We start from the raw sequence: 115343 nt of genomic DNA, 5'->3' as shown, positions 1-115343 counted from the left end.
GCTGAAATAAAACCGGCAGAGGGATCACAACGGCTCCTATATAGCCGGCGATGGCTAAAGCAACAATGCTGTTAGCGGGCGTTCTATACTTCGGGTGCAGGCGGGCAAAGAACTGTGGCAGCATTCGATCTTTTCCCATGCTGAATAAGATTCGGGAGGAAGAAGCTTGTCCGGCCAGTGCCGTTGATATTCCTGAAACAGCAATAATCAGTGTGCAGACCGCGGCAAGACCGCTTCCGCCTACGGCTGCAGCAATTTCGAAGAAAGCCGTTTCTTGGGAAGCAAATGATGTGAAATCTGGCATGATAAGTGTAGCGAAATACACTTGGCATATATAGAAGAAAGAGCTGATTAACAAAGAAAAAATAGCCGCGCGGCCAACCATCCTCCCTGTCACTTTGGAGTCCTCAGCCATCGTAGTAACCGCATCGAACCCTAAATAAGAGAGGACAGCGATCGAGGCTCCGGTAATAAGTGCATTCATCGAGAACGTATCCGGGTTGTATATGCCTTGCAGGGAAAAGAGGCTGGTCATTCCGCCAGCGGAAACCAGGCTTTTGGCGGCGAAGACGATAAATAATACGAGACTGAAAAACATTAACAGCATCATATAGAGGTTGACCCGTGAGGTAACCTGCGCTCCAAGATAGTTGCTTAATGTAACGGGAACAACAAATAACAATAACAAGATCCACAAAGGAGCCGATGGAATGAGTTCCATGAGAAAAATAGCGCTTATTTTATACAGAAGCATCGGAATCAGCAAGTAATCAAGTAAAATGGCCCATCCAGCTAAAAAGCCCAGCCGCGGATGGATGGCTTGAGAGGTGTAGCTGTAAGTAGATCCTGCTGCGGGAAAAGCCCCGGCCATTTTTCCGTAGCAAAAAGCGGTGAAAATCATAGCGATGAGACCGACAAGATAAGAGAGCACTGCATGTCCATTTGACAGTTGTGTCAGCTCCCCAAAGAGTGTTTGTGCCGAAACAGGCGCCATAAATACCATTCCAAAAATGACAAGATCCCGCGTTTTTAACACCTTTTTCAAAGACTGGACAGATGCTTCAGGCTGAAGAACAGCTGCTTCAGCGGCTGAAGAGTTCACTTCATTCATTCCATGCACTCCCCTCTAAAAAATACCGGCCAGCAAGCTCGTATGCTGGCCGCAGCCAGGCAACCGGCTAAAAATAAATCATCTGCAAGCTGGCGCGCCTAAGCCGTATTCATTTACATGACTCGTTGCTCAAAGGCCTGGATAGAGTCAGATAGTGTGGCAATGATTGTCTCGATATCTTGTTTATCAACAATCAGCGGCGGCGCAATAGCTATCACATTTAAGCCGCCGAAAATGAGCGGGCGAAGAATAAGGTTGCGTTTTGCACATTCCTCCACGACAGCTGGAGCAGCAAATGTAGACGGTTCAAACGTTGTCCCGTTATCCGGATCAGCGAGAAGTTCAATGCCTCCCATCAAGCCGATCGCTCTCGGCTTCGCGGCGATTTTATGGGTATCTTGCAGGTAGTTCAATCCTTTCCAAAGTTCTTGCTCCATTTGCTTGGCATTGTCAACCAGTCTCTCATTCTCAATAATCTCGATATTTTTCAACGCAACGGCACAAGCAGTCGGATGGCCGCTATAGGTGAAGCCATGGAAAAATACATTGTCGGACAGATCGGCAAGCTCATCTCTTAAGCGATCCGTCATCATGACAGCTCCTAATTGAATATAGCCGCTTGTGATTCCTTTAGCGACAGACATTAAATCAGGCACAACCTCCCAGTGTTCGACACCGAACATTTTCCCGGTTCTTCCGAAGCCGGTAATGACTTCGTCTGTCATCATCAAAATGCCGTATTCATCGCACAGCTGACGCACCGCCTGCAAATAACCTTCAGGAGGAATTTGAATGCCGCCCACTCCCTGGACAGGTTCAAGAATCACGCCGGCAATGGTCTCTGGTCCCTCTTTTTCAATGATGCCTCTAATACTGCGTTCATACCCTGGAGCAGAGCTGTCGCCAAGCTCACATTCAGTCTGGTGGGGAAGGGCGTGCAGAAAGTCAGGAGCAATGGCAGTGATCATATTTTTAAATTCAGGTACACCCGTAGCGCTTGTTGCTCCCATCGTCACGCCGTGGTAGCTTCTTTCTAAGGCAATGATTTTCTTTCGTTCCGGCTGGCCTTTCATCTTCCAATAATGCCGGACAATTTTGATGGCGCTTTCATTTGATTCCGAACCGCCTGATGTGAAAAAGCTGACATTCAAGTCTCCCGGAGCCATGCTTGCGAGCTTTTGAGATAAACGGATGACAACGTCATGAGAATTATTGAAAAATGAGGAACCGTAAGCGAGTGTCATCATTTGTTCGCGGGCGGCATCAGCAAGTTCTTGGCGTCCATACCCAACGTTCACATTCCATAAGGAAGACACTCCGTCGAGAAATTCTTTCCCATAAACATCTGTGACGTGAATGCCTTTCCCGTGTGTAAAAATGTGTGCGGGGCCCTTGGCCTGCTGCTCTTTGAGCGGAGTAGTCGGATGAAAATAATGTTTTTTGTCCCATTCAACTAATCTTTCGGTCATCGCCTTGTTTTTGGCCGTTTGAGTTGTCATCTTAGTTACCTCCTGTAAAGTAGATTGTAAATTGAAAAAATTTACTATAAACTGAATATTAAAACAGATCACTTACTGTATTCTTACAAATCAGCGTATTTTTCTTACAATCATAAAAATAAGAGCGGTTATAAATAAGCCTTCAAAGGGGAGGTATTCGAATGAAGAGGATAGAGACGAAGTTAAGAATGCCTGCATGTGCTCCGGCCATTCAGCGCCGACGCTTATTTTCCGAGCTCGATACCCAGAAGCAGCTGTCGCTTATTTCAGTTATCGGTGATGGAGGCTACGGAAAAACAACATTTGTGGCTAGTTATATTCATAAACAACAACACCCGGCTGTCTGGTATAACCTGACAGGATCGGACCGTTACAGTCATGTATTCATTAGTTATTTAAAGGCGGGCATTATGGAAAAAGCCGCTAACAAACGTCTATCTTCCATGGCTTCACCTGAAGATGCAGAAGAGGAGCTCGAAGAACTTCTCTCATTATTGGCTGTCCAAAAAGAGCGTCTCTATATTGTTTTAGATGATTATCAGCTGGTCAATCAAAGCCCGGAAATTCAAAATATTATGAAGCAGCTATTGGATTATAGCTCTCCCTTTGTGACTTTTATCATTATTAGCCGCGTTCGGCCTCATCTTTCTGTTTCCCGTCTGAAAACAGAAGGAAAATATCGAGAGTTCACTACAGCTGATATCGCTTTTACCTTTTCCGAGATAAAAGAATTTTTCCATTCGCTGCATCAGCTGAAGCTTGAGGCACATGAATTAGATTTGATTTACAAAAAAACAGAGGGATGGGTAGCGAGCTGTCAGTTGATATTAGGAATCATTGACAAGATGACGGTGGAAGAACGAACCCGTTTTTGGACGGATTTCCCCCACGTGCAGGATATTTATGACTATTTGTCTTCAGAAGTGTTTGAGGCCCAGCCGGAGGAAATAAGAGAATTTCTGTGCCAGACGAGCTTGCTGCCTGAACTCGATCCAGAGGTGATTGACCAGTTATTAGGGAGGGAGGATGCCACGCTTGTTTTGGAGCGGCTGCAGCGTGAGCAGCTGTTCATAACAAGCGATAGCGGGGGTATGCTCCGGTACCATCGGCTATTCCGCCAGTTTCTTTACCAAAAATATAAAGAACGGGTGTCTGTGCATTTACTTCAGGAGCAGCAATTGAAACTATCGTCCATTTACGAAGCGAGATATCAATTTCTCTATGCCTTTGTTTATGCGGTGGTTGGCAAAGATTATCCAGCAGCTGTCCGGCTGATGGAGATGATCAGTCACCGCTATAATCCAATTGAATCGATGGTATTTCTGGACGGCTGGCTGGAGGAAATGACACTGGAAGAGAACTTTGCGAATAATACACTCTTTCTTATTCGATGTGTGCCCCGTTCAATTATCAAGCAGCTCACTTCTGAATTCGAAAAGAATATTTCTCTTTTAAAAGAGAAAAACAGCAAGCTATGGCTATGCAGCCTGCAGCACAGGCTGGCAACCATTTCTCTAATGAATGGGGAACTGGAAAAGGCAAAGCAATTGTTTTTGGACTCCTTAAGGGGGGCTCAGCGCTTTCAGGATATGTCAATGACCGCTTTGAATTTCAATTTGCTGGCTGAAATTGAAAGGTATTTTGGGCGGCATGAAGAAGCAGTTCAACATGTGAAGAATTCTCTTTTTATTTCTGAAAAGTATGGACAGAAGCACACACAGCTGCATGCGCTTGATACATTGGCAACCATTTGCCTGGATAACCAACAGCTGGGTGAAGCAGAGGTTCATATTCAGCAGGCTTTGACCATTGCCAGACAGCACGACTGCTCATCCTTGTTTTTTATTTATACGACGATGGGCCGCTTGTTTCGTCTGAAAGGCCAGATTGATCGATCGATTCAATGGGGGGAGAGAGCGGCTGCTGTGGCTGAAGAGTACAATATTGATTTTGATATGGGCTGGTCTTACAGTGAGCTGGGAATCAGCTACATGGAAAAAAGACAATGGCAAAAGGCTGAATCCTGCTTGGCAAAAGCGTACAGCGCCTTTCAATTGTTTGCTTATTACCGCTGCAAAGTGATTAAATCCCAGATTGAGCTCTACCGCAGAAAGCAGGATCAGCTGCAAGAAAAGAAAAAGCTCGAGGAGTTTGTTCAAGTTTGCAAGGAGCACCATTTTTATTGGGAAGCAAGCAGCTTAGGGTCAGTAGAGAACGACACGGCTAAAGGGGAAGGCAAGGCCCTGCTCCACATTCAAGCACTTGGCGCGTTTCAAGTTTCCCGCAAAGGAGAGCCGGTAGTCATAAAGAGAAAGGCCAGCCTGCGATTGCTGCAGTTTTTCATTACCCACCGCAATAAAAAAATAGAAAAGGATATTCTCCTAGACTTCTTGTTTCCTGAGGGAGCGGTAGAAGCTGCACAAAATCAATTCCATGTAGCCATATCGACACTGAGAAAAGCACTTGAGCCGGATTTACAATCAGGGGCTCGTTCCCGTTTCATTCGCCGTACGGATCAGCATTATATTTTTCATTCGGCAGAGATTGATTTGGATATAGAGAGGTTTGAACGATTAGTGATCGCTGGCGGAGAAGGGGACTCGCCGGAAAAGATACAGAAGTTGCTGGCAGCGGAAGCATTATATAAGGGAGACTACTTGGAAGAGTATCCGTATGAGCCTGCTTTAGAATCGGATAAAGACCGTATTCGCACTTTGTTTCTGAAGGTATGCCGCCTATTGGCCTTCTACTATGAACAAGCAGGAGAATATGAAAAATGCTTTGCCTACTTTGACAAGCTAATCAGTAAAGATCCTTATCAGGAAGAGGTTTACTTTGCTTATATTAAAGCTTTGTTGAAGAAAGACAGAGAAATAGAAGCTAATAGGATCGTCCGTCAGCTGACGATCCATATGGAAGAGGAAATGGGAGTCAATATAAAAGAACGTGTTAATCAATTGTTTGCTGCATTTAACCGCAGTCTATTGTTCATAAGAAATTAGACTTAGGTGATTAGAATGAAAAGGGACACACTCCTTGCTTGCCACCCTGTTTAATATTGTTTTGTTCCTGTTCAATGGAAAGCTTGTAAATAGGCAATTACTCATTTTTGGAAAAATCTGTTTGAAAATTGTGACCGATGGATTTATGATATAGATGTTATCTACTATTGAATCATTTTCCAAGATCAACCGGCTTTTTCTTTATTACTGTGCATGTTCATAATAATGGACTGATGAAGAAAGGAAAAACAATGAAACTTAGAACCAAGCTTTATATCGGATTTGCTTTTCTTTTTGGGCTATTCGTCCTTTCGTATTTCATTCTCACGGCAATGATGAATCAGCTCGGCCAAAATACAGGCGTTGCCATGAAAAATCACCAGATGATGAATCTGGCCAACACAATTCAAGATGAACTGAATATATTCAGCCGGGAATCAAGAGGACTTTTGTCCAACCCGCCAGAAGAATTAATAGGAGAGTTAGAGAAGAATAGGGAAGAGGCGCTGGTCAATGTCCGGGCAGCGATCGCTTCTCTTGAAAAATTGGACAACCGGAGGCAATCCCAGCAATTGATTCAGGAATTGAAGCGCCTGGGAAAAGAGTATAGCGCGCTTGAGAAAAAAACAGATGCATTGGCCAAGATGGGGGAAGACAAAAAGCTTATTAAGATGTTCTGGTACGACAGCCGGGAAGTCAGAGAGGAAATGACGGAAATTTCCAAAAAGCTTCAGGCTATTCAAAAGAAGACGATCGATCAGGAGCTGAAAAAATCCGCTAAAACATCTAAGCAGACCATCCATATTATTTTTGCCTATATAGTGGCAGTGTTTCTCATCGTTTTGATTGTTATGACCTGGATTGTGCGCAGTATAACAGGAAGTCTTAAAAAGGTAACCTCTGTCATGACCGAGGTGGCTTTCGATCATCCTGATTATCTTCCCCGCATAGAAGTAACAACCAAAGATGAAATGGGGGAGATTGCTCTCGCATTTAATGCCATGGCACAATCCTTGGAAGAGCATGCCTTGCAAGAAAAACAATTAAAGCATGAAGCCGAGGAACGAAGCTGGTTAAGCACGAAAATTGCGGAAGTTGTTCATATGTATCCAGGAATGGACCATTTAGATGCATTGGCTCAGTGGTTTATCAATAAGGTAGCAGCGATTTCAGGCGCTGATTATGGAGTTTTTTATATAAGAGAACAAGAAGGCACCGAGGAAAGGCTGAGAAAGGTCGCCGGTTATGCGGATGCTCAATCCTCTTCAGAAGGTCAGAGCTTTAAATTAGGCGAGGGCATCGTTGGCCAGTGTGCCATGGAAAATCGGATCGTATCTATGGACCCGGTACCTGCCGACTATATCAAAATCCAGTCAGGGCTTGGCTCGGCACCGCCCGCCCATGTGCTGGTTATGCCGGCTGAGTTTCAGGGAAAAGTGCTGGCTGTGATTGAGCTGGCCTCGTTTCAGCCGTTTGACCGGCTTCAGCAATTATTTCTTCAAGAAGTTGTTGGAAATGCCGGGATGAACATTAACCGGACATTAAATCATATGAAGGTGGAGAAGCTGCTTGAGGAATTTCAAGCGGTAAACGAGGAGCTGCAAACGCAGTCTGAAGAACTTCAACTGCAGCAGGAAGAACTGAGAACAGTAAATGAGCAGCTGGAAGAGCAATATGAACAGTCTGAACAAAAGACAAGAGAGCTGGAGCAGATCAGACAGGCGCTTGAAGAAAAAGCGCAGCAACTAACCATTAGCTCTCAATACAAGTCCGAGTTTCTTGCCAATATGTCTCATGAATTGCGCACTCCTCTTAATAGCCTGCTGATTTTGGCCCAGATGCTGGCCGATAATGCTGAAAACAATCTTACTCCCGAACAAATAGAGTATGCAACGACAATTTTTTCTTCCGGCAAGGATTTGCTGAACATGATTAACGATATTTTAGATATTGCAAAAGTGGAAGCCGGAAAAATGGAAGTAGTTTTTGAAGATGTAAAAGTAAGCGATATCAAAGATTTTGCCGAGGCGCAATTTCTTCCTGTGGCCCGAAAGAAAAAAGTTCAATTTAATATTGAAGTGGCGGCCGGTCTGCCGGAAGTTATCCGGACAGATAAGCAGCGGCTCCAGCAAATTTTGAAAAATTTGCTGTCCAATGCGTTTAAATTTACCGAGCATGGGGCTGTGTCTCTGCTTATTCAAAAAGCGGACGACAAACACTCTGGTATGGAAGTGTCTTTTGCGGTGAAGGATACAGGAATTGGCATATCAGAAGAAAATTTGACCTTTATCTTTGAGGCCTTTCGGCAAGCGGATGGGACGATCAGCCGGAAATACGGGGGAACCGGATTAGGGCTTTCCATCAGCAAGGAAATGGCTCATCTATTGGGAGGCTTTATTGAGGTGGAAAGCATCGTGGATGATGGCAGCACCTTCATTCTGTACTTGCCCGATTGCCATAAAGCGGAACAAGCAGAGTATCTTAGCTATCCGCTGGAGGCAGCAGCCGGAAAGAGTGAAGGCACAAATGAAGCGCCTGCTGATGATCTTGCTTTTCCATCGTTATCCTATGAAGAGAAAGAAGAAATGATGGAAAGGAGCACCATGCTCAAAAGTAAGAAAATATTCATTGTCGATGATGATATGCGCAATATTTTTGCATTGACAGCGGCACTTGAAAATTATGGAGCGGAAGTGAAATTTGCGGAGAATGGCAGAGAAGGCATTGAATTGCTGAAAGAAAATCCGAAGGCCGATTTAGTTTTCATGGATATTATGATTCCGGAAATGAACGGCTTGGAGGCCATTCAAGCTATCCGCCAAATGGCTGGATTTGAGAACTTGCCAATTATTGCTCTGACAGCTAAGGCCATGAAAGAAGATCGCAAGCAATGCATTGATGCAGGCGCCTCGGATTATATAAGCAAGCCGATTAATCTAGAACAATTATTTTCCATTATTCAAGTATGGCTATACAAATAGGCGGGGGGATGCAGGTGAGTAAAGCGCTAGGACAGGATGAACAGAATCAATGCCTGCCGCATAAAGAACTGGAGACAGTAGAATTAACTTTACTGCTTGAGGGAATTTATCGCTACTACGGAGTTGACTTCAGAAATTATGCACTTCCGTTTATCAAACGGAGAATTTGGAACAGAATGCAGGCGGAACAGGTCAAAACTATTTCCGGGCTGCAGGAGCTGGTTTTGCGTTGCCCTGCGATTATGGACAGGTTATTTGAAGACTTTTCTATCAATGTCACGGAGATGTTCCGGGATCCAAGCTTTTTTTTGGCTTTTCGCACAAAAGTGGTTCCATTTTTAAGAAACTGTCCATCGATAAAAATATGGCATGCAGGCTGTTCAACGGGTGAAGAAGTGTACTCGATGGCAATCCTTCTTCATGAAGAAGGGTTGTATGAGAGAACGACCATTTATGCAACAGATATGAATACTAATGTGTTGGGGTATGCTCAAAACGGTGAGTTTCCTTTGCGGAAAATGCAGTTATATACAAAAAACTATTTGGCAGCGGGAGGAGCAAGGGCGTTTTCCGAGTATTATACCGCTAGGCAGAAAAAGGCGGCTTTTCATTCTTTTTTAGCTCGAAATATTGTTTTTTCCAAGCATAATTTGGCCGTTGACCGCTCCTTTAATGAATTTCATGTGATCATTTGCCGTAATGTCATGATTTATTTTAACAAGCTGCTTCAAAATCGCGTTCATCATCTTTTTCATGAAAGTTTAGTCCAATCAGGTATTCTGGGAATTGGCAGCAAAGAGGGAATTAAATTTATGAGCATTACAAATTTTTATGAGGAAGTGGATCCGTTTGAAAGACTATATAGAAAGATCCAGTAGCTCTTTATTTACTGACGTGATGCCGGCAAACAGCCATACAGCAGAGCAGGAAAGTGAAGAGGAAATCCCCCACCAAAAAGTCAACATTTTAATGGTCGATGACCACCCGGAGAATTTATTGGCCTTGAAAGCTGTGCTTGCTTCTCCAGACTATCACCTTGTATGTGCAGGCTCTGGTGAAGAAGCGTTAAAGCATGTGTTGAAACAGGACTTCGCGGTGATTTTACTTGATGTGCAAATGCCGGGGTTAAATGGATTTGAGACTGCAAATCTGATTAAGTCCAGAGAGCGGTCCAAGCACATCCCTATTATTTTCATCACAGCCATCAATCAAACGATGGAAAATGTCCTTCAAGGATACAACCTCGGTGCAGTCGACTATATATTTAAGCCGTTTCATCCGGAAACATTGAAGCTCAAAGTCCAGCAATTCGTAAAGATTTATCAAAACCATAATAAAATGAAGCAGCAAAGCGAATTGCGGCGTCAACATGAATTGAAAGAAGTGAATGAAAAGCTAAAGCGTACCAGGTTCCATCTGCGAAAGAATGAAGAATTAGCGAGAGTCATTGGCGAGACGCTGCTCGATACGATTGTTACATTTGATGAACAAGGCTGCATTTTATCGGTAAACCCTGCAATGACACGCATGTTCGGCTACTCAGAAGATGATCTTCTTGGAAAGCCGATGTTTCATCTTATGCCGGGCTTCTCGCCATCATTGATGGATTATGTCAAAGAAATGACCGGCCAATTATTTGAAGCCATTGTAAGAAATAAAGATGGGCGGGAGATACCGGTTGAAATTCAGATTGGTGAGGCTCAAGTGGAGGAGGACTATCTTTTTGTTTGTTCCATCCGCAATATTGAAGAGCGCAAAAAGATGGAAAACGAGCGGAAGCGGCAATATGATCTTCTCGAAAAGCTAGTCGAAGAAAGAACGCAGGAGCTGTCTCATGCGAATGAAAAGCTGAGAAAAGAAATTGAAGAGCGCAAAAAAATGGCGGAAGCTCTCCGGCTATCAAGAGAGCACTTCTACAAAATTTTTCAGTCCAGCCCATGTTTAATTGAGCTTCGAACGTTGAAGGAAGGGAAGTATATTGATGTTAATGCGAGCTGGCTGAATCATACGGGCTATACATATGAAGAGGTAGTGAACCAGACGGCTCCCGTTTTAAAGCTTGCCGGCAGTGACCATTTGGAAGAAGAATGCGTTCGTAATGCAGAAATTCAATATGAAACGAAATCAGGTGTTATCAGGCACGGGTTATTATCGACAGAAATCCTTGATATTCAAGGAGAAAAATGCATCTTGAGCGCCATTACGGATATCACTGAACGGGTAAGGCTTGAGAGCGAGGTTGCCCGGCTTGATCGTTTGTATTTAGTCGGAGAAATGGCAGCCGGCATCGCTCATGAAATTAGAAATCCGATGACGACTGTTAGAGGATTTTTGGAGCTGTCGAAAAGCGATCCGGAGCATCTGATGATTAAATATGTCGATTTAATGCTCGGCGAGCTGGATAGGGCCAATTCCATTATCACAGAATTTCTTAACCTGGCAAAAAATAAAGTAAGTGACAAAAAAAGGCAGTATCTTAACCCGGTCATTGAAGGGCTGTACCCGTTAATACAAGCGGAGGCGCTGATGAACGACAAGTTCGTTTCCTTGCAGCTGGATGAATGTCCAGAGCTGTATTTAGATGAAAAAGAAATTAGCCAGCTCATTTTAAATTTATCACTGAACGGCCTTGAAGCGATGAGTTCGGGCGGCAAGCTGACATTAAAAACATACACAGAAAAAGGTGCGGTCGTGCTGGAAGTAAAGGATGAAGGGGATGGAATTAAACCGGAATTTCTTGAAACTATCGGCACACCATTTTTTACTACGAAAGATACCGGAACAGGTCTCGGGCTTGCTATTTGCTATAGCGTGGCTGAAAGGCATCATGCTGTGATTGACTTGAAAACAAGCGAGCAAGGCACCACCTTTTTTATCCGATTTGCGATGGCTGGAGAAAATCAAAGCGAGGCCACTCCATAAGTGTCAGACACTTTGGAATGGCCTCGTGTTTTTTATCTGATGGTAGAGCGGGAGGCAGAAGAGGAGCTGCGTTTTTTCTTCAGGCTCCGTGACCATTTGATACAGATCAGCAGCGTAATCAAAATAATAATGGTTCCGAAGATATAAGGAAGGGCCATATTCATATCAAATAAAGCACCTGCCAGTGCCGGACCGACCATGTTGCCAATGCTCATATAGGCATTGTTCATCCCGGCGGCAAACCCTTGTTCACTTCCAGCCATTTTCGACACGGTTGTGTTGATGGTGGGACGCAGCAAGGAAGCAGCTGTAAAGAAAAAAGCCGATACAATAAGGACTGAAGCAAACCCTTTGGCAAAAAGCAGGGCAACCATCGCTGCTGCCGCGACAATTAGCATCGTATTCATGACCCGTATTTCTCCGAAGGTCCGCAATGCCCAGTCTAGCACAAAGGCTTGCACGATAACGCCGATTAGGCCGCCGACCACCATCAGCATGGAAATATCAGATGGACTAAACCCAAACTTTATATTCGTGTATAAGCTGATGGTTGACTGATAATTAGCAAGGCCAAATGAAAGCGTGAACATCATCACTAAAAGAATAAAGTACGGTTTTTTGGCCGAAAGGGCGAGCTGTTTAAACAATGGCTCGCGCTTTTTTGATTGGGTCGGTGCGCCGGTACGTGCCGGTTCTTTCAAAAACAGAATGGATAAAGCGGCCGCCAAAGCTGCGGCAGCTCCGGCAATAAAAAAAGGCGCACGCAAGCCAAGCGCTGAAAGAAAGCCGCCGATTCCCGGGCCGACAACAAAACCGAACGACATGGAGGCGCCAAGCCAGCCCATCCCTTTGGCGCGGGTATCCACAGTGGTAATATCGGCGACAAACGCCATCATGGAAGGGATCATAAAAGCGGCTCCGATGCCTCCGAACACGCGCGATAGGTAAAGCAGGCCGAGCTGCTGGGAAAAAGCGAATAAAAATTGGGAGAAAGAAAAAAGGATCAATCCAAATACAATCGCTTTTTTGCGCCCGAGCCGGTCGGACAGGTCCCCGGCAATCGGAGAGACGATAAATTGTGCAAAAGCAAATGTAGCTATTAATAGGCCAAAGGTTTTTCCGCCGGCACCAAAGTCTTGAATAATCGTTGGCATGATCGGAATGACAAGACCGATCCCTGTCATCACAATAAACATATTGGCCATCAAAATAAAGAGGGGGAATTGTCGTGCACTTTTTTGTGCCATTTTATCAACCTGCTTTCTTTTCACTCTCTTTCCTTATTAGTGGACAGTATCCATTCATTGCCCCTGATATGCTCTATCACACGTTCTTCTTAGGAGTATCTAAGGTTAACACAATTTTAGTTTATTTACATTAAAAAAGCTTCGTATAACGAAGCTTTTTTGCTTTTGACTAGATAGTCTAGCCGGATTGAAATGTCAACCTGTTTAAAGTATAGTTGACAAAATAACTATTTATCTAATAAACTGACAGTGTTTTCTGATGATTACATAAGTAGAATGGGGAGGAATGGAAATGAAAGCAAAAGATATTACGTACGTGGCCCTCTTTGCGGCTGTTATGGCTGTATTAGGGCTGGTGCCGCCGATTATGCTGTCATTTACTCCGGTGCCGATCGTGCTGCAAACATTGGGAGTGATTCTTGCAGGAGGAGTGCTGGGGGCCCGGCTTGGTTTTATGAGCCAGGTAACGTTCTTATTGCTTGTAGCTGCGGGACTGCCGCTTTTATCCGGCGGACGGGGAGGCATCGGCGTATTTGTTGGTCCAAGCGCCGGTTATTTGTTTAGTTATCCAATTGTTGCTGCTTTGCTGGGCTTTTTGCTTTCACGTTTTCAAGTCGTAACATTCAAAAAAATATTGCTCGTTAATTTAACTGCCGGGGTATTTACTCTTTATTTGTTCGGTGTGCCGGTCCAAGCGCTGGTGATGGACTTGCCGCTTATTCATACGGTCAAAATCAGCCTCGTTTATATTCCAGGAGATTTGCTTAAAGCTGCAGTCGCTTCCTACCTAGTGTTTAAGTTGAGGAAGTCGGCGGTGATCGCCAGGCAGTTTGCGAAAGCAGGATAACTCTTGGAAGCAGGGGCTTTCTGATTAAGAAAGGGAGAATGATCATGGCTTCGATGACTTCTATATATGCCGAGCACGCTGCCCGCCGTCCTGAACAGCTGGCAGTCAAAACAGCGGATCGGGAAGTGACATGGCGCCAGTGGCACCGGCTCGTTTTGCAGACGGCCGGCTGGTTTCATTCTAAAAGAAAACAAAATAAGACAGTAGGCATTTTTATGGAAAATGGCCTGCCTTTTTTGCAGTTGTTTACCGGGGCAGCTGCCGCGGGCTGGACTGCCGTTCCATTGCATCCGAAGTGGAGCCGCGATGAATTGGATAAACGCCTTCGCATTTGTTCTCCAGCTATTATTGTGATGGCAGACAATCTGGCTGATCGCCATTTCCTCTCGAAGACAGATGTTTTCTCGTGGGAGAAAGCCTCAGAAGAAATGCAGCTCCTTCCAGCTGATCCGGTGGAAGAGGCGCAGGAGGATTTGCCGTTTTATATGGGATTTACATCCGGGTCTACCGGGGAACCAAAGGCATTTATCCGTTCCCAGCAGTCTTGGCTAGCCAGCTTTGCCTGCAGCAGGCATGATTTTTCCCTGAATGAACATGAATATGTGCTTGTGCCTGGAGCGCTGATTCACTCTCATTTTCTTTACGGGGCAGTCAGTACATTATTTTTGGGTGGCACTGTACATTTATTGGAGAAATTTTCTCCTGCCGCTGTTCTGCATGTAATGAAGAAGGAGACGGTGACAGTTGTTTATCTTGTTCCAACAATGATTGAAGCCCTTTTAAGAACGAACACAATCGTGGAGAAACCGTTCACCGTTATTTCCTCCGGCGCTAAATGGGAAAAAGATTCAAAAAGACGAATACGCATGCAGTTCCCGCGCTTGAAAATGTTCGAGTTCTACGGGGCGGGGGAGCTAAGCTTTGTCACGTTTTTGTCCAACAATGAAAATGGGGAAAAGCCTGATTCAGTTGGCAGGCCTTGTTCAGGTGTTGCCATTCAAGTTCGAAGGGAAAATGGGGAAGTCGCGGCTCCGTATGAGAGCGGGAAAATATATGTCAAAAGCGAATTAGTGTGTACCGGCTATCTAACAGCCAGAGGAATCCAGCCTTTGCAGGACGGCCAGGGCTGGAGCACCGTCGATGACATTGGTTATTTAGATAATGAGGGGTTTCTTTACATCAAAGGACGGGAGAAAAATATGATTTTATATGGGGGCATCAATGTTTTTCCGGAGGAAGTGGAAGCTGTCCTGTCGCTGCACCCTAAAGTTGAAGCAGCTGTGGTGATAGGGATGAAAGACCCTTATTGGGGAGAAGTCATTGCTGCCGTTATTAAAGGGAGCGCTGCGAAGCAGGAGTTGAGGCAGTTGTGCAGAGAGAGAGTAGCTTCTTATAAAGTTCCGCGTAAATGGTTTTTTCAAGAGGAGCTGCCGATGACAGCCGGGGGAAAGATTGCAAGAGCCCAATTAAGGGAAGAGCTCGAAAAAAAGGAAGATTCCCATGTATAATGCAGTAATTGTTCAAGCCAAGCGGACGCCGGTTGGAAAGAAGAATGGGATATTTAACAAACGGCCCCCTCATGAGCTTGCTGCTCCTGTACTCCGTCATCTTGGAGAACGAGTAGCATCTGAAATCGATGACGTGATTTTAGGAAATATCGTCGGTCCGGGAGGGAATATAGCCCGACTGGCTGCTTTAGAGGCGGGCTTGCCGCTTCATGTTCCTGGATTAACCATTGACCGCCAATGCAGTGCAGGACTTGAAGCGATCCGGCTGGCCTGCTGTTTGATCAAGGGTGGTGCCGGGAAGGTCTATTTAGCCGGTGGAACAGAAAGTACAAGCACCTCCCCGTATCCGGCCCGCGCCCGTTTCGCTCCTGACAGCATTGGGGATCCGGATATGGGGGTTGCGGCCGAATATGTAGCCCGAGATTATGCAGTTTCGAGAGAACAACAGGATGAATGGACAAGAGTCAGCTATGAACGAAGCTGGGCCGCCTTTGAACAAGGCCTATATGAACAGGAGATTGTGCCTGTCGGCTCCTTGGAGACAGATGAAGAATTTCATAAGAAGCGGGATATTGAGAGACTTGCTAAAAGAGCGAAAGCAGTCTTTCAAACAGAGGAAGGGACGGTTACGGCGGTAAATAGCTGCGGCATCCATGATGGAGCCAGTGCTGTACTTATTATGGAGGAGAGAACCGCACAGGTCCATCAATTTGAACCGATCCTTCGTTTTGTTGATAGTGAGGCTGCTGCTGTTCATCCGCATCATCCTGCTATTGCTCCGGTTCCAGCGGTCAGCAGACTGCTGGCTCGCCGCCAGCTTTCAATCGATGAGGTAGACCTGATAGAAATCAATGAAGCCTTTGCCGTGAAAATAGCTGCTTGTGCCCGGGAGCTTTGCATTCCCGGCGATAAATTAAATGTACGCGGAGGGGCGCTCGCACTCGGGCATCCGTACGCGGCTTCAGGGGCAATCCTGGTTACAAGGCTGTTTTATGAGACACAAAGAAGGCCGGGAGTTCGCTATGTATTAGCCGCCTTGGGAAGCGGCGGCGGAGTTGGCACAGCTGTGTTGTTTGAGGCCGTCCGCTAATCAGTGAGAAGGGAGCCATTTAGCTGTCCTTTATGCCAAAACCAAATAAGCAGCGGAAGGCGTATAGTTCTCTGCCGGACCGTGCACAATAAAGGGCAGTTACATGAAAGGAGCCCCTGACTATGAGCGTATACGAGCGTTTTCCGGTTGCCGACCTGGATGAACAAGATCTTCAAAAAGTGCAGTCACTTGAGAAGGAATTGCGCCAGCAACGTGGCGAAAACATAGTGCTGATTGCTTATGATGAAGAAAACGGGAAAAAGTAAATCGGACGTTGAGCGGCTAATCAAAAGGTTCTTTTTAACAGCTTTCTATATAGCAGCATCCCGCACAGCTAAGCGGGATGTTTTTATTTTATGGAGAGGTCAAGCTGGCGGCTTCAGCAGAAAAGGCCATCGAAATGGTTTCGACAGCCAGTGAAGCAGTTATTTCAGCTTTATCCGTTACAAGGGTCGATAGTTACTAAAGGATTTACGTCACCTGGCCCAGGCGTGATTACAGCACTAAATACGTCAAAAGGTGCTTGCTGATTGGTTGCCGTAAAGGTAAGAGTGCTGCCATTGTTTGAAATGATTAGTGTGAAGTTATAGATACTTCCGCCTCGGCGGATCGTTCCAACGATCGTCGCTGTATTGGCTTCCGGATCACACGCAACAATTCGTTCGGCGCGCCCTTGTGTAAAGTTCACCGTGATTTCATTAGGAGGAGGAGTTGGATTCGCAAGGTCAAAGCTAAAGTTAATATTGTTAACATTAACATTGCATGACTGGCCGCATAGTTCAATCGTGTAAGTTACATTTGTTGCGGCAGGACCTGGTTGGCCGTTAATGGTAATCACTGCTTCTGGACTTATCCCCGGGCCTCGGCCTCTTTCTCCTGTTATCGCACATAGACATTCTGCCAAAGGAGGGGGCGGTGGAGTCGGCGGTGTAAATTCTTGGGCAAATTCAATGACATCCTGAAGCTTTGCGAGCAAAATAAACTCTTTATGCATCGCAAACTTGAGCATTTTTGTCACGTCCCGGTTTACACGAAGCAAATCTTCAAGGGTCGTAGCTAAGGGGTCACCAATTGGTGTAGTAGATCCCGGCAAAGCAAGCGTTCCTAAAGCCCTCTGCAGCTTCTCTGCCTCAGCATTCACTAAATGAGCCAAGCCCAACTCTTCAAGACCAATAGAAGCTAATAATAGATTAATGACTTCTTCGCGATCGATATCAATAGTAGGATTGATATCGGGAATATTTGGGTATCCCATTGATTTCATCTCCTTTCTTTTATAAATACACTGTATACTATGCGGCTTGAGTCAGACGGCTTGTGCGAAAGCCTTCAAAAAACGATTTGATCAACCTGTGTATAGCTAGCTGGAGACATTTAAGTCTCCAGCTGAATGCCCCTTTTGATTTCTTTCTATTATTTTGCCTGGCATCCTGTTGATCTCGCAATTTCTATTCACCATTAAGATTTAAGCGCCGCATTCAGTCACAGTTACAGGGAGATTAGCTACTGTTTCTTCTACGCCTAATTCAGGGATAATGATCGTCACGGTACCGGCTGTTTCATTGGCAATTAAAGTGACTTCAAGCGGAGCAGGGAAGAACGGCGGAGCCGTAATTTGCAGAGTAACAGTCGCTGTAGTTCCATCACAGTTAGCTACTGCAACAGATCCTGGAACTAAAGAAGCGGTGATCAATGCCGGGATAGGACCTCCTGGAGTTGTCGGCAGGAAGATTGCAGCTAAAGTGCTTGCCCCTGTATCACAATCGCAAAGAGTAAAGCCCAATACTAACGTTCCTGGCACGTCTACTGTAACGCCGCCAATCGGCAGTCCGAGAGTGGCAGCAATAGCGGTATCAGGAAGAGCGACGGAACAGGTACAGGCTACAGGCGGCGTTGGGGGTGTAAACTCCTCGGCAAAGTCAATCACATCCTCTAGCTTGGCCAACAAGATAAATTCTTTGTGCATGGCAAATTTCAACATTTTCGTTACATCACGGTTTACCATTAACAAGTCTTCAAGAGTTGTAGCTAGAGGATCTGCTGCTGTATCACCTGGGAGAATCAGCGTTCCTAAGGCTGCTTGCAGCTTTTCTGCTTCGGCGTTCACTAAATGAGCCAAGCTCAGTTCCTCCAAGCCAATGGAGGCCAATAATAAGTTGATCACCTCAACTCGATCAATCGTAATTTCTGGGGTAATATCAGGAATATTTGGGTAACCCATTCATTTCATCTCCTTTCTTATTTTAGGGTTACTATAGAGTATTCAATAAGAAAGGAGGAGCAAGTGCGTTTGCCCCACAGCTTGTCATAGCTTAAAAAATGTGCAGATGTCTAGTATGACACCTGCACATCAAAAGAGGTGCTTGGATAATCAAGAATTAGGTAGAGTCAGCAAGCCAAACAGTTTCGGGTTTGTTTTGATGGGCGCGAAAAGCTTCCATTAGCTCCATCCGCTTTTTGTAAAGATGAAATCCGTGAGCCAGTTCATCTCGGATTTCCTCTCTTTTCCATTGTTTTAAAAAACAAGCATGTGAAAAGCTATATAACAGATGAAGGGTATCAAGAAAAGTATTTGTGTTGAGATCATCAAACTGTTCATGCTCGCAGAAGACAGCATACATCTCTGATTCCGAAAAGTAGTCAGCATAAATAACCAGCCTTAAATACATCAGCCTTTGTAACTCATTTACATGCTTTAGTGTAGAGAAAATAGTTCGTCCTACTGATTCGTCATGGCCTATTTTCATCCTGCCTTTTAACAATAAAGATAGGCGTTCCAAATAATGCAGTAATGATGATTCAAATGTGAAGGAAGACTTTAAAGATGTGAGCATATTTTCCTCTATATTCGGGCGGTTCATAAAGGTCACCCCGCTAGCAGTCGTGTTTGTTCCTGTCCGGGCAGCAGCAGCTGCATATCGGCAAGTGGCAAGAATGGCATGGTGAACAGTTGCAATGGTCTTTGCATTTTTTGGGAGGATGTTCGTGGCAATGTCCGCTGGGATGATCTTGAAGCTCAATGACATTTTCCAGCTTTTTTAACAGCAGCCATTCTTTCATAACAATCGTTTCTAACAGCTGATTAACCGCTTTGTTAAATTTGACGATCTCCTTATTTGAAGGGTTTGTGGGAAAGTCAAGACATTCGCCGACAAACGCTTGGATTTTTTCAGCTTCTGCATTCATTAAATGAGAAAGGGCAATTTCCTCCAGAGCGATGGATTCTAATAGATCAATCGCTACTTCTTTTTTATTCGGCCGATGGGGGGCAGGGGGAATGCTGGGCATACTCATAGATTAAGATCCTCCTTAATATACTTCATATGACGTAGTATATGGAGGCGATTCTAGTTTCGTGACATGACGCCATCTCCTGTTTTTCTGGACGTACCTGTGTATCAAAGTCACTGTGAACCTTTCGGAAAAAATCATCGGCAGCTTGCTCATATTCTTGCTTTATCAACAAAATTATGCCGCCCATTTTGTTTTTTCTAGGACGGACACACAATTCAAGTTGATCACATACAGTAAAGGGCAAGCAAAATCAAAGGGGGCTATTACTTTGCATTTCCAAAATTATAACTTTGAAGAGGAACCGTTTTTTGCGCAAGAGGAATTTAGCAATGTTGATTTAGAGGATGGCAGACAGCAGCCTTATCCAATGCAAATGTATCCGCAATATCAACAGTCTTACCCGTATCCATACCCAACGCCGGGACCAAGACCGCCAATGCCTTATTCTCCTTATTCGCAATATCCTTATTACCATCATCATTACCCTTATTATCATCACTATCCACATTATCCGCAGCCATACCCGTATTACCAGGGGGGATGGGGGCGGTAATGCTGAGGGAATGGGCTGCCTGCATGTCGGGCAGCTTTTTTAAATAGACTTTTCCGGCACAAGCTTCACAACAGCAGGCATATGTATCTTATACACAAAAGAGGAGGGAGAAAAGGTGAAAAAAAGGCTAAGGAGCAAGCGAAGGGAGCCGTCTGGAGGCCCGTTGATATATACAGGCCAACCGTCCGCTGCAGAGGCTCATAAGCCGATGCAGACATATTATCGGGGACAAGAAACAGGCGAGCTGGTTTGGGAAGAAAAACATAAGCTGACAGAAGAAAAGCCGTCCGCGAAAAATGAATTAATCAGCGAGGAACAAGTGAATGAAAAGATTGATGAACCAAGTTATCCGCCAGAAGGGACAGCAAAAAATCTAGCTGAAGACGAGAAGAAAAGCGATTTGTTAGCTGAGGAAGAAGATGTGATAGAGGCAGTTGCATCTTTACAGGAGGACATCAGTCCGGCAAAGGCGGAAGAAGCTCCTGCAGACCTTTTTACAAAAGAAAAAAATTCCGGAGTTGACACGGCTATACATGAAAAAGAGGGGTCCCGTTCATCCGAAGTAACTGACCAATTACTTGCAGTTGTAAACATTTTAAAGCGCCAGGTTACTAAGATGAAAAGCAGAGAGGTTGAACAGAACCCTTTCATTTCAACAGTCGACCTTCCTGATGAATCGGCGCAGGCAGGTCCAAAGAAAGAGGGGGGGAGAGAAACTGAGCCCGCCTTCCAGCAGGATTACCCGGAAGTGAAGCAGGACGTGCGATTGACACCCTTCAAAGAAAAAAGCCCAGTGGAAAAGCTAGAGTTCTTAACCTCCCTTCCTATTCAGTTAAAACGGGTGATTATTGAAGTGAATACAACAAAACAATATTATGTTGGGTTTATTCATCAATTTGATCCAGAAGCAAATGCATTAATCTTAATGAGTACACATACGTTCAAAGGCCGTAAGATTGCCCTTAGCGAGATTACGGATATGAAGGTGATCAGCTTATAATCTCAGTTAATGAGACGAGGATCTAAAATCTGCATGCCGTCAAAAAGCCCAGCGTGCACTTCTACACGTGAGGAAGATTTCTCCAGAAAGCTTGTGCTCTCGATGTCAGCCGCCAACATCTTGTGTATATCATAGGGCTTCAGCAGCTGCAGAGTCACCCGCAGGTCTTTAGAGATATCTTCAATGCTGAAGAACGAGGTCGTAAAGCAAGCGCCTTTTGCTGTTTTCCCAATGTCTCCATAAGCCTTGAATGGGGTTCCATCCATTAAATAGAACAGCAATGGAACTCTGTCTTTAGGCGGAGCAGCAAGGAATAGTTTTTGCACCAACCTAGGCTGTTCAATCGCCTGCTGCAGGAAGTGAATTTGCTGCAGCTGGTTTATCATCCGCAAACTGATCCTCTCCTTCAGCTTTAGTTTTAAAAATTTTCTTCTTAATATGTATGTTTACAAGCAAGGCGTTAATCGCAAAAGTAAGTAGATAAAAAGAAAAATACACCCAGATCCGCGATCCGGGTGTATTTTTCTTTTAGCTGAAGGGCTTTCACCGTTCGAGACAATTGTTAGATGCTTGGCGCAAATACAGCTGGTAAACATGAAACTCCACAGAAGCAATTCAAATCGACAGTGATACAAACTCTTGTACGGCTAAACGTAGGTCCAGTGATAGTTCGCAGACAGTCATCACCTTGCCCAGGCGGCACGATCAAATCATTAGCGGCTGGTCCAAACGTAATATCTTCTGCACATAACAATTCTAATACAGCACAGCAATTCTCTGTATCAACTGATGAAACTCTAAAGAAAGTAGTTGTAATCGCTTGAAGGTCTCCAGGTGCAGCCCCAGCAGAAGTATTTCTCCGGAAGCCTTGAGCGACAAATACGTTTCCGCATAGTCCGCCGCGTTCAGGACCGGCATTTTCTGAAGTTGGATTGGCTGAGCTGCAAATTAATTGAAGTGGCACTGTATTGAAGTTTGATGGAGTTGTTCCGCCTACGAGTTCACGTATAGATTCAGAACAGCTGCTTACACAGTCATCTGACGCAGTGTCTTGTTGATATTCTGCAATTTCTGCTAAAATATCACACACGCAGTGGCCTGTATGAAAATGTTCTCCACAACCCATTCATTTTCCCCCCTTTGTTATTTATTTGACATGTTGTCCTTAATAGAATATGAAGAATGGACAAAATGGCGTGGGTGGCTTACTTAATTTAAAGGAAAATGGACAAAAGTTTATTCTGTTTTTTCGCTTGTCTAAACCGTTAGAGCCGGATTATCTATACAGCCAAATTTTCAATTGTTCGTCTTCGTCAATTGTCGCCAATAAAACCTCTTCGATAGCCGTACGGTTGTTCACCTGAAGTCTGTCTTTGAGCCAGCGCTCATCTTTTCCGAGTTTTTTTAGCTGGGCGCCATCAATTTTTCCGTCTTTGATCACGGCATACGGAAACGAAAAGAGAGGGGGCGGCAGTTGCAAATCCGATAAAGTAACCGGCTGATGCTTTGGATCTAAAAATACAGAGATATTGCCATCCGGCTCCCATAAAGCCAGTGCCACGGTTTGTATATCGGTAATTTTCTCTTTTCTGAGCTGCGATAACAAAAAGTCGATGGATATCTTGGCTTGAGTTAAATTTTTATCGAGAATTTGCCCGTTTTCGATCAGGCTCAAGGGGGCGGGCTCAAACCAGTGTTTGAGCGCAGGTAATTTTAAAGCGAGGAAGGTGCCAATCGTATAGAGCGTGACTAACACGCCGATCGCAATGATAGGGCCTTGCAATTCCAAGCGTTTATCGGATAAGGGGTTGGAAATAATGTTACCGAGTATAAGGGCCATGGTAAAATCAAGCAAACGCAATTGAGAAATAGAGTGCCGTCCGATCAGTTTAACGGCAAAAAGCAGAAAGAAAAAACCGACCACAGCCCGCAAAAGCCATTGAACGGGTGTTAACATATCTTGGGCATAGACAAAGTCCATTGCTTGCTCACATCCTCTATATACAAAGTAAAGATAAAAGAGTGATCCAAAGCAGCTTTGGATCACTCCTGGTGTTTACTTCAGTCCTGCTTCCAAAGTTTGCAGCATGTGCTGCTTTTCCTGCTCATCGGCATTTTTCCAAAATACTTCAAACAAGACGCCAAGACCAGGAAGCATTTTCTCTTCATTACGCTGAATAGCGTCGACGATTGTGTGTTCCAGCTGTTCTTGTGAACTTCCTGACACGTTGGACAATACAGCGTTGCGCAAGTTGAAATTCATCTAGATCGCTCCTTTTCACGGTGATCTTTTTTATTTTCACCGCTCTTGCGATTCATTATGCGGGAAATTTAAGCTATAATGAAGCGGCGAATAGGAAAAGGAGTGAGTGGCGTGAAGTTTATCCAATCCATGAAGAATCCGCAAGTGAAACAATGGAAAAAGCTGCTGACAAAGAAAGAACGGGAAAAAACAGGACAGTATCTTATCGAAGGTTTTCACCTGGTGGAAACGGCGTTAAATTATAAGGAACAGATCATTGAACTGATGGTTTCAGAAGAAGCTATTCTGCCGCCCCACTGGAATGTGGATGATTTGGACATGACGATGGTGACACCGGAAATAGCAAAAACTTTATCGGATACAGAAGCAGGACAAGGAGTGTTTGCTATCTGCCGCAAGCAGGAGCTGCCGGATATACTGGGTGGCCGTACATATTTATTGGTGGATACAGTCCAAGACCCAGGCAATATGGGTACAATGATCCGAACAGCAGATGCTGCGGGGCTGGACGGAGTAATCCTTGGGACGGGCTGTGCTGATCCGTACAATCCAAAAGTGCTCCGCTCTGCTCAAGGCAGCCATTTTCACTTGCCAATTATACAAATGCCCCTTCTTGAGGCAATAGAACAATTAAGAGAAAAGGAAGTGCCGGTGTTTGGGACTTCTCTGCAAGGCGCCTCCGACTACCGGGAAGTGTCCATCATGGATTCATTTGCTCTTGTTGTCGGCAATGAAGGCGGCGGTGTGGACAAAGCATTGCTCGATAGAACAGACCGGAATGTTTATATTCCTATTTACGGGCAGAGCGAATCACTGAATGTAGCGGTTGCCGCAGGGGTTTTGTTGTATCATTTCAGACAATCTTTGAAAAACGTTTGAATTTTCTCCAGACGTTGACTATAATAACGGTAATTACATAATAGCAAAGGCAAGGACAGAGAAGAGTAGCTCATTAGATTTCTTTCAGGGAGAAAGTGCCGAGACTGGAAGCACTTTTAAGAAATGGTGGGTGAAGTTCACCTCTCGAGCCGGCATCAGGACCGCTTCTGCGTAAAGATGCCCCGGTGAAGAACCGTTACTTCAATGAAGTGAACATGCTTAGCATGTTAAAAAGGGTGGTACCGCGACCAAAGCCTCGTCCCTTTCCGGGAGACGGGGCTTTTTTTGTTGGCAAAAACACTATTGATGAGCTTCTGCCGCAAGAGATGGCTTGCAGGCGGTCGTTCTAAAAATAAAGGAGGATGTTCCAGTGGAGCAGCAATTAAAAGAGTTACAAACAGAGGCGCTTGCCAAAGTGGAAGCAGCCGCAGATTTAAAGCAGCTGAATGACATTCGGGTCGCTTATCTGGGAAAGAAGGGGCCGATTACAGAAGTGCTGAAAGGCATGGGGAAATTATCGGCAGAAGAGCGTCCGAAAATGGGAGCGCTCGCGAATGAAGTGCGCGCAGCCGTTTCAGCAGCGATTGAAGGAAAGCAGTCCGCTTTAGAGCAGCAAGCGATCCAGGCACAACTGGAAAAAGAAACAGTCGATGTAACGCTTCCGGGCCGCCCGGCAAGAGCAGGCAATGCCCATCCGCTTACAAAAGTAGTGGAGGAAATTGAAGATTTATTTATCGGCATGGGGTATTCCATCGCAGAAGGCCCGGAAGTAGAAATGGACTACTACAACTTTGAAGCGCTGAATTTGCCAAAAGGGCATCCAGCACGCGATATGCAGGATTCCTTCTATATTACGGAAGATATTTTGCTGCGCACGCACACATCACCTGTGCAGGCGCGCACAATGGAAAAGCATAAAGGCCAGGGGCCAGTGAAAATCATTTGCCCGGGAAAAGTATACCGCCGCGACAATGATGACGCCACGCATTCCCATCAGTTTACACAAATTGAAGGGCTGGTTGTTGATGAAAACATCAGCATGGGCGATTTGAAAGGAACGCTTGAAGTATTTGCGAAAAAGCTGTTTGGAGAAGACCGGGAAATCCGCTTGCGCCCAAGCTTTTTCCCATTCACGGAGCCGTCGGTTGAAGTTGATGTTAGCTGCATGTGCGGCGGAAAAGGCTGCCGGATTTGCAAGGAAACGGGTTGGATTGAAATTTTGGGAGCCGGCATGGTGCATCCGAATGTTCTCGAAATGGCCGGATTTGATTCGCAAAAATATACCGGCTTCGCTTTCGGAATGGGACCTGACCGGATTGCCATGCTGAAATACGGAATAGATGATATTCGGCACTTCTATACAGACGATATTCGTTTCTTAAAGCAATTTGCAGAACATGAATAACTGGAGGGATAAGAATGTTTGTTTCATATAAATGGCTAAGCGAGTATGTCGACTTAGATGGCATGCCGGCCAAGGAATTAGCAGAAAAAATTACGCGCAGCGGAATCGAAGTCGAGGGTGTAGAAGTTCTTGGCGAAGGCATTAAAGGTGTGGTTATCGGCCATGTGCTGGAAAAAGAGCAGCATCCAAATGCAGATAAGCTAAATGTGTGCCAAGTGGACATTGGCGAAGAAGAGCCGGTGCAAATCGTCTGCGGAGCGCCAAACGTAGATAAAGGTCAAAAAGTGGCTGTGGCGAAAGTCGGCGCCGTGCTTCCGGGCAATTTTAAAATTAAAAAAGCGAAATTGCGCGGTGAAGCGTCAAATGGCATGATTTGTTCTTTGCAGGAGCTTGGTATCGAAAGCAAGCTTGTGGCGAAAGAGTATGCGGAAGGGATTTTTGTCTTTCCAAACGAAGTGACACCAGGAGAAGATGCGCTTTTGCAATTGAACTTGGATGACGAAGTGCTGGAATTGGGCTTGACGCCTAATCGTTCGGATTGCTTAAGCATGCTGGGGGTCGCTTATGAAGTAGCCGCTCTTCTTGATAAAGAAGTCAAATTTCCAAATGTTGAAGTGGAAGAAGCAGCAGAGCGTGCGGAAGATTGGATTACAGTGAGCATTGAAGCAAAAGAAGATAATCCTATCTATATCGCCCGCATCGTTAAAAACGTGAAGATCGGCCCTTCGCCGCTGTGGATGCAGACGCGCCTGATGGCAGAGGGAATCCGGCCGCATAACAATGTCGTTGATATTACTAACTATATTCTGCTTGAATACGGCCAGCCGCTGCATGCTTTTGACTATGAACGGTTAGGCTCTAAAGAAATTGTGGTTCGCCGTGCGCAGGACGGAGAAAAATTTGTGACACTGGACGATGCAGAACGGACTTTATCCTCTGAGCACTTGCTGATCACAAATGGCAAAGAAGGAGTCGCTCTAGCGGGTGTCATGGGCGGCGCAAATTCCGAGGTGGAAGACGATACAACGACTGTGCTGATTGAATCTGCTTATTTCGACGGCCAGCGCGTCCGCCAAGCATCAAAGGACCACGGACTGCGTTCGGAAGCAAGCGCCCGCTTTGAAAAAGGGGTGGACCCGAACCGCCTGCAGGCAGCTGCAGACCGTGCGGCGCAGTTAATGGCCCAATATGCCGGAGGCGAGGTGCTGGCTGGCAGTGTGGTCGCTGGTGAAATCAACCTTGAGCCAAAGGTTGTTGCGGTCACATTAGAGAAGTTAAATCGCGTTCTTGGCACAAGCTTGGAAGCGCCAGAAGTGGAGGATATTTTCCGCCGCTTGAAATTCGAAGTGAAAACGGATAATGGGGCGTTCATCGTTACTGTGCCAACGCGCCGGGGCGACATTACGATTCCTGAAGACCTGGTGGAAGAAGTAGCCCGTCTATACGGATACGATCGTTTGCCGACAACTGTTCCTGTGGGCGCCACTTATCCGGGCGGCCTAACGGATTATCAAAAGAAACGCCGGGCAGTCCGTCAGTTTCTGGAAGGTGCCGGTCTTAATCAAGCCATCACCTATACATTGACTAGCGGGAAAAAAGCGAAAGAATATGCACTCGACTCACGCGAGCCCATCAAGCTGGCGATGCCTATGAGTGAAGAGCACGCTTACTTGCGTCTAAGCATGATTCCCCAGCTGCTTGGTGCGGTTGCATATAACAATGCCCGCCAAATGGATTCGATTGCTCTTTATGAGGTAGGAAACATCTTCTTGAAGACAGCAGCTGGCGAGCTGCCAGAAGAACAAGAACATGTGGCAGGAGCGATCACTGGTTTATGGGAAGAAAATTTATGGCAAGGCGAAAAGAAACCGGTTGATTTCTTCGTGGCAAAAGGCATTCTCGAAGGATTATTTGCCAAGCTTGGGCTTTTAGAGCGCATCACATTTAAAAAAGCAGAAGTAGCCGGCATGCATCCTGGGCGGACAGCTGCTGTTGAACTGGACGGCCAAGTAATTGGCTTTGTCGGCCAGGTGCATCCGCAGCAAGCCAAGGAGCTTGATATCAAAGAAGTATACGTATTTGAGTTAAAGCTCAGCCCGCTGTTCGCTGCTGAAACAGCTCCGGTTGCTTATCAGCCGATTCCGCGTTTCCCATCCATTACTCGTGACATTGCCCTCGTTGTGGATACGAACGTTGAAGCTGGCCAATTAAAAGCAATTATTGAAGAGGCGGGCGGAAAGCTCCTGAAAGACGCTCATGTATTTGACCTGTATGAAGGAGAGCACGTGGAGGCAGGCAAAAAGTCGATCGCTTTCTCCTTGAAATATTTCGATCCAGAAAAAACATTAACGGATGAAGAAGTCGTCAAGGTTCATAACAGCGTACTGGACGCGTTAAAAGAAAAAGTCAATGCTGAATTAAGAAGCTGATCGCTGATCCAAACACTCCTGCTAATTAGCGGGAGTGTTTCAGTTTGCCGGCAAAAGGGTTCGTGATGAGCTTATTCCGTGCCTCCTCTTAATGTTTGTTTGATCTCGGGAACTTAGGGAGAATAGCCGGTCTCCCCGAGCTCATGATATAGCTTGTTTCCGGCAGCTGTCCATTCCGGTTGGCCTAACTTTGCAGCGCCTGTGGGCGGGGCGGAAGTTGCAAAGATTTCTGCGGGATTCACCGCTCGCCCTGCGAAACGCGAAGCGCCTGGAATGGCAACCAACCGTCCCCGTCCGACCACAAACAAAAAAAGACGGCAGGCAAATTCAATCTATTTGAGTTTGCCTGCCGTGTAAAGCCAGATCTGAATTTCCGGATCTGGCTTTATTCTTTTATTGTTTATTGAGAAGTCTCCGGGCTTTTTCTGTATTGGCAAAGTGTTTCTTTGTGAAGTGGAGAAGGGCGCTTTCTCCTTTTTCGCGGATGAGCCGTGCGGCCGCTGCATCGACCTGGCTGCCCGCCCCTTTAGGAATAGGGAACCCGGCTTCGCTGCTTAATTGATCCATTTGTTTCACAAAAGCGTAGCGGGCGATAATAGAGGCGGCAGCAACAGACAGGTGAATGCTTTCTCCTTTTGTGCTGAAAAATACATTTTCTTGAAAAATTTCCTTTTGCCCTTTTAAATAACGGTAATAGGTGTCTTTTTCGGCAAATTGATCAATCAGCACCGCATCGGGCCGCTCCGGAAAGATTTTTTTATGCAAATTGATGAGTGCTTGATTATGAAGCAAGGCTTTTATTTTTCCTTGTGACATTCCTTTTTGCTGAAGCTCATTATATTTCTCGTTTTTTAAAATGAGCAGGCTGTAGGGGATCAATCGAGCAATTTTTTTGGCAATTGCCACAATTTGCGGATCGGTTAAATCCTTAGAATCACGAACCCCTATGTCTTGCAATTCGCGCAGCTGTTCCTTTTTCACAAAAGCGCTGACGACGGTGATTGGACCAAAATAATCCCCGGTGCCGACTTCATCGCTGCCGATGACAGACAGCTCAGAGAACCCAGGCGGCAAAAGAGCCGGTGCCGGTTTCTTTTTTCTTGCAGGAGCGGCTTGGGCGGTTTCTCCCTGCCATTTCGCGGCTTCGCTTGCGGCGCCTTTTCCTTGGAACAGGACTTTTCCTGAACGATAGCCCGTAATGGCACAGTCCGCGGTTTTGGCTGCGAAGACGGCTCCCGTTGGCAGTTTGGCAGCGGACTGGCTGGCATAATGCTTTTTCATCTCTGAAAGGGTAGTAGTGGACACGGTTAACACGGTATGGCTCATAGATAAACTCTCCTTTACGCTTGCGGCTTTTCATGGCTTCCTGCTCATGGTATGATAACAGATAGGATTCTTTACGAATGGGGGCATTCCATTGTCGAATGAAGAGAAAAACCGGATTACGGTTGACATATACGGACATCATTATACAATTGTCGGCACGGAATCGAACAGTCATATCCGGCATGTGGCCCGTTTGGTCGACGAAAAAATGCGGGACATTAAACGGAAGAATCCTGTGCTTGACCTAAACAAAATTGCTGTATTAACGGCCGTCAATACAGTTCATGATTATGTAAAATTGCAGGAAGAAATTGAATTGCTGAAAGCAGAATTAAAAGAATTGAAGGACTGACTGATATGATCGACATCATCTTGCTGGTTTTGCTGTGCGCAGGCATTATCATTGGCTTGAAGCGCGGATTTATTTTGCAGTTTTTCCACATAGCGGGCTCGATTATTGCCATTATTGCTGCTCTAGCCTTGCGGGAGCAAGTAGCCCCTCTTCTCAAAGGCTGGATTCCGATGCCGCCGCTTAATGAAAATATATCATTTAGTCTAGTGGCAGACAGCTTTGAAGCTTTTTATTACGGAGCGATTGCCTTCATTATTATTTTTATTTTAGTGAAAATAGTTTTATCGGTGCTCGGTTCTTTCATAAATACTATTGCACATATCCCGGTGCTAAGGGAAGTGAATAAAGTCGGCGGAGGAATTTTTGGATTTGTTGAGATCTACCTTGTGCTCTTTGTGCTTGTGTATCTTGGCATGCTGCTGCCTTCCGGAATCTCGTCCATGATAGCTGATTCACTAATCGCCGATTATATGATTCATCATACACCTTATTTATCAGATGCGCTGAAAAATTTTGATCCGCTTACTCAATTAAACCGCTTCTCTTTTTAAAAGAGAAGTTTTTGTTTTGTCTGGCTTTTCTGTTACTATTAATAAGGGAGAAAATGATCGATTTTGAAAGTATGGTGACGACAATGATCAATAAAAAAGACATTATCCGTTTACTGGAGAAAATAGCGATATATATGGAGCTGAAAGGGGAAAATCCATTTAAAGTTTCCGCGTTTCGAAAGGCTGCCGCCGCCCTTGAAACAGACGATCGCAGCCTGGCGGAAATTGATGATATGACCAAAATTGCCGGCATCGGCAAGGGAACAGGAGCAGTTATCGAAGACTATATTCAAACCGGTGAATCTGCTGTATTGAAAGAGCTGCAGGAGGAAGTGCCTGCCGGTCTCGTTCCTTTGCTCCAGCTGCCGGGACTTGGCGGCAAAAAGATTGCCAAGCTATATAAAGAGTTAAATGTGGAAAGCATAGAAGATTTGCAGCAGGTTTGCGAAGCGAAAAAAGTGCGCGAATTACCGGGCTTCGGCGCGAAAACCGAAGAGAAAATTTTGGCCGCCATCAAAGAAGCAGGCAGCCGCCCGGAACGGCTGCCGATTGCTTATATGCTGCCGCTTGCGGAGTCAATTGAACAGCAGCTTGCTGAGATGAAAGCGGTGGAGCAGTTTTCTCGGGCAGGCAGTTTGCGCCGCCTGCGGGAAACAATTAAAGATCTTGATTTTATTATTGCGACCGAGAATGCGGCTGCCGTAAAGGAACATCTGCTGAAAATGACCGGAATTAAAGAAGTCATTGCAGCGGGTGACACGAAAGTTTCCGTTGTGATTTCCGGCGACTGGGATGTATCAGTGGATTTTCGGATTGTGACGGCTGAAGAGTTCGCGTCTACGCTTCACCATTTCACCGGTTCAAAAGACCACAATGTCCGAATGCGCCAGCTCGCAAAGGAACGTAGAGAAAAGATCAGTGAATACGGTGTTGAATCTGCTGAAACAGGGAAAACAACGACGTTCCAAACAGAGGAAGATTTTTATCACCATTTTCAGCTGCCTTGGATTCCCCCGGAAATTCGTGAGGACGGAACGGAAGTTGAACAGTTCCCAGGCTTCGGCCGGCTGATTCAGCTGAGCGACATTAAGGGGGATGTCCATATGCACACGACTTGGTCGGATGGCGCTTATTCCCTGGAAGAAATGATTGAGGCTTGTCGGGCTAGAGGATACGACTATATGGCAATCACGGATCATTCACGTTTTTTAAAGGTTGCTAACGGCTTGTCAGTTGAACGGCTTTTAAAGCAAATTGAGGAGATCCGCCAGCTGAATGCCCGATATAACGATATTGAAATCCTCTCTGGAATTGAAATGGATATTTTGCCGGACGGGACATTAGATTATGAGGATGATATATTGAGCCAATTGGATTTTGTCATCGCTTCTATCCATTCCAGCTTTTCGCAGCCTCAGGAAATGATTATGGAGCGGCTGAAGACGGCTCTTGAAAATCCTTACGTTGATTTAATTGCTCATCCGACTGGACGGCTGATTGGCCGTCGTGACGGCTATGCGGTGGATATGGATCAGCTTATCCAGCTCGCTAAAGAAACCAATACCGCCTTGGAGTTAAACGCTAACCCGCATCGTCTGGATTTATGTGCTGATCACTTGAAAAAAGCCCAGGAGGCCGGAGTGAAAATCTTTATTAATACAGACGCCCATGCGATCGAGCATCTCGACTTTATGGAAGTTGGGGCAAAAGCAGCCAGAAAAGGGTGGCTTCGCCCGGAAACGGTTGTGAACACCTACAGTAAAGGAGATTTTTTGGCCTTTATTAATCGAAACAAATAGGGAGGAATCCTGTTACGTGAATAAAAAAGTATTAAAAACCCTCGAATTTGACAAAATTAAGCAGCAGCTTGCCGAACATGCGGCCTCCGGCTTGGGAAGGGAGCAGGCGGAAAAGCTGGAGCCGTCCGTTTCTTATGAAGAAGTGGTGCGACTGCAGGAGGAAACCGATGAAGCCTCTCGTGTACTTCGGCTGAAGGGACATGCACCGCTGGGCGGTATTTACAATGTTCGTCCGCAAGTCAAGCGGGCGCAAATCGGCGGCATGCTGAATGGGATGGAATTTGTTCAAGTCGCCAGCACCATTTATGCCGGCCGCATGATGAAGCAATTTATTCATGATTTAGTGGAAGAAGGAGAGGAATTGCCGATCCTGTCTGAAAAAGCGGAACAGCTTCCGGTACTGACGCCGCTTGAACACCGCATTAAGCATACAGTGGATGAGCATGGCGGGGTTCTTGATTCAGCAAGCGAAGCGCTTCGGCACATCCGCCAGCAATTACGCGCCAATGAAAGCCGGATTCGCAGTAAGCTGGAGAGTTTAATCCGCGGGAGCAATGCCCAAAAGATGTTATCCGATGCAATTATTACTATTAGAAATGACCGCTATGTGATTCCTGTGAAACAGGAGTATCGAGGCCATTATGGCGGCATTGTTCATGACCAATCTTCTTCCGGCCAGACATTGTTTATTGAACCGGAGTCGATTGTGCAAATGAATAATCAAATCCGTGAGTTTAAATTAAAGGAGCAATTGGAAATTGAGCGGATTTTCACCGAGCTGACGGTAGAGGTGGAACAGCACGGAGAAGAGCTGTACTATTTGACTGGCTTGCTTGGAGAGCTTGATTTCATGTTTATGAAAGCGAAGTTCGGCCGGACAATTAAAGGAACGAAGCCGCTCGTAAATAAGGACGGTTATATCCGCTTAAATAAAGCGCGCCACCCGCTTTTGCCGATAGAAGAGGCGGTTGCAAATGATATTGAATTCGGAAGAGAGTATACCACAATCTTAATTACCGGGCCGAATACCGGCGGGAAAACCGTGACGCTGAAAACAGTCGGATTAACGACATTAATGGCGCAGGCAGGCCTTCCGATTCCGGCACTTGACGGGTCGGAAACGGCTGTGTTCGGTTCCGTGTTTGCCGATATTGGAGACGAGCAATCCATTGAACAAAGCTTGAGTACCTTTTCATCTCACATGGTCAACATTGTGGACATTTTAAAGCAGGTCGATCATGACAGTCTTGTGCTATTCGATGAGCTTGGCGCCGGCACGGACCCCCAAGAAGGAGCAGCGCTGGCGATGGCCATTCTGGATGACGTGCATAGCCGCGGCGCCCGGGTGATCGCTACTACTCACTATCCTGAGCTAAAGGCATACGGCTATAATCGTGAAGGTGTAATAAATGCGAGTGTAGAATTTAACGTGGAAACGCTCAGCCCAACGTATCGGCTGTTAATAGGTGTGCCTGGCCGAAGCAATGCTTTTGAAATCTCCAGCAGGCTCGGCTTGAATGACAGCGTTATTGAACAGGCTCGCGGTTTGATCGGCGCTGATACAAATGAAGTCGATCAAATGATCGCTTCTCTTGAGCAGGCCCGCCGAAAAGCAGAAGAAGAGGAACAGGAAGCGCGTGAATACTTACAGCACGCGGAACAGTTCCATAAAGAGCTGCAAAAGCAAATGCAGGAGTATTATGCTCATAAAGAGGAATTGGCTGAAAAAGCACGCAAGCAGGCAGCGGAGATTGTAGAAAAAGCCAAGGCTGAAGCTGAAGAAGTGATTCGCGATTTGCGGACAATGAGATTAGAGAAACAAGCTGATGTAAAGGAGCATGAACTGATTGAGGCAAAACGCCGTCTCACGGAAGCGGTGCCTGCTGAAGCAAAGAAACCAGTGAAGAAGCAGGCAGCATCTTCCGAGCGGGTATGGAAGCCTGGGGATGAAGTGAAGGTGCTCAGTTTTGACCAAAAAGGAACGCTGCTTGAAAAAGCAGGAGACAAAGAATGGCATGTGCAAATTGGCATCATGAAGATGAAGGTGAAAGAAAGTGACTTGCAATTTATGAAGTCAGAGAAAAAAGCAGATCCGAAGCCGCTGGCTACAGTAAAAGGCAGAGACTACCACGTCAGTCTTGAGCTTGACTTGCGCGGCGAGCGTTATGATGATGCCTTGGCAAGGGTAGAAAAGTATATCGATGATGCGTTGCTCGCTGGCTATCCGCGTGTGTCCATCATTCACGGTAAAGGGACAGGGGCGCTTCGAAAAGGTGTCCAAGATTATTTGAAGAATCACCGGTCAGTGAAACGGACTCGTTTCGGCGAGGCCGGAGAAGGCGGCAGCGGCGTGACGGTCGTTGAATTAAAATAAGAGGGGCTTTGTGTGTATGAACCAGTTTTGGGAAAATGAATTTATACAGCTTGCCGGTTATTACAGCGTTGTGGTTGTCTGTATTACACTGTCGTTAGCCGTATTTGAACTGGTAACTAAATATCGCAATTGGGAAGAAATTAAAAAAGGAAATATGGCTGTGGCAATGGCAACAGGCGGAAAAATCTTTGGCCTTTCAAATATTTTCCGCCATTCCATTGCCCACAACGATAATCTCTTAACCATGATTGGCTGGGGAGCGTTTGGCTTTATCTTATTACTGGCGGGTTATTTCATCTTTGAGTTTTTAACTCCCCGTTTCCGGATCGATGAGGAAATTGAAAATGATAATCGTGCCGTTGGCTTTATTTCTATGGTTATTTCTGTAGGGCTGTCGTATGTAATCGGCGCAGCCTTAAATTAATAAGGAGCATGAGATGATGGAAACATTAGCAAAGGTACTGCTCGTTTTCTGTGGCATTTTTCTTGCCATCGGTGTCATTTATTTATTATTTATTGCTTAAAAAAAACACTTTCCTGGCGTCCGCCGGGGAAGTGTTTTTTCTTCACAGCTAGTCAGTCGGCATTTTAAAAGGTGAAGAGCGCGTGATCATTTGCTTGCCGTCTTTTACCTGTGACAGAAGGGAAAGGGAGTCTGTCAAAAATTCAATGGTTTCTTCCATAAAAGGGCCTTTATTTAGCATAATGCCGTCAAATTCACTGCCAAAAGACAGGTCCGCCAGCTCCGATCGAGACGGAGTTCCTTTTTTTGCTAGAGACTCCAGCACTTGCGTCGCCAGAATAACGGGAACATGGGCAGCGCGGCATAGCGTCAAAATCTCTTTCTGGACAACGGGCAATTGCTCAAATCCTATTTCAATCGCCAAATCTCCTCTCGCGACCATTACGCCGAACTTTGAAAAGGTCAGTCCCTCTAATAGGATGTTTGAGAAGTTACGGACGGCTTCTCTTGTTTCAATTTTTGCGATAACAGCCAAGTCTTTTTCCGAAAGGCTGTGCATCAGCTGCTGCAGCTGCCGCAAATCGCCGGGACTATGTACAAAGGAGATTCCGACCATATCCGCATGCTCACAAATAAACGCCAAATCTTGTTTGTCTTTTTGCGTCAGGGCAGCAACGTTTTCATTCACCTGGCAGTCAGGAAGATTGATCCCTTTGTTTTCTTTAAGAGAAGCCTGCGTATCGGGGAATAAAATTTCGATATCGATAAACTCATTGTTTCGTTTCCTTACGGCTGCCTGGATTTTTCCATCATCAATCAATACCCGGTCTCCTTGTTGAATAGTAGCAAATGCTTCTGGAAGCGTCACTGGAATACCCGCTGTTGTGGATTCAGTAGCGGGGTGTCCTTCTATATCATCACGCAAATAAAGCCTGACAAAATCGCCCTTTTTCACTTCGATCTGGACAGGTGATGTCTCAAGGTGTCTTACCAGCAGCTCCACTTGTCCATCTGCACTCTTGAATGTCGTCTGCTCATTGATATAGGCTGTTTCCTCAAGAGTGACGGCTAAACCGGCAGAAGAAACATCCGTAATAAGAAATTGTCTTTTCTTATGGCGGCTATCTATAAAATAAAGAGGCTCCCCTTGCTGAAAAGAATGGCACTCCTGATGAGAAGAGGCGTAAATAATAAAATCATGTTCTTCGTTCATCAAGTGGCTGCCCGCTGTTGGGTTCCAGCTTATAAAGCCTTTTTTTGCCCTTAAAGGCTGCCCATATTGATTCTTTTTAATGCCTATCTTTAGGGGATAGGCCACTTTTTTGAGCGGTCCAATTCTAATTTTCGGTCCCGCCAGGTCCATGTAAATTTGACACCTTTCTCCCTCATATAGCCCTTTCCTTCTTAAACGGTCTTCAGCGCCGCGAATGGCTCTGGTCAGCTTTTCCCATGCTGCTGCTTCGCCATAGGCGCAGTTGATTCGGGCAATGGACATCCCGTTCAACAAAAAACGTTCAATCACAGAAACGGTCATTTGGGTGTCTAAAGTGACCATGATATGCGGAGATTCTGTGCGGTGTTTTTTTCCTAGGACAATCTCTTTCCGCTTCTTGGCAAGCTGTAAAGGTGCTTCCCGGTAGTCTGGATAACGGGGAAGAAGGATGCCTAGGTTTGAACAGAGAGTGTGCAAGCTTTGGACCATATGCTGATTCGAACTTATGCAAAGCCCTTTATGGCGGAGAGCGGCTGTAAATTCGGCGTGAACATTATTTTTGTAAGCAAGATAGGCTTTCAGGTTTTGTGCGCTGAATGTGTGGCAGACACGCGGATAGGAAGCTGAAACAGCAGCAGCTTCGTTCAGTGCTTTCTGATACAGCGACCAGGCCGTGTTCGCTAATTCAGTGTGCGAAAAGTGGTGCATGATCCATCCACCTCAATATAAAAAAGGATTAATAATGAATTGTATTCTTCTTTTAAGAGATAGGTGCAAATCTTCTTTGTAAGAAGGTTAGGTCAACAGTTGCCGGCCGGTGCTTACTCGATATCCACAAACCGCTTATCATGAGGTTGTTTAGGAGTAATAATTCGCAACAGCCCGTTTTTATAGGTGGCATGTGTATCCTTTTCAGAAATAGAAAATGGCAGTGTGAGGCACCGTTCGATTTTCTGAAGAGATTGTTTCCTGTGAGAGTAAACTTGTTCATGATGATGGATCGTTGTCATATCAGCGTGCTCTACTGCAATCCGCAGCTGGTTGCCGAGCACTTCCACTTGAATATGCTCCCGTTTATGTCCAGGGAGGTCTGCTTCAATAATCATGTCAGATTCCGTTTCATACCATTCAACAGGGAAAACATTCTGGCTAAGAAAAGAGTCTAAATGCTTCAACGATTCATCGAAAAACGAGTCAATAGATTTTACGAAATGATGAAATGAGCCGTTAAAAAGCCCTGGCAGATTGTTTTTTTCAAATCCCATTTGTAACTCTCCTTCCTGCTAGTTATCATTAACAAATTATGATAAAAAAAGAAAAATGCGACTGTGTATCAATGAAGATGCGCTGAAAAAAGTGCGGTGTAAGGCGAACGGTTCTTTTTGCAGCGCATGAAACCTTCTCTTCAACCAATACTAAGAAGAGGAGGTGATGAGATGATTAAAAAAGCAACATGTATGCTCTTTTTATTTTTATCAACTTTTCCTGTTATCTCTGGAGCACAAACCCTTACTATTACAGGTGAAAATTCAAGTGAAACCATTGCGCGCAATCAATTCCTGCTCTCGCCGGCAGATGAGTCCTTTGTTGACTTGAATAAGGTGCAAGAGCTGGTTGACCGTTTAAATAAGCAGGTGTATAAACACCCCGTGAATGCAACGCTCAATGAAAGAAGAGAGATTGTGCCCGAAAAAGCGGGGGCAGCTCTCGATCAAGAAGCATTCGTCAAGCAATTTTATGCATTTTTCTATGGGGAGAAATCTGGCTCCATAACGCTCCCGATGAAGGAGGTTCACCCGCGGGTGAATAGCGAGCTTTTGGCGGAGATCAGTTCAAAGGAAATCGGCCGCTTTACCACCTACTTCTCGAAACGCCATAAAGAGCGTTCCTATAACATCCTTTTGGCGGCGAAAGCGATCAATAATCATATTGTTTTCCCGGGAGAAAAGTTTTCTTTCAACAAGGTGGTCGGCGAGCGTACAGAGAAAAAAGGATACAAGCGCGCCCCTGTGATCATTAAGGGAGAGATGGCAGAAGATATTGGGGGCGGCATCTGCCAGGTGTCGTCAACATTGTTTAATGCGGTTAACTTAGAGGGCATAGAGATTGTTGAGCGCTACTCGCATAGCAGAAAAGTACCGTATGTGCCGCCGGGAAAAGACGCGACTGTCAGCTGGTGGGGACCGGATTTTGTATTTAAAAATGAATATGATCATCCAATCATTATTCGGGCAGCATCCTACGACGGGAAAATGATCATTCGGGTATTATCATCGGAAAGTGCAAAAACAAGAAAAAGTGGAAAATAAAAAAAGTTTCAAGTTGGATTTTCTATTCTTCTTTTACTGGAGGAACGGCTGCTGGCAAGGCTTTGCTTTTCCATTTGGCAAAGCCTTCTTACATAGTTTATAATTGAGGAGAATATTTATAATATTCAAAACGAACGGGGAGGGATGGAAATGAGTATTCGGCCTTGGCTTGCGAGTTATCCAGAGGAAATACCCGCTTCACTTACCTATGAAGAACAGCCGGTGCAATCATATTTAACGAAGACAGCCCAACAGTACCCTAATAAAACAGCGATCCACTTCATGGGGAAAGAGCTAACTTTTCAGGAAGTGTATGAATCTTCTTTGAAGGTTGGCAATTATTTAAGGAAACTCGGGGTGAAAAAAGGAGACCGGGTAGCTATCATGCTTCCTAATGGTCCTCAGGCAGTCATCAGTTATTTCGGGGTGTTATATGCAGGAGCAGTCGTCGTCCAAACGAACCCGCTGTATACAGAAAGAGAAATTGAATATCAAATGAAAGATTCTGGCTCCATCGTCATTATTACACTAGATGTTTTGTACCCCCGCGTACGGCAAGTCATAAAGAATACACCCTTGCAGCATATTATTGTAACCGCTGTCAAAGACTATCTTCCTTTTCCAAAAAACATCATTTACCCTTTTATACAAACTAAGCAAACAGGGTTAAAAGTCCATGTGGAGGAGCGCGGAACAAATCATGAATTTAAGCGCATTATTGAAACCGAGCCGGCGAAAGAAATAGACCTTCCTTTTCACTTTGATGAAGACCTTGCACTTCTTCAATATACAGGAGGAACGACCGGTTTTCCGAAAGGAGTTATGCTGACGCACAAAAATCTTATAGCCAACACGTCAATGTGCGCTGCATGGATGTACAAGTGCAAAAAAGGAGAAGAAGTGATTCTCGGGGTGCTTCCCTTTTTCCATGTGTACGGCATGACGGCGGTGATGGTTCTATCTGTGATGCAAGCGTATAAAATGGTGCTTCTTCCTAAATTTGATGTCAAAACGACCTTGAAAGCGATTGAAAAGCAGCGGCCTACCTTATTCCCGGGCGCTCCTACTATTTACATCGCTTTGTTGAACGATCCGGATTTAAGAAAGTATGACCTATCTTCCATTCGTTCATGTCTAAGCGGCTCTGCGCCTTTACCTGCCGAAGTACAGCAAAAGTTTGAGAAAGTCACCGGCGGAAAGCTTGTGGAAGGATATGGGCTATCAGAAACCTCCCCTGTTACCCATGCAAACTTTTTGTGGGATTCTGAACGGGTGAAGGGCAGCGTGGGCGTTCCATGGCCGGATACAGAAGCAGCCATTCTATCTCTCGATACAGGCGAGGTGCTGCCTCCGGGAGAAGTTGGAGAAGTGGTTGTGAAAGGGCCTCAGGTAATGAAAGGTTATTGGAACCGGCCTGAAGAAACAGAAATGACGTTTAAAGACGGCTGGCTGTTGACCGGTGATGTCGGTTATATGGACGAAAATGGATATTTCTTTGTGGTGGACCGCAAGAAGGATATGATTCTTGCAGGCGGTTATAACATTTACCCGCGTGAAGTAGAGGAAGTATTGTATGAGCACCCGTCCATTCAAGAAGCAGTAGTCGTAGGTGTTCCTGATGCTTACCGGGGGGAAACGGTCAAGGCATACATCGTCTTAAAAGAAGGACATTCCGTAACCGAAGAAGAATTAAACCTATTTGCCAGAGCCCAGTTAGCGGCCTACAAAGTACCGAGAATTTATGAGTTCAGAACAGAGCTTCCAAAAACAGCTGTTGGAAAAATTTTAAGACGTGCGCTGATCGATGAGGAAAAGAGAAAACAAGAAAAAACAAGTTAAATGGAATAAAAAAACAGCTTGTCCCCTCTTGACTCCTTCAGCATAAAACGGTAATATAAAAACATGAATGAATAGTCATTCATTTTATGGATGCAGAGACAGTAGGAGGGGGCAGCCTGTGAAACGAAATAAACCAAAATATCACCAGATCATTGATGCCGCTGTTGTAACGATTGCAGAGAACGGCTATCATCAAGCCCAGGTTGCAAAGATAGCCAAGCAAGCGGGAGTAGCAGATGGCACCATCTATTTATACTTTAAAAACAAAGAAGACATATTAATTTCATTATTTGAAGAAAAAATGGGAAGTTTCGTCAAGAAAATTCAAGAAGCTTTAGCAGGAAAAACGGAAGCGGCGGAGAAGTTATTATTATTGGTCGATCATCATTTTTCTATATTGGCGGAAGACCGCCATTTAGCCGTTGTTACCCAGCTGGAGCTCAGGCAGTCAAACAAAGAGCTTCGCTTGAAAATTAACGGAGTGCTGAAAGACTACCTCCAGTTAATTGACGAGGTGTTGAAGGAAGGTGTCGAAAAAGGGGAATTCAGGCCTTCACTCAACATTCAGCTTGCAAGACAAATGATTTTCGGTACGATTGATGAGACGGTTACGACCTGGGTGATGAATGATCAAAAATACGATCTTCCGGCGCTTTCTTCTGAAGTAGGGGAAATGCTGCTAAATGGATTTTCTATTCGCTGATTGATATTCGGCACAAGGGGGATGGTGAACAATGGGATACATATCATGGAAAAGAGAAGGCCGGACGGCGGAAGTGCTGATTCAACGGCCGCCGGCTAACGCTCTTTCGAGTTCGCTGATCGCTGACATTGAGCAAGCGTTCAACGAGATTGAGCAGGATAACGAGGTGCGGGTCGTACTGATCAGCGGCGAGGGAAGATTTTTTTCAGCCGGCGCTGATATTAAAGAGTTTACGACGGTACAGAGCGGAGAAGAGTTCTCAAAGCTTGCTGCCCGCGGACAGCGGGTATTTGAGAGGATTGAGAATTTTTCGAAGCCAGTGATCGCGGCGATCCATGGAGCAGCGCTTGGGGGCGGGCTGGAATTGGCGATGAGCTGCCATATCCGCCTGGTTTCAGAACAAGCTAAGCTTGGCTTGCCAGAACTTTCTCTTGGACTTGTTCCTGGATTTGCAGGGTCGCAGCGTCTTTCTCGTTATGTGGGCACAGCAAAGGCAGCGGAATTGCTGCTGACAAGCGAACCGATTACTGGAGCTGAAGCGGTACAGTGGGGGCTCGCTAATCATGCCTATCCGGAGGAAGAACTGCTTTCTAAAGCCCGTGAAATGGCGGCTAAAATTGCTCTCAAAAGCCCAATCAGCATGAAAGCAGCCATTGAGTTGCTGAATTTTTCAAAGCATGCTGAGTATTACAGAGGGGTAGAAAGAGAGGCGGAGCTGTTCGGAGAAGTATTTGATTCTCAAGATGCCAAAGAAGGCATCGGCGCATTTATTGAGAAGCGGCAGCCGGTATTCAAGGGGTAAATTGTTTTTGTAAAAAATATTTGCAATCTTTCAAATGGACAGAAAAGAGCAAAGCAGGAGGGGAAATTATGAATATTTATGTACTTCTGAAGAGAACATTCGATACCGAGGAAAAAATTAGCGTGGCAAACGGCCAAATTCAGGAAGATGGCGCGGAATTTATCATTAACCCTTATGACGAGTATGCCGTCGAGGAAGCGATCCAAATTCGTGACGACAAAGGCGGAGAAGTTACAGTTGTTTCTGTCGGCAATGAAGAAGCAGAAAAACAGCTTCGGACAGCCCTTGCTATGGGAGCCGATAAAGCAGTGTTAATTAACACTGAAGACGATGTCGAAAATGGAGATCAATATACAACAGCGAAGATTTTGGCTGAGTTTTTGAAAGATAAGGAAGCGGATTTAATTATCGCTGGCAACGTAGCCATTGACGGCGGCAGCGGACAGGTTGGCCCGCGTGTGGCCGATTTGCTCGGAATGCCTTATGTCACAACCATTACGGAGATTAAAATTGAAGGTGAAAGCGTTCACATCGTCCGCGATGTAGAAGGAGATTCAGAAAAAATTGAAACAAAGCTGCCGCTTCTCGTTACAGCCCAGCAAGGGTTGAATGACCCGCGCTATCCATCGCTTCCAGGCATTATGAAAGCGAAAAAGAAGCCGCTTGATGAATTAGAGCTAGATGATCTTGATCTTGATGAGGATGAAGTGGAGGCAAAAACAGAAACGATTGCCGTGTTCTTGCCGCCGAAAAAAGAAGCGGGCCGTATTCTCGAAGGAGAATTGAGCGATCAAGTACAGGAACTGGTGAATTTACTGCACAGTGAAGCAAAGGTCATTTAAAGGGTAAACAGGACAGGAGGGGATTTACATGTCAAAAAAAGTATTAGTATTGGGAGAAGTGCGTGACGGAGCGTTAAGAAATGTTTCTTTTGAGGCCATAGCTGCAGGAAAGAAAGTAGCTGAGGGCGGCGAAGTGATCGGGGTGCTTATCGGAGAATCCATCAGCGGGCTGGCGGACCAGATGATTCATTACGGAGCTGACCGCGTGGCGGTAGTGGAGAATGAAAAGCTGGCGCAATATACTTCTGACGGCTATTCTCAAGCACTGCTTGCCGTTGTTGACCGAGAAAATCCGGAGGCCATTATTTTTGGCCATACTGCACTTGGCAAAGACTTATCTCCAAAAATTGCGTCGAGGCTTCAGGCGGGGCTAATTTCCGATGCAACAGCTATTGAAGAAGACGGCGGGGACATTGTGTTTACTCGTCCGATTTATTCGGGAAAAGCATTTGAAAAGAAAAAGGTGAGCGCAGGTCTTGTATTGGCCTCTGTACGCCCGAACAACATCGCACCGCTTGAAAAAGATGATTCTCGTTCGGGGGATGTCTATCCAGTAAATACAGATATTAAAGATATCCGCACGATCATTCAGGAAGTTGTTCGCAAAACAGCGGAGGGTGTGGATTTGTCAGAAGCAAAAGTGATTGTGGCCGGCGGACGCGGCGTGAAAAGCGAAGAGGGCTTCAAGCCGCTGCAGGAGCTGGCTGATGTCCTAGGCGGAGCGGTCGGTGCTTCCCGCGGTGCGTGTGATGCTGATTACTGTGATTACTCACTGCAAATCGGACAGACAGGAAAAGTGGTAACACCGGATTTATATATTGCCTGCGGAATCTCTGGGGCGATTCAACACTTAGCCGGCATGTCTAACTCTAAGGTGATTGTGGCCATTAACAAAGATCCGGAAGCAAGCATTTTCAGTGTCGCTGATTATGGAATTGTCGGCGATTTGTTTGAAGTTGTTCCAATGCTGACAGAGGAGTTTAAAAAGCTGAAAGTAGCTACGTCTTGACAGGTGAAAAAGCCGATGCTGTGAATAGCACCGGCTTTTTTATTTGCTTCTTATTCACCTATGACAACGATTGAAAAAGAATGGAAATGGAAGAGTAAATGTCTTGTAAACGGGAAAAACAAAATGTGAAGCAAAAAATTAGCATCCGATTCTGATCGATGCTATACTGACCATAGTATATGTAACTTTAGGAGGTTTTTTTATGGCGATTGTAAAAGCGACTGATCAAAACTTTAACGATGAAACAGCTAGCGGTCTTGTGCTGGCAGACTTCTGGGCACCGTGGTGCGGTCCTTGTAAGATGATTGCTCCTGTACTGGAAGAACTTGATGCAGAGTTAGCAGACAAAGTAAAGATTGTTAAAATTGATGTAGATGAAAACCAAGAAACAGCTGGAAAATATGGCGTAATGAGCATTCCGACGCTTATCTTGTTTAAAGACGGCCAGCCTGTTGATAAAGTAATCGGTTTCCAACCGAAAGAAGCATTAGCTGAATTAGTAAACAAACATGCTTAATTGAATGACAAAAAAACCGTCTTCTGTCTCAGGCAGAAGGCGGTTTTTTGTCAGAAAGCAATGGTTTTGCAGGCTGAGTCCGTCAAGGAGGTGGAAAAATGAATTCAACGATTAAAAATAAGCTGGCCCTGCTTCCGGATCAGCCGGGCTGCTATTTGATGAAAGACCGGCAGGGAACAGTCATTTACGTTGGCAAGGCAAAAGTATTGAAGAACCGGGTTCGCTCCTACTTTTCCGGTTCGCATGATGCAAAGACACAACGGCTCGTCGGAGAAATTGAGGATTTTGAATATATCATTACCTCATCTGATCTCGAAGCGCTCATTCTGGAATTAAATTTAATTAAAAAGCATGATCCAAAGTACAACATTATGCTGAAGGATGACAAGAGCTATCCGTTTATTAAGCTGACAGCAGACAGGCATCCGCGGCTGATCATTACGAGGAAAGTAAAAAAAGATAAAGCCAAATATTTTGGCCCGTACCCGAACGCCTATGCCGCTAATGAGACGAAAAAGCTGCTTGACCGTTTGTATCCGCTTAGAAAGTGTATGAACTTGCCGGATCGAGCGTGCCTTTATTACCATATGGGTCAATGCTTGGCACCTTGTGTAAATGAAGTCACAGAGGAGCAATATAAGGAAATGACGCATGAAATTGCCCGGTTTCTCAACGGGGGGCATCACCAAGTAAAAGAACAATTGACAGCAAAGATGCATGAAGCGGCGGAAAAGCTAGAGTTCGAACGGGCAAAAGAGTATCGTGATCAAATTGCTCATATAGAAGCGACGATGGAAAAACAAAAAATCAATACCACCGATTTCACTGACCGGGACGTATTCGGCTACGCGGTGGATAAGGGCTGGATGTGTGTGCAGGTGTTTTTCATTCGCCAAGGGAAATTGATTGAGCGTGATGTGTCTTTGTTTCCAATCTATGATGAGCCGGAAGAAGAATTTTTAACCTATTTAGGCCAATTTTACGATCAGCCCAACCATTTTAAGCCAAAAGAAATTTTATTGCCGGGGAAAGTGGATGAAGTTCTGGCTGAACAGCTCATTGAAGTGAAAATGCTTAAGCCGCAAAAAGGCAAAAAAAAGGAGCTTGTAAATTTAGCCGGCAGCAATGCCCAAGCCGCTTTGGCAGAAAAGTTTGCTTTGATCGAGCGTGATGAACAAAGAACCATTAAAGCGGTTGAACAGCTTGGCCGGGCAATGAATATCCATGCGCCGCTCAGGATTGAAGCCTTCGATAATTCTAATATCCAAGGAACAGACCCGGTGTCAGCAATGGTCGTATTCATTGATGGAAAGCCGGCTAAAAAAGAATACCGCAAATTTAAAATTAAGTCCGTACAAGGCCCGGATGATTATGGCTCCATGCGGGAAGTGATTCGCCGCCGCTACAGCCGCGCTTTAAAAGAAGGGCTGCCGCTTCCAGATTTGATTATCATCGACGGCGGGAAGGGACAGGTGGAGACGGCCAAAGATGTCTTGCTCAATGAGTTAGATTTGGATATCCCTATCGCCGGTCTTGCCAAAGATGATAAGCATCGGACGTCGCAGCTTTTGTATGGGACCCCTCTTGCTGTGGTGCCGCTTTTGCACAATAGTCAGGAGTTTTATTTGCTGCAGCGCATTCAGGATGAGGTTCATCGCTTCGCCATTACTTTTCACCGCCAGTTGCGGGGGAAAGGGACCTTTCAATCAATTTTAGATAATATTGCCGGGGTAGGGCCAAAGCGTAAAAAGCAGCTGTTAAAGCATTTTGGTTCTGTCAAGAAAATAAGAGAAGCGACAAAAGAGGAATTAAAAGCAATCGGTATTCCGGAGAATACAGCTGCCGAAATTTTGGAGAGGCTGCAGGAGAAATAAAAAAGAGGCTGTCCGAATGAAGGGAACTCATGCGGTAAAGGACAGCCTCTTTTAGCTCTTCTTGAGTTTTATTCCCACTTTACAGTCAGCATCACTTTTTTTGCCCGTTTTTGAATATCTACTATAGATTCGGCTTCCGTCTGTTCATGCGAGGAAATTTGTTCAGCTAAGAACCCGCTCTCAAGAGAGAAGAAAGGCTCGGATTGAACAGAGAATCTTCTTTCGATAAAAGGACCGCTTATTTCAAAAGTCTTTTCCCGTTTGGCCTCTTTCGAAAGAGCGAGCGTTCCCCAGCCGGCTTCTTCAAAAAAAGAAACAAGCTCCTCAAAGCTTTGGCAAGGAAATTTTCTGGCCAGCGACTTGCCTGCCCAGTAGAGAATCGATTCGGCTTCTTTTCCGAGAACGTCTGTTAACAGGGAGTCCCTGATTAATTCATAACCAAAAATAGGCACAGAGAGGCCTTGGATTTCTTGTTGGTCAAGTTGCTTTGTCAATTTCATCCCCACTTTCTGATATCCATTATATACAACAGTTGGAAGAGAAAAAAGGAATTTATTCAAAAGATATTGTGATATAATAAAAGTGAAATAAATCAGAAATGAAAGCCGTATTTTCACAGGACCAGCGGCTGAAAAAGAGCCGCCGCATCCTTGACGCTTTATGGGGATGGGAGTAAAATGGTCTTGTCACAAAATAGTTATAAGTATGAAGCTTTGCCGAAAGAAACGATAATTTGTCGGATGCTTCAAGATTAAGGGGGGTAAAACATGGCTGACAACCGAGAATTTTTTTATCGCAGGCTGCACTCATTGCTTGGTGTCATACCTGTAGGGTTGTTTTTAACACAACACTTAGTCGTAAACCACTTTGCAACAAAAGGCGAGGAGGCATTTAACAGAGCCGCTGGCGTGATGGAAGGATTGCCATTCCGTTATTTATTGGAAACTTTTGTTATCTTTCTACCATTGTTATTCCATGCTATTTACGGATTGTATATTGCTTTTACAGCAAAAAACAACGTTGGCAGATTCGGTCATTTCCGTAACGTAATGTTCTTCCTGCAACGCGTGTCCGGTGTGATCACGCTTGTGTTTGTTGCATGGCATGTATGGGAAACGAGAATCCAAGCGGCGCTTGGTGCCGAAGTAGACTTCCATATGATGGCGGATATACTTTCTAATCCGTTAATGGTTGGTTTTTACATAGTAGGTATCGTTTCCACTGTCTTCCACTTTGCTAATGGTCTATGGTCTTTCAGTGTAAGCTGGGGAATTACAATTTCTCCTCGCTCACAACGCATTATGACGTACATCACAATGGTTGTTTTCGTTGCGCTTTCTGTTGTAGGAATTCGCGCAATTCTTGCGTTCGTATAAGTAAGTAGTTGAAATCAGTTCAGTTTGGATTTGGGAGAAAAAGGAGTGAGTCTCAATGAGTAATGGAAAAATTATTGTAGTCGGCGGCGGATTAGCCGGGTTAATGGCTACAATTAAAGCGGCAGAAGCAGGAACACAAGTTGACTTGTTTTCTCTAGTTCCGGTTAAACGCTCCCACTCTGTGTGCGCGCAAGGCGGCATTAATGGTGCGGTTAACACGAAAGGTGAAGGAGATTCACCTTATATTCACTTTGATGACACAGTGTACGGCGGGGACTTCCTAGCGAACCAGCCGCCAGTTAAAGCGATGACAGAAGCAGCGCCTGGCATCATTAATTTGATGGACCGGATGGGGGTTATGTTTAACCGTACTCCAGAAGGTTTGCTTGATTTCCGTCGTTTTGGCGGTACACAGCATCACCGGACAGCGTTTGCCGGAGCAACAACAGGCCAGCAGCTGTTATATGCGTTGGACGAGCAAGTTCGCCGCTTTGAGGTAGCAGGACTCGTTACTAAGTATGAGGGCTGGGAATTCCTCGGTGCTGTTCTTGATGACGAAAATGTTTGCCGCGGGATTGTAGCACAAAACTTGCGCGATATGCATATCCAGTCTTTCCCTGGAGATGCCGTAATCATGGCAAGCGGAGGCCCTGGTATCATTTTCGGTAAATCGACAAACTCGATCATTAACACTGGTTCAGCCGCTTCTATCGTTTATCAGCAAGGTGTTAATTATGCAAACGGAGAATTTATTCAAATTCACCCGACAGCGATTCCTGGAGACGATAAGCTTCGTCTGATGAGTGAATCAGCTCGTGGAGAAGGCGGACGTGTTTGGACGTATAAAGATGGGAAGCCTTGGTACTTCCTTGAAGAAAAATATCCGGCATACGGAAACCTTGTACCACGTGATATCGCTACACGTGAGATTTTTGATGTGTGCGTAAATCAGAAGCTCGGCATTAATGGCGAGAACATGGTATACCTTGATCTTTCCCATAAAGATCCGCATGAGCTGGATGTTAAACTTGGCGGCATCATCGAAATTTATGAGAAATTCATGGGTGAAGACCCTCGCAAAGTACCAATGAAAATCTTCCCTGCTGTTCACTATTCAATGGGTGGACTATGGGTAGATTATGAACAGCAAACAAACATTCCTGGATTGTTTGCCGCTGGTGAGTGTGATTATTCACAGCATGGCGCGAACCGCTTAGGAGCTAACTCTCTTCTATCTGCTATTTACGGAGGAATGGTTGCCGGCCCGAATGCGGTGAAATACATTCACGGATTAGAAAAATCAGCGGATGCGATTTCTTCCTCTGTTTTTGATAAGCATGTAAAACAAGAAGAAGCAAAATGGAACAATATTATATCGTTGGATGGCAAGGAAAATGCCTACTTGATTCATAAAGAGCTTGGCGAGTGGATGACAGCCAACGTAACAGTTGTCCGCTACAACGAGAAGTTAAAAGAAACAGACAATAAAATCGTTGAATTATTGGAGCGTTATAACAACATTAACATCAACGATACAGCCAAATGGAGCAACCAAGGAGCTGCCTTTACACGCCAGTTGAAAAACATGCTTCATCTTGCCCGTGTAATTACAATCGGCGCTCTGAACCGTAATGAGAGCCGTGGAGCTCACTATAAACCGGAATTCCCAGATCGTAATGATGAGGACTTCCTGAAAACAACAATGGCAACATTTAAAGGGGAGAACCAAGCTCCTGGCTTCCATTATGAAGATGTAGATGTTTCCTTGATCCCTCCGCGTAAGCGTGATTATACGAAGAAGAAGGAGGAGAAATAAAGATGAGTGAGAATAAAACAGTTCGCTTTATGATTACTCGTCAAGACACAATGGATTCGGCTCCGTATGAAGAAGAATTCGTTCTCCCATATCGTCCGAATATGAACGTTATTTCAGCGCTCATGGAAATCCAGCGTAACCCAGTGAATGCGAAAGGTGAAAAAACAACACCAATTTCTTGGGATATGAACTGTCTTGAAGAAGTGTGCGGTGCTTGTTCGATGGTTATCAATGGCAAGCCGCGCCAGGCTTGTACTGCTCTGGTTGACAAATTGGAGCAGCCGATTCGCTTGGCGCCAATGAGCACATTCCCGGTTGTCCGTGATTTGCAGATTGACCGGGAGCGCATGTTTGATTCAATGAAGCGCATTAAAGCGTGGATTCCAATTGACGGTACGTACGAACTAGGACCTGGTCCGCGCATGCCGGAAAGAAAACGCCAATGGGCTTATGAGTTATCTAAATGTATGACTTGCGGTGTTTGTCTTGAAGCGTGTCCAAATGTAAACAGCAAATCAGACTTTATTGGACCTGCGTTCATTTCTCTAGTTCGCTTATTTAATGCTCATCCGACAGGTTCAATGAATAGAGACGAACGACTAAATGCGTTGATGGGTGACGGCGGTCTGCAAGATTGCGGAAACTCTCAAAACTGTGTGCAAGCATGTCCGAAAGGAATTCCTTTAACGACATCGATTGCAGCGATGAATCGCGCAGCTACGGTTCAATCATTCCGTAACTTCTTCGGAAGCGACCATCAAGTAGATTAATTGTTTCCAGCCTTCAGCTGCTTTAGCTGGAGGCTGCTTTTTTATAGGATAAAGGGGGAGCGAGTGATGAAAAAGTTTTCGTATATTCACGATTTTAAGCTGTGGGAGAAAGAATTCGACTTTTTTCATTCAATAAAGGTCCGTTTTTCAGAGACCGATATGTTTGGGCATTTAAATAATACAGTTCCATTTGTTTATTTTGAAGAAGCCCGGATTGAGTTTTTAGGCGCGAGAGGCTTGCAGCAGGAATGGTTAAGCAAGGCGAGTGAAGTGATACCGGTTGTCGCTGATTTGCAATGTGACTTCCTCGAACAAGTTTTCTTTGGGGACATACTGTCAATTGGCGTAAAAGTAGACAGCTTTGCCCGCTCCTCTTGCGACATACATTATAAAGGAACAAAGCAAGATGGAAGCGTTTGCTTTGTCGGCAGAGGAACACTTGTCCAAGTTTCCACGATAACAGGAAAGCCGGTGCCGTTTACAGAGGCGGCAAGAGAGAAGTTGCTCGGTTCATCAAAAGTTTGACTCCAAAATAAAAATGACAAGGAATTTTACAACTTTGCTGTCAATTCCTTACTCCCTCACATATGATAGCGTAACGGCCGTTCCGTTGATTAAGTGTTGAGAAGCTGGCGGAAGCGAGGAGGGTACATGTCAAGTGAGGGAGCATCGCTTTGATCGTAAACCGCTATTAACAAAGAGAGAAAAAGAAGTGTTTGAATTACTCGTGCAGGATCGAACAACGAGAGAAATTGCGGAGGAACTATTTATCAGTGAAAAGACGGTCCGCAACCATATCTCCAATTCCATCCAAAAGCTCGGTGTGAAAGGTCGGGCGCAAGCAATCGTGGAGTTGCTCAGAATGGGTGAACTAAAGCTCTGACAGAACAGATGGCGGCCGAGAGATCGCCATCTGTTTTATTGTGTCTTCAAGTCCTTAGATGCTCTTTGCCTTGCATTTTATAAGGAAAAAGGTGAAAATAAACAGGTGATGAATTAATAACGGATGTTTTATGAAAAAGGAACGATGAAGTAAGGAGTGCAAAACATGGCAGCAGATTTTGGAGAATCGCTCGACGTGGTGGCGGATATTGAAAAAGAATTACGGTACATAAACGGCATTATTAAACAAAAAGGCCGGGAGATATTGAGCGATTATAAAATTACTCCACCCCAGTTTATTGCCTTGCAGTGGTTATTTGAAGAAGGAGATATGACCATTGGCGAGCTATCGACAAAAATGTTTCTAGCTTTCAGCACAACAACAGACCTAATTGACAGAATGGAACGAAATCAGCTTGTTGAGCGGGTAAGAGATACGAATGATCGCCGGATTGTGCGCATTCATTTGCTGAGAGAAGGAGCGAGCATGATTGAAGAAGTGATAAAGAAGCGCCAGCTGTACGTCGAGCAGATTTTACAAAATTTCAGTGAAACGGAAATATTATCTTTAAAAAGCAACCTGGAGAAAATGCATCAGGAAATGAAAGCAAAATGAGGCGAGAAAAGTGAATAGACCGATCGGTGTAATTGATTCGGGCGTCGGGGGGCTGACGGTAGCTAAAGAGATTATGCGCCAGCTCCCGAACGAAACGATTTACTATACGGGAGACACTGCCCGGTGCCCATATGGCCCAAGACCGGCCGAGGAAGTAAAAGCATTTACATGGGAGATGACCCGTTTTTTAATAGAGAAAGAGATTAAGATGCTCGTTATCGCGTGCAATACAGCTACCGCCGTTGTATTGGAAGAAATTCAAGCAGCATTACCTATTCCAGTGCTCGGAGTGATCCATCCAGGAGCGAGAGCGGCAATTAAGCAGACAAAAAATGATCAAATCGGAGTGCTTGGCACGATTGGCACAGTTCGAAGCGGAGCCTATGAAAAGGCGCTTACCTCTATTAATAAAAAAGCCATTGTTACTTCTTTGGCATGCCCTAAATTTGTTCCGCTTGTCGAGAGTGGAGAATATAAAGGCTTAATGGCGGAGAAAATTGTGGAAGAAACGCTCACTCCGCTGAAGAATACAAAAATAGATACGGTCATTTTAGGATGTACGCACTATCCGCTGCTGGAGCCTATTATAGCTAAAGTTCTTGGAGAGCAGGTGCATGTTATTAGCTCAGGAGAAGAGACTGCTCGCGAAGTCAGCGCTATTCTCGATTATAAAAAGCTATTGGCAAAAGAAACGGCCCGTCTGCCGCATGTTTTTTATATGACTGGTTCGCAGGAGTTGTTTTATGAAATTGCTTCTGATTGGCTAAACGAAAAAGAGTTACACATTGAAGCGATCCGCTTAGGCAACTAAGCGGTTTTTTGCGCTGCTTACTTCTCAAGGAGAGATGTAGGGCAAGCTCCTGCTGCCATGCAAAGAAAGCGCGGTTATTGGCAAACAGAGCTGTAAGATAAGAAGATTTGTCCAAGCCGGTTCTAACTTTCCGAAACACCCGTATATTTAGTACAAACAGTTTTAGGAGGGGTAGTTATGCGAAAGAAGAAAACGGCAGCAGCGGCAGTGATCTTAATTTCTTCTGTTTATACAGCAGGCTGCGGATTATGGCCTGAGGAGAAAAAAGAAAAAATTGATCCTCCGCAATCCGTCGTTTATACGGACAATCTATCCGGAGAAGAAGGACAAAAAACAGCGCAAAATAAAGATATGGTTATGACGGAACTGTATTTAATTGATAAAAACGGCTATGTTGTTTCTCAAACAATGCCGCTTCCCAATACCAAAAGCTTGGCCAAGCAGGCCGTCGAATATCTGGTAGCTGAGGGACCCGTATCTAATCTCATTCCAAATGGTTTCCGTGCTGTATTGCCAGCTGGTACCCAAGTTAAAAGTGTGGATATTAAAAAAGGAACGGCCACCGTCGATTTTTCGCCTGAATTTAAAGAATACGAGAAGGCAGATGAAGGCAGGATTGTTCAGGCACTTACTTGGACGCTCACTCAATTTGACTCTGTGAAACGGGTAAAGATGCAAGTGAACGGACAGACGCTTTCGGAAATGCCCGTTGGCAAAATGGCGCTGGCTGAGGACGGCACGACGAGGCAAGCAGGGATTAACGTAGATGCCACCGGTGTCGTTGATCTTGCTGACACAAGGCCGGTAACTGTTTATTACATGGCTCAAGAGGGGGAGGGCTACTACTATGTTCCGGTTACCAAGCGTGTAAGCAACGCAGAGCAAGATCAAATCACTGCAATTGTTAAAGAACTGGCCAAAGGGCCTCGTGCCGGTTCGGGTCTTGTGACAGAGTTTTTGCCGGAAGCGGAGCTGCTGGAAAAGCCGGTTATGAAAGAAGGACGAGTCACACTCAATTTTAATGAGGCGATCCTTGGAAGCTTTGAAAACAAAATGGTATCTGAGCATATCTTGAAATCGCTGGCTTTGTCGCTTACTGAAGGAACGGAAGTAGAGAGCCTTGCTATTCAGGTGGGGGGCAACTCTAATATCACGACAGAACAAGGCAAACCGTTAAGCAGTTCGGTGACGCGTCCGGACGTGGTAAATCCGGTTGATTTATGAACAACCCCGTTATATTCGACAGAGCGTATATGTAAGTAAATTCCCTTATAATCATCTATCTAACCGTCTGCTGGCAGGAGGCTTAGATGAATGATTTCTTTTTTATGTCTGAAAGAAAAAATGCTACTATAAGAAGATGCTAAGCAAATGAAACCACGGAGGGAATTATCATGAGATTTGATGGAAGACAAGCCGATGAGCTTAGAAGTGTACATATTGAAACCGATTATTTGAAACATCCGGAAGGTTCGGTGCTGATTCAAGTTGGCGATACAAAAGTGATTTGTACAGCCAGCATTGAGGATCGAGTGCCTCCGTTTATGAGAGGGAGCGGAAAAGGATGGATTTCAGCCGAATATTCCATGCTGCCAAGAGCAACAGGTCAAAGAAATATTCGCGAGTCCTCCAAAGGAAAAGTATCCGGGAGAACGATGGAGATTCAACGCTTAATCGGCCGTGCCTTAAGAGCTGTTGTGGACTTGGAAGTGATCGGTGAGCGGACAGTCTGGGTGGATTGCGATGTTATCCAGGCAGATGGCGGCACGCGCACAGCTTCAATCAGCGGAGCGTTTGTTGCTCTTGCCATTGCACTGAATAAGCTGTATGAAGAAAAAGAATGGGCAACCTTCCCGGTTACTGACTTTCTGGCAGCGACAAGCGTGGGAATCGTCCCGGAGCATGGGCCTGTGTTAGACTTAAATTACATGGAGGATAGCCAGGCTGAAGTCGATATGAATGTTGTTATGACTGGCAGCAATGAATTTGTAGAACTGCAAGGAACAGGAGAGGAAGCTACCTTTTCCATTGCTGAGCTGCAGCAGCTTCTTGAGCTCGCACAAACTGGAATCACCAGCTTGTTCGCTGTTCAAGCGACAGCTCTTGGCGAAATCGCTGGAAGAATCGGCAGAAAGCCAGAAGGAGAGGCGGAATGAAAACGGTTATTATCGCAACAAAAAACAAAGGGAAAGCCAAAGAGTTTTCGAGCTTGTTTGCTGATTACGGAATCGAAGTGAAGACGCTCCTTGATTATCCGCTGTTGCCGGATGTAGAGGAAACAGGCAAGACATTTGAAGAAAATGCGATATTAAAAGCAGAAACGATAGCGGAGAAGACCGGAAAGCTTGTCATTGCTGACGATTCAGGGTTAAGCATTGATGCGCTTGACGGCCGGCCAGGCGTCTACTCAGCTCGGTATGCAGGTGCTGAAAAAAGTGATGAAGCCAATATTGAAAAAGTGCTTGCTGAGCTTAAGGGAGTGCCGGCAGACAAGCGGACCGCCCGCTTTCATTGTGTACTGGCTGTTGCCCGCCCCGGTGAGAAAACAGCCACAGTTACGGGCGTATGCGAGGGCAAAATTACGTTAGCGAAGCAAGGAACAAACGGCTTTGGCTATGATCCGATCTTCTTTGCAGAAGAGTTCAACAAAACAATGGCCGAGCTGAAACCGGAAGAGAAGCACAGCATCAGTCACCGGGGGCAGGCGATGAGAAAGTTGGGCAGCATGTTATCGGAATTGATTGGCGGTGAGGCAGGATGAAGGTGTTGGTAGTGAGCGATAATCACGGCTGGGGCGATATTTTGACTGAATTGCGGGAGCGCTATGAGGGAGATATGGATGCGTTGATTCACTGCGGAGACTCGGAATTGAGGGCCGATGATCCGGCAATCCAAGAGTATTTCATTGTGAGAGGGAACTGTGATGTAGAAGAAGAGTTTCCTTACGATGTCGTGGAAGGTGTCGGCGGCAGAAGGATATTTATTACTCACGGACATCGCTACAATGTAAAGACGTCGCTGATGAAGTTGACGTATAAAGCACAGGAGTATGAGGCTGATTTCGTCTTTTTTGGCCATACCCATATGGTCGGCGCAGAAAAAATAGGTGAAACCATTTTCTTAAATCCAGGAAGCATCGCGATGCCAATTGGACGGCGGGACAAAACATATGCAATCGTAGAAGCAAATAAGCAGCAAGCTGCGATTCGTTTTTTCGATGACAAGCACCGTGAATTAACGGAGTTAAGCTGTACGTTTTCATTCGATTCGGTGTCCTAAAGGAGGATAGCCTGAAAAACGCTGGCTAGTTGTTTTTCAGGCTGCTCTTCTGATAAAGTAAAAAGAGCCGTTCTTTTTATACAGTAAAAGAAAAAAATCTCAAAAACACATTGACAATCTTTAAGCAGGTTGTTAATATAGTAAATGTCTTACATAACTGCTCTTTACGAGCAGATGAGCAATATGTCCCAGTAGCTCAGCTGGATAGAGCAACGGCCTTCTAAGCCGTCGGTCGGGAGTTCGAATCTCTCCTGGGACGCCATACATAATTCAACTAACCTTTCAGACAATCGTCTGGAAGGTTTTTTTGTGATATCCATCGACATATTTCCCTCTTCTTTTTAATCGCGGGGAAAGAATCTGCCTCTCGCTTTTTCTTTGCTTTTTTTTTTGAAACAGACATGCTACACTTACAGAAATACAGAAAAAGGAATGAAAACAGCCGTTGTTTTCATCCGAACAGAGACAATCAGGTGACTTATTATGAAGAAGAAAAAGTGGGATAGAAAAGGAAATGTATTTATTTTTCCGGGAACTGGCCAAGCGCTTATTCAAAAAGGCAGAGCGGCGCTTGAAAAGAAGGAGTACGATATGGCGGCTTCTTTCTTATCGGAGGCGCTGGAGTATCCCCTTGCCGAGGAGGAAGATGTAAAGACGGCTCTTTTGCTGGCTTTGTATGAAAGCGGCCAGTATGAAAGGGCGTTGGCATTGTGCAGCGATATGCTGCATAAGGGCCTTGGAGAGTACTATGACGTCCTTGATATTTACGTGCTTATTTTAATGCAGCAAAAAGAGTATGAAGCAATCTTCTCTACGTTATCGGCCCTGATGGAGGAGAAGCAGCTGCCGGAAGAAAAGCGCGACTATTTCGGGCGGCTGTTAGAACTGAGCCAGAAGATGATAGAGTCCCCGGAGCCGCAGGGGAAACAGCTGTTTACCGGCAAAGAAACTTTGCGTGAGCAAACATTAAAATTAATGGAACTTGCCCAAGTGAATATCCGTCCCTATTATGATGAACTGACGGCAATGCTTGCACAAGAAACGGCTCATCCTTTTTTGCAAACGCTTGCCTTAAATGTCTTAAAGGAGCACGGGATCGATAAAGAGGTAACAGTAAAAAAGTTTTCTTTCAGCAGGACGGTCATTCCTGTCCAGTTAGCAGATGCGTTTGAACAAAACTATTTTCGGACAGTGATTCACTTTTTGGAAGAAGACCTGGCCGATAAGGATCCTGTCCAGCTTGAACAGGCAAAAGAAATGGTCAAGCGCCATTTTTTCCTTCTGTATCCTTTTGAACCTGAGCAAATTTCGGCCGCAGGATGGGCGCAAGCCGTTCGTCTCCAGCTGCGGTTATATTATGAAGGAGCTGCCCTTCAAGCAGAAGAAGAGCTCGATAAGAATGTTGAAAAGAGCCTTCATTTTATGAAGGAATTAGATGAAATTTCTTCGCCGATCATGTAGGCTTTTGGTTGAAAGAGAAAAAACGTATGTTATAATGTAAAGGTCATAATGTGTCCTTTTTGTGTAAGAAAAATATACATAGGGCGGCCGAACAACTTATACTGTTCATGATGATCAATTTATAGATTTTTGGAGGGAACTTTATGTCTGCTAAATGGGAAAAACAAGAAGGGAACCAAGGAGTTCTAACAGTAGAAGTAGATGCAGAAACAGTCAGCAATGGCTTAGATGCTGCATTTAAAAAAGTAGTAAAAAACATTAACGTACCTGGTTTCCGCAAAGGAAAAATGCCGCGTGCTTTATTTGAAAAGCGCTTCGGTGTAGAGTCTCTTTATCAAGACGCACTGGATGTTATTCTTCCAGAAGCATATGGAAAAGCGGTTGAGGAAACAGGAATTGATCCTGTAGACCGTCCTGAAATCGATATTGAGCAAATGGAAAAAGGAAAAGAGCTTATTTTTAAAGCGACTGTAACAGTTAAGCCGGAAGTAAAGCTTGGCGAGTATAAAGGGCTTGAAGCGGAAAAATTAAGCACAGAAGTAACAGATGAAGATGTACAAGAAGAGCTTACTTCACTGCAAAAGCGTCATGCTGAGCTTGTTGTGAAGGAAGACGGCAAAGTAGAAGACGGCGACACAGTGGTTCTTGACTTTGAAGGCTCCGTTAATGGAGAGGTGTTCGAAGGCGGTACAGCTGAAAACTATTCTTTAGTTATCGGCTCTGGCACCTTCATCCCTGGATTTGAAGAGCAATTGATCGGCATGGCAACTGGCGAAGAGAAAGACGTAGAAGTTTCTTTCCCTGAAGAGTATCATGTAGAAGAACTTGCAGGCAAACCAGCTGTATTCAAAGTGAAGCTTCATGAAATCAAAGCTCAGGAGCTTCCTGAACTGAATGATGATTTTGCGAAAGAAACAGATGAAGAAGCGGAAACACTTGATGAATTAAAAGCGCAAATCCGCACTCGTCTAGAAGAGCAAAAGAAAACAGCTGCAGAACAAACACTTCGTGACACGCTTGTAGAAAAAGCAGCAGCTAATGCGGAGATCGATGTACCAGAAGTTATGGTTGAGAATGAAATTGACCGCATGCTTCAAGAATTTACGCAAAACCTTTCTATGCAGGGAATGAACCTGGATCTATATTATCAATTCTCTGGCCAAAGCGAAGCAGATCTTCGCGGACAAATGAAAGAAAATGCGGAAACTCGCGTACGCACAAGCTTAACGCTTGAAGCAATTGCAGAAGCAGAAGGCTTAGAAGCAACTGAAGAAGATACAGAACAAGAATTAAACAAAATGGCAGAGCAATTTAACCTGTCAGTAGAAGACATTAAAAAAGCATTAGGCAGCAACTTAGACGGCATGCAAGCTGACCTGAAAATCCGCAAAGCGGTTGAATTTCTTGTGGAAAACAGCAAAACTAGTGCATAATAGTAGATAAGATAGACAAGGCGCGAACTGCTCGTGCCTTGTTTTCTACCTACTTGTTTATTCATCATACATATCCAAAGGCTGTATAGAAATGAGGCATAGGCTGCTCATAGCCTAAATATTTGCTCCTTGACGAAGAGGACATATAAAAATGTTTTAGTAATAGTCAGGCTGGCAGCACATTATATATACAAAAGACCTTTTGTTTTTTGAACCGAGCAAAATGTGGTAAAATGCAATACATACTTTTTTTACGAAAAGCCAACGGCGCTCGTCCAGCGGCAATCGGCAACTATTCTTCATCAGAGCGAGCCGCTTTTAAGCTCGAAAGGGGAAGGGTGTTTAGCTAAGGACCGCCAGCGCTGGCAGCTGGACAAGCGATTAAATATTCATAAGGGGTGAAAGTCATTGTTCAAGTTTAACGATGAAAAAGGGCAGCTTAAATGTTCCTTCTGTGGGAAAACACAGGATCAAGTACGCAAACTTGTAGCGGGGCCCGGTGTATATATATGTGATGAGTGCATCGAACTTTGCACAGAAATAGTTGAGGAAGAGCTTGGCACAGAGGAAGAGGTAGAATTTAAAGACGTACCGAAGCCAATGGAGATCCGCGATATTCTAGATGATTATGTAATTGGCCAGGAGCGCGCTAAAAAGTCGCTTGCTGTTGCGGTTTATAACCATTACAAGCGCATCAATTCCAACAGCAAAGTGGATGATGTGGAATTAGCGAAGAGTAACATTTGTTTAATTGGCCCGACAGGAAGCGGGAAAACGCTTCTTGCCCAGACGCTTGCCCGTATTCTCGATGTGCCATTTGCTATTGCCGATGCTACTTCTTTAACAGAAGCGGGGTACGTGGGAGAAGACGTAGAAAACATTCTTCTTAAATTGATTCAAGCTGCTGATTACGATGTAGAAAAAGCCGAAAAAGGCATTATTTACATTGATGAAATTGATAAGGTAGCGCGCAAATCAGAAAATCCATCTATTACACGCGATGTATCTGGTGAAGGCGTACAGCAGGCCCTCTTGAAAATTCTAGAAGGAACAGTAGCAAGTGTTCCTCCGCAAGGCGGCCGTAAGCACCCTCATCAGGAATTTATTCAAATTGATACGACAAACATTCTCTTCATTTGCGGCGGAGCGTTTGATGGGGTAGAACAAATTATCAAGCGCCGTCTTGGCCAAAAAGTTATCGGTTTTGGCATGGAGACGAAGCAGGAAGACGTGGAAACCGGTTCGTTATTATCCAAACTAGTGCCGGAAGACCTGCTTAAATTTGGACTCATTCCGGAATTTATCGGGCGTTTGCCAGTCATCGCCAGCCTTGAGCAACTGGATGAAGAAGCGCTCATTCAAATTTTAACGAAGCCAAAGAACGCGCTCGTTAAACAATATCAAAAAATGATGGAACTGGATGAAGTCAATCTTGAGTTTGAAGAAGAGGCTCTGCGCGAGATCGCGAAAAAAGCGATCGAACGGAAAACAGGTGCACGCGGACTCCGCTCCATTATTGAAAGTATTATGCTCGATGTGATGTATGATCTTCCTTCGCGCGAAGACATTAAAACGTGTGTGATAACGAAAGAAACCGTTCTTAACAACGCGGCGCCAAAGCTGCTTGGAGAAAACGGCCAAAAAATTGATCTGACGAAAACATCGGCGTAAGCAAGCAGACAGCCGGCGTCAGCATTCATGCCTGCGAAAGACGAAAAATATAAGAAATGCAAAACAGGACAGCTTAAAATCATGCGGCTGTCCTGTTTTTCCGTCATCGCCAGAACTTCCAAGCGAATGGCTGTTTATGAGTATCAAAATGAGGCGATACTGGCAAATAAGATAACGGACGGTGAACCAAAAAGGCTGTTGGCTGCATAAAGAATGCCGACTTTGGTCTTTTGAAAAGTTCAGCCGTCGATACACGTTTCACTTTGCTGGTATGGGAGGATACGATATGAATTGGACAGCAATTGCAATCGCGGGACAGCTGGTATTTGGCTTGATTATCAGTTTTTATTTTTTGACGATGCTGAAGAAACAGCATACGAGCAGAATAACGATTGATAAGGAATCGAAAAAAGAAATGGAAGCGATGCGGAAGATGAGGGAAATTTCGCTGACGCAGCCGCTTGCCGAAAAAATCCGTCCGCAAAGCTTTTCGGACATTGTAGGCCAAGAAGAAGGAATCAAGGCCTTAAGAGCCGCTCTTTGCGGCACGCATCCGCAGCATGTGATTATCTATGGACCGCCGGGAGTAGGAAAAACAGCAGCAGCCCGTCTTGTACTTGAAGAGGCGAAGAAAAATAAGCGCTCTCCTTTTTCTTCCTCTGCTGTATTTGTAGAACTGGATGCCACGACGGCCCGCTTTGATGAAAGAGGAATTGCTGACCCGCTTATTGGCTCGGTGCATGATCCCATTTACCAAGGTGCTGGCGCGATGGGGCAAGCTGGCATCCCTCAGCCGAAAAAAGGGGCAGTCAGCAACGCCCATGGCGGGATTTTATTTATTGATGAAATTGGGGAACTGCATTCTATCCAAATGAATAAGCTGCTGAAAGTGCTGGAAGATCGCAAGGTAATCCTTGAGAGTGTGTATTATAGCGAAGAAAACGAGGATATACCGAAACACATTCATGATATCTTCCAAAAAGGGTTGCCGGCAGATTTCCGGCTGATTGGCGCTACAACGAGGCAGCCAGAGGAAATTCCGGCCGCTATCCGCTCCCGCTGTCAAGAAGTGTATTTTAATGAATTAGATCATCATCATCTAAGAGACATTGCCGGAAAAGCAGCTAAAAAGGCGGGAATGACTTTGTCCGACACAGCACTGACCTTGATTGCCAAGTACACCCGCAACGGCCGCGAAGCTGTGAACCTTGTGCAAATGGCCGCTGGTACAGCGATGATGGAGCAACGCCAGGAAATATTAAATGAGGAAATAGAATGGGTCATCCAATCAAGCCGGCTGGCTCCGAAATGGGAGCCGCAAATTCCTGAAAAATCGAGAGTCGGACTGGTGAATGGGCTGGCTGTTACTGGACCGAACAGCGGAGCGCTTCTTGGGATCGAAGCCGCTGTGCTTCCCGCAAAAGAGAAGGGAATGGTCACTGTCACAGGGATTGTGGAAGAGGAAACATTTAATCAGCCGGCAAAATCAATGAAACGCAAGAGCATGGCAAAAGGTTCAGTAGAAAATGCTGTGACAGTGCTGAAGTCCATGGGTGTGCCGGTAGGGCAATTCGATATTTTTGTTAACTTTCCCGGCGGCATGCCAGTAGACGGGCCTTCTGCCGGGGCAGCGATCGCGTTGGCCATTTATTCAGCCATCTATGGTCATCCGGCTGACCGAACCGTGGCTATTACAGGAGAGATCAGCTTGCATGGCCACATAAAGCCGGTAGGAGGCGTTTTGCAGAAAGCTCTCGCAGCAAAGGAAGCAGGGGCCAAAAAAGTTCTTTTTCCGGCAGAAAATAAGACACTCCTTTTAGAGAAAGTAGAAGGAATAGAATTAATCCCGGTTTCTCATTTGAAAGAAGCCTTTGACCACTTTTTTGATAAGCAGGCGGAGCTTAAAGGGCTCGTTCAGCCCGGAAGTATAGTGCCGCAAGAAAAAAAATCCATATAGCCAAAGGAAGGCTGCCTTAAAGAGTGGCGATTTTTCACTTTTGAGGCAGCCCCGTTGTTTGTTTTCCGCCGCTAAGAGGAATAGGTACAAAGACAGGGAAACGATAGCCTGTTCAAAAATGGACACTCCTATTTAAATAAGATAAGATTGTACAAAACACCTATTTTGCGGCAGAAAGCGTAAAAGAGAGAACAGGCGGAGAGTTCGCCTAATGTTTGAAGTGATGGAGGTTATGTTTATGAGTAATCAAACTGTTCACACTGTGCCCCTCCTGCCACTGCGGGGATTGTTAGTGTATCCTACCATGGTGCTGCATTTGGACGTCGGACGCGACCGTTCAATTGAGGCATTGGAGCAAGCAATGCTGGACAACCATTTAATTTTTTTATCAACGCAAAAAGATTCAAATATAGACGATCCTTTGCAGGAGGATTTATTCGAAACAGGAACATTAACGAAAGTAAAGCAAATGCTGAAGCTGCCAAATGGAACGATCCGCGTGCTCGTCGAGGGACTGAACCGGGCCGTGCTGAAGCAGCTTGATGATAAGGAAACCTTTTATTTAGCGACAGTGGAAGTGCAGGAGGATGATACGGCCAAAGATTTAGAAGCGGAAGCGCTGATGCGCACGCTTTTAGAGTATTTTGAACAGTATATCAAGCTGTCCAAGAAGGTTTCATCTGAAACTTATTCCACGGTAGCAGATATTGATGAGCCGGGAAGGCTGGCTGATATCATTGCTTCTCACCTGCCGATTAAAATGAAAGATAAGCAGGAGATTTTAGAAACCTTTGATATTAAAGATCGTCTGAACCGCATCATTGATTTATTAAACAATGAAAAGCAAGTATTAAATTTGGAAAAGAAAATCGGCCAGCGTGTAAAAACATCGATGGAGCGCACACAGAAAGAATACTTTTTGCGCGAACAAATGAAGGCCATTCAGCAGGAGCTGGGCGAAAAGGAAGGAAAGACCGGTGAGGTTGAGGAGCTGCTCAAGCGAATTGAAGAAGCGGGCATGCCTGAACAAGTGAAAAAGACGGCATTGAAAGAATTAAATCGCTTTGAAAAAATTCCTTCCAGCGCCGCAGAAAGCGCAGTCATCCGCAATTATCTTGAATGGCTTGTCACGCTTCCATGGACGAACGCGACTAAAGATGACTTGAACATTAAAAAGGCAGAGGCGATCTTGAATCGCGACCATTATGGATTAGAGAAAGTAAAAGAGCGTGTGCTTGAATATTTAGCAGTCCAGCAGCTGACTGAATCACTGAAAGGTCCGATTTTATGTCTTGCCGGACCTCCAGGGGTTGGGAAAACATCGCTGGCACGTTCCATCGCTGAATCGCTTGGCAGGAATTTCGTTCGGATTTCTCTCGGCGGTGTGCGTGATGAATCAGAGATTCGCGGCCACCGGCGCACCTATGTCGGCGCAATGCCGGGACGGATTATTCAAGGGATGAAAAAAGCAGAAACGGTGAACCCCGTCTTTTTGCTTGACGAGATTGACAAAATGTCCAGTGATTTCAGGGGAGATCCATCTTCAGCTATGCTGGAAGTGCTCGACCCGGAGCAAAATTTTAATTTCAGCGATCATTATATTGAAGAAACATACGACTTGTCGAAGGTAATGTTTATTGCAACAGCTAATGATTTAGCTACCATTCCAGGTCCCCTGCGCGATCGTATGGAAATTATTACAATTGCTGGCTATACAGAGCTGGAGAAGATTCATATTGCTAAATCTCATTTGCTGCCGAAGCAAGTGAAGGAGCATGGGCTGACAAAATCGCAGCTTCAAGTAAGAGACGATGCCATTCAAGATATTGTCCGTTATTATACACGGGAAGCTGGCGTGCGCAGTCTTGAACGACAGCTGGCAGCTGTTTGCCGGAAGACGGCCAAAATGATCGTTTCTGAAGAGAAGAAGCGCGTAGTGATCACAAGCAAGAACCTGCAAGAGTTTTTAGGCAAGCGTATTTTCCGCTATGGACAAGCGGAAACAGTCGATCAGGTCGGAGTGGCGAACGGTCTTGCGTATACAGCTTCAGGCGGGGACACACTGCAAATCGAAGTGTCGCTGTCGCCGGGGAAAGGCAAGCTGATTTTAACAGGGAAGCTTGGAGATGTGATGAAAGAATCCGCTCAGGCTGCTTTCAGTTATGTCCGGTCTAAGACGGCAGAATTAGATATTGAATCAGACTTCCACGAAAAATATGATATCCATATTCATGTACCGGAAGGCGCTGTGCCAAAAGACGGGCCATCTGCCGGCATTACCATGGCTACTGCTTTGGTGTCAGCACTGACAGCCCGTCCGATTCGCCGGGAAGTCGGGATGACGGGAGAGATCACTCTTCGCGGCCGTGTGCTGCCAATCGGCGGCGTGAAGGAAAAATCACTCGGCGCCCATCGAGCAGGGCTCAAGACGATTATTTTACCAGAGGATAATGAAAAAGATATTGAAGATGTTCCAGAAAGCGTGCGCAACGATTTAACATTTATTCTTGCTTCTCATATGGATGATGTATTAAAAGTAGCGCTGACAGGTGATAATTATGAAGGTTAATCAAGTAGAACTCGTTATTAGCGCGGTCAAACCGGCGCAATATCCGGAAGATTCTCTTCCGGAATTTGCGCTGGCCGGCCGCTCCAATGTTGGAAAATCATCTTTTATTAATAAAATGATCCATCGCAAAAGCATGGCTCGCATCTCTTCCAAGCCGGGCAAGACGCAGACGCTTAATTTTTATAAAATTGAAGAAGCCCTTTATTTTGTGGATGTACCCGGTTATGGCTTTGCGAAAGTGTCCAAAAAAGAACGTGAATCTTGGGGCAAAATGATCGAAACGTATTTAACGACCAGAGAACAACTGCGGGCGTGTGTGCTGATCGTTGACCTAAGACACCCTCCTACGGAAGATGATGTGATGATGTACCATTTTTTAAAGCATTACAACATTCCGGTTATTGTCGTTGCCACTAAAGCGGATAAGATACCGAAAGGCAAATGGCAGAAGCACTTAAAAGTAGTGAAAGAAAGACTTGAATTCAACCCGGCAGATGACATTGTTGTTTTCTCTTCCGAAACAGGACAAGGAAAAGACGAAGCCTGGGGAGTTATTCGCAAAAGAATGAAATAGAGGGGGATGGCCGGCCAGCTGATTCAAAAGCCGGTGATCCAATTATAGGACGGGGACCGGTGCGGCATCGGTCCCATGTCGGTTGGCTGCAAGTATAGTAACTTAGAAGTATGCTAGACGTTCCTATATGTCCGTTCATCAAAAACGGCCTCTTTCTCGTTAGATCTGCTCTAGCGAGAAAGAGGCCGTTTTTTTATTTATCACTGCTTCACCCATTTGACATATAGAAGATGTAAGATCTGCTTCTGATAACGTTTGAAAATGACGTAAACAGCAAGGTAAAAAGACCCGATAAACAAGATCATGTTGATGAGCATGCCGATGATGAATGTGCGTCCGACTGAGAACCCGGCCGCAGCGGTTGCCTGCCAGGAAGCAGCCTCCTCCACGGCGCTTTCAATCATTTCGCCAAGTTCATAAGGATACACGAACTGTCCTGTGACCAAGTTTAAGTAAAAAAGAAAAGGGAAAATGCCCATTAAAGACACTCCGCCTAAAAAGGCAGCGACCGTATTTCCCCTAAAGAGTTTCGCAAAAGCAATAGAAATTAATAATCCCATCCCGAAAGAGGGAACAAAGTTAATGGAAGCCCCCAAAGCAAAGCCGATAGAAATGCTATGGGCGCTGCTGCGGATTCTAAAAAATTTTAACAGCATATATTTAAATTGTCGGCTCAATTTCTTTATCATAACAATCGCTCACTTTATTTCTTTTTGACAAACAGCAAATACCCGCCAAAGGCAATTAAAATGACAGGCCAAAACTGCCAAAGGGAAAGAGCCCGGTTTTCAAGCAGGCCGAGCCATTCGATTACTTTGTCATAAAACAGCGTAATCATGGCAAGAATAAGAAACAGCAACCCTTGAAACAGGCCGTTTCTCGTTTTTTGATACTGAAGCAGGAAGCCTAGTGCAATAATGAGAATAAAGACCCCGGTATCGTTGGACCAAAAGCCGAAATGGTTGACTACATGGAAGTGAATGCCGAATCCAGTGAGAATAACACCGGGCAAGATACTGTTGCCTTCCCGGCCGCTGTAGGCATCTGCCAAAAAGGCAAAGCCGATCACAATGAAAAGTGTTGGCCAGCTTAGGAAGGGCTGAAACCAGACGATAGCAGCTTGCTGCAAGAAGAAATATAAACCAAATCCGATTAAAATAATTCCCGGAAAAATTCGCTGCTGCCTCATAAAATAGTTTCCCCGCTTTCTATATTCCTAACTTGAATCTTAGTTCCTATTTTGATACGCTAACTAGTGGGTTTAAACAGGTTTATCGTTTTTAATGTTAGCATATGTTCACAATTTGTGAATAAGGAAAATTTGTTCCGTGTTATAATGAATGTAACAGATTTTTTATGGGGGTGCTGAGAACGTGCATATTATTGTGGTGGGACTAAACTACAAAACAGCCCCAGTGGAGATACGTGAACGATTATCTTTTCAGGACACGGACTTGGAAAAAGCCATGTCAGAGCTCCGTAAGCAAAAAAGCATTTTGGAAAATGTGATTCTTTCCACTTGCAACCGGACAGAAATTTATGCGGTCGTCGATCAGCTCCATACAGGGCGTTATTATATTAAAAACTTTTTAGCTGAATGGTTTGGAATGGAAAAGGAAGAGTTTACCCCTTTTCTATTTATTCATGAACAGGAAGCGGCCGTTGAACACTTATTAAAGGTGACAAGCGGTTTAAATTCGATGGTGCTGGGCGAAACACAAATTTTGGGACAAGTACGTTCAAGCTTTTTAAGAAGCCAGGAACTCGGGGCTACAGGCACCGTGTTTAACCATTTATTTAAGCAAGCTGTCACGTTGGCTAAGAAAGCGCATGCGGAAACAGAGATTGGAGCCAATGCAGTGTCTGTCAGCTATGCCGCTGTGGAGCTCGCCAAGAAGATTTTCGGGAATCTTGCCGGCAAGCACGTTCTCGTTGTTGGTGCAGGAAAAATGGGGGAACTGGCGATCCAGAACCTTCATAGCAGCGGGGCAACAAAGGTGACAGTCGTCAACCGGACGTTTGAAAAAGCGGAGGTGCTTGCCGAGAAATTTGACGGCCATGCCAAAACATTGGCTGAACTGCAATGCGCTCTTGTAGAAGCGGACATTTTAATCAGCTCTACAGGTTCAAGCGATTACGTCATCACAAAAGAAAGAATGGCAGTCGTTGAAAAAATGCGCAAAGGAAAACCGTTGTTTATGGTTGATATTGCTGTGCCGCGCGATCTCGATCCAGCGATTTCCGATTTGGAAAGTGTGTTTCTGTATGACATTGACGACTTAGAAGGCATTGTAGAAGCGAATTTGGCCGAACGTCAGAAAGCAGCAGAAAAAATTGAACTGATGATTGAAGCAGAGATTGTCGCTTTTAACGAGTGGATCAACATGCTTGGCGTGGTTCCGGTGATTTCTGCTCTGCGTCAAAAAGCACTTGCTATTCAAGCGGAAACGATGGTCAGCATTGAGCGGAAAATGCCTAACTTAACGGACCGTGAACGAAAAGTATTGAATAAGCATACAAAAAGTATTATCAATCAGCTGTTGAAGGATCCGATTTTACAGGCGAAAGAACTCGCTGGCGATAAACGCTCGGCTGAAAAGCTGGCTTTGTTTACACAAATTTTTAATATTGAAGAAGAAGTGAAAGCAGAGAAGCAGCTGAAAACAGCAGAACGCCCGATCCAGCAAGTTCAGACAAAGCCATTATTCCAAGTGTAAGCGGGGTTACTTGATGTTTGAACAAGGAATGGCCAGGCTCCACGAATTGATGGTAATTTTATATGCGCTCAGCGTTATGCTGTATTTTATCGACTTTTTAAATCAGAACCGGAAGGCGAATCAAGTCGCCTTCTGGACTTTATCGATTGTTTGGGTTCTTCAAACAATTTTTTTGTTTTTATATGTGTTCAAGACCGGCCGGTTTCCGGTTCTCACCCTTTTTGAAGGGCTTTATTTTTATGCTTGGATTTTAATTACACTGTCATTGGTCATTAACAGGCTGCTGCGAATGGATTTTACAGTTTTCTTCACCAACATCATCGGCTTTGCGATTATGGCGATACACACCTTTGCGCCCGTACAAATGGAATCGCAGGCGATGGCGGAACGGCTTGTTTCTGAACTGCTGCTCATTCATATTACGATGGCGATTTTGTCGTATGCAGCATTCTCTCTTTCTTTTATTTTTTCAGCACTCTATTTGCTGCAGTATCGGCTGCTGAAAATGAAGAAATGGAGCCAGCGTCTATGGCGCCTTGGTGATCTGGAGCAACTGACGAAATTCTCGTATGTATCAAATGCAGTCGGCGTGCCGATGCTGTTGCTAAGCTTAATTCTTGGGGTGATCTGGAAGTTTATTAAACTTCCGGATGTCAGCTGGTATGACGCTAAAATTATCACATCTTTTATTCTGTTGATTATTTACGGCATTTATCTTTACTTGAAAGTTCGCAAGGGGCTTTATGGCAAATCATTAGCATTGTTAAATGCTGCTGCCTTTTTAATTATTTTAATTAACTTTTTCTTGGTGAGCCGATTTTCATCGTTTCACTTTTGGTACACTTAAAAGCAAAGCAGGAGGATATTATGCGAAAAATTATTGTCGGCTCCCGCCGAAGCAAATTGGCTTTAACACAAACCAACTGGGTGATCAGCCAATTGAAAAAGCTCAAGCCAGAGTATGATTTTGAAGTCAAGGAGATTGTCACAAAAGGCGACCGCATTTTGGATGTTACGCTGTCTAAAGTAGGCGGAAAAGGCTTGTTTGTGAAAGAAATTGAACAGGCAATGTATGATAAAGAAATCGATATGGCTGTCCACAGCATGAAAGACATGCCTGCTGAGCTTCCAGAAGGGTTAACGATCGGTTGTATCCCTGTGCGGGAAGATCATCGTGATGCGTTTATTTCTAAAAACCATGTAAAACTCAAGGATATGCCAGCCGGGTCAGTTGTCGGCACGAGCAGTCTGCGCCGCAGCGCCCAAATTTTAGCTGTTCGCCCGGATCTGGAGATTAAATGGATTCGCGGCAACATTGATACGCGGCTTGCAAAACTGGAGACTGAAGAATACGATGCAATTATTTTGGCTGCTGCCGGATTATCACGCATGGGCTGGGCTTCTGACGTTGTCACAGAGTTTTTGGAGCCGGAGCTTTGTTTGCCGGCAGTAGGCCAGGGGGCGCTTGCTATTGAATGCCGGGAGGACGATGAAGAGCTGCTTGAATTGCTTGCTGCTTTTTCCAACGAGGAAACGATGAAAACGGTAACGGCAGAGCGGGCTTTTCTTCATCAAATGGAAGGCGGCTGCCAAGTGCCTATCGCCGGATTCGCTGTAGCGGACGGAGAAGAAACGGTACTGACTGCTCTCGTTGCTTCACCGGATGGAAAAACGATTTATAAAGAAACTGTAAGAGGCACAGAGCCGAAAGCTGTAGGTGTGAAAGCAGCAGCATTGCTTTCAGAGCGCGGCGCAAAAGAATTAATTGAGACGGTGAAAGCGGAGCTGGATGGACAATGACGTCCAGCCAGCCGCTTTCAGGCAAGCATATAGTAGTGACCCGTCCAAGAGGACAAGCAGCCTCATTTATTGATAAAATAGAAGCAGCTGGAGGAATGGTCCATTTCGTTCCCATGCTTGCGTTTCGTTCCTTTTCTGACGGGCGGGAAACGAAAAGGCTGCAGCAATTGCCTACATACGACTGGATTATTGTAACGAGTAAAAACGGTGTCGATTTCTTTTTTCAGCAGTTGAAGGGAAAAGGGATCGACTACAACACTGTCATAAAAAGCCGCTTTGCAGCCATCGGCACGAAAACAGCAGAGGTGCTGCAAAGCTATGGATTTCATGCGGAGTATATTCCGGAAAAGTTCTCTGCTGATCAGTTTGCGGAGGAAATCAGCCGCGGTCATTTCAAGGCGGAGAAGGTATTAATTCCTAAGGGGAATCTTGCCAGAACAGCGATTGCTGATGCTTTGAGAGTAAAAGGAATGACGGCGGATGAATGGATAGTATACGAAACCTATTTTCCTGAAGAGGAAAAACGGCACGTAATGGATTTATTGACAGCCAATCAGACAGACGTCCTTACCTTTACGAGCCCTTCAGCTGTCCGTCACTTCATGGAAGCGGCAGAAGAAGCGAATATTCATACATTACAGGAATCTGTTGTAGCCTGTATTGGTCCTGTAACGAAAAAAGAAGCGGACCGTTTCGGCCTTCATACCCAGATTTGCCCGGAGGTTTATACGAGCGAATCGCTGGCAGAGGCGATTGTCCGCTATTTCAGAAAGGAAGAAGACTAATGGAACTGCAATTTAAACGTCATCGCCGCCTGCGTCAATCTGCTAATATGCGCGCGCTTGTGCGGGAAACTTATCTTCACAAGGAAGATTTTATTTATCCGTTGTTTATTGTAGAAGGGGAAAACATTAAAAATGAAGTGCCTTCTATGCCAGGTGTCTTTCACTTATCAATGGACCGCTTAAAAGCAGAAATGGATGAAATCGTCTCACTTGGTTTAAAATCGGTCATTTTATTTGGCGTGCCGGCTGATAAAGATGCTGAAGGAACGGGCGCTTATCATAATCACGGCATTGTGCAGCAAGCGACCCGCTTTATTAAAGGCCATTATCCGGAAATGATCGTTGTTGCTGATACATGTTTGTGCGAGTATACCGATCACGGCCATTGTGGAGTTGTAGAAGGCAGCAAGGTGCTGAATGATCCATCATTGAACTTGCTGGTTCAAACAGCGGTGAGCCAAGCAGAAGCAGGCGCTGATATTATCGCTCCATCTAACATGATGGACGGATTTGTTACTGCGATCCGCCACGGATTAGATGAAGCCGGCTTTACAGATGTGCCGATCATGTCCTATGCAGTGAAGTATTCTTCCAGCTTTTACGGGCCTTTCCGTGACGCAGCAGAATCCACTCCGCAGTTCGGCGATCGAAAAACGTATCAGATGGACCCTGCGAACCGGCTGGAAGCCTTCCGTGAGGCGGAGTCTGATGTGGAAGAAGGAGCAGATTTCCTCATTGTGAAACCGGCGCTTTCTTATTTAGATATTGTCCGTGACATGAGAAATGAATTTACATTGCCGATTGTGGCTTATAACGTAAGCGGCGAATATTCCATGGTGAAAGCAGCAGCCCAAAATGGCTGGATCGACGAAAAGGCCATTGTTATGGAAAAGCTGATCAGCATGAAACGGGCAGGAGCGGACTTAATTATTACGTATTTTGCTAAAGATGCAGCCCGCTGGCTGAGTGAAAAATAAGGAGGTCTTTTTATGCGTTCTTACGAAAAATCAAAGCAGGCTTTTCAAGAAGCCGTACAGTTAATGCCAGGGGGCGTCAACAGCCCGGTTCGTGCCTTTAAATCTGTCAACATGGATCCCATCTTTATGGAGCGGGGAAAAGGCTCTAAAATTTGGGACATTGACGGCAATGAGTACATCGACTATGTCTTATCATGGGGACCGCTTATTTTAGGACATGCGAATGATCAAGTTGTTGAAGCTTTAAAAAAGACAGCAGAGACCGGGACAAGCTTTGGCGCCTCCACTTTGATCGAAAATGAATTAGCGAAGCTTGTGATCGAACGGGTTCCATCTATTGAAGTCGTTCGGATGGTATCATCCGGTACCGAGGCAACGATGAGTGCTCTTCGCTTGGCACGCGGGTTTACCGGGCGCAGTAAAATAGTGAAGTTTGAAGGCTGTTATCATGGCCACGGAGACTCGCTCCTGATCAAGGCAGGATCTGGTGTAGCCACGCTTGGATTGCCTGATAGCCCAGGTGTGCCGGAGAGCGTAGCGAAAAATACAATTACCGTTCCTTATAATGACCTTGAGGGCGTAAAGTACGCTTTTGAGCAATTTGGCGATGACATTGCTTGTGTGATTGTCGAGCCTGTTGCCGGCAATATGGGAGTCGTGCCGCCTCTGCCAGGTTTCCTGGAAGGATTGCGTGAAGTAACAAGCGAGTACGGTGCCCTCCTTATTTTTGATGAGGTCATGACAGGCTTCCGTGTCGGCTACAACTGCGCTCAAGGATTCTTTGGCATTACGCCGGATCTTACTTGTCTTGGCAAGGTAATTGGCGGCGGGCTGCCAGTTGGCGCTTATGGCGGCCGAGCGGACATTATGAACCAAATTGCCCCAAGCGGTCCGATTTACCAAGCAGGTACACTTTCCGGAAATCCAATGGCCATGGCGGCTGGATTGGAAACGCTCCGTCAATTGACACCGGACATGTATGAGGAGTTTGGGCGCAAGGCGGATCGCCTAGAGGAAGGATTAAGCGAAGCGGCGCATAAGCACGGCATCCCAGTTACATTTAACCGAGCGGGTTCGATGATCGGTTTGTTCTTCACTAATGAACGAGTCACTAACTATGAAAAAGCCAAAACAGCTGATCTTGAACTGTTTGCCGATTATTATCGGGAGATGGCTAATGAAGGTGTCTTTTTGCCGCCGTCTCAGTTTGAAGGATTGTTCTTATCCAGCGCACATACAGACGAGGATATCGAACATACGATTGCGGCTGCCGAAAAGGCATTCAGCCGCTTAAAGAAATAAAAGTGAGAGACCAGCCCGCCGGCACATAGCCGGCGGATTTCAGACGACAGGCAAACTCGAATTCTATCGAGTTTGCCTGTCGTCTTTTTTTGTCCTGCCGAGGAGGAGTGTGCTCTCGAAAAACAGTTCAATTCAAAGCAGATCAAAAAGGGGGCAGACTAAGACCCTTCCAACCCCCATTTGTCATTCAGCTAAACCTCACCGGTACATAGTCAACAGGTGTTTCGTCTCTTTTAAATTGATCAGTCAATCTTTCATATTTTCATGAATAGTGTCATACATATTAATTGTGAAAGAAAATGAATGGCAGCTTCATGCCTTTATTTATCCTGCTTGTATCGTATAAGCCGAGTGATTAGAAAGGAGGAAGTAAAGTGACATCTCAAGATCTGTCGTATTTGCGATTTTCATTAGAAGAAACCGTACGATTTACTAATGGCCAGGAAGTGGGAGAGTTATATTCTATTTCTCTTGATCCTCAAATTCAAACTGAGGAAGCAGATGAGTTTATCCGAATGCACGGCTTCTTAGAACTTTCTGGAGAATATTCACCTTCGGGACAACATCAGTCAGAACAAGCGGATACGTATACCTATAAATATGTCCAGCAAGTATTAGAGAGGGGCGATAATGAGTGTGAGTTTTTTCATCACTTTCCAATTGATATAACCATTCCGAAATCACGAATCGCTAAAATGGAAGATGTCGAAATTTACATTGATTCGTTTGATTATGAGTTTCCTGAAAAAGCAAACTTAAAATTAACAGTGGATTTGTCGATCTCCGGAGTGATGGAGGAAGAGGCAGAAGTGGAAAGAACGCCAGTGAATGAAGAGGTTGAAGAATGGCCAGCCGCAGAGGAAGAGCAAGCGGAAGGCATGAGGAAAAAAGACAAAGAAGAAGAACCGGAGTTTTCTATTTTAAAGCTGGATGTCCAGCCGGCAGAAGGTCTGGAAGGAAAAGAACGAGAGGCTGATTTTTCTGTAGAAGTGAAAAGGCAGCCAGGGGTGCTGGAAGAAGAGGAAAATCCGTTTATTCAATTAGAAGAGCAAAGAAAAGAAAAACAACAGGAGCCTTCTCCTAATGCACCGGTCAATATGGAGAATCATCCAGCAGCAAATGAAGAAAACAAGCACATGAATGAATCGCCTGAACTGAAACCGGCTCCTGTTCATGAATCACCGAATGTGTCTGAGCCGATGGAGTCTTCCTCCTCTGAATCATCACACATGAATGAATCGCCGCCTAAAGAACCGGAAGAGAAGAAAAAGAAGAAGCCATTTGGCTTAAAGAAAACGGAAACGATGTCTCTAGCCGACTTTTTCGCAAGGAAAGAGTCCGAGGAGGCTGTGACATGGAAAGTGTGTCTTGTTCAAAGAGAGGACACCTTGCAGAAAATTGCTGAACGATATGAATTGCCAGTGGCTGACTTAGTCCGGGAAAATAAATTAGAGACCAGCCAAAGCATTGAGGAAGGTCAAGCGCTCTATATACCAAAGACTCGTTGATGATCCGGCTGTTCCCGATTAAAGTTGGGACAGCCTTATTTTTTTATAAAGCGGGTGAAGAAAGTGGAACAGCCCTATTCAACTATTTGGAAAAGCTATGGATTAACCCCCGTGCATATAGAGACAATCGGCCATGTGCAAAAAGGTTTGACGGATAAAGGGACGTTTGCTCTAAAAAGAATTCCTTCTGCCCAAGGGATGGACTTCTTATTTCATATACAAAAACTTTACCAGGCGGGATATCACCGATTTGTTCCGGTTTATCCTACTTTGGATGGACGATACGGGGTTTTAGATGGTTCATATATTTATTACTTGATGCCCTGGATTGAAAGCGGCGGACAAAAGGTGACAGAGATGGAACAAAAAATGGTGCGGGAGACGGCCAGACTGCATCTTGTTTCGTCCGCAGACGTGCCTGTATCAAAGCAAGCCAGAATTGAGCAGTATGAACGGACGAAGAACTTGTGGGAAAGACAAGAAGAGCATTTAGAGCAATTTCTTGAGCTTTCGGAAAAAGAGGTGTATATGTCACCATTTCAATTGTTATTCTGCCTTTACTATACGGATATCCGCCAGGCCTTCTTCTATGCGAAAGAAAAATTAAAAGCATGGAAGGAGGCGACGGAAGAAGAGGAAAAGGAGAGAACCGTCCAAATTCACGGAAAACTCGATCCAGGGCACTTTCTTATGGATCAAGGAGGCGGGTATTTTATTAATTTAGAGCAATCCCGGAGAGCAACGCCCATTCATGATTTAATCCCGTATTTTGTACACACGCTCGATGGCTATCCCGAAAGATCAGCTTTAGCGAAAGATTTGTTCAACCGTTACACTAGTTTTTTTCCGCTGAAAAAGGGGGAGAGGCTCTTGTTTCAGAGTTATATCGCTTATCCAGGAGCAACGTATGAAACGGCTGCCGCTTACTTTTCAGGCCAGCGGAAGCAAAATGAATATCACTATACGCGCAGGCTTCAGCAAAATTATTGGCAGCTGAAGAATATTGAATATTTTGTAACAGAGCTGAAGGAAAATGGAGAAGATATGTATTGAATGGTCTTGCCGGCTGCTGGCATTTATGCAGACGATGCCAATAAACAAATAAGCAGCTGAAGAAAACGATTTTCTTCAGCTGCCATGCTTTAAGTGCCGATCATTATTCTTTGCTAAGATCGCATTCTTCCAAAGGAATGACCTTAGTCTTGTGTTTGATTTTATAAACGAGCCAAAAGGCCAGGAATAAAGGAAGGCCGATGTAAGAAACGAGCACCCCGTTCCAATCAATGTTGCCCCCGATGAATGCCGGGAAATTTTGTCCTAAGATAATGAACGTACATAGAATCAAGGCTAGCAATGGCCCAATTGGAAACCACTTCGCACGATAAGGAAGCGTATGAATGTCCCCGCCTTGAGCAATAAAGGCTCTGCGGAAACGGTAGTGGCTAATAGCGATCCCCAGCCATGTAACAAATCCAGCCATTCCTGAAGCATTTAACAGCCATACATAGACAACCCCGTCTCCAAAGAAGGTGGTCAAGAATGCCAAGGAGCCGACTAATGCAGTAAAAATAAGCGCATTGACCGGAACCCCTCTCTCGTCGAGACGCGCCAAAAACTTAGGAGCTTGTCCGTCCCGGGCTAAATCCCACAGCATACGGGTAGAGGCATACATACCTGAGTTTCCTGCGGACAGAACAGCGGTAAGAATAATCGCATTCATAACAGAAGCAGCAAATGCGAAGCCGGCCCGCTCAAAAACAAGTGTAAATGGACTGACAGACACTGAATCACTTAACAGACGTTCATCTGTATAGGGAAGAATCAATCCGATAACAAGAATCGCTAGAATATAAAAGAGTAAAATCCGCCAGAACACAGTATTGATGGCTTTAGGGATAGTTTTCTCCGGATCTTCGCTTTCTCCGGCGGCTACTCCGAGGAGCTCCGTGCCCTGAAAAGAAAAGCCGGCGGCCATAAACACACCTAAAATGGCTAGGAATCCGCCATTGAAAGGAGCATCTTGCATGGTAAAGTTCTTAAAGCCGATCGCTTCTCCTCCCATAATGCCGAAAATCATCATTATTCCTGTGATAATAAAGATAATGACTGTAACAACTTTAATGAGTGAAAACCAAAACTCTGCTTCTCCAAATCCTTTTACAGACAGGTAATTTAAGCCGAACATAATGAGAAGGGCAAGGCCGCTCCAAATCACGGAAGGGCTGTCAGGGAACCAAAACTTCATAATCAGTACAACAGCAGCAAGCTCTGCCGCAATTGTAATGGCCCAGTTGTACCAATAATTCCAGCCAATGGCAAAGCCGAGAGCTGGATCTACAAATTTTGAAGCATAGACTTTAAAAGAACCGGCTACCGGCATATAAGCCGCCATTTCTGCCAAGCTTGTCATTAAGAAATAAACCATTAACCCAATTGCGGCATAAGCGAGCAGCGCCCCTCCAGGACCGGCAGTGTGAATCGCTCCGCCGCTCGCTAAAAATATGCCTGTCCCGATTGATCCTCCAAGCGAAATCATCGTTAAATGGCGCGCTTTCAAAGTCCTTTTCAGTTGAGTCGGGTTGGATGTTTCTGTATTACTCAATAATCTGCACTCCTTTTCGTGATGTAAGATTGAGTCAAGTTAAGGGCAAATAAAAACAGCCGTCGAAGAAGATCGACGGCTGTGAACGAGTCCGTTTAATCCTTCCGAAGATAGCCCTCCACGTTAAATAACGCGACAGTGATGCCCCTGTTCGGAAACATCCCCAGCATGAACAGACAATGACCGGTCCATACTTCGGCAGTGTATCCTTTCGAGCGGAGTCACAGATGTCATTGCTTCTCGTCCGCTTTACTCATATAAACTGCAGCCTCTATCCCATCGGTAAATGGGAATATTTAATTGACACTAAAAATTATAGACAATTCCTATCAATCTGGCAATGGTTAATTTTTCCTCTGGGCTTTTAGCCCGTGTATCTGCTTGTCCACCTGGAGCAAAGAACAGGCAGAACGAAATGAACAGGCTCCCCTGTTCGCTCCGTTCCGCTTTGGTGAAAGATGATGCAGCGGCTCATTTCTTAAACCGATAAGGAACTGTCGTCACAATCACGTTCTTCTGGTAAAGAAGATAAACCCTTAAGCGCAGCCCCGATTGATTATGAAGGATATCCTGCCATCTTTTTTTCGTAATAAATTGGGGGATGAGCACGGTGAGTGTATGCTCCTTTTCACTTGCTTTTTCTACAGCTAGGTCAATAAATCGTGCAAGAGGCCTCATTAAACTTCTGTATTGGGAGTGAAGAGTGACAAGCCGGATGTTGGGCTTCCACTTTTCCCATCTTTCCTCCATTCGCTTCTCGCTTTCACGGTCGAAGGCAACATGAACAGCAATCACTGTGTCGCCGATTAGTTCGGCATAGTGTAACGACTGTTCAACGACTTTTGTTATTCCCGCGACTGGAACAATGACGACGTTTCCTTTGAACCGTAAAGCTTCCTCGCCGGCTTTCATCCTCAATTGTTCTCCGGTTGCCTCGTAATGCTTTTTAACTCGATGAAACATCCAAATAATAATCGGCAAGAAAATAAGAACCGGCCACACTTGAGAGAATTTAGTGGAGAAGAAGATAATGACCACTGTCAAACTAATTAATGCGCCGATCAAATTAATCATTAATTTATGCGTCCACCCTGGAGGCTTTTCTCTCAGCCAGCGGACAATCATTCCCGATTGTGACAAGGTGAAAGGGATGAAGACACCGACCGCATATAATGGAATAAGCTGTTCTGTTTCGCCGCCAAAGGCAATGATAAGCAAAATAGACATGATTCCAAGGGTGACGATGCCGTTTGAATAGCCGAGCCGGTCCCCCCGCATCAGAAACATGCGCGGAATGTATTTATCCGTCGCTAAATTAACAGCAAGCAGGGGAAATGCGGAAAAACCGGTGTTGGCAGCCAGCACTAAAATGAGCGCTGTCGTTCCTTGGACGAAGTAATACATAATATTTCTCCCAAATACCTGAGAGGCGATTTGCGAGACCACGGTTTCTTCAGCTTTTGGGGTAATTCCCAGCCAATAGGCTAAAAACATGATGCCCGAGAAAAGCATGGCTAAAAGCACGCCCATCATTACTAAGGTATTAGCCGCGTTTTTGGCGGCTGGTTCTTTAAAATTAGGCACTGCATTGGACACAGCCTCAACACCGGTCAGGGCGGAACAGCCGGATGAAAAAGCCCGGAGCAATAAAAACAAACTGATGCCCGGCACGGCCGTTCCGATCGGCGAGTGCAAGTCAGCCGGCACGTGCCCGCTGATAATCTGCCATACGCCTGCTGCTGATAGAATAAGCAAGGCCAAGACGAACAAATACACCGGGTAAGCAAGAACAGAAGCGGATTCTGTGACTCCTCTTAAATTTAAAACGGTGATGAAAACAACTAATAAAGACGCGATGATGACATTGTGGCCGTGCAGTTCCGGAAAAGCAGAGGTTAAAGCATCGGTTCCGGCTGATACACTGACAGCAACAGTTAAAATGTAGTCTACTAACAAGGAGCCTCCAGCAATGAGCCCAGCATTTTCTCCAAGATTGCTTCTGGAGACGATATAAGCTCCGCCGCCATGAGGATAAGCATGAATGATCTGCCGATATGAAAGAATCAAGGCAGTCAGGAGAACTAACACGCCGATGCCAATGGGGAGGGAGTACCAAAAGGCAATCAGGCCAATCGCAGACAAAACAATTAAAATTTGTTCCGGTCCGTAAGCGACGGAAGAAAGAGCATCTGATGATAAAATCGCAAGCGCTTTTAGCTTGCTTAGTTTTTGTTCCCCGAGTTCACTCGTTTTCAGGGGTTTTCCGATCAAAGCTTTTTTCATAATTGAATAGCGCATGAAGCAGACCTCCGCAAAAGTAGATCAATGATGGTAAAGACGAAAGAACTTGAATAGAGAATGCTTAGCGTCACTGTGACGGTAAAAAAAGAATCCCAAGCCGCTGATCGTCCTCTTCCGGCGATAGCGGTCTTGGTGATAGAGTTCCCTTATTTACCGTTGGCGATTCCAAGAAACAGCTATCTTTTCGTGTTGGCGGCTGCTGATTAGCCGGTCAGGCCATTGTTGTATTCAACTGTTTTCTCCTATACTGCCAAGCGCCGTGTAAATAAAAAAGACGCCTGCTATAAGACGTCTTTTAAAACCATTCCAAGTAAAGGGCCACGGCAAGAAGCACTAAAATCGAAAGCAAGATGACATCAAATGTCGTTGGAAAAAAGATCGTCCGTATTCCCTGGAAAATACAAAAGGGAACGGCCAGCTGACAGCAGACGGCCCGCACTGTCCGCAGCCACGGGGGTAAAGAGTAAGGGTTATATCTTCTTCGCATTATATTACACCTGCCTGTGGTTCATGGGCATGGATTCATCGCCTGCCATGAGGATTCTTTTTATTGTATGCCGGAGAACAAGCGAAGGTGATTTTGTCAGTTGAAGTCAGGAACGTTGACAGGCGGAGAAAGGTGATTTACGTTTAAAAGAAGAACACAGCGAACAGTTACATATATGTTGCTATGGCAAAATAAGAAAGGAAGGATCATATGATTGACTTATTAATGTCTCATGCCTCTGTGCGCAAGTACACAAATGAACCTATTTCTGATGAGATGTTTCATCAATTGCTGGAGGCTGCTCAGCACGCGGCGAGCTCTCACTTCGTACAAGCTTATTCTGTTGTACGCGTGAAAGATGAAGAAAAGCGGCAAAAGCTTGGCGAGCTTTCAAAGAATAAGCAGCAATTTGAATCGGCAGCCCTGCCGCTCGTTTTTTGTGCGGATTTAAAGCGGCTGGAAAAAGCGGTGACTCTTCACGGCAAAAGCTTTGAAGGAAGCATGGCAGAGAACCTGCTCGTTGCTGTCATTGATACGGCTTTATTTGCCCAGAACTTTGTGGTCGCCGCCGAATCAAAAGGATATGGCATTTGTTATATCGGCGGGGTACGCAACAACCCGCAGGCGATTAGTGAATTGCTGGAATTGCCGGATTATGTTATTCCGCTATTCGGTTTGACTGTCGGCGTGCCGGCTGAATCGAATGAAGTCAAGCCCCGTTTGCCGCTGGAGGCCGTTTTGCATGAAGATACTTATAATGAAGCCAAATACGATCAACTGCTGGCGGAATACGACAAACAGATGCACAAATATTATGCTGCCCGCACAACGAATAAGAAGGATGCCGCATGGACAGGCGGCATGGCTGCCTTTTTATCTGAGCCGCGGCGTGCCTACATGCTGGAGTTTTTGCAGTCAAAAGGTTTCATAAAAAAATAATTCGGTAAAGATTGACGCCTTTGCCTGTTTTCAGCTAATATTATGAATGATAATGAAAAGCGAAGATCTGGAAGAGTACAGAGATGAGGCTTGCCTGCAGAGAGGAAAACTCCTGGCTGAAAGGTTTTCCGCAAGAGCTCTTTGGAAAGTCCCCCGTGAGCTGCTTCTGCGAACTGTTCAGTAGTGGAAGCCGGTTGCCAGCCGTTAATGGATTGAGAGCCGGATAGATCTGCCTTGGCTGCAGCTGTCCGTGAAAAAAGGTGGTACCGCGAATAACTCCTTCGTCCTTTTGACGTAAGGGGTTTTTTTGTTGTTTACAAACATCACATTGCGGGTCGCTGGCTGAGGCGCTTGCGCATTTTTTCTGGAAAGAAGGAGGAAATTCAATGGAAAACAATGAATTGTCAATGCCGACAAAATATGATCCGAAAGCAATTGAACAAGGACGCTATGACTGGTGGGTCAAGGGTGAATACTTCCAAGCAAAGGATGACCAAACAAAAACCCCTTATACAATTGTTATCCCGCCGCCAAACGTGACCGGAAAGCTTCATTTAGGCCATGCTTGGGATACGACATTACAGGACATTTTAACACGCATGAAGCGAATGCAGGGCTATGACGTGCTTTGGCTGCCGGGGATGGACCATGCCGGTATTGCTACACAGGCGAAGGTCGAACAAAAGCTTCGTGAAGAAGGAAAAACACGTTACGACCTTGGGCGCGAAAAGTTTCTAGCAGAATCATGGAAATGGAAAGAGGAATATGCAGAATTTATCCGCCAGCAGTGGGCGAAGCTTGGTCTCGGCCTTGATTACAGCCGCGAGCGCTTTACATTAGACGAAGGCTTATCAAAAGCGGTTCGTGAAGTTTTTGTTTCACTATACAAAAAAGGCTTAATTTATCGCGGGGAATACATTATTAACTGGGACCCGGCGACAAAAACGGCTTTGTCTGACATCGAAGTAATTTACAAAGACGTACAAGGCGCCTTTTATCACATGAAGTATCCGCTGGCAGACGGAAGCGGACATATTGAAATTGCCACAACCCGTCCAGAGACGATGCTCGGCGATACAGCTGTAGCTGTTCACCCTGAAGATGAGCGGTATAAGAACTTGATTGGCAAAAAGGTGATTTTGCCAATCGTCGGCCGCGAAATCCCAATTGTGGGGGACGATTATGTCGATATGGAATTTGGTTCAGGAGCAGTGAAAATCACGCCAGCTCATGATCCGAACGATTTTGAGATTGGCAACCGCCACGATTTAGAACGCATTCTTGTTATGAATGAAGACGGCACAATGAATGAAAAGGCCGGTAAATACAATGGCATGGACCGCTTCGATTGCCGCAAACAAATTGTAAAGGACTTGCAGGAAGCAGGCGTGCTATTCAAGATTGAAGATCATATGCACTCTGTCGGCCACTCTGAGCGCAGTGGAGCGGTTGTCGAGCCATACTTGTCTACGCAATGGTTTGTGAAAATGCAGCCGCTTGCCGATCAGGCGATTGAGCTGCAATCGAAGGAAGAGAAGGTAAATTTCGTGCCAGACCGTTTTGAGAAAACGTATCTTCATTGGATGGAAAACATCCGTGACTGGTGCATCTCTCGCCAGCTTTGGTGGGGACATCGCATTCCGGCTTGGTACCACAAAGAAACAGGAGAAGTCTATGTCGGCGAGGAAGCGCCAGCAGACGCTGAAAATTGGGAACAAGATACCGATGTGCTTGATACATGGTTCAGCTCGGCATTGTGGCCGTTCTCCACAATGGGCTGGCCGGATGAGGAAGCGAAAGACTTTAAACGCTATTATCCAACGGCTGCGCTCGTTACCGGCTATGATATTATCTTCTTCTGGGTATCTCGGATGATCTTCCAAGGCTTAGAGTTTACAGGAGAGCGTCCATTTGAAGATGTGTTGATTCATGGGCTTGTCCGCGATTCAGAAGGACGGAAAATGAGTAAATCGTTAGGAAACGGCGTCGATCCGATGGAAGTGATCGACCAATATGGGGCGGACTCTTTGCGCTATTTCCTATCAACAGGCAGCTCGCCGGGCCAGGATCTGCGCTTCTCTGTAGAAAAAGTGGAATCCATCTGGAATTTTGCTAACAAGATCTGGAACGCTTCCCGCTTTGCCTTAATGAACATGGCTGGCCTGAAATACGAGGAAATTGACTTGAGCGGCGAAAAATCAGTTGCCGATAAGTGGATTTTAACGCGATTGAATGACACGATTGCCAGCGTGACAAAGCTTGCTGACCGTTACGAATTTGGTGAAGTAGGCCGCGTCCTTTATAATTTCATTTGGGACGATTTCTGTGACTGGTATATTGAAATGGCTAAGCTGCCGCTTTACGGAGAAGACGAAGCAGCCAAGAAAACGACGCGTTCTATTCTTGCTTATGTATTAGATCAAACGATGCGGTTATTGCATCCGTTCATGCCGTTTATTACCGAGGAAATATGGCAGAACCTGCCGCATGACGGGGAAACCATCGTTGCAGCTAAATGGCCGGAAGTGAATGAGGAACTTTCTGATCAGCAGGCGGCTGATGAAATGAAGCTGCTTGTAGATATCATCCGTTCTGTACGCAATATTCGCGCAGAAGTCAATACTCCGCTTAGCAAGAAAATTAAACTAATCATTAAAGCGAAGGATGATGCTGTGCTCGCTACACTTGAAACGAACCGGGCTTATATTGAGCGTTTCTGCAATCCGGACGAATTGGTTTTATCAACAGATGCAGCAGCTCCTGATAAGGCGATGACAGCTGTTGTTACAGGGGCAGAATTATTCCTGCCGCTTGAAGGATTAATTAATATGGAAGAGGAAATGGCCCGTCTGAAAAAAGAATGGGACAAATGGAACAGCGAAGTTGAACGTGTTCAAAAGAAACTCGGCAATGAGCGGTTCGTCAGCAAAGCTCCTCAAAAAGTCGTCGACGAAGAGCGTGCAAAAGAAAAAGATTATCTTGAAAAACGTGCTGCAGTCGAAGCTCGCATGAAGGAAATGCAAGGATAAGGAAGAAATGGAGACGGATCTGCCGAGGCAGATTCGTCTTTTTAAAAGCGGATTTTGAGAATCGGCACAGCGTGTCTGTTATATTTAAATCATAATGAAGGGAGAAGAAAAATGAATACATATGAAGAAGCAATCGACTGGATTCACAGCCGTCTGCAGTTAGGCATTAAACCAGGGCTAAAACGGATGGAGTGGCTGATGGAAAAGATGGACCATCCTGAGAGGCGCCTGCGGGCGGTTCATATCGGAGGGACAAATGGCAAAGGCTCGACGGTCGCCATGATCCGCTCGATGCTGCAGGAAGGAGGATATGAGGTCGGCACGTTCACCTCGCCGTACATTGAACAATTCAACGAACGAATCAGCATAAATGGTGTACCTGTTAGTGATCAAGAGATTATTGACCTCACAGCTAGTATTAAGCCGCTGGCAGAAGAGCTCGAAAAAACAGATTTGGGCGGGCCGAGTGAATTTGAAGTGATTACGGCGATGGCGATTTATTATTTTGCTTATATCCATCCGGTCGATATTGTTCTCTTTGAAGTAGGGCTGGGCGGACGGCTTGATTCTACAAATATTATTCATCCGCTACTCTCTGTTATAACAACAATCGGTATGGACCATACGCAATTTCTAGGCGATAAGCTGGAGGATATTGCTTTTGAGAAAGCAGGAATTATCAAAAATGGCGTTCCTGTCATTACAGGAGTTCAGCAGGAGGAAGCGCTTGCGGTTATTCAAAAGCGTGCAAAAGAGATGAAATCGGCTGTTTATCAGCTGGGAGAGCAATTTAAAGCTGATTGGCAAGAATCATTGCCTCAAGGGGAAGTGTTTAATTTTCAGTCGGTATTTGCCCAAATGGATCAATTGCAAACCAGCTTAAACGGCCTTCACCAGTCAGAAAATGCAGCAGTCGCTACGATGGCTGTTTTATACTTGCGCGCTTTTTATGCTTTTTTAGTAGAGGAAGAGCCTATCCGCACCGGATTGCGGTCAGCAAACTGGCCGGGAAGAATGGAATATATATCAGAAAAGCCTATTATTCTCCTCGACGGTGCCCACAACCCAGAGGGAATGAAGGCGCTTGTCCGCTCGCTTGCAGAGCGTTTTCCTGACAACCAAATAACCGCTCTGTTTGCTGGAATGAAAGACAAACAGCTAGATGAAATGATTGCCGCGCTAGAGCAAGCAGCTCAGCGAATTATGTTCACAACGTTTGATTTTCCGCGCGCGGCCGGCAAGCAAGAATTTCAGCCTTTCTTAACGACACACGGCTGGCAAGAGAACTGGAGGGAAGCGGTCTCTGAATTTAAACATTCTGCTTCGCAAGAGGAAGTGCTGGTTGTCACAGGCTCCCTTTATTTCATTTCTGAAGTGAAAAAATTTGTAAAAGAAACATAGGATGCTCTTTGGAAAGCTGTCTATGCAGGCAGCTTTCCGCTGTTAGCGTGCATACAATTAAAAAGAGTTAGAATATTATACCAACAATTAACGTGCTGTGATACAATAGTCATGTTTGATGTCAGTCCCCTTTTCCTTCCGAGAAAATTAACATCCACGATTTACGCTTCTCCTGATCGGCTTAGGTTTATCCTTCTATTCCGCTTCTTCCTCAACTAACTTTTTTCTGCCTCTCCAGTCCTTAATCTGCAATGCACAAGCAACAAATTTATCTGAAGTAAAGAGGCTTCCACGGTTAATAGTGAAGGCCAGGTAAAAAAGTGAAAGCAGGTGCAGGGAAGAATTGATCCCGCTTTTTATCTTCTTTTATGGCTTGGTGTGTGGTTCGTTTTTTAATGTCGTTGGTTTGCGCGTGCCGAAAGGGCAATCGATTATGCAGCCGCGCAGCACTTGTCCAGCATGCAGCCATGAGCTGGGCATGACAGAACTAATTCCTGTGTTATCTTATGTGCTGCAAGCGGGGAAGTGCCGTGCTTGTCAGTCAGCTATCTCGCGGATTTACCCGTTTATGGAATTGATTACCGCTCTGTTGTTTGTGCATGCCTATTTTTGTTTTGGGCTGACAGCTGATTTTGTTCTGGCTTTGGCGTTGATTTCTATGCTAATGATTATTGTGGTTTCCGATCTTGCTTATATGATTATTCCGGATAAAGTGCTGCTCTTCTTTTTCTCGTTATTTCTCATTGGACGGATGATCTATCCGCTTGATCCATGGTGGGATTCCATTGTTGGAGGAGCGGCCGGGTTTATTGTTTTTTTCCTCATTGCAGCAGTTTCAAAAGGGGGAATGGGAGGAGGAGATATTAAGCTGTTTGCTGTTATTGGCTTTCTTGCCGGAGCGGAGCAGACCTTAGTTATTTTTTGTCTGTCGTGTCTATTCGGTGCTCTAGGAGGGATGGTCTTGATGATAGTGGGGGTCATTAAAAGAGGCGAACCCATGCCTTTTGGTCCATTTATCGCGCTTGCTGCGCTGATCGCGTTTTTTTATGGCGAGGCATTTCTCGCATGGTATTTGCGCTTTTTTTCTTAAGGAAAGAATGAATTGAAAACATTGCCGAAATTTTTCCAGGACAGGACGACAAAAGTCTTGTTCTTTTTTTTACCTGCTATGTTAGCATGAGGACAACTTCAATGCAGGCGGAAGGATGATCACAAATGATGGACAAGGAGAACCCGAAAAAACAATCAAGCATCTTTGTAACAATTGGCAGCAAACCGAAGAAGGAATTGGCTGGGCAGGAGTGGGACAATGGGAAAAAAGAGAGTGCTGCCGCTATTGAGCCAAAGAAGGAAGAAGAAGAATTTCAATGGCTGTTCCCCGAGAAGACTGAGCAAAAAGAAGAGGCAATTCAGCAATATGCTTCCATGCAGCGGCCAGCCGCTAAGCAGGCAACCGGAAAGCTTTTAATTATTGTGATCAGTGCTGTGTGCGTCGGCGTGCTGCTTGGCTATGCACTAGTCAAAGTAGTAACACAAAAGGAAGAACCCGCGCGGCATGCGATTTTGCAAGAAGAGAAGCAGGAAAAGGTGAAAGAGAAAGAAAATACGGCCGCTGTTCCTGCTGCCCCGAAAGGCAAAGGGACCTCTCTTTCTTCCATAGAACCAGCAGTTGTTCAGGGAGGCGTTTTTTCGACGAAAGAGGCAGCAGAAGCAGTCAAGCGGCAAATAAACGGATTAGACCTGCCAGCGGAAGCAGTGCAGCAAAATGGTCAATATATCGTTCTGCTAGCGACTGCTTCCACCGTTGAAACGGCGAAAATGATCGGAGAGCTGTACAAAGCATCTGGGGCAGACACATATGCAAAACAGGTGACCGTTTCATCTTCTCAGCCTTTAGGAGAGGCAGCGGGTGAGATCGCTGCTTTATTTCCGGCAGTGGCAGAAGAGAGCGGAAAACAAGTGGCTGGCCGGAAGGGGGATCAGTTGGAACTTCAAAAAGCGGAAAAAGCATTAACAGCTATGGACGTGCAGTCTAATGACCGTACAGCTGTTCAACTAAAAAAACTGCTGACGGAAGCGTTAACCGAAGCCAAAAGCGATCAGCCGCAAGCCGCCAAAGCTGCGCAAGAGAAGCTTCTGGCTTTTTTATCTGTTTATAGTCAATAAGGGTGCTTCGGCATCCTTTTTAGTTTGGAAAGGAGGCTGTTATGTGAAAAATGCATGGGATTTTATTTGTATTCGTTGTTTTAACAGCAATATTCATTTAATTTTACAGGAGAATGGAAAAGTTTGTCGTACGATGGCAGTTTTGATATGATAGCGATGTATCTTCCTTATTCTCGAAAGATAGGTGATTGGATTTGACAAGATTAATTTTAGCTTCAGGTTCCCCCAGACGAAAAGAACTCCTCGAACAAATCGGTTTGGCGTTTACAGTCAAAGTAAGCCACGCTGATGAAACCATCCCTTTTGGAATGTCCCCGGAACAAGCAGTTATGCATTTGGCTTCCGTGAAAGCCGCTGCCGTCGCGGCTGATGAACAGGACGATTTCGTTATTGGAGCAGATACAATCGTTCTTCTTGACGGAGAAATATTAGGCAAACCGAAGAGCCGTCAGGAAGCAAAAGAAATGCTTCAGCGTCTGTCTGGCCGGACACATGCAGTGTGCACAGGTGTATCCATAAGGTATGGAGCAGATGAATGTGTATTCTACGAAAAAACATATGTAACCTTTTGGGAGCTTGCGGAAGAAGAAATCAATAGCTACCTGGATACAGGCGAGCCGTTTGATAAAGCCGGAGCCTATGGCATTCAAGGAGCAGGCGCCATTTTTGTCAAAAAAATCGATGGCGACTATTTTGCTGTCGTTGGTCTGCCGCTCGCATCCCTTTATCGGCAACTGAAACGGCTCGGCTGGCAAGGGAACGCCTTCCTTTTTCCTTCCTGATAGGTTGTGAAAGGAGAAAGCATGTCGAAAGAAACATTGATGATCCGTGATGTTCCTTCAGAGGAACGTCCGCGGGAACGATTAGTCGCAAATGGGGCCGCCAGCTTGTCCAATCACGAACTCCTCGCTATTATTTTACGAACCGGCACAAGAGACAGTTCGGTTCTGCAGCTGGCTAATCGCCTCCTGCAAACATTTGAAGGCCTCCGCTTATTGAAAGATGCCTCTCTTCAAGAAATTACTTCCATTAAAGGTATTGGTGAAGCGAAAGCTGTACAAATTATATCTGCACTTGAGCTTGGCAGGCGCATCAGCCAATTAAAGTTTGAAGACCGCTATGTGATCCGTTCGCCCGAAGATGGCGCCAACTATGTCATGGAAGAAATGAGATTCCTGACACAGGAGCATTTTGTGTGCCTGTATTTAAATACTAAAAACCAAGTGCTGCACAAGCAGACCTTGTTTATCGGCAGCTTAAATACTTCCATTGTCCATCCTCGCGAAGTCGTGCGCCCATAAGGTCATTTAGAAAATCTGCTCTAGCAAAGCAGCAGGGAAATATCACAATCTTCACCCTGTCATCAGCCAACTTATCCGAATGGGAAACCAAACGGGGAGTGTAGCCTGTTGGAAAAGCCATAAGTTGTCTAGTTACCAAGGCACGACTGAATGGCGAGATGAAATTCATAGACAAGGATGAAAGCTGCATTGCTTGAATGATAGCTCAAGGAGGACTACGAGGGTCTTCAGCGGGAGGTAACCATTTACGCTGTATGAAGTATGCGTGTTTCTTAAAAATTTCGAGAAATATGACGTGATACTACTTTGTCCATCTTCTATATAGAAGAAACGAGCGAAAGTCACATCCGAAACTATGAAAGCTAGGTTTCTAAATGTCTAAATGGGGATTGCCTAAGTCAGAAGGCTGTTCATTCAGCTATGCATAATGCCTAATAGGGTGATAAATTTCAAGCCGAAAGGCAAGAAAGATGATGCTGAATATCTGATATGGCAACGGAACTCTCGTAGTAGTCTGAGATAGGGAAAGCCTATTACATGGCGAAGGAGAGTAGTTTATCGAGTTTAATACCAAATTGGGAAGGAGCGAGAGGCTCTATGAGAAATCCAAAAGTAGTATTAAGCACTCTAGCTTCCAAAGCACAAAATGAATCGTATGTATTTGAAAGACTGTATCGAAACCTCTATAATCCCGAGTTTTATTTAGAAGCCTATGCCACACTCTACCCTAATAAAGGCAGTCATACAAAGGGCGTTAACAACAACACAATCGATGGAATGAGTTTGGAACGAATCGAGCGTTTAATTGAAAAATTAAAAGAACAGACATTTCAACCAAAACCAGCCTGCAGAACCTATATCCCAATGAAAAACGGTAAATCGCGACCTTTGGAGACTCCAGCTTTTGAGGATCAATTAGTGCAAGAAGTTATTCGGCGAATTTTAGAAAGTATGTATGAACCGCAATTCTCAAATCATTCGCATGCTTTTCGACCCAATCGCAGCTGCCACACAGCCCTAAAGGAAATACGCAGCACTTTCACGGGTACGAGATGGTTGATTGAAGGGGAGATAAAAGGTTTCTTTAATCGCATGGATCATCACGTTTTAGTTGGACTTTTACGGAAACGCATAAGGGATGAAAAATTAATTAATTTAATTTGGAAATTCCTAAGAGCAGGTTATGCAGAGGAGTGGACTTTTCACAAAACATACAGCGGCACCCCTCAGGGCGGCATCATTAGTCCGTTATTATCGAATATTTATCTGCATGAATTAGATAGATATGCAGATAAATATGCGGGATCTTTTAATAAAGGTGAAAAAGGCGGACACCAGCTTGTCTATCATAGCCTGGCATCAAAGATTAATTATTGTAAAAGTAAAAATAAACGTGATGGGGAACGATTAACTGAAGAAGAAAAGGCTTTATATAAAGAGTTGCAAAGCCATGACAGTAAAGACCTTTTCAACCCGAATGACCGTCGGATGAAGTATGTAAGATACGCTGATGATTTTATTATTGGTGTGATTGGGAGTAAACAAGAAGCCGAGCAAATCAAGAAAGATTTAACAGACTTTCTTGCGATAGAACTAAAATTAGAACTAAGTGCTGAAAAAACGTTGATCGCTCATCATCGGAAAAAAACTAGATTCCTAGGGTATGACATCCGGGCAGCAAGAGGTTGGCACCGAATGAAGATGACTGATGGCACGAAGAAACGAAAGTTCAATTATCAAACGAAGCTATTCGTACCTCGCGAAAAATATATCAAAAAACTCATCGATTTAGGTGCATTAAAAATAGGCAGCAACAATGAATGGAAACCAGTTCATCGTTCGTATCTCGTGCATAAGGATGACCTTGAAATTCTCCAAACGTATAATGCTGAAATTGAAGGCTTGTATCACTATTATCGCTTAGCAAGCAATGTACATGCGCTGCAAGCTTTTCGTCAAATAATGAAATACAGCATGATAAAAACGTATGCCAGTAAGTATAAAAGTACCGTCAGTAAAATTATTGCGAAATTTAAGATAAACGGAACATTCGGTGTGCGTTATCAAACAAAGAACGGCCCTAAAACTGTCTATTTTACGGAACAACGAATGGAAAAAACTCGGGAATAAAGAAACATTCAGGCGATACAATTGAAAATACGATCATTTACAATGACAGATTACATCCCATTGAACGCCGTTAAGCTGAAAAATGTGCGTGGCGCGGTGCAAAAGCTTGAAAGGCAAGAAAAGATGGGGACAAATGATGATTGCCATGGGAAGTTAGATGGATAAAGGGAAAGCCGTATACTCTGAGAGGAGTACGTACGGTTTGGAGGGGAGCTCTTGGAAACCTGCTTAGGCAACTAAGCAAGGCGCCGGGTCCTTACCCTACTTCAAAGAGGCTTTTCGCCGATCAGCTGCTTCGGTCATTTGTGTTCACAATCACCCGTCTGGAGTGCGCCTGCAAGGTGCGTAATTTTAGCGGTTTCTATTAGAAATCTAGAACTCCTTATAATGTTCTATGGTCAGCATCTTACCTTGAGGGGAAACCTATAGAGGGAACAGAGCATGATGTGAAAAGGAGAAAAGACGACAAAGCTATCTAACGTCGAGTCAGTTCTTCAGACCAAGTGATGTACGGTAAAGGCTAAACTGCTTGAATCCTAGACGAATGAGCGATGGGTGCGCCATTGTCTACGATAGCTAACAGGCAATGAGGACAAAATGGGGACGTATCTTCAGAGCGTCCGATGGAACTCTTGTGATTCCTGTCCATAGTAAGGCTTGTCCTTCAATCCTCCACTAGAGGAAACCGTCGAAAGGGATACCTAACCGTCACGCATCTAAAATTATGTCATCATTCAGGGATTACCTAAGTGCAAGTGATAAAAGGCTATTAGACAAAGGTCTATGGAATTTGCATAGGGTAACGGAGTCTTCATAGTACCCAACGTTTGCTTGTAATGAGTTTAGCAGGGGGAAGGGAGACAGGTTGATGTTAACGTTAACTAGAAAGGAGTCATGAATATGGCAACCAATCCATTTCGACAGTTAGACGTTATAAGGAATGCTTCTCAAAAAGGAAACACCATTACGGATTGTTACCGTCTTATGTATAACAAAAAGTTGTGGATAACAGCATATGCGAAACTATACCCGAACCCAGAAAACCTCACAAAGACAACAGCTAATGAAACGATAGATGGTTTCAGTTTACAAAGAATAGATGACATCATAGAGCGATTAAAGGCCGGAACATTCCGCTTTGCATCGGTAAGAGCCGTCTATCCTCCTAAGTCAAACGGAAAGAAGCGGCCATTAAGGACTTCTAATGTCAACGATAAGCTAGTGCAGGAAGTGATGAGAATGGTATTGGAAAACGTTTATGAACCTATATTCTCCACAAACTCCCATGGGTTTAGGGAGGGGAGAAGCTGTCATACAGCACTTTCTCAAATCAGAAACACATGGAAAGGTTTAACGTGGTGTATTAAAGGCAATACGAAAGGCTTCTTTGACCATATTGACCACACTGTCCTGCTAAAACTGATCTCCAAGAAAATCAATGACCGCCGTTTCCTGCTATTAATTCATAATGCTCTAACCAGTGGTGTAATGGAAGGTTGGACATATTATAAAACCTGCAGTGGTACACCACAAGGGGGCATCATTTCTCCTATCTTAGCCAATATTTATCTTCATGAGTTTGACCTGTTTATGGAAAAACAAATGAAAGAGTTTGATAAAGGAAAGGTTAGAGCGAGCCATGAGGAGGACCTCAAGATTCGATCAGCGATCAGCACATTATCACAGAAGATTAAAAGGCTGGATGGAAGAAATAGGAATAGTCATTGGCAAGGGAGGGAGGAACTAGTCCTTACTATTCAGGAACTTAAAGCTAAGCAAGTTAAAGTTCATTCTGCCGATCCAATAGATAAAAATTATCAAAGGATGAAATATGTCCGCTATGCTGATGATTTTGTGATAGGAATGGCTGGTTCTAAACAAAGTGCTGTAAAGATGAAGGAAACGAGCAGATATTTTCTTGAAAAGGAACTCCGTTTGGAGCTCAGTGGCCAGAAAATAATTGTCACCCATCTAGAGAATTCCATCCCCTTTCTTGGATATGAGTTCTACCTGTGGAGTGAGAGGAGGGTTAAAAGGGATTCTTATAAAAACCAAAAACACCTATTGAAAAAGCGAACTCTCTCAGGTGCGATAAAGTTAGAAATCCCTGAAAAGAAAATCAGGGTATTTGCAAGTAAAAACGGATATGGTAATGTAGACAACTTTAAAATTATGCATAGGGCAAAGCTGCTTAACAATTCGGAGCTAGAAATCCTGCACACTTATAACACTGAACTGCGAGGAATCGCCAACTACTACAAGTTAGCTGATAATTACCATTATTTAGGTAAGTTGTTTTATTTAGCGGAAAGTAGTTTTATAAAGACGATTGCGAATAAAAGAAAAAGCACCTCTAGGAAGGTCGCTAATAGTATGCGAACCCACAAACAAGGAGGAGTATGTCTTGTAAGAAGAGATCAACATGGAAATGAAAAACCGCACCCGTTCTTAAAACTGAAAGACCTGCCAAAGCATAAAGGTGCAGTCAAAGCAGACTCTCCTGATATTGATATATTGGTGAATGCAATGAAATATTCAGGTGGGATGGAGTGCGAACAACGTTTATTAGCAAACCAATGCGAAGTGTGCGGGACAACAGAAGGTCAGATGGAAGCTCATCCTGTCGGTAAATTAAAGACTTAAAGACGAAAAACACTTCATGTACTTGGACAGGAAGAGGCTAGAAAGAAACAAAAAACGATTGTCTGATGTTATAAGTGCCATCATGACCACCATGAGCAGTAAATTCCGATTAGTCAACTGGCGAGCCGTATACGCTGAAAGGTGTACGTACGGTTCTGAGGGGGAAACTGTGAAACCTGCTTTTGGAGACGAAGCAAGGCGCATGGTTCCTACCCTACGACCCGAGGCCGAGCAGGGAGGATATTGATGTGACCAAGCGTTTGGCGGAATGCGGAAAAATTCTTGGCATCGAATTGCTTGATCATTTAATTATAGGTGAAAAGAAATTCGTCAGTTTGAAAGAAAAAGGCTATTTATAACGCTAGGATTTTTTTTTTCCTTCGGTTATAATATAAGTTATGATTTTTCCTAGTTGTTTTTGTCGAAAAATAAAAGAATAATGTCAAATCAATCATGATAAAAGTAATGGATCGAGAAAGGGAGATACTTGTATGTTTGGAATTGGAAGCCGAGATCTTGGAATAGACTTAGGAACAGCTAATACGCTCGTTTATGCAAAAGGAAAAGGTGTTGTTGTTCGTGAGCCGTCTGTGGTTGCTTTGCAAACGGACACGAAGCAAATTGTCGCCGTCGGAAATGATGCTAAAAAAATGATTGGACGTACTCCGGGGAACGTAGTAGCTACTCGTCCCATGAAAGACGGGGTAATTGCTGATTATGAAACAACAGCTACAATGATTAAATATTATTTAAAACAAGCAACCAAAAATGGAAAAGGCTTGCTGACAAGCAAGCCATATGTAATGGTGTGTGTGCCATCCGGCATTACAGCTGTGGAGGAGCGCGCGGTGATTGATGCAACTCGCCAGGCAGGCGCTCGTGATGCTTACACAATTGAAGAACCATTTGCTGCGGCCATTGGTGCCAACCTGCCTGTTTGGGAACCTACGGGCAGCATGGTAGTCGACATCGGCGGCGGAACGACTGAAGTAGCCATTATTTCACTGGGCGGCATCGTAACAAGCCAGTCCCTCCGCATAGCAGGAGATGAAATGGATGATGCCATCGTGGCTTATATCCGCAAGCAATATAATTTATTAATTGGGGACAGAACGTCTGAAACGATCAAAATGGAAATCGGCTCAGCTGGTGACTTTGAACAGCTGCCAAGCATGGAAATCCGCGGCCGGGATTTATTGACAGGACTTCCAAAAACAATTGAAATTACCGGAGAGGAAATTGCTGAAGCCTTGAAAGATACAGTAACTGCTATTGTTGATACGGTAAAAAGTACACTGGAGCAAACGCCGCCGGAATTGGCTGCCGATATTATGGATCGCGGTATTGTTCTTACAGGCGGCGGCGCCCTTCTGCGCAATCTGGACAAAGTGATCAGCAAAGAAACAAATATGCCGGTCATCATTGCGGAAAATCCGCTGGATTGTGTGGCGGTCGGAACTGGTATGGCTCTAGATCATATCGATTTATTCAAAAATAAAAATAAGTAAGACACAGGTTTATTCAACAGCGTGCGGTTCGAAAATAAAGGTGAATTTTGGCCGCCGCTGAATAAGCGCCGTTGTGAAGTTGAAGTTCAGCTGCTCTTTTTGGAGACGCTTTATCTATTAGGTGAGCGCTATGCGAAACATGCCATGCGGCCCGTCTTGCATGGCGCTCCTTTCTCCGAGACAGCTTAGCAGCTTTGCTTTTTCGCTTCAGCTGCCGTTGCAAGCAGTCTGTTTTATGCTTGCCGCCGCTGGCTGGCGCTTTTCCTTTTTATAGATTCGGCAGCAATTGGTAGTGCCGGGTTTTAACTTAATGCAAACAAACAGAGGTGGAGTATATGCCACAATTTTTTACAAATAAGCGTCTGATCGTTCTACTTGGGAGCATTATTGTTCTTGTCGCTTTAATTGGTTTTTCTCTTCGCGACAGGGAGAACTTATCCTGGCCGGAGCAATTTGTTAAAGATATTGTCGGTTTAGGGCAAGCGGTAGTATCTAAACCTGCCAATGGCTTTGCAGGTTTTTTTGATGAAGTGAAAGATTTGCGGAATACATACGAAGAAAACAAAGAGCTAAAGGCTAGAATCGAAAAGACAGCCCAGCTGGAAAGTGATGTTGCCCGCTTGCAAAAAGATAACCAGGAGCTGCGGAAAGTGCTGGACAAAAAGAAGAGTTTAGCAGATTACGAGCCGGTGCAAGCAACGGTGATTGCCCGCAATCCGGATCGCTGGTTTGATGTGATTACCATTGATCAGGGAGAGGCGACTGGTATTGAGCCTGACATGGCTGTTATTACAGCCGAGGGATTGATCGGGAAAGTAAAGAGTACATCAAAGTTTACGTCCACTGTTCAACTGCTAAGTGCGCATGATTCAAGAAATCGCGTGTCAGCGGTTATTCAGGGGAAAAACAATGTGTACGGAGTGATCGAGGGTTACGACAAGGAAAAGAAAACGCTGCTGATGACGAAAATTCCCTACGATTCCAAAGTGAAAAAAGGAATGCTTGTGACAACGTCTGGAAAAGGCGGTGTGTTCCCTAAAGGCTTAATTATCGGCAAGATTAAGAAAATGGTTCCGGATGAGTTTGGTTTAACACAAACAGCCCTTATTGAACCAGCCGCTTCCTTTAATGATCTTGAACATGTAATGGTCGCAAAGCGCAGCATGACGACTGTTCGCGCGGAAAAGGAAGAGCGCAAGCAGGTTCTTATTGAGGAGGGGAACTTGTGAAACGGCTTTACCTTCCCCTCCTGATGATCGCTCTTTTTTACAGCGATAACCTGTTTGTCACCATTTTTCCGGAAGCAGCGTTTGATGGGAAATATATGATTATTCCACGATTTTTCACCATCGGTTTGTTATTTATGGCTGTTTTCTTTGACCGCAATACGGCAATTAAATACGGCTTTTTGTTCGGCTTTCTCTTCGATATTTTCTACACAGGCGTGCTGGGCGCTTATATGTTCTTTTTGCCTTTTGTCGTGTATGTTGTATCGAAGCTGGTCAAGGTATTGCAGAACAACCTGTTCATTCTTAGTTTTATTTTTTTGTTCGGGGTTGCTTTGCTGGAATTGATCATGTTTCAATTAAATGTGCTGATTGAGCGTACAGAAATAGATTTAGCGCAGTTTGTATCCGTTCGTTTAGGGCCGACACTGCTCTTAAATCTGATCTTTTATCTTCTTTTTTCATTCCCGTTGAAAAGCGCCTTTGAAAAGCTTCAGCGCATTTACAATGATTAACTCCCCAAGGACGGAAAAAGAGGAATCGAAGAGGGCTTGTCGAATTAATTGGACAACAGAGGTGAATTTCGTGCTATGAAGACAAAACAAAACGTTGTCATTAAAGGGACAAAGGATGGGCTGACGCTGCATTTAGACGATAAATGTGCGTATGATGAATTGCTGCAGGAGCTGAAAGAGAAAATGGATGCCGTCAATGGCCAGGAGCACGGATCTGTTCTCACAGTTACTGTTCAGGCAGGAAATCGCTATTTATTAGATGAAGAAACCGAAGAAATAAAAAAAATCATTAATCAACGCGAGCATCTCGCTGTCGAGTCTGTCAAATCCAATGTAATGACAATGGAAGAGGCGATCCGCTGGAAAGAAGAAAGCGAGATTGTTTCTTATACAGGACGAATCCGCTCAGGGCAGATACTTGAGGTTCCCGGGGATCTGCTGCTGATCGGCGATGTGAATCCTGGAGGAACAGTAAAAGCCGGGAGAAATATTTTTATTATGGGTGCTTTAAAAGGAATGGCCCATGCCGGCTGTTATGGAGACGAGGCGGCTGTCATTGCGGCTAGCCGGATGATGCCATCTCAACTTAGAATCAGCCATTACTTTAACCGTGCACCCGACCGTTATGAAGAAGAGGACTGTTACGAGACGGAGTGTGCGTACATAGATGATTCTAACCAGATTGTGGTTGACCGCTTACAGGTGCTTAAGCATCTGAGACCGGGAATTTCTACGTTTAAAGGGGGAAAGCACAGTGGGTGAGGCTATAGTTATTACATCTGGAAAAGGCGGAGTCGGCAAAACAACTACTACCGCTAACTTAGGCACCGCACTTGCACTGCAAGAGAAAAAAGTTTGTTTAGTGGATACAGATATTGGTCTTAGAAACTTAGATGTTGTGATGGGGCTTGAAAACCGGATTATTTACGATTTGGTCGATGTGATTGAAGGACGCTGCAAAACCCATCAGGCACTTGTGAAAGATAAGCGTTTTAACGACTTGCTTTACTTGCTGCCGGCAGCTCAAACAACAGACAAATCCGCTGTTCAGCCGGAGCAGCTGAAAAAGTTGATGGAAGAATTAAAGCAGGAATTCGATTATATTTTAATAGATTGTCCAGCCGGGATTGAACAAGGATACAAGAATGCTGTAGCCGGCGCTAATAAGGCCATTGTTGTCACCACTCCTGAAAAGTCGTCTGTCCGTGATGCAGACCGGGTCATCGGACTGCTGGAGAAGGAAGAAGGCATGGAGTCCCCAAAGCTGATTATTAACCGGATACGCAATCATATGATGCAGCAGGGAGATATGCTTGATGTGGATGAAGTGGCCGCACACTTGTCTATTGAACTGCTCGGCATTGTGGTGGATGATGATGAGGTAATTAAGTCTTCTCATAATGGAGAACCGGTTGCTCACAATCCAAATAACCGGGCCTCGATCGCTTACCGCAATATTGCCAGAAGAATTCTTGGTGAATCTGTGCCTTTGCAGCAGCTTGATGATATCAAAGAAGGATTCTTCACTCGCTTCAAGAAGTTTTTTGGTGTCCGTTCAAAATAAATTTGTTTATTTAGAGAAAAGCCGTTTATCCGCTTAATAAGCCGGTAAACGGCTTTTTGGCGTGAATTCTTTCTTCTTAATCGGCCTTGTCACTCATATAGTGTACAAACCTGTGTAGAAGAGGAGGAAAGCTGTGTGAAAGAAGAAAAAGATCTGTTTCCGCTGGCAGACGAGAAGGAAGAGCTGCATCCGCTATTCAGCTGGGAACGTTTTTTGTTTAAATGGCTTGCAGCTGGGGCGTTAGTGTTAGCTACTGCTATTTTGTTTCGGCATCCCTCTCCGATGCTAGAGGACGGGAGACACTGGATGGAGAAGACGATGGAAAAAGAATTTCCTTTCTCAAGGGCAGCCCAATGGTATGAAAAGGCATTTGGCGAACCGCTGCCTTTTACGGTAGACGGGTGGACAGAGAAAGAGCAAAGCCCGGGCGCATCTCCTGAAATCGCCTTGCCGGCTGCCGGGCGCATTGTAGAGGACTTCCAAACAAATGGCCAAGGGATTCTCGTGGAAACAGGCCCAACTGAAGAAGTAAAGGCCATTAAAGAAGGAACCGTTATTTTTACTGGGGAAAAGGAGGGGTTAGGAAAAACAGTTATCCTGCAGCATGCTGATAATAGCGAGTCGTGGTATGGACATCTATCTGCCTTGTCTGTGCAGCAATATGAACGGGTAAAGCCCGGAAGCACACTGGCTAAGGCCGAAATAGGGAAAAATACAAGCGGCGGGCAATTTTACTTGGCCATTAAGCGTGATAATGTGTTTATTGATCCAAATGAGGTGGTTCCATTTGAATAAATGGATGAAAAACGTCCATATTCATCCGCTTCTCTGGGGAGTCATTGGCGTCTGTCTACTGACGGGAACCTTTTTACCCTTGCTGCTTGCCTTTACTGTTATTGTTGTTCATGAGTCAGGCCATGTGTTAGCGGCACATGCCCTAGGCTGGCGAGTGAAAAAAGTAGTGCTTCTTCCATTTGGCGGTGTTGCGGAGGTGGACGAGCACGGGAATCGTCCATTAAGGGAGGAACTGCTCGTTGTATTGGCTGGCCCGCTGCAGCATCTTTGGTTGTTTGCAGCTGCCTGGCTGGCGCATGAGGGGGGGATTTTGTCTTCTGGTCTATATGAGTCGTTTTGGGACATTAACATGGCGATCTTGCTTTTTAATTTGCTGCCGGTGTATCCGCTGGATGGAGGCAAGCTTCTCATGCTGCTCTTTTCGGCAGCCAAGCCCTTTTTATCCGCCTTCCGGCTCGTTATTCTTTGTTCGGCATGCTTATTGTTTTGCCTGCAAATGACGGTCTTTTTCTTTTTTCCTTTTCATCTGCAGGCCTGGGCATTATTTTTCTATTTAGGATGGACCCTTTGGAGAGCTTGGAAAGAAAAGCGTTATGCCTTTATGCGTTTTCTTTTAGAACGGCACTATGGCAATAAAGGGGCGGCAGGTTTTCTAAAGCCGCTGACTGCCCCCTCAGAAGAGCCAGTGATGAATGTGCTTGAACGGTTCCAGCGCAATGCCAAGCACATCGTTTATGTGACAGAGGGAGGAAAAAAACAAGGAAGGCTTGATGAAAATGAGTTGCTGTATGCGTACTTTTCGGAAAAGAAAACAGATTCCCGCCTAAAAGACTTGCTGCCTGTCGATTGACGGACGCGCCCCGCAGCAGTAAAGTGGAACAAAAAGAGGAAAGCGGGTTTTATATGAATGCGCTGATTGTCAGTACGAAGGGAAGGGAAAAGCGGCTGGCTGTCATGAAAAATGGAACGGCCGATCAAGTTCATATTTTTCAGCCAGCCCACCGTTCCCATGTTGGTTTTATTTATTACGGGATTGTTTCAAAGGTGGAAAAAGGGATGAATGCTTGCTTTGTCAATATCGGCTTGGAACAGAATGCCTTTTTGCATCGCAACGACTTTCCGGATCATCAAAATAAATCGATCGGAGACCTGGTTCATCAAGGGCAGAAGATCATCGTCCAAGTGATGAAGGATGGATCAGAAATGAAAGCACCACGCTTGACTGCCGTGATTGAATGGCCCGGGGACTTACTTGTTTATTTGCCGGCAGGCCGCTATGTCGCTTTATCAAAAAAGGCGGAAAATGAACAGCAGCGCCGTGAATGGAGCGAGTGGATTGAAGAGCACAAAAGGGAAGAGGAAGGACTGATTGTCCGCACAGCCGCATTTTTCCTGCCAAAGGAAGACTTATTTGCGGAATGGAGGCAGCTTCGGGCCCGGCATGAAAAGCTAGTAAAAGCGGCGGAAAAAGCACAGGCGCCTGTTTTGCTGCTTGAGCGGCAGCAATTGCAAGAGGAGCTTTTTGCAAGGATGAATGAGCTCGGGCAAGGAGAGCTGATTGGTGACGAGCTTGACTTTCTAGTGAGCATAAAAGAAGATGTCCGTTTTAAGAAAGGTCAATGGACAACTACCTTTCATTCAGCGGATGAGGAGATATTTTCTGCCTTTGGGTTGCGCGAGTCAGCAGAGATGGCTTTAAAACGTACGGTTTGGCTGCCAAGCGGCGGCTTTATTGTTATTGACCGAACAGAAGCGATGACGGTCATTGATGTTAATACAGGAAAGTTTACCGGAAAAAGCAGCCAGAGGCAGACCGTGCTCGTAACGAATAGAGAAGCAGCTGCAGAGAGTGCCCGGCAATTGCGTTTGCGTGATATTAGCGGCATGATTCTGATCGACTTTATCGATATGGCGAATGAAGAAGACCGCCGAGAGGTTGAGAGAGAACTGGTCAAAGAGACGAAAAAGGATTCGAAGCAAGTGTCGGTGCGCGGCTTTACTTCTCTCGGGCTGATGCAAATGACCCGCAAAAAAACGAAGCCCTCCCTCATTGAGACAGTAACCGAGCCGTGCCGAGTATGCCGGGGCACCGGACGGGTGATTAGCAGTGAAAGCGCAGCCTTTCAACTGGAAAGAAAACTGTTGGAATTGGCCCGACATGAAGTGGAAGCTGTACTTGTGGAAGTGACATCTGAGGTGCAGGCAGTGTTCGCCGGCAAACGCAATGAGTATCATGAGAGGCTTGAAAATCTTCTCCATAAAAAGATTATTTACCAGGTTATTGAGGCAGCGGCGCCTGTTGGAAGGATTCTCCGGACGGGCAGCTTTGCAGAGTTATCGCCGAAAGGAAAACTCCTCGAAAAAAGTTGACATAAAAGCAGGGAAATGATAAGATTCTAATGTTATTGTTTGTAGCACCTGTGCTACAACCGCTCATAACAGGTTGGAAGTGTTTGCTCTTGCAAACCACCTGCGAATGGCGAGTCTGAGTAACCAAGGAGGTGCAGGAAATGTACGCAATTATTGAAACTGGCGGTAAACAAGTAAAAGTAGAAGAAGGTCAAGCGATCTACATCGAAAAATTAGATGCTGCAGAAGGTGATTCTGTAACATTTGATCAAGTATTATTCGTTGGCGGCGATAATGTAAAAGTAGGAAGCCCAACTGTTGAAGGCGCTACAGTTACAGCTAAAGTTGAAAAACAAGGCCGTCAAAAGAAGATTACTGTTTTCAAATTCAAAGCAAAGAAAAACTACCGCAGAAAACAAGGCCATCGTCAACCATACACTAAAGTTGTAATTGAAAAAATCAACGCGTAAGGCGATGATCCAATGATTCGGGTAAATGTAAACAGAAATCCTTCTGGAAGAATCTCTTCTTTCACAATGGAAGGACATGCTGAATTTGCTGAACATGGAAAAGATCTCGTTTGTGCGGGAGCGACATCTGTCTCTTTTGGGGCATTAAATGCCATTCTTTCATTGACCGATGCCAAATTAGGCATTGAGCAAGGAGAAGAAGGAGGATTCCTCCGCTGCATTGTGCCAGAGAACCTTCCTTCAGCTGAAGCGGACAAGGTTCAGCTCTTGCTTGAAGGAATGCTTGTTTCCCTGCAAACGATTGAACGTGAGTATAGCAAACATATAAAAATTACTTTTCACTAACAGGAGGTGAAACTCATGTTAAGATTAGACCTTCAATTTTTCGCATCGAAAAAAGGGGTTGGTTCTACAAAGAACGGACGTGACTCTGAAGCTAAGCGTCTTGGCGCGAAGCGTGCAGATGGCCAGTTCGTAACAGGCGGATCTATTCTTTACCGTCAGCGTGGAACAAAAATCTACCCTGGTGAAAACGTTGGCCGTGGTGGAGACGACACTCTATTCGCAAAAGTTGACGGCGTTGTTCGTTTCGAACGCTTTGGCCGTGACAAGAAAAAAGTGAGCGTATACCCTGCAGCTCAGTAATACAAGCTGGATAACATGGAAGTGGAAAGCTCTAACCAACCGGTTAGAGCTTTCTTTATGGTTATTTTGAGGCAGCTTTTACGTTGTTTGCTATCTCTCCTTCCTCAATTTCTGGTATACTAGGTGGAAAGCCACGACAGGCAGGAAGATGACGGATAGGTAGTAAAAATAAAACAAGTGAATGAGAAGGCAAAGGCTCCTTCTTTTCTTCGACTATGTTTAGCACAAGGGGGGACCTGTGCAGTGGATAGTAAAAGCAACAACTGGACGATCATTCGAGCCCTTCAGCACTCCCGCCATGACTGGATGAACCATCTCCAGCTCATCAAGGGATACATTGCGCTCGGAAAAACAGAAGAAGCTGAGCGAGTCATTGAACAAACGGCGATGCAGGCAAAACAGGAAGCCCATTTATGCAATCTGTCATTGCCGGAGCTTGCAAAAGTGCTGATTACCTTTAATTGGGAGGCGCATCTCTTTCAACTCGAATATGAGGTGCTGGATACGAACATAAAGGCGGAGACAGAAGACCGCCGGCTGGCAGGCTGGATGTCTTCCATTTTTCGTTTAATCGAAGAGTATATCGAAGCGTATGCAGACAACCATTTATATCTCTCTATTGGAGAGGCAGAGGAAGGAATCCGTTTCTTTTTTGAATTCAGTGGAATAATAACGAATGCAGAGCTTCTGATTAAAGAATTAACAGAAATACTGAGCATGCCTGATGTGAGGCAGTGCAAAATACATGCGCATTCAGCGGAAGAAATGCTCTTTGAAGCGGTCGTATAGATCGTTTTATCCAACGCATAGCTTCATCAATAGGAGGATTTTATGTTTGTAGATCAGGTAAAAGTATACGCAAAAGGCGGCGACGGCGGAAACGGAATGGTTGCTTTTCGCCGTGAAAAATATGTGCCAAAGGGCGGACCAGCCGGCGGTGATGGCGGTCATGGAGCGGATGTAGTGTTTGAAGTGGATGAAGGGTTACGAACGCTGATGGACTTTCGTTATCAGCGCCATTTCAAAGCTTCGCGCGGCGAGCATGGAATGAGCAAAGGGCAGCACGGCAAAAATGCTGCTGATATGATTGTGAAAGTTCCTCCTGGCACGGTAGTCATGGACGACGACACAAAAGAAGTGATCGCTGATTTAACGGAGCATGGCCAGCGGGCTGTGATTGCACGAGGCGGAAGGGGAGGACGCGGCAATACCCGTTTTGCGACACCGGCCAACCCAGCTCCGGAAATATCAGAGAATGGAGAGCCAGGACAAGAGCGTTATATCGTAATGGAATTGAAGCTGCTGGCAGATGTAGGGCTTGTAGGCTTTCCGAGTGTCGGCAAATCCACCTTGCTTTCCGTTGTGTCGGCTGCCCGTCCTAAAATTGCAGCTTATCATTTTACAACGATTGTGCCTAATCTCGGTGTTGTTGAAACAGATGACGGCCGCAGCTTTGTTATGGCCGATCTGCCCGGACTGATTGAAGGAGCACATGAAGGGGTGGGACTTGGCCATCAATTCTTGCGTCATATTGAGCGCACCCGGGTGATCGTACATGTCATCGATATGTCCGGCATGGAAGGGCGCGACCCATATGAGGATTACACCACCATTAATACAGAGCTAAAAGAATATAACCTGCGATTGACAGAGCGGCCGCAGATTATCGTCGCTAACAAGATGGATCTTCCTGATTCAGAAGAAAACCTGGCAGAGTTTAAAGAAAAAATCGGTGAAGACATACCTATCTTCCCTATTTCAGCGATTACCCGTGAAGGGCTTAAGGAGCTGCTTTATGCAGTAGCGGATAAGGTGGATGAAACACCTGAATTCCCGCTTTCTGACTTGGAAGAAGAAAAGGGCATCCATCGCGTCATGTACAAACATGAGGATCAGCCGGCAGAGTTTATTATTACGAGAGACCCATCCGGCACGTTCGTTGTCAGCGGGGAGAAAGTGGAAAAGCTGTTCAAAATGACAGATTTCTCACGGGAGGACTCTGTTCGCCGCTTTGCCCGCCAGCTGCGTTCCATGGGCGTAGACGATGCGCTGCGTGAACGCGGTGCAGAAGATGGTGACATTGTTCGCCTGCTCGATTATGAGTTTGAATTTGTGGAGTAGGAAAGCGGCCAATGGTTTCAGCAAATAGAAGCGGTTTCGGCTGTATGCGATTATTCGCTTGCAGCCATTCGGTTTCTGTCTGCCGGAACGAACGGATCGCTTCCATTCTTAAGTTTATCTAGCTGCAGCGGCTAATCCCTAGGCATAAGCAGTTGCGGATTCAGAAGCCCAAGTTGCTATTTGAGCCGTCCGCTTGATGTTCTGGTTAAAAGCCGCTTCCGCTTTTAAGTGAGGGAGAAACGTGGCTAAAAAGGATTTTGAACGTAAATTTTATTTGGTGCGTGAGGATGTATTGCCAGAGGCAATGAAGAAAACACTTGAGGCCAAGGAGTTAATTGATCGGCATCGGGCAGATTCTGTATGGGAAGCGGTGAAAAAGGTCGATTTAAGCCGCAGTGCTTTCTATAAATACCGCGATACGGTTTTTCCCTTCCACAAGGTCGTAACGGAACGAATTATTACGTTATTCTTTCATCTTGAAGACCGGTCTGGCACCTTGTCCGAATTGCTTGGACTCGTCGCAAAATATGAAGGGAATATTTTAACCATTCATCAGACAATTCCCCTTCAAGGAAGGGCGAACGTCACTTTATCGTTGAATGTCAGCAACATGACGATTGAACTGGATGAGATGCTGGCAGAGCTGGAAAGGCTGGAGTTTGTAGATACAGTAGAAGTGCTGGGCTCAGGCGGATAAGAGCCAGCTTTTTCAGTTTAAATATTGCCAATTTTCTAGTAAGGAGAGTAGATTTGATTGCGAAAGATTGCTTTTTTAGGTCCTGCTGCTACTTTCACGAATTTAGCAGTGCGCCACGCTTTTCCAGAGGAAGAGCATATTCCCTATGTGACTATCCCGGCTTGCATGGATGCGGTCATTAACGGGGACATGGATTTTGCTGTTGTTCCTATTGAGAACACACTTGAGGGAACAGTGAATTTAACGATTGATTATTTGTTTCATGAGGCGGATTTAAAAATTGTTGCGGAAGTGACTGAACCGATTCAACAGCACCTTCTCGTCCATAAAGAGTATGCCTATGATTGGCAGAAAACAGGGAAAGTTCTTTCCCATCCGCATGCAATTGCTCAATGCCATAAATTTCTACATAGTTATTTTCCGGATATTCCACACGAGCAGGCGGCTTCAACCGCCGCTGCTGCCAAATATGTAAAAGAACATCCGGAACAGCGATTGGCAGCAATCGCTAATGAGTTGTCAGCTCAGGAGTATGATTTAGCCATTGCTAAAGTCAATATTCATGATTATGACTTTAATCATACCCGTTTTATCGTGCTGGCCAGACAGGAAACGGAACTGTCGCTTCCGCTGGACCGGCCCCGGGATAAAACCACAGTGGTCATCACGCTTCCATCTGATAGACCAGGAGCGCTGCACCAAGTGTTATCCGCTTTTTCCTGGCGTAATATCAATTTAAGCAAAATTGAGTCACGTCCATTGAAAACCGGTCTTGGCAATTATTTCTTTATTCTCGACATTGAACAGCGTATGGATGAAGTGCTGTTGCCGGGGGCTTTTGCGGAAATGGAAGCGCTCGGCTGTAAAGTCCATGTGCTGGGAAGCTACCGCGCCTACTCTATTCAGCCAGACGAACGAGAAGCGGACAAATAGAACAAGCATGGAGCGTGAGCAGGGAACAGGCTGCTTAATGCCAAAAAGCTGCCCTGCAAGGACAGCTTAACATTTACGGGCAAAGGCCCGCTCTATTTTATCGGCGGCTGACAGGAGTGACGCACTCCTGTCAGCTTTTATGTTTTGGCGGATTCGTCTGTTTTCCGGTAAATGCCAAGGCATCCTTGCCAAATGAACCGTGTTTATTCCACCAGTAAAAAGCCCGCTTCTTGCAAGGCAGCTTCTGCTTCATCTAGCGTTTGTTTATTTTTGGCGGCGATTGTATGCAAATGTACGCCGTTCGTTAATTGTGATAAGTATGTGGCATTCGTTTCATGAATGCGTTTGACAAACTGAGCCACTTCTTTTCGGTTAGAAACCATGATCGAAGCGGTTAAGTCCCCATATACCGGATGCTCAATTTTTACGTCTTTGACGAGCAATCCCAGATCAACGAGCAGATTCAGCTCTTCCTCTGTTTCCTCCGGCTTATGGTTGCAGGCAACAGATCGCTCAAACCATTGTTCCGGCAAGGAAGGCGCAAAGTAGCAATACCCTTGACTGGTAGCGATAATGGGCTCATTGCGCGCTTTCAATAAAGTAATGTCATTGACGATGACTTGCCGGCTGACATTTGAGCGGCTGGCCAGCTCGCTGCCTGTTAACGGCTCCTTGCTCGTCTGCAGCCATTCTAAGATCAATGTTCGCCTTTCTTCTCCTAAAATCTTTTTCCCGGGAGTCATAGTTATCCCTCCATGTTTAAATTCCGCTGCTTCTATTTTACCATAAGCGGATAAGCAGTTCTAACGGAGCGCTGCGGAGGTTAAGTCAAGAAGAAGATCTCCCAATGTTTCTATTTCTTCCATAGTCGTCCGGCTGCTGAAGGAAATGCGGAAAAACTGACGGGCCGTCTCCATTGGATAGCCCATTGCCAGAATCGCTTTTGTTCCGTTTTCTGATCGGGCGTCACATGCGCTGCCTGTTGAAATAGCGCAGCCCTGCTCATTTAATTTCAATAAGACGAGCTGTCCCTCCATGCCTGGAAGCGTGAGCCCGATGATAGAAGGGAGCTGTCTGGCTTCTTCCGCCTCAATCCAGCAGAAAGAAGAGCCGGAGAGTTTTTCTTTTAGCAAACGGCGGAACGCCCATTCCGTTTGCTGGCTAAATGTCCGGCAGGCTTCTTCTGCGGCTGCTGTAAAGGCAGCGATAGCCGGAACAGACACTGTTCCCCCCCGAAAGCCGCTTTCGTGCGTGAGACCCGGAAAAACCGGGGACCATTGCACAGAAGGATCCATATACACAGCTCCTGCTCCTTTTGGGCCGAATACTTTATGGGAGGAGAGCGAGAGGCTATCCACCCACTTTAGAAGCGGACAAATATCCAATTTTCCAAATGCCTGAACGCAATCTGAGTGAAATAAGATTTCTTTTTCTGCTAATAGTTTCCCTATTTCTTCTATTGGATTGATCGCTCCAATTTCCTGATTAATGTATTGCAAGGAAACGAGAATGGTATCTGGCCGGATGGCTGCAGCCAGCTTCTCCGGCTCAACTATGCCGCGTGAGCTGAGCGGCAGTTTGGTGACAGCGAATCCTGCTTTCTCCAAGTAAGCCGTTGCCGAGTGGACAGAGGAATGCTCTGCCAGCGAAGTAATAATATGGTTTCCTTTTTTTCTCGCTGCTTTTGCCAGGGAAACGATAGCTAATAGGTTGCTTTCTGTTCCTCCTGAAGTAAAGTAAACTCCTTCTTTTTTTCCGCCGATCAGTTTGGCTAGGCTCTCCCGGCATCGCTCCAGCAAAAAGCGGGACCGGCTGCCTTCATCATGAAGACTTGAACTGTTTCCGAAAAACTTTTGGTTTGTTTTTATATAAACATTCAGCGCTTCTTCACTCATAGGTGCAGTGGCTGCATAATCAAAATAAATCACGGGACGCTCCTCCTGTAAGTAAGGATTTAAAAAAAGCCTTGTCTTTAGTTTAAATTTGTGTAAATATATGTGTCAAGACACCTGTTAAAACAAGAGGGGAAAATAATGAATAGACAAGCGGATGTCATTATCGTCGGCAGCGGATTAGCTGCTTTGCAACTGGCCCATCATCTTCATTCAACTAGTCATGTGATTATTCTCACAAAAACAAAAATCAGACAAAGCAATTCTTATATTGCGCAAGGCGGGATTGCGGCAGTAATTGATAAAGGCGACAGCATCCATTCGCATGTAGAGGATACATTAAATGCAGGAAGACACCATCATTTTATAGAAGAAGTCGAGCGATTAGCCGATGAGGGGGCCGCTGCGGTCAAGGAACTGATTGCTGGCGGTCTCCACATTGACAGGGACGCAGATGGACAGCCGTCACTTGGTCTGGAAGGGGCGCATAGCGCCAAGAGAATTATTCATTCCGGCGGAGATGCTACGGGGCGGCACACAGTCGAGCATTTGCTGGCGACATTGCCGGAAAATGTGGAGATTATCGAGGGCGAAATGGCTTATGACTGTTTACTGTCTGAAGACCGCTCCCTTTGCATCGGGGTAAAAACAAAAAGTAAAGAGGGAGTGATTAGTTACTGCTGGGCGCCCCACGTAGTAATAGCGACTGGAGGGGCCGGCGCGGTTTACCCGGCTACTTCCAATCAGCCGACGATGACGGGGGACGGGGTAGCCATAGCTTTTCGTGCCGGCGCAGAAATTGCAGATATGGAATTTGTCCAATTTCATCCTACCTTGCTTTTTGCGAACGGAGCTGCCCAAGGCTTAATTTCCGAGGCAGTCAGAGGGGCCGGCGCCAAGCTGATTGACGGGTCTGGTTCTTTGCTGATGGAGGGAGTTCATCCGCTAAAAGACTTGGCTCCGCGTCATATTGCAGCTTATGAAATTTATAAGGCACGGACAAAAGGGAAAGAGGTCTTTCTTGATATACGCGGCATGGAGCATTTTGAAAAGCAATTCCCGACGATTACCGCGTTATGTAAAAGGAATGGTGTATCTATTAGTGATGGCCTCCTTCCTGTGGCGCCTGGAAGCCACTTTTTAATGGGCGGAATATCCGTTGATTCAAATGGATGCACAACGATTCCTGGATTATATGCGGTCGGGGAAGCCGCTCACAGCGGTGTCCATGGGGCCAACCGTTTGGCGAGTAATTCATTGCTTGAAGGGATTGTATACGGCCGTCGGCTAGCTGCTTTTATTAACCGCCGGCTGCCGGCAAGCCAGTTGCCGGCGCGCGTTTTCTATTATGACAGCCAGCTGCCGGCTGAGTCAGCTGGCGGATTCTCGAAGGAGGAGCTGCGGAACCGAACGATGAAGGCAGCGGGCATTATCCGCACACCGGAAAACTTGCAAAGCCATGTTCGTTATTTAGAAGCTTTAGGGGTTCGAGAATGGATAGAGAGCGGGTTGGATGAGCTGGAGCAAGAGGCCATTGAGAAGATTTATATGAGCATAAACAGTTATTTAATCAGCCGGGCTGCTTTGCTTCGCACGGAGAGCCGAGGTGCGCATATCCGCACAGATTTTATGGCTGAAGAAGTACATTGGCGGGGCAAGAGAGTCATACAGACGAAGGACCGAATAAATATAAGAGGTGGACAGCATGAACGAAATCCAATTAGAATCCATGCTTAAACAGTTTTTTATAGAGGACATTGGAGATGGGGACTTGAGCGGAGAGGCGCTTTTTTCGCGCGGAGACAGGGGATCATTTACTTTAGTGGCAAAAGAAGCGGGGATTTTTTGCGGAGGGCAAATTTTGCAGCGCGGCTTTACCTTGATTGATCCCTCTGCTGTCGTAAATATAGCGGTAAATGATGGGGAAATGATTGTTCCCGGCACGGTGCTGGCAGAAGTAGCCGGGACCATGCAAGGACTATTAAAGGCAGAACGCGTCGTTCTTAATTTGATTCAGCGAATGTCCGGTATCGCAACGGCGACAGCCGCCGCCGTTAAACAAACAGCCGGTACCCGCGCTAAAATTTGCGATACACGCAAAACAACGCCCGGACTGCGGATGCTTGAGAAATATGCAGTGAAAGCAGGCGGAGGCTATAATCACCGGCGCGGCCTTTACGATGCAGTGATGCTGAAGGATAATCATATTGCATTTGCCGGAGGGATTAAGCAAGCAATAGAGAAAGCCCGGGCGACTGTTGGGCATACAGTGAAAATCGAAGTGGAAATAGAAACGAAGCAACAGCTGGCCGAGGCGGTGGAAGCCGGGGCCGATATTATTATGTTCGATAATCGGACACCTCAAGAAATTCAGGAATGGCTTCCGCTTGTCCCTGAAGGAGTTGCAACAGAGGCTTCTGGCGGCATTCCGCTTGATGGAATTCGGCCGTTTGCGGAAAGCGGTGTTGATTGGATTTCACTTGGTGCTCTGACCCACTCTATTCGTGCATTGGATATTAGTGCAAAAGTCATCACGGATTCTGTCAAGGAGGAAGCGGATCATGTCTATCTTGGAAATGCTTAAACAGCCGTCTTTTGATTTACCGGACAAATATCGTCAAATGAAGAAGGAAGAAATGGAAGAAAGAGTAAGGGAGATTAAACAGCAGCTTGGAGAGGAACTGTTTATTCCGGGCCACCACTATCAGCGTGATGAAGTTATTCAATTTGCTGATGCTGTCGGCGATTCTTTGCAACTGGCACAAATCTCTGCAAAGAATAAGAAGGCCAGGCATATTGTGTTTTGCGGAGTCCATTTTATGGCAGAAACAGCTGATATTTTAACGACTCCGGAACAGACCGTGATTCTTCCTGATATGCGGGCTGGCTGTTCGATGGCGGATATGGCAGATATTTATCAAACAGAGAGGGCTTGGAAAGAGCTGCAGGCCTTATTCGGCGATACGATGCTGCCTTTGACATATGTCAATTCCACTGCAGCTATTAAAGCTTTTGTTGGCCGCAACAGCGGAGCAACCGTTACTTCCTCTAACGCTCATGCGATGGTTCAATGGGCCTTTGAGCAAAAAGAAAGGATTTTATTCTTGCCGGATCAGCATCTGGGCCGCAATACCGCCTTTGATTTAGGAATTGGACTAGATGAAATGGCTGTATGGAATCCAATTAGCAACGAATTAGAATATGACGGCGAATTAAGCCAAGTAAAAGTGATTTTGTGGAAAGGCCATTGTTCTGTTCATGAAAACTTTACAATCCAAAACGTTGAACACATTCGGGCTGCTGATCCATCGATGCGGATTATCGTGCATCCGGAATGCAAACGCGAGGTAGTGGCCTTAGCCGATGACAATGGTTCAACAAAGTATATTATTGAACAAATCGAAGCGGCGGAGATAGGAAGCGCCTGGGCCATTGGAACAGAAATGAATCTTGTCAACCGCTTGATTCAGCAGCATCCTGATAAACACATTATTTCATTAAACCCGAATATGTGTCCATGCTTGACAATGAACCGAATTGATCTTCCCCACTTGCTTTGGTCACTGGAAACAATTGTTGAAGACAAAGAAGGGAATGTCATTAAAGTAGAGGAGCAAACGGCCCGCGAAGCTGTACTGGCATTAGAGCGCATGTTAAATAGATAATTCGAGTCATCTGCCTGCAGCAGGCAGTAATTTGTCGATAAAGGAGGTTCGGAATGCTCTCATTCCGAACCTTTTTTGATTTTTCGCGGCTTTCAAGCTATTTAAGAGAGACTGATCTCTTGGACTCCATCATTTAGGCCATTATCAGATTTCTGCTGGAAGCTTTTTTCTTGAATAGCTACTAGCTAGTTTCACCCCTAGAACTATTCTTTTCTCATAACTTCTTTTATGGAAGCATACAATTTGGTGTAGGTTCGTTCACAAATTCGCATCGCTCACATATACTACGACGAATGTCTGAGGAGGGAGAAAATGAGAATCCATATTGTGCAGAAAGGAGATACACTCTGGACGATTGCTAAAAAATACGGAGTGAATTTTGATGAGCTAAAAAAGCTAAATGCGCAATTGTCCAATCCGGACTTAATTATGCCGGGCATGAAGATTAAAGTACCGACACCAGCGGTCACCCCAAAGAAAGAGATGCCAAAGCCGCCGAAGGAGATGCCGAACGCACCGAAAGAGATGCCAAAACTGCCAAAAGAAATGCCGAAGCCAGTGCAAGAAGCACCTCCTGCTCCTCCGCCGAAGCCGGTAAAGGAGCAGCCGAAACCGGTCCCTCCAATGAAAGAACAGCCAAAGCCTCCGCTTCCGCCCGTGATACCTGAAGTGGAGATCAATCAAATTTTTCAGATGAATATGGAACAGATGCAGCAGACGGTTCAGCCGCCGGCACCGTCTCCTCCTCCGTCTCCGCCTGTAAAGCCCGATAATATTTTTCCGGGGCTTGATAAAAAAGAAGAAGCGATCGAAAGCGAGAATATACCAATCGCACCGCCACCTATGCCGAAGATAGAGATGGCGCCACCAGCACAAGGAGGCAAGGAATATCCGATGAATGCATATGTGAATCAATCTCAAATGGCTCCAGCCATGCATGGCTACCATGCATACCCAGGATTTCATCCTCATTGGTGTATGCCGATGCCGATTCATGCGGCACCTTCCATGCCGCCATCCTATGAGATGGTTGAAGGAATGATGGAGTCTTCATCAGAAGAAGTTTCATCTCATTATCCAATGATGCACTACCCATCGTCTGACCATGTTCAAGTAATGCATGGAGGCATGCCAAATATTATGCCAAACATGCCAAACATGCCAATGCCAAATGCCCCAATAGCAAATATGCCGAACATGCCAATGCCAAATGAGCCGATGCCAAATATGCCGAACATGCCAATGCCGAATGAGCCGATGCCAAATATGCCGAACATGCCGATGCCGAATGAACCGATGCCAAATATGCCGAATATGCCAATGATGAATGCGCCAATCGCACATGCACCGGCGATGTACGCACCGGCTATGTATCCAAGTATGGCGCCGTGTCCGATGCCGTGTTATCCGCAGCAGAGTTGTTGCGTGCCAATGACACCGGTAATGCCAGCTGCCGGTTATATGCCGTCAATGGAATATGGAATGGAATCAGCGGAGTATGGCGCCTATCCCCAAGTAATGGGGGCGTATCAGCCGCCTGCTGCTTACCCGATGCCAGTCATGCATCAGCCTTATATGCAAGGTTACCATCCTTCATCAATGATGTACCCGGCCGGCGGCATGGCGATGCCTAATCAATTTCCTTCTCAGGCCATGCCAGGGAAGTCAGATTGCGGCTGCCAGCGCACCGACGAAGAGAATGAAGAGTAATTTTCAGCAGGGAGACGGATTAACACCTCGTCTCCTTTTTCTATTATCCGGCCGCTTGGAGGAAACTATCCAAACCGTTTTTTCATTGAAAAAAGGAAAATGGCTAATTGTTACCAACAGGAATAAATGGTTTTTCAAAAGGTATGCTTCTCTTGACCAGCTGAAAAAGCAAATACAATTATCCCGTTTTTTACTGGACAATGGATTTAGGCAAGTCATTCCTTTCCATTCCGTCGGGCCAATTAAATTTGAAAACCAGTTTTTTGCCATTATGCCGTATATCCAGCCAGCTAAAAAGCCATTTTCTTTTCGAACTAGTGGGGAAAGAGAAGAAGCATTGCAGTTATTGTCTCTTTTCCATCGGCAAACAGAGAAGCTGCCCGAAGGCATCGCTGCGGGGTTTCCAAAATTTGATCAAACAGGGAAATGGAGCAAACGGCTGGCTGCCTTTCAAAGCGAGTTTGCCGAGCTGGCCCGCTGCTTTCCCTCAGCCGTGTTAGATAACTATGCAGAAATGGGAAAGTGGTGCTTAGACCGTCTTTCTAATGGGGAGCAGGATAGAGAAGCAGCCGCTTTAATTCATGGGGATGTAGCTGCGCATAACTTTTTTCGTTCGTCTGAGGATGTGCTTTACTTGATTGATTTTGACTTGGCTGCGCAGGCCCCCGGTTTATTTGATTATGTGCAATGGACGCACCGCGTGCTGCCGCTTGTTGGCTGGAAATTGGAAAAGGTGCTGGAGCATCAGGCTGTATCCCGACATGCTCAACAGAAAAACTGGTTGCTTTACACGCTGTTTCCAGCCGATGTTTTTCGGGAATGCCGGCGATGGCTGTATGCCCCTTTAAAAGAGAAGCCTGCTGCTTACAAGCACGCATATGAGCTGACGGTACAGCCATTTATGCAACGGCTGCATTTTTTCAGAAAATGGAAGGAAGAATGGGAGCGCCGTTATGGATAAGAATTCTCTGCCTCTGCAAACTAAGAAGGGCATTATCTGCCCGACTAACAGTTCAGGGGTGAGGGCATGCAGAAAACATTGAAAGCTTTCGTTGTATTGTCTGTATCGGCTGGACTTGCCGCGTGTGGAATTGAAAGCGAAAGCGGCTACGGCGGAAATAATCGCTATGAACCGCAGGGATACTTTTCAAATGCTGGTCATAAGGATGCCAATGACCGCCATGACGGCCCTCTGACAGAATGGTATGACCATTCCGTCGGGAAAGAGCAAAGAACGATAAGGGAAGAAAAAGATCGTTATTTACAAGCTGGTGACGGCCACGGTCATCCGCAAAACCCATCTAAACCGCTGGCGAAAGAAGACAGGAGTTTCTTTGAGCGTGATAATGAGCAGCCTTATAACAGTGATGCCAATTACCATGGCCATAAGAGCGTACAGAATGTCCAAAAGAAAAATTCGTATTACACGAATTATAATGGCAAATTGGCCGAAAAGCTGACGAGCAAAGCAGAAGAGGTAGATGGTGTTCTTGATGCTCAAACATTTATTGGCGATAAAGAAATCACCGTTGCACTGCAGGTGGCGAAAAATAGCGATGCAAAGGCAGTAAAGAGCCAAGTGAAACAGACAATAGAGCGCTATGCCAAAGGCGCCCCAGTTCAAGTGGCTGATGATATCGGCACCTTTAACTATATTCGTGTCCTTGACAATGACTTGCGTGATGGCGGACCAATTGATTTAAAAAATGCCCGCTTTAGTACAGACCAATAAACAGGGGCCTCCGGGCTCCTGTTTTCGTTTATCGATCAAAGGGTTTAGGAATGGGATTATTCCGAACTTTTTTGATTTCAGGCGCTTGGAGAGAATGGCAGACCTCTCGGAATAGTCTCCCTTGCGCAGTAACGGCAAGGGGCTGTTTCGTTTTTAAACTCCGTTATTTTTTAGTGAATATTGCAATAAGAGGTTTTCTATCGTCCTGGGCTGCA

103 protein-coding genes, 1 tRNA gene, 3 pseudogenes, 1 riboswitch and 3 other annotated features (1 of these 111 only partly in view) are annotated in these 115343 nt (G+C 45.3%); of the genes and pseudogenes, 85 read left to right on the top strand and 22 right to left on the bottom strand.

Annotated features, from left to right (window positions below; translation table 11 throughout):
• Both BBA02S_RS02940 and BBA02S_RS02935 read right to left on the bottom strand, forming a co-directional pair.
• Window positions 1-1111, bottom strand: partial view of an APC family permease gene (locus BBA02S_RS02940; protein WP_052477330.1) — the 5' portion only. 272 nt of this gene lie to the left of the window's left edge; the window shows 1111 of its 1383 coding nt (coding positions 1-1111); its start codon is at window positions 1109-1111; its stop codon lies beyond the left edge, outside the window.
• 113 nt (window positions 1112-1224) lie between these two features.
• Window positions 1225-2610, bottom strand: coding sequence for an aminotransferase family protein (locus BBA02S_RS02935; RefSeq protein ID WP_052477331.1), 1386 nt, complete (start codon window positions 2608-2610; stop codon window positions 1225-1227).
• A gap of 161 nt (window positions 2611-2771) precedes the next feature.
• On the opposite strand from BBA02S_RS02935, the gene BBA02S_RS02930 reads away from it, so the two are divergent.
• The 4 genes from BBA02S_RS02930 to BBA02S_RS02915 all read left to right on the top strand — a co-directional run bounded on the left by BBA02S_RS02930 (window position 2772) and on the right by BBA02S_RS02915 (window position 11515).
• The gene (locus BBA02S_RS02930; protein ID WP_041097656.1) at window positions 2772-5612 is read left to right on the top strand and encodes an AfsR/SARP family transcriptional regulator; all 2841 of its coding nucleotides are present in this window, start codon (window positions 2772-2774) and stop codon (window positions 5610-5612) included.
• 251 nt (window positions 5613-5863) lie between these two features.
• On the top strand, window positions 5864-8593 hold the full coding sequence (locus BBA02S_RS02925; RefSeq protein ID WP_041113978.1) for a response regulator: 2730 nt from the start codon (window positions 5864-5866) through the stop codon (window positions 8591-8593).
• An 8-nt stretch (window positions 8594-8601) separates the two neighbouring features.
• On the top strand, window positions 8602-9471 hold the full coding sequence (locus tag BBA02S_RS02920) for a CheR family methyltransferase (RefSeq protein ID WP_052477333.1): 870 nt from the start codon (window positions 8602-8604) through the stop codon (window positions 9469-9471).
• Window positions 9472-9490: 19 nt separating this feature from the next.
• On the top strand, window positions 9491-11515 hold the full coding sequence (locus BBA02S_RS02915) for a PAS domain S-box protein (RefSeq protein WP_041098253.1): 2025 nt from the start codon (window positions 9491-9493) through the stop codon (window positions 11513-11515).
• Between the two features lie 32 nt (window positions 11516-11547).
• On the opposite strand, the gene BBA02S_RS02910 is transcribed toward BBA02S_RS02915, so the two are convergent.
• Window positions 11548-12762, bottom strand: a complete 1215-nt coding sequence (locus tag BBA02S_RS02910) for an MFS transporter (protein ID WP_041113980.1) — start codon at window positions 12760-12762, stop codon at window positions 11548-11550.
• Window positions 12763-13054: 292 nt separating this feature from the next.
• Here BBA02S_RS02910 and BBA02S_RS02905 point away from each other — a divergent pair, with 292 nt between their 5' ends.
• From BBA02S_RS02905 to BBA02S_RS20940, 4 genes are all read left to right on the top strand, one after another.
• On the top strand, window positions 13055-13609 hold the full coding sequence (locus tag BBA02S_RS02905) for a biotin transporter BioY (protein ID WP_041097652.1): 555 nt from the start codon (window positions 13055-13057) through the stop codon (window positions 13607-13609).
• A 44-nt stretch (window positions 13610-13653) separates the two neighbouring features.
• Window positions 13654-15117 (top strand): AMP-binding protein, encoded by a 1464-nt coding sequence (locus BBA02S_RS02900; RefSeq protein WP_041113938.1) that lies wholly within the window; start codon window positions 13654-13656, stop codon window positions 15115-15117.
• Window positions 15110-16207, top strand: a complete 1098-nt coding sequence (locus BBA02S_RS02895; protein ID WP_041113939.1) for an acetyl-CoA C-acyltransferase — start codon at window positions 15110-15112, stop codon at window positions 16205-16207. Before BBA02S_RS02900 ends, BBA02S_RS02895 begins: the two co-directional genes overlap by 8 nt.
• Before the next feature lie 122 nt (window positions 16208-16329).
• The gene (locus BBA02S_RS20940; RefSeq protein ID WP_169713104.1) at window positions 16330-16473 is read left to right on the top strand and encodes a hypothetical protein; all 144 of its coding nucleotides are present in this window, start codon (window positions 16330-16332) and stop codon (window positions 16471-16473) included.
• Between the two features lie 170 nt (window positions 16474-16643).
• On the opposite strand, the gene BBA02S_RS21145 is transcribed toward BBA02S_RS20940, so the two are convergent.
• The 4 genes from BBA02S_RS21145 to BBA02S_RS02875 form a co-directional block, all read right to left on the bottom strand.
• A complete protein-coding gene (locus tag BBA02S_RS21145; protein WP_174521395.1) occupies window positions 16644-17462 on the bottom strand; it encodes an alpha-helical endospore appendage domain-containing protein in 819 nt (272 codons plus the stop codon).
• Window positions 17463-17672: 210 nt separating this feature from the next.
• Window positions 17673-18428, bottom strand: coding sequence for an alpha-helical endospore appendage domain-containing protein (locus BBA02S_RS21140; protein WP_174521394.1), 756 nt, complete (start codon window positions 18426-18428; stop codon window positions 17673-17675).
• 157 nt (window positions 18429-18585) lie between these two features.
• On the bottom strand, window positions 18586-19068 hold the full coding sequence (locus BBA02S_RS02880; protein ID WP_041097646.1) for a hypothetical protein: 483 nt from the start codon (window positions 19066-19068) through the stop codon (window positions 18586-18588).
• 13 nt (window positions 19069-19081) lie between these two features.
• Complete coding sequence (locus BBA02S_RS02875; protein ID WP_223661909.1) at window positions 19082-19501, bottom strand: alpha-helical endospore appendage domain-containing protein; 420 nt, start codon at window positions 19499-19501, stop codon at window positions 19082-19084.
• Between the two features lie 268 nt (window positions 19502-19769).
• Here BBA02S_RS02875 and BBA02S_RS20135 point away from each other — a divergent pair, with 268 nt between their 5' ends.
• Both BBA02S_RS20135 and BBA02S_RS02865 read left to right on the top strand, forming a co-directional pair.
• Window positions 19770-20054, top strand: coding sequence for a hypothetical protein (locus BBA02S_RS20135; RefSeq protein WP_082028142.1), 285 nt, complete (start codon window positions 19770-19772; stop codon window positions 20052-20054).
• Between the two features lie 115 nt (window positions 20055-20169).
• Window positions 20170-21054: a CotO family spore coat protein gene (locus BBA02S_RS02865; RefSeq protein WP_041097642.1), complete on the top strand. Its 885-nt coding sequence runs from the start codon at window positions 20170-20172 to the stop codon at window positions 21052-21054.
• 2 nt (window positions 21055-21056) lie between these two features.
• Here BBA02S_RS02865 and BBA02S_RS02860 read toward each other — a convergent pair whose 3' ends face one another.
• The 4 genes from BBA02S_RS02860 to sspI all read right to left on the bottom strand — a co-directional run bounded on the left by BBA02S_RS02860 (window position 21057) and on the right by sspI (window position 23317).
• On the bottom strand, window positions 21057-21440 hold the full coding sequence (locus tag BBA02S_RS02860; protein ID WP_231557199.1) for a CotY/CotZ family spore coat protein: 384 nt from the start codon (window positions 21438-21440) through the stop codon (window positions 21057-21059).
• A gap of 176 nt (window positions 21441-21616) precedes the next feature.
• Window positions 21617-22180 (bottom strand): CotY/CotZ family spore coat protein, encoded by a 564-nt coding sequence (locus BBA02S_RS02855; RefSeq protein ID WP_041113941.1) that lies wholly within the window; start codon window positions 22178-22180, stop codon window positions 21617-21619.
• Between the two features lie 150 nt (window positions 22181-22330).
• A complete protein-coding gene (locus tag BBA02S_RS02850; RefSeq protein WP_041097636.1) occupies window positions 22331-23035 on the bottom strand; it encodes a DUF421 domain-containing protein in 705 nt (234 codons plus the stop codon).
• A 75-nt stretch (window positions 23036-23110) separates the two neighbouring features.
• Entirely contained in the window at window positions 23111-23317 is a 207-nt protein-coding gene (gene sspI / locus BBA02S_RS02845) for a small acid-soluble spore protein SspI (RefSeq protein WP_041097634.1), read from the bottom strand.
• Between the two features lie 111 nt (window positions 23318-23428).
• Here sspI and BBA02S_RS02840 point away from each other — a divergent pair, with 111 nt between their 5' ends.
• The 3 genes from BBA02S_RS02840 (at window position 23429) to pheT (ending at window position 28030) form a co-directional block, all read left to right on the top strand.
• Window positions 23429-24196, top strand: coding sequence for a TrmH family RNA methyltransferase (locus BBA02S_RS02840; RefSeq protein WP_041097632.1), 768 nt, complete (start codon window positions 23429-23431; stop codon window positions 24194-24196).
• Window positions 24197-24239: 43 nt separating this feature from the next.
• Window positions 24240-24463: a binding site (T-box leader), on the top strand.
• Between the two features lie 103 nt (window positions 24464-24566).
• Window positions 24567-25601: a phenylalanine--tRNA ligase subunit alpha gene (pheS, locus tag BBA02S_RS02835; protein ID WP_041097630.1), complete on the top strand. Its 1035-nt coding sequence runs from the start codon at window positions 24567-24569 to the stop codon at window positions 25599-25601.
• A gap of 14 nt (window positions 25602-25615) precedes the next feature.
• On the top strand, window positions 25616-28030 hold the full coding sequence (gene pheT, locus BBA02S_RS02830; RefSeq protein ID WP_041113942.1) for a phenylalanine--tRNA ligase subunit beta: 2415 nt from the start codon (window positions 25616-25618) through the stop codon (window positions 28028-28030).
• Between the two features lie 393 nt (window positions 28031-28423).
• On the opposite strand, the gene rnhC is transcribed toward pheT, so the two are convergent.
• Window positions 28424-29356: a ribonuclease HIII gene (gene rnhC / locus BBA02S_RS02820; RefSeq protein WP_041097624.1), complete on the bottom strand. Its 933-nt coding sequence runs from the start codon at window positions 29354-29356 to the stop codon at window positions 28424-28426.
• Between the two features lie 91 nt (window positions 29357-29447).
• Here rnhC and zapA point away from each other — a divergent pair, with 91 nt between their 5' ends.
• From zapA to BBA02S_RS02795, 5 genes are read left to right on the top strand one after another with little or no spacing between them, the layout of a single operon-like run.
• Window positions 29448-29708, top strand: a complete 261-nt coding sequence (gene zapA, locus BBA02S_RS02815; protein ID WP_041097622.1) for a cell division protein ZapA — start codon at window positions 29448-29450, stop codon at window positions 29706-29708.
• Window positions 29709-29713: 5 nt separating this feature from the next.
• The gene (locus tag BBA02S_RS02810; RefSeq protein WP_041097620.1) at window positions 29714-30259 is read left to right on the top strand and encodes a CvpA family protein; all 546 of its coding nucleotides are present in this window, start codon (window positions 29714-29716) and stop codon (window positions 30257-30259) included.
• 53 nt (window positions 30260-30312) lie between these two features.
• Window positions 30313-32058 carry a DNA polymerase/3'-5' exonuclease PolX gene (polX, locus tag BBA02S_RS02805; RefSeq protein WP_231557194.1) on the top strand — a complete coding sequence of 582 codons (1746 nt, stop codon included), beginning with the start codon at window positions 30313-30315 and terminating at the stop codon, window positions 32056-32058.
• Between the two features lie 16 nt (window positions 32059-32074).
• Complete coding sequence (locus tag BBA02S_RS02800) at window positions 32075-34432, top strand: endonuclease MutS2 (RefSeq protein ID WP_041097618.1); 2358 nt, start codon at window positions 32075-32077, stop codon at window positions 34430-34432.
• 16 nt (window positions 34433-34448) lie between these two features.
• Window positions 34449-34856 carry a DUF350 domain-containing protein gene (locus BBA02S_RS02795; RefSeq protein ID WP_041097615.1) on the top strand — a complete coding sequence of 136 codons (408 nt, stop codon included), beginning with the start codon at window positions 34449-34451 and terminating at the stop codon, window positions 34854-34856.
• Window positions 34857-35004: 148 nt separating this feature from the next.
• On the opposite strand, the gene BBA02S_RS02790 is transcribed toward BBA02S_RS02795, so the two are convergent.
• Window positions 35005-36816, bottom strand: coding sequence for a pyruvate kinase (locus tag BBA02S_RS02790; RefSeq protein ID WP_052475133.1), 1812 nt, complete (start codon window positions 36814-36816; stop codon window positions 35005-35007).
• A gap of 113 nt (window positions 36817-36929) precedes the next feature.
• Window positions 36930-37373: an Hsp20/alpha crystallin family protein gene (locus BBA02S_RS02785; RefSeq protein ID WP_041097613.1), complete on the bottom strand. Its 444-nt coding sequence runs from the start codon at window positions 37371-37373 to the stop codon at window positions 36930-36932.
• Window positions 37374-37565: 192 nt separating this feature from the next.
• Here BBA02S_RS02785 and BBA02S_RS02780 point away from each other — a divergent pair, with 192 nt between their 5' ends.
• The 8 genes from BBA02S_RS02780 (at window position 37566) to uvrC (ending at window position 46003) form a co-directional block, all read left to right on the top strand.
• Window positions 37566-38417, top strand: a complete 852-nt coding sequence (locus BBA02S_RS02780; protein ID WP_041098243.1) for a VanW family protein — start codon at window positions 37566-37568, stop codon at window positions 38415-38417.
• A gap of 150 nt (window positions 38418-38567) precedes the next feature.
• Window positions 38568-40256, top strand: a complete 1689-nt coding sequence (locus BBA02S_RS02775) for a long-chain-fatty-acid--CoA ligase (RefSeq protein ID WP_041113943.1) — start codon at window positions 38568-38570, stop codon at window positions 40254-40256.
• 118 nt (window positions 40257-40374) lie between these two features.
• Complete coding sequence (locus tag BBA02S_RS02770; RefSeq protein WP_041097609.1) at window positions 40375-40959, top strand: TetR/AcrR family transcriptional regulator; 585 nt, start codon at window positions 40375-40377, stop codon at window positions 40957-40959.
• A gap of 31 nt (window positions 40960-40990) precedes the next feature.
• On the top strand, window positions 40991-41761 hold the full coding sequence (locus BBA02S_RS02765) for an enoyl-CoA hydratase (protein ID WP_041097607.1): 771 nt from the start codon (window positions 40991-40993) through the stop codon (window positions 41759-41761).
• A gap of 68 nt (window positions 41762-41829) precedes the next feature.
• Window positions 41830-42603 (top strand): electron transfer flavoprotein subunit beta/FixA family protein, encoded by a 774-nt coding sequence (locus BBA02S_RS02760; protein WP_041097605.1) that lies wholly within the window; start codon window positions 41830-41832, stop codon window positions 42601-42603.
• A gap of 28 nt (window positions 42604-42631) precedes the next feature.
• Window positions 42632-43612, top strand: coding sequence for an electron transfer flavoprotein subunit alpha/FixB family protein (locus tag BBA02S_RS02755; RefSeq protein ID WP_041113944.1), 981 nt, complete (start codon window positions 42632-42634; stop codon window positions 43610-43612).
• Window positions 43613-43814: 202 nt separating this feature from the next.
• On the top strand, window positions 43815-44129 hold the full coding sequence (gene trxA / locus BBA02S_RS02750) for a thioredoxin (RefSeq protein ID WP_041097600.1): 315 nt from the start codon (window positions 43815-43817) through the stop codon (window positions 44127-44129).
• A gap of 98 nt (window positions 44130-44227) precedes the next feature.
• Window positions 44228-46003 carry an excinuclease ABC subunit UvrC gene (gene uvrC, locus BBA02S_RS02745; protein WP_041097598.1) on the top strand — a complete coding sequence of 592 codons (1776 nt, stop codon included), beginning with the start codon at window positions 44228-44230 and terminating at the stop codon, window positions 46001-46003.
• A 68-nt stretch (window positions 46004-46071) separates the two neighbouring features.
• Here the strand turns inward: uvrC and BBA02S_RS02740 are convergent, their stop codons facing one another.
• On the bottom strand, window positions 46072-46503 hold the full coding sequence (locus tag BBA02S_RS02740; RefSeq protein WP_041097596.1) for a YslB family protein: 432 nt from the start codon (window positions 46501-46503) through the stop codon (window positions 46072-46074).
• 267 nt (window positions 46504-46770) lie between these two features.
• Between BBA02S_RS02740 and BBA02S_RS02735 the strand changes: the two genes are divergently transcribed.
• The 18 genes from BBA02S_RS02735 to yihA all read left to right on the top strand — a co-directional run bounded on the left by BBA02S_RS02735 (window position 46771) and on the right by yihA (window position 65218).
• The gene (locus BBA02S_RS02735; protein WP_041097594.1) at window positions 46771-47379 is read left to right on the top strand and encodes a succinate dehydrogenase cytochrome b558 subunit; all 609 of its coding nucleotides are present in this window, start codon (window positions 46771-46773) and stop codon (window positions 47377-47379) included.
• 55 nt (window positions 47380-47434) lie between these two features.
• On the top strand, window positions 47435-49195 hold the full coding sequence (gene sdhA / locus BBA02S_RS02730; protein ID WP_041097592.1) for a succinate dehydrogenase flavoprotein subunit: 1761 nt from the start codon (window positions 47435-47437) through the stop codon (window positions 49193-49195).
• Window positions 49196-49197: 2 nt separating this feature from the next.
• A complete protein-coding gene (sdhB, locus tag BBA02S_RS02725; RefSeq protein WP_041097590.1) occupies window positions 49198-49965 on the top strand; it encodes a succinate dehydrogenase iron-sulfur subunit in 768 nt (255 codons plus the stop codon).
• 66 nt (window positions 49966-50031) lie between these two features.
• Window positions 50032-50490 carry an acyl-CoA thioesterase gene (locus BBA02S_RS02720; RefSeq protein ID WP_041113945.1) on the top strand — a complete coding sequence of 153 codons (459 nt, stop codon included), beginning with the start codon at window positions 50032-50034 and terminating at the stop codon, window positions 50488-50490.
• 133 nt (window positions 50491-50623) lie between these two features.
• On the top strand, window positions 50624-50848 hold the full coding sequence (locus BBA02S_RS02715; protein ID WP_041097586.1) for a helix-turn-helix domain-containing protein: 225 nt from the start codon (window positions 50624-50626) through the stop codon (window positions 50846-50848).
• A gap of 165 nt (window positions 50849-51013) precedes the next feature.
• Window positions 51014-51463, top strand: a complete 450-nt coding sequence (locus BBA02S_RS02710) for a MarR family winged helix-turn-helix transcriptional regulator (RefSeq protein ID WP_041113946.1) — start codon at window positions 51014-51016, stop codon at window positions 51461-51463.
• Window positions 51464-51473: 10 nt separating this feature from the next.
• The gene (racE, locus tag BBA02S_RS02705; RefSeq protein WP_041097581.1) at window positions 51474-52274 is read left to right on the top strand and encodes a glutamate racemase; all 801 of its coding nucleotides are present in this window, start codon (window positions 51474-51476) and stop codon (window positions 52272-52274) included.
• 177 nt (window positions 52275-52451) lie between these two features.
• Window positions 52452-53498 (top strand): GerMN domain-containing protein, encoded by a 1047-nt coding sequence (locus BBA02S_RS02700; protein WP_041097579.1) that lies wholly within the window; start codon window positions 52452-52454, stop codon window positions 53496-53498.
• Between the two features lie 170 nt (window positions 53499-53668).
• Entirely contained in the window at window positions 53669-54430 is a 762-nt protein-coding gene (rph, locus tag BBA02S_RS02695; protein WP_041113947.1) for a ribonuclease PH, read from the top strand.
• Window positions 54427-55035, top strand: coding sequence for an XTP/dITP diphosphatase (locus BBA02S_RS02690; RefSeq protein ID WP_041113948.1), 609 nt, complete (start codon window positions 54427-54429; stop codon window positions 55033-55035). Before rph ends, BBA02S_RS02690 begins: the two co-directional genes overlap by 4 nt.
• Window positions 55032-55553 carry a metallophosphoesterase gene (locus BBA02S_RS02685; protein ID WP_041113949.1) on the top strand — a complete coding sequence of 174 codons (522 nt, stop codon included), beginning with the start codon at window positions 55032-55034 and terminating at the stop codon, window positions 55551-55553. The genes BBA02S_RS02690 and BBA02S_RS02685 overlap by 4 nt, the downstream gene beginning before the upstream one ends.
• Window positions 55554-55738: 185 nt before the next feature.
• Window positions 55739-55815, top strand: a tRNA-Arg gene (locus BBA02S_RS02680).
• Window positions 55816-56036: 221 nt separating this feature from the next.
• Window positions 56037-57014: a tetratricopeptide repeat protein gene (locus BBA02S_RS02675; protein WP_041097571.1), complete on the top strand. Its 978-nt coding sequence runs from the start codon at window positions 56037-56039 to the stop codon at window positions 57012-57014.
• Window positions 57015-57157: 143 nt separating this feature from the next.
• On the top strand, window positions 57158-58447 hold the full coding sequence (gene tig / locus BBA02S_RS02670; protein ID WP_041113950.1) for a trigger factor: 1290 nt from the start codon (window positions 57158-57160) through the stop codon (window positions 58445-58447).
• Between the two features lie 408 nt (window positions 58448-58855).
• Window positions 58856-60118: an ATP-dependent protease ATP-binding subunit ClpX gene (clpX, locus tag BBA02S_RS02665; protein ID WP_041097566.1), complete on the top strand. Its 1263-nt coding sequence runs from the start codon at window positions 58856-58858 to the stop codon at window positions 60116-60118.
• Between the two features lie 286 nt (window positions 60119-60404).
• A complete protein-coding gene (gene lonB, locus BBA02S_RS02655; RefSeq protein ID WP_052477334.1) occupies window positions 60405-62075 on the top strand; it encodes an ATP-dependent protease LonB in 1671 nt (556 codons plus the stop codon).
• 238 nt (window positions 62076-62313) lie between these two features.
• Window positions 62314-64644: an endopeptidase La gene (lon, locus tag BBA02S_RS02650; protein WP_041098239.1), complete on the top strand. Its 2331-nt coding sequence runs from the start codon at window positions 62314-62316 to the stop codon at window positions 64642-64644.
• Complete coding sequence (yihA, locus tag BBA02S_RS02645; protein WP_041097562.1) at window positions 64634-65218, top strand: ribosome biogenesis GTP-binding protein YihA/YsxC; 585 nt, start codon at window positions 64634-64636, stop codon at window positions 65216-65218. Before lon ends, yihA begins: the two co-directional genes overlap by 11 nt.
• 200 nt (window positions 65219-65418) lie before the next feature.
• Here yihA and BBA02S_RS02640 read toward each other — a convergent pair whose 3' ends face one another.
• Window positions 65419-65907, bottom strand: a complete 489-nt coding sequence (locus BBA02S_RS02640; protein WP_041097560.1) for a DUF2062 domain-containing protein — start codon at window positions 65905-65907, stop codon at window positions 65419-65421.
• A 14-nt stretch (window positions 65908-65921) separates the two neighbouring features.
• Complete coding sequence (locus tag BBA02S_RS02635) at window positions 65922-66407, bottom strand: LiaI-LiaF-like domain-containing protein (RefSeq protein WP_041097558.1); 486 nt, start codon at window positions 66405-66407, stop codon at window positions 65922-65924.
• Between the two features lie 184 nt (window positions 66408-66591).
• Here BBA02S_RS02635 and hemA point away from each other — a divergent pair, with 184 nt between their 5' ends.
• The 8 genes from hemA (at window position 66592) to ysxE (ending at window position 75360) form a co-directional block, all read left to right on the top strand.
• Window positions 66592-67935: a glutamyl-tRNA reductase gene (gene hemA, locus BBA02S_RS02630; RefSeq protein WP_041097556.1), complete on the top strand. Its 1344-nt coding sequence runs from the start codon at window positions 66592-66594 to the stop codon at window positions 67933-67935.
• A gap of 13 nt (window positions 67936-67948) precedes the next feature.
• Window positions 67949-68782 (top strand): cytochrome C assembly family protein, encoded by an 834-nt coding sequence (locus BBA02S_RS02625; RefSeq protein WP_041097554.1) that lies wholly within the window; start codon window positions 67949-67951, stop codon window positions 68780-68782.
• Between the two features lie 20 nt (window positions 68783-68802).
• On the top strand, window positions 68803-69735 hold the full coding sequence (gene hemC, locus BBA02S_RS02620) for a hydroxymethylbilane synthase (RefSeq protein ID WP_041113952.1): 933 nt from the start codon (window positions 68803-68805) through the stop codon (window positions 69733-69735).
• Window positions 69732-70520 (top strand): uroporphyrinogen-III synthase, encoded by a 789-nt coding sequence (locus BBA02S_RS02615; protein WP_041113953.1) that lies wholly within the window; start codon window positions 69732-69734, stop codon window positions 70518-70520. The genes hemC and BBA02S_RS02615 overlap by 4 nt, the downstream gene beginning before the upstream one ends.
• Window positions 70520-71497 carry a porphobilinogen synthase gene (gene hemB, locus BBA02S_RS02610; RefSeq protein WP_041097548.1) on the top strand — a complete coding sequence of 326 codons (978 nt, stop codon included), beginning with the start codon at window positions 70520-70522 and terminating at the stop codon, window positions 71495-71497. The genes BBA02S_RS02615 and hemB overlap by 1 nt, the downstream gene beginning before the upstream one ends.
• A gap of 12 nt (window positions 71498-71509) precedes the next feature.
• Window positions 71510-72799 carry a glutamate-1-semialdehyde 2,1-aminomutase gene (gene hemL / locus BBA02S_RS02605; RefSeq protein WP_041097546.1) on the top strand — a complete coding sequence of 430 codons (1290 nt, stop codon included), beginning with the start codon at window positions 71510-71512 and terminating at the stop codon, window positions 72797-72799.
• A 374-nt stretch (window positions 72800-73173) separates the two neighbouring features.
• Complete coding sequence (gene spoVID / locus BBA02S_RS02600; RefSeq protein ID WP_041097544.1) at window positions 73174-74307, top strand: stage VI sporulation protein D; 1134 nt, start codon at window positions 73174-73176, stop codon at window positions 74305-74307.
• A 63-nt stretch (window positions 74308-74370) separates the two neighbouring features.
• Window positions 74371-75360, top strand: a complete 990-nt coding sequence (gene ysxE / locus BBA02S_RS02595) for a spore coat protein YsxE (protein WP_041097542.1) — start codon at window positions 74371-74373, stop codon at window positions 75358-75360.
• A gap of 103 nt (window positions 75361-75463) precedes the next feature.
• Here ysxE and BBA02S_RS02590 read toward each other — a convergent pair whose 3' ends face one another.
• The 3 genes from BBA02S_RS02590 to BBA02S_RS20130 form a co-directional block, all read right to left on the bottom strand.
• Complete coding sequence (locus BBA02S_RS02590) at window positions 75464-76909, bottom strand: amino acid permease (RefSeq protein ID WP_041113954.1); 1446 nt, start codon at window positions 76907-76909, stop codon at window positions 75464-75466.
• 103 nt (window positions 76910-77012) lie between these two features.
• A riboswitch (Lysine riboswitch) is annotated at window positions 77013-77191 on the bottom strand.
• A gap of 189 nt (window positions 77192-77380) precedes the next feature.
• Window positions 77381-79207, bottom strand: coding sequence for an APC family permease (locus tag BBA02S_RS02585; RefSeq protein WP_041113955.1), 1827 nt, complete (start codon window positions 79205-79207; stop codon window positions 77381-77383).
• 298 nt (window positions 79208-79505) lie between these two features.
• The gene (locus tag BBA02S_RS20130; RefSeq protein ID WP_082028139.1) at window positions 79506-79697 is read right to left on the bottom strand and encodes a hypothetical protein; all 192 of its coding nucleotides are present in this window, start codon (window positions 79695-79697) and stop codon (window positions 79506-79508) included.
• Window positions 79698-79907: 210 nt separating this feature from the next.
• On the opposite strand from BBA02S_RS20130, the gene nfsA reads away from it, so the two are divergent.
• The 27 genes and pseudogenes from nfsA (at window position 79908) to pheA (ending at window position 106129) form a co-directional block, all read left to right on the top strand.
• Window positions 79908-80636 (top strand): oxygen-insensitive NADPH nitroreductase, encoded by a 729-nt coding sequence (nfsA, locus tag BBA02S_RS02580; RefSeq protein WP_041113956.1) that lies wholly within the window; start codon window positions 79908-79910, stop codon window positions 80634-80636.
• A 53-nt stretch (window positions 80637-80689) separates the two neighbouring features.
• Window positions 80690-80928 (top strand) — a binding site (T-box leader).
• A 94-nt stretch (window positions 80929-81022) separates the two neighbouring features.
• A complete protein-coding gene (locus BBA02S_RS02575; RefSeq protein WP_041097536.1) occupies window positions 81023-83665 on the top strand; it encodes a valine--tRNA ligase in 2643 nt (880 codons plus the stop codon).
• Window positions 83666-83776: 111 nt separating this feature from the next.
• The gene (locus BBA02S_RS02570; RefSeq protein WP_041097534.1) at window positions 83777-85066 is read left to right on the top strand and encodes a bifunctional folylpolyglutamate synthase/dihydrofolate synthase; all 1290 of its coding nucleotides are present in this window, start codon (window positions 83777-83779) and stop codon (window positions 85064-85066) included.
• Between the two features lie 346 nt (window positions 85067-85412).
• Window positions 85413-86156, top strand: a complete 744-nt coding sequence (locus BBA02S_RS02565) for a prepilin peptidase (RefSeq protein WP_041113982.1) — start codon at window positions 85413-85415, stop codon at window positions 86154-86156.
• Window positions 86157-86281: 125 nt separating this feature from the next.
• The gene (locus BBA02S_RS02560) at window positions 86282-87232 is read left to right on the top strand and encodes a hypothetical protein (RefSeq protein ID WP_041097532.1); all 951 of its coding nucleotides are present in this window, start codon (window positions 86282-86284) and stop codon (window positions 87230-87232) included.
• 194 nt (window positions 87233-87426) lie between these two features.
• Window positions 87427-88014: a Maf family protein gene (locus BBA02S_RS02555; protein WP_041097530.1), complete on the top strand. Its 588-nt coding sequence runs from the start codon at window positions 87427-87429 to the stop codon at window positions 88012-88014.
• Window positions 88015-88035: 21 nt separating this feature from the next.
• Window positions 88036-88527 (top strand): annotated as a pseudogene (gene radC, locus BBA02S_RS02550) (RadC family protein); the annotation flags it as partial.
• A 603-nt stretch (window positions 88528-89130) separates the two neighbouring features.
• Window positions 89131-90663, top strand: a complete 1533-nt coding sequence (locus BBA02S_RS02545) for a reverse transcriptase/maturase family protein (RefSeq protein ID WP_052477336.1) — start codon at window positions 89131-89133, stop codon at window positions 90661-90663.
• A 21-nt stretch (window positions 90664-90684) separates the two neighbouring features.
• Window positions 90685-90828 (top strand): hypothetical protein, encoded by a 144-nt coding sequence (locus BBA02S_RS20525; protein WP_156136607.1) that lies wholly within the window; start codon window positions 90685-90687, stop codon window positions 90826-90828.
• Window positions 90829-90934: 106 nt separating this feature from the next.
• Window positions 90935-91012: pseudogene (locus BBA02S_RS21225) on the top strand (JAB domain-containing protein); the annotation flags it as partial.
• Between the two features lie 551 nt (window positions 91013-91563).
• The gene (locus tag BBA02S_RS02540; RefSeq protein ID WP_231557196.1) at window positions 91564-93306 is read left to right on the top strand and encodes a reverse transcriptase/maturase family protein; all 1743 of its coding nucleotides are present in this window, start codon (window positions 91564-91566) and stop codon (window positions 93304-93306) included.
• Between the two features lie 218 nt (window positions 93307-93524).
• Window positions 93525-93665: pseudogene (locus BBA02S_RS02535) on the top strand (JAB domain-containing protein); the annotation flags it as partial.
• A 132-nt stretch (window positions 93666-93797) separates the two neighbouring features.
• The gene (locus tag BBA02S_RS02530) at window positions 93798-94814 is read left to right on the top strand and encodes a rod shape-determining protein (protein ID WP_041097524.1); all 1017 of its coding nucleotides are present in this window, start codon (window positions 93798-93800) and stop codon (window positions 94812-94814) included.
• 335 nt (window positions 94815-95149) lie between these two features.
• Window positions 95150-96043: a rod shape-determining protein MreC gene (gene mreC, locus BBA02S_RS02525; RefSeq protein WP_041097521.1), complete on the top strand. Its 894-nt coding sequence runs from the start codon at window positions 95150-95152 to the stop codon at window positions 96041-96043.
• Window positions 96040-96555, top strand: coding sequence for a rod shape-determining protein MreD (mreD, locus tag BBA02S_RS02520; RefSeq protein ID WP_041097519.1), 516 nt, complete (start codon window positions 96040-96042; stop codon window positions 96553-96555). Before mreC ends, mreD begins: the two co-directional genes overlap by 4 nt.
• A gap of 75 nt (window positions 96556-96630) precedes the next feature.
• Window positions 96631-97317: a septum site-determining protein MinC gene (gene minC / locus BBA02S_RS02515; RefSeq protein WP_041097517.1), complete on the top strand. Its 687-nt coding sequence runs from the start codon at window positions 96631-96633 to the stop codon at window positions 97315-97317.
• On the top strand, window positions 97310-98119 hold the full coding sequence (minD, locus tag BBA02S_RS02510; RefSeq protein WP_041097515.1) for a septum site-determining protein MinD: 810 nt from the start codon (window positions 97310-97312) through the stop codon (window positions 98117-98119). The genes minC and minD overlap by 8 nt, the downstream gene beginning before the upstream one ends.
• A 135-nt stretch (window positions 98120-98254) precedes the next feature.
• On the top strand, window positions 98255-98914 hold the full coding sequence (locus tag BBA02S_RS02505) for a M23 family metallopeptidase (protein ID WP_052475129.1): 660 nt from the start codon (window positions 98255-98257) through the stop codon (window positions 98912-98914).
• Complete coding sequence (locus BBA02S_RS02500) at window positions 98907-99764, top strand: M50 family metallopeptidase (protein ID WP_041097513.1); 858 nt, start codon at window positions 98907-98909, stop codon at window positions 99762-99764. Before BBA02S_RS02505 ends, BBA02S_RS02500 begins: the two co-directional genes overlap by 8 nt.
• Before the next feature lie 53 nt (window positions 99765-99817).
• Window positions 99818-101284, top strand: coding sequence for an Rne/Rng family ribonuclease (locus BBA02S_RS02495; protein ID WP_041113983.1), 1467 nt, complete (start codon window positions 99818-99820; stop codon window positions 101282-101284).
• Between the two features lie 47 nt (window positions 101285-101331).
• Window positions 101332-101411 (top strand) — a sequence feature (ribosomal protein L21 leader region).
• A gap of 13 nt (window positions 101412-101424) precedes the next feature.
• Entirely contained in the window at window positions 101425-101733 is a 309-nt protein-coding gene (rplU, locus tag BBA02S_RS02490; protein ID WP_041097511.1) for a 50S ribosomal protein L21, read from the top strand.
• A gap of 12 nt (window positions 101734-101745) precedes the next feature.
• Window positions 101746-102078: a ribosomal-processing cysteine protease Prp gene (locus BBA02S_RS02485; RefSeq protein WP_041097509.1), complete on the top strand. Its 333-nt coding sequence runs from the start codon at window positions 101746-101748 to the stop codon at window positions 102076-102078.
• Window positions 102079-102093: 15 nt separating this feature from the next.
• Complete coding sequence (rpmA, locus tag BBA02S_RS02480) at window positions 102094-102378, top strand: 50S ribosomal protein L27 (protein WP_041097507.1); 285 nt, start codon at window positions 102094-102096, stop codon at window positions 102376-102378.
• Window positions 102379-102621: 243 nt separating this feature from the next.
• Window positions 102622-103167, top strand: coding sequence for a Spo0B C-terminal domain-containing protein (locus BBA02S_RS02475; protein ID WP_041097505.1), 546 nt, complete (start codon window positions 102622-102624; stop codon window positions 103165-103167).
• A gap of 42 nt (window positions 103168-103209) precedes the next feature.
• On the top strand, window positions 103210-104499 hold the full coding sequence (gene obgE / locus BBA02S_RS02470; RefSeq protein WP_041097503.1) for a GTPase ObgE: 1290 nt from the start codon (window positions 103210-103212) through the stop codon (window positions 104497-104499).
• A gap of 241 nt (window positions 104500-104740) precedes the next feature.
• Window positions 104741-105196, top strand: coding sequence for an ACT domain-containing protein (locus BBA02S_RS02465; protein WP_041097501.1), 456 nt, complete (start codon window positions 104741-104743; stop codon window positions 105194-105196).
• 57 nt (window positions 105197-105253) lie between these two features.
• Window positions 105254-106129 (top strand): prephenate dehydratase, encoded by an 876-nt coding sequence (pheA, locus tag BBA02S_RS02460; protein WP_041097499.1) that lies wholly within the window; start codon window positions 105254-105256, stop codon window positions 106127-106129.
• A 203-nt stretch (window positions 106130-106332) separates the two neighbouring features.
• On the opposite strand, the gene BBA02S_RS02455 is transcribed toward pheA, so the two are convergent.
• Entirely contained in the window at window positions 106333-106872 is a 540-nt protein-coding gene (locus BBA02S_RS02455) for a transcription repressor NadR (RefSeq protein ID WP_041097496.1), read from the bottom strand.
• Window positions 106873-106932: 60 nt separating this feature from the next.
• On the bottom strand, window positions 106933-108057 hold the full coding sequence (locus BBA02S_RS02450; RefSeq protein WP_041097494.1) for an IscS subfamily cysteine desulfurase: 1125 nt from the start codon (window positions 108055-108057) through the stop codon (window positions 106933-106935).
• Window positions 108058-108162: 105 nt separating this feature from the next.
• On the opposite strand from BBA02S_RS02450, the gene nadB reads away from it, so the two are divergent.
• From nadB to BBA02S_RS02420, 6 genes are all read left to right on the top strand, one after another.
• Complete coding sequence (gene nadB / locus BBA02S_RS02445; RefSeq protein WP_041113958.1) at window positions 108163-109758, top strand: L-aspartate oxidase; 1596 nt, start codon at window positions 108163-108165, stop codon at window positions 109756-109758.
• Complete coding sequence (nadC, locus tag BBA02S_RS02440) at window positions 109727-110605, top strand: carboxylating nicotinate-nucleotide diphosphorylase (RefSeq protein WP_041097490.1); 879 nt, start codon at window positions 109727-109729, stop codon at window positions 110603-110605. The genes nadB and nadC overlap by 32 nt, the downstream gene beginning before the upstream one ends.
• Complete coding sequence (nadA, locus tag BBA02S_RS02435) at window positions 110583-111686, top strand: quinolinate synthase NadA (RefSeq protein ID WP_041113959.1); 1104 nt, start codon at window positions 110583-110585, stop codon at window positions 111684-111686. The genes nadC and nadA overlap by 23 nt, the downstream gene beginning before the upstream one ends.
• A 312-nt stretch (window positions 111687-111998) precedes the next feature.
• Entirely contained in the window at window positions 111999-113396 is a 1398-nt protein-coding gene (gene safA, locus BBA02S_RS21160) for a SafA/ExsA family spore coat assembly protein (protein ID WP_052477337.1), read from the top strand.
• Window positions 113386-114357: an aminoglycoside phosphotransferase family protein gene (locus BBA02S_RS02425; RefSeq protein WP_041113960.1), complete on the top strand. Its 972-nt coding sequence runs from the start codon at window positions 113386-113388 to the stop codon at window positions 114355-114357. Before safA ends, BBA02S_RS02425 begins: the two co-directional genes overlap by 11 nt.
• Window positions 114358-114423: 66 nt before the next feature.
• Window positions 114424-115128 (top strand): YhcN/YlaJ family sporulation lipoprotein, encoded by a 705-nt coding sequence (locus BBA02S_RS02420; protein WP_041097484.1) that lies wholly within the window; start codon window positions 114424-114426, stop codon window positions 115126-115128.
• The last annotated feature ends 215 nt before the right edge of the window (window positions 115129-115343 follow it).

This window comes from Bacillus badius NBRC 15713, from assembly GCF_001591605.1.
GTDB classification, from domain to species: domain Bacteria; phylum Bacillota; class Bacilli; order Bacillales; family Domibacillaceae; genus Pseudobacillus; species Pseudobacillus badius.
Note: the sequence above shows the minus strand (reverse complement) of the source record. Positions and strands in the feature narration are given on the sequence as shown.

Bases quoted from the DNA above. Each gene is read 5' to 3' on its own strand.
- BBA02S_RS02935 (WP_052477331.1), bottom strand. From the start codon at position 2,610: ATGACAACTCAAACGGCCAAAAACAAGGCGATGACCGAAAGATTAGTT.
- BBA02S_RS02930 (WP_041097656.1), top strand. From the start codon at position 2,772: ATGAAGAGGATAGAGACGAAGTTAAGAATGCCTGCATGTGCTCCGGCC.
- BBA02S_RS02925 (WP_041113978.1), top strand. From the start codon at position 5,864: ATGAAACTTAGAACCAAGCTTTATATCGGATTTGCTTTTCTTTTTGGG.
- BBA02S_RS02920 (WP_052477333.1), top strand. From the start codon at position 8,602: ATGCAGGTGAGTAAAGCGCTAGGACAGGATGAACAGAATCAATGCCTG.
- BBA02S_RS02915 (WP_041098253.1), top strand. From the start codon at position 9,491: ATGCCGGCAAACAGCCATACAGCAGAGCAGGAAAGTGAAGAGGAAATC.
- BBA02S_RS02910 (WP_041113980.1), bottom strand. From the start codon at position 12,762: ATGGCACAAAAAAGTGCACGACAATTCCCCCTCTTTATTTTGATGGCC.
- BBA02S_RS02905 (WP_041097652.1), top strand. From the start codon at position 13,055: ATGAAAGCAAAAGATATTACGTACGTGGCCCTCTTTGCGGCTGTTATG.
- BBA02S_RS02900 (WP_041113938.1), top strand. From the start codon at position 13,654: ATGGCTTCGATGACTTCTATATATGCCGAGCACGCTGCCCGCCGTCCT.
- BBA02S_RS02895 (WP_041113939.1), top strand. From the start codon at position 15,110: ATGTATAATGCAGTAATTGTTCAAGCCAAGCGGACGCCGGTTGGAAAG.
- BBA02S_RS20940 (WP_169713104.1), top strand. From the start codon at position 16,330: ATGAGCGTATACGAGCGTTTTCCGGTTGCCGACCTGGATGAACAAGAT.
- BBA02S_RS21145 (WP_174521395.1), bottom strand. From the start codon at position 17,462: ATGGGATACCCAAATATTCCCGATATCAATCCTACTATTGATATCGAT.
- BBA02S_RS21140 (WP_174521394.1), bottom strand. From the start codon at position 18,428: ATGGGTTACCCAAATATTCCTGATATTACCCCAGAAATTACGATTGAT.
- BBA02S_RS02880 (WP_041097646.1), bottom strand. From the start codon at position 19,068: ATGAACCGCCCGAATATAGAGGAAAATATGCTCACATCTTTAAAGTCT.
- BBA02S_RS02875 (WP_223661909.1), bottom strand. From the start codon at position 19,501: ATGAGTATGCCCAGCATTCCCCCTGCCCCCCATCGGCCGAATAAAAAA.
- BBA02S_RS02860 (WP_231557199.1), bottom strand. From the start codon at position 21,440: ATGATAAACCAGCTGCAGCAAATTCACTTCCTGCAGCAGGCGATTGAA.
- BBA02S_RS02855 (WP_041113941.1), bottom strand. From the start codon at position 22,180: ATGGGTTGTGGAGAACATTTTCATACAGGCCACTGCGTGTGTGATATT.
- BBA02S_RS02850 (WP_041097636.1), bottom strand. From the start codon at position 23,035: ATGGACTTTGTCTATGCCCAAGATATGTTAACACCCGTTCAATGGCTT.
- sspI (WP_041097634.1), bottom strand. From the start codon at position 23,317: ATGAATTTCAACTTGCGCAACGCTGTATTGTCCAACGTGTCAGGAAGT.
- pheT (WP_041113942.1), top strand. From the start codon at position 25,616: ATGTTTGTTTCATATAAATGGCTAAGCGAGTATGTCGACTTAGATGGC.
- rnhC (WP_041097624.1), bottom strand. From the start codon at position 29,356: ATGAGCCATACCGTGTTAACCGTGTCCACTACTACCCTTTCAGAGATG.
- BBA02S_RS02810 (WP_041097620.1), top strand. From the start codon at position 29,714: ATGATCGACATCATCTTGCTGGTTTTGCTGTGCGCAGGCATTATCATT.
- polX (WP_231557194.1), top strand. From the start codon at position 30,313: ATGATCGATTTTGAAAGTATGGTGACGACAATGATCAATAAAAAAGAC.
- BBA02S_RS02795 (WP_041097615.1), top strand. From the start codon at position 34,449: ATGAACCAGTTTTGGGAAAATGAATTTATACAGCTTGCCGGTTATTAC.
- BBA02S_RS02790 (WP_052475133.1), bottom strand. From the start codon at position 36,816: ATGCACCACTTTTCGCACACTGAATTAGCGAACACGGCCTGGTCGCTG.
- BBA02S_RS02785 (WP_041097613.1), bottom strand. From the start codon at position 37,373: ATGGGATTTGAAAAAAACAATCTGCCAGGGCTTTTTAACGGCTCATTT.
- BBA02S_RS02780 (WP_041098243.1), top strand. From the start codon at position 37,566: ATGCTCTTTTTATTTTTATCAACTTTTCCTGTTATCTCTGGAGCACAA.
- BBA02S_RS02775 (WP_041113943.1), top strand. From the start codon at position 38,568: ATGAGTATTCGGCCTTGGCTTGCGAGTTATCCAGAGGAAATACCCGCT.
- BBA02S_RS02765 (WP_041097607.1), top strand. From the start codon at position 40,991: ATGGGATACATATCATGGAAAAGAGAAGGCCGGACGGCGGAAGTGCTG.
- BBA02S_RS02760 (WP_041097605.1), top strand. From the start codon at position 41,830: ATGAATATTTATGTACTTCTGAAGAGAACATTCGATACCGAGGAAAAA.
- BBA02S_RS02755 (WP_041113944.1), top strand. From the start codon at position 42,632: ATGTCAAAAAAAGTATTAGTATTGGGAGAAGTGCGTGACGGAGCGTTA.
- trxA (WP_041097600.1), top strand. From the start codon at position 43,815: ATGGCGATTGTAAAAGCGACTGATCAAAACTTTAACGATGAAACAGCT.
- uvrC (WP_041097598.1), top strand. From the start codon at position 44,228: ATGAATTCAACGATTAAAAATAAGCTGGCCCTGCTTCCGGATCAGCCG.
- BBA02S_RS02740 (WP_041097596.1), bottom strand. From the start codon at position 46,503: ATGAAATTGACAAAGCAACTTGACCAACAAGAAATCCAAGGCCTCTCT.
- BBA02S_RS02735 (WP_041097594.1), top strand. From the start codon at position 46,771: ATGGCTGACAACCGAGAATTTTTTTATCGCAGGCTGCACTCATTGCTT.
- sdhA (WP_041097592.1), top strand. From the start codon at position 47,435: ATGAGTAATGGAAAAATTATTGTAGTCGGCGGCGGATTAGCCGGGTTA.
- sdhB (WP_041097590.1), top strand. From the start codon at position 49,198: ATGAGTGAGAATAAAACAGTTCGCTTTATGATTACTCGTCAAGACACA.
- BBA02S_RS02720 (WP_041113945.1), top strand. From the start codon at position 50,032: ATGAAAAAGTTTTCGTATATTCACGATTTTAAGCTGTGGGAGAAAGAA.
- BBA02S_RS02710 (WP_041113946.1), top strand. From the start codon at position 51,014: ATGGCAGCAGATTTTGGAGAATCGCTCGACGTGGTGGCGGATATTGAA.
- BBA02S_RS02700 (WP_041097579.1), top strand. From the start codon at position 52,452: ATGCGAAAGAAGAAAACGGCAGCAGCGGCAGTGATCTTAATTTCTTCT.
- rph (WP_041113947.1), top strand. From the start codon at position 53,669: ATGAGATTTGATGGAAGACAAGCCGATGAGCTTAGAAGTGTACATATT.
- BBA02S_RS02690 (WP_041113948.1), top strand. From the start codon at position 54,427: ATGAAAACGGTTATTATCGCAACAAAAAACAAAGGGAAAGCCAAAGAG.
- BBA02S_RS02685 (WP_041113949.1), top strand. From the start codon at position 55,032: ATGAAGGTGTTGGTAGTGAGCGATAATCACGGCTGGGGCGATATTTTG.
- BBA02S_RS02675 (WP_041097571.1), top strand. From the start codon at position 56,037: ATGAAGAAGAAAAAGTGGGATAGAAAAGGAAATGTATTTATTTTTCCG.
- tig (WP_041113950.1), top strand. From the start codon at position 57,158: ATGTCTGCTAAATGGGAAAAACAAGAAGGGAACCAAGGAGTTCTAACA.
- lonB (WP_052477334.1), top strand. From the start codon at position 60,405: ATGAATTGGACAGCAATTGCAATCGCGGGACAGCTGGTATTTGGCTTG.
- lon (WP_041098239.1), top strand. From the start codon at position 62,314: ATGAGTAATCAAACTGTTCACACTGTGCCCCTCCTGCCACTGCGGGGA.
- yihA (WP_041097562.1), top strand. From the start codon at position 64,634: ATGAAGGTTAATCAAGTAGAACTCGTTATTAGCGCGGTCAAACCGGCG.
- BBA02S_RS02640 (WP_041097560.1), bottom strand. From the start codon at position 65,907: ATGATAAAGAAATTGAGCCGACAATTTAAATATATGCTGTTAAAATTT.
- BBA02S_RS02635 (WP_041097558.1), bottom strand. From the start codon at position 66,407: ATGAGGCAGCAGCGAATTTTTCCGGGAATTATTTTAATCGGATTTGGT.
- BBA02S_RS02625 (WP_041097554.1), top strand. From the start codon at position 67,949: ATGTTTGAACAAGGAATGGCCAGGCTCCACGAATTGATGGTAATTTTA.
- hemC (WP_041113952.1), top strand. From the start codon at position 68,803: ATGCGAAAAATTATTGTCGGCTCCCGCCGAAGCAAATTGGCTTTAACA.
- BBA02S_RS02615 (WP_041113953.1), top strand. From the start codon at position 69,732: ATGACGTCCAGCCAGCCGCTTTCAGGCAAGCATATAGTAGTGACCCGT.
- hemB (WP_041097548.1), top strand. From the start codon at position 70,520: ATGGAACTGCAATTTAAACGTCATCGCCGCCTGCGTCAATCTGCTAAT.
- hemL (WP_041097546.1), top strand. From the start codon at position 71,510: ATGCGTTCTTACGAAAAATCAAAGCAGGCTTTTCAAGAAGCCGTACAG.
- BBA02S_RS02585 (WP_041113955.1), bottom strand. From the start codon at position 79,207: ATGCGCTATTCAATTATGAAAAAAGCTTTGATCGGAAAACCCCTGAAA.
- BBA02S_RS20130 (WP_082028139.1), bottom strand. From the start codon at position 79,697: ATGCGAAGAAGATATAACCCTTACTCTTTACCCCCGTGGCTGCGGACA.
- nfsA (WP_041113956.1), top strand. From the start codon at position 79,908: ATGATTGACTTATTAATGTCTCATGCCTCTGTGCGCAAGTACACAAAT.
- BBA02S_RS02575 (WP_041097536.1), top strand. From the start codon at position 81,023: ATGGAAAACAATGAATTGTCAATGCCGACAAAATATGATCCGAAAGCA.
- BBA02S_RS02570 (WP_041097534.1), top strand. From the start codon at position 83,777: ATGAATACATATGAAGAAGCAATCGACTGGATTCACAGCCGTCTGCAG.
- BBA02S_RS02560 (WP_041097532.1), top strand. From the start codon at position 86,282: ATGATGGACAAGGAGAACCCGAAAAAACAATCAAGCATCTTTGTAACA.
- BBA02S_RS02545 (WP_052477336.1), top strand. From the start codon at position 89,131: ATGAGAAATCCAAAAGTAGTATTAAGCACTCTAGCTTCCAAAGCACAA.
- BBA02S_RS02540 (WP_231557196.1), top strand. From the start codon at position 91,564: ATGGCAACCAATCCATTTCGACAGTTAGACGTTATAAGGAATGCTTCT.
- BBA02S_RS02530 (WP_041097524.1), top strand. From the start codon at position 93,798: ATGTTTGGAATTGGAAGCCGAGATCTTGGAATAGACTTAGGAACAGCT.
- mreC (WP_041097521.1), top strand. From the start codon at position 95,150: ATGCCACAATTTTTTACAAATAAGCGTCTGATCGTTCTACTTGGGAGC.
- minC (WP_041097517.1), top strand. From the start codon at position 96,631: ATGAAGACAAAACAAAACGTTGTCATTAAAGGGACAAAGGATGGGCTG.
- BBA02S_RS02495 (WP_041113983.1), top strand. From the start codon at position 99,818: ATGAATGCGCTGATTGTCAGTACGAAGGGAAGGGAAAAGCGGCTGGCT.
- rplU (WP_041097511.1), top strand. From the start codon at position 101,425: ATGTACGCAATTATTGAAACTGGCGGTAAACAAGTAAAAGTAGAAGAA.
- BBA02S_RS02485 (WP_041097509.1), top strand. From the start codon at position 101,746: ATGATTCGGGTAAATGTAAACAGAAATCCTTCTGGAAGAATCTCTTCT.
- rpmA (WP_041097507.1), top strand. From the start codon at position 102,094: ATGTTAAGATTAGACCTTCAATTTTTCGCATCGAAAAAAGGGGTTGGT.
- obgE (WP_041097503.1), top strand. From the start codon at position 103,210: ATGTTTGTAGATCAGGTAAAAGTATACGCAAAAGGCGGCGACGGCGGA.
- BBA02S_RS02455 (WP_041097496.1), bottom strand. From the start codon at position 106,872: ATGACTCCCGGGAAAAAGATTTTAGGAGAAGAAAGGCGAACATTGATC.
- nadB (WP_041113958.1), top strand. From the start codon at position 108,163: ATGAATAGACAAGCGGATGTCATTATCGTCGGCAGCGGATTAGCTGCT.
- nadC (WP_041097490.1), top strand. From the start codon at position 109,727: ATGAACGAAATCCAATTAGAATCCATGCTTAAACAGTTTTTTATAGAG.
- nadA (WP_041113959.1), top strand. From the start codon at position 110,583: ATGTCTATCTTGGAAATGCTTAAACAGCCGTCTTTTGATTTACCGGAC.
- safA (WP_052477337.1), top strand. From the start codon at position 111,999: ATGAGAATCCATATTGTGCAGAAAGGAGATACACTCTGGACGATTGCT.
- BBA02S_RS02425 (WP_041113960.1), top strand. From the start codon at position 113,386: ATGAAGAGTAATTTTCAGCAGGGAGACGGATTAACACCTCGTCTCCTT.
- BBA02S_RS02420 (WP_041097484.1), top strand. From the start codon at position 114,424: ATGCAGAAAACATTGAAAGCTTTCGTTGTATTGTCTGTATCGGCTGGA.